We start from the raw sequence: 115,343 nt of genomic DNA, 5'->3' as shown, positions 1-115,343 counted from the left end.
TCACCAGCATGGCGCTCACCCACACCCCGCGCCAGGTGCAGTTCTACTGCCTCGACTTCGGCGGCGGCGCGCTCGCCACCCTGGACGGCCTGCCGCACGTCGGCGGGGTCGCCAGCCGCCTGGACGGCGACCGGGTCAGGCGGACGGTGGCCGAGCTCGCCACGCTCCTCAAGCAGCGCGAGCGCGAATTCACCGAGAGCGGCATCGACTCCATCGTCACCTACCGCCGCCGCCTGGCCGACGGCACGCTGGGAGGCGACGGGTGGGGGGACGTCTTCCTGGTCGTCGACGGCTGGCTGATGGTCAGGCAGGAGTTCGAGACCCTCGAACCGGTCATCACCGACCTGGCCGCGCGCGGCCTCGGCTACGGCATCCACGTGATCGCCGCGACCAACAAGTGGTCGGAGTTCAGGCCCGGCATCCGCGACCTGTTCGGCACCCGGCTGGAGCTCAAGCTCGGCGACGCCTACGAGTCGGAGATCAGCAGGAAGAAGTCGCTGGCGGTGCCCGAAGGCGTGCCGGGGCGCGGCCTCACCAAGGACGGCCAGCACTTCCTGTCCGCACTGCCCAGGATCGACGGCGTCCAGGACGCCGAGGACCTGGCCTCGGGCGTCCAGGGTCTGGTGCACGCCGTCAGGGACTCCTGGCAGGGCCCGACCGCCCGCGGCGTCCGGCTGCTGCCTTCGATGCTGCCCGCCGCATCGCTGCCGACCGCGGAGGAGACCGGCCGCAACCGCATCGCGATCGGCGTGGACGAGGCGTCGCTGTCGCCCGTGATGATCGACTTCGAGGCCGACCCGCACTTCATCGTCATCGGCGACACCGAGAGCGGCAAGTCGAACCTGCTGCGGCTCATCGCCGAGAACATCGTGGCCAGGAACACGCCGCGCGAGGCCATGATGATCGTGATCGACTACCGGCGCGCGCTGCTGGACACCGCCGTCACCGACCATCGCATCGGCTACGCCGCCTCCAGCGCCGCCGCCACGGAGCTGATCAAGGACGCCCGCGGCGCCCTGCTCAACCGGCTGCCTCCCGCCGACCTCACCCCCGAGCAGCTACGGGCCCGCGACTGGTGGAAGGGGTCCGACCTCTATTTCTTCGTCGACGACTACGACCTGGTCGCCACGTCCAACAATCCCCTGCTACCGCTGGTCGAGCTGCTGCCGCAGGCTCGGGACATCGGGCTGCACCTGGTGGTGTCGCGCGCCATGGGCGGCGTCGGCAGAGCCATGTACGATCCCGTGATCCAGCGGATCAAGGACATGGCCAGCCCCGCGATGGTGCTGTCGGGCAACAAGGACGAGGGCTTCGTGTTCGGCAACGTCCGCCCCCAGCCGCTGCCGCCAGGGCGCGGCCAGATGGTCGACAGGCGAACGGGCATCCGCCTGACACAGACGGCCTTCTGGCCGCCGCCCGAGCAGGGGGGCCCGGCCTGAGCGCCCGGCCCGCCATCAGGATGATCTGCTAGCTTCCATACCCGATCCGAGATCGGCACGTAGAGAGGTTCGCCAAGGTGGCCGTGCTCGACATCCACTTCGATGCGCTCGACGACTGCCGCTCCGCGGCCAAGAGACTGGCCGGCAAGTTCGGCGAGCTGGCCGAGGGATATCCCGCCGAGACGACCAGCTCCTCCATCTTCGGCAAGCTGGCAGGCGTCTCCGCCCTCGCCACGGCCGTCGACGGCGTGGAGAAGACGGCGAGCAGCGAGTTCGGCAAGGCCAAGACCCTCGTCGAGGGCGTGGAGCGAGCTCTGGACCAGGTGCAGGACAACGTGCGCACGGCGAACAAGCCCTCATGAGCACCAGGGACAGCATCTCGGCGATGCCCGGCGGGCCCGACCTGGTGGCGCTGCTCGACCAGGTCACCGGCTGCGACCCCGCCGCGATCCGCGCCATCGCCACCCGCTGGCGCGGGGCCGGCGGCAAGGTCCTTTCGCACGCCGGCACCCTCGGCAGCGCGGTGACCACCGTGGACCTGGCCTGGCACGGCGACTCCGCCGACGCGTTCGTCCGCTACATGGCCGACTACGGCAAGGCGGGCTCCGACCTCAACTCCGCGCTGTCGAGCTGCGCCACCGCCCTGGACGACGCGGCGGGCACCCTCGAGCGCGCCAAGGGCCAGGTCGACGGCATCTGCGACCGCCTGGTCACTTCGGTGAACGCCTTCAGGAACGCCAACCCCGACGCCGAGCAGAAAGAGATCGACGACCACGCCCGCCCCCTCGTGACCAGTGCCCGCACCCGGGCCGCCACCCACGTGTCCGGCGCCAAGCAGGCCGTCAAGGAAGCCACGACCGCCATCGAGACCGCCCTGGGCGAGCGGAACAAGACCTTCGCCAAGATCAAGGCGCCGGGCGACCAGGACTTCGTCCCCGCCGCCGACCACAAGATCGACTGGCAGCGGACGATGAGCTACACGACCCAATCCGCTTCAGGGGGAGGCGGCGGCATCCCGTTGGGCGGCACCTTCGGCGGCTACGGGCCCAGCGGGATGCCGCCGGCCGGCGGCCGCCACGTCCCCGAGGGCCAGGTGAAGAAGTGGATCGAGCAGGCCATCGCCATCCTGATGGAGCACGGCTACCCCGCCGACAAGATGAACGTGAGCGACATCTACACGATCATCCAGCACGAGTCGGGCGGCAACCCCAACGCGATCAACCTGTGGGACTCCAACGCCGCCGCCGGCCACCCGTCCAAGGGCCTGATGCAGACGATCGACCCGACCTTCAACACCTGGGCCCTCGACGACGAGCACAAGAACATCTACGACCCCGTCCACAACATCATCGCCGGGGTCCGCTACGCCATCGACCGTTACGGATCGGTGTCCGCGGTGCCCGGGGTCATCGCCTCGAAGACCCCGGGCGCAAGCTACGTCGGCTACTGATCCGCTATCCGCAGTTGCCCCAGTCGGCGCTGGTGCTGCCCGACCCCGTGCCGCCCGAGTAGCGCACGCACTTGCCCTTGCCGGAAAGAATCACCGGGCCGGCGTAGTACTCGTAGCTGCCGTTGTCGGTCTTGCTGCCGCCGCCCTGCACCTCCAGCGTCGCCCGGACCGACGTCGCCTTGCCGACGTCCGTGGTCTTCATGGTGACCACGCAGTTCTGCCCGCTGCCGCTGTTGTAGAGCTGATAGGTGACACCGCCGGTGAACGAGCTCTGCCGCTGGACGTAGAAGCCGGATCCGCACACCTGCGTCGCCGTGTACGGGTTCTTCTTCTGCGCGGCGGGCGCCGCCGCGGCGGACTTCGTCGGCGTCGGCGACGGCTTCTGCGTGGTCGGCTTCGGCGTCGGCTTCTGGGTCGTCGGCTTCGGCGCCGGCTGCTCGGTCTCCTCCTGGGTCGGCTTCTGAGTGGGCTTCTGGGTCGGCTTCTGCGTCGCCGGCTTCTCGGAGGGCTTCTGCGTCGCCGGCTTCTGGGTTGGCTTCACCGTCTTCGTCACCGTAGGAGCCGGCTTGGTGGTCTTGGCGGGCTTCGTGGTGGCCGGGTTCTGGGTCTGCGTCGGCACGACCACCGGCTGCGTGGCCAGCGGGGCCGGCGTCGGCACGGTCGTGAGCACCGGGACGTCGGGGCTGCCGGTCGGCGCCTCGCTCGGCAGCACCAGCGGCCCCACCCCCGCCTCGTCGGCTGTCGGCGTGGCTGCCCAAGGCGCGGTCACCTCCGCCTGTGGCTGCTCCGCGGTGACGCCCGGCCCCTCGCCCGGCGAGGCGCTGGGTGCGCCCGTGGCGTTCACGCGCGCCGAGGCGGCCTCGAACGTCAGCTGGGAACCGTACTGGCCCGCACCCCACAGGCCGAGGCCGGACAGGAGCACGACGGCGGTGATGCCCGCGACCAGGCCGATCGGGAACGGCTTGCGGGCCGCAGGCGCGGTCTGCCCTCTCATGGCGTGCGGTGGCGTCCACCCCTGCGGCGGATCCTGCGCGGCCGAGGGCGGCCCCCAGGTGTGCTGGACGGGCTGCTGCATCAGCACCGGCTGAGGCGCCTGCGGCGGCCCGTCGTGCATCGGGACGGGGACGTGCGGCGGCGGGCCCGGGGGCTGCGCCGGCGGCGGGCCCTCAAGGTGCATCGGGGGCGGTCCGAGCTGGACCGGGACGCCTTCGAGCGGCGGCCCGAGCACCGGCACCGGCGCGGGCACGATCCCGGACACGGGGGCGGGCGGCCCGTCCAGCACCTGAGTGCTCCCAGGGCCGGCGTCGCCGAGCATGCGCAGCATCGCCGTGTAGGTGGTCGGCCGCGCGGCCACCTCCTTGGACAGAGCCGACAGCACCACCTGGCGCAGCGGCTCGGCCAGCGCGCCCACCTCGGGCGAGGCGTTCAGCACGGCCTCCGGGTCGTGGCCGAACGGGGCCGAGCCGGTGGCGGCGAACACCACCGTGGCGCCCCAGGAGAAGACGTCGGCGTAGGGACCGTACTGCAGCCCGTTGATCTGCTCCGGCGCCCGGTAGCCGATCTCGCCGGCCGGGTCGCCGATCTCGATGTCGGTGACCCTCAGCCCTTCGGCGGTGAGGATCACGTTGTGCGGGGTCAGCCCGCGGTGCGCGAAGCCCGCGAGGTGTACGGCGGTCAGGGCGGTGAGCATGCCCACCGCGACCCGCTCCAGCGCGTCACCCGTCAGGGGCCCGTCCTCCTGGACGGTCTCGGCCAGCGAGCGACCCGCCACGTGCTCTCGCACCACGTACGGCTGCCCGTCGGCGACGCCGGCGTCGAGGGTGCGCGCCACGTAGGAGCTCGTCACCCGCTTGACGCTCTTCAGCCGCTGGACGAGATCGGGGTCGGCCGCGAGGTCCACCGTGAACGTCTTGACGGCGACAGTGTCGGCATCCGAGGACTCTCTCCCCAGGTGAACAGCACCGCGCGGACCCTCGCCGAGGAGGCTCACGATCTCGTGGCCACCGATCCGCCGAGGGTCACCGGACTGTGAGGGGTCCGTCTGAGGGGAGTCCTTCTCCGCCATGACCGTCCTTTCAGGATTTCGTCATGATCGAAGGACATTTAACCAAATAAGTCACATACGCATCAGGGGTTTCGGTTCCCGGCCCTGACAATTAACCGTCAATTAGCCTTGCTCGGCCGCCATCCCCGCTTGCGCCCCATGGGGACGAACACCCAGAGCGCGACGATCAGCCCGGAGGTCGCCAGCCCACCGGCCGCGATCACCGTGGCGATGGTCATCGCCCGCTCGTCAGGGGGCACGGCCTTGCGCACCGCCGAGACGGGCAGCGGAGGCGGGACCGGCGGAGCCACGGCCACCTGCTCGGACGGGAGCACCATGGTCACCGCGAGCAGCGGGTTGACCATGCCGGCTCCCGAGCCGTCGCCCGCGGCGCCGTCGGCGGTCATCGTGATCCGCCGCCGTACCCTGAGCTGGTCCAGATGCGGATAGCGGGAGCGCACGAGCGCGGCGACGCCCGCGACGTACGGCGCGGCGTAGCTGGTGCCCTCCAGGCCCGCCTGGAACCCCCTGCCCGGCCAGATGGAGCTGATCCGCTCACCGGGGCCGAGGACGGCGACGGGCGTCTTGGTGTTGGAGAACTCCGAACGCCGGCCGTCAGGCGTCGCGGCGCCCACGGACAGCACCCCGTCGTAGGCGGCGGGGTAGGCCGGGGTGGAGGTGCCGTCGTCCTTCTCCACGTTGCCCGCCGCGGCCACGACCACCACGTCCTGCGACAGCGCGTACTGGATGGCCGACCTGAGCACCGGCTGGTCGTGCGCCTCGACGGAGACGTTGATCACGTCGGCGTTCTCGTCGACCGCCACCTTGATGGCCGCGGCCAGGGTCTTCACGTCACCGCGGACGTCGTTGGCCTGCTTGATCGACAGGAGCCTGACTCCCGGAGCGACGCCGTAGAAGGGCGTGTCCTTGAGATGCTGCCCGGCGATGATGCCCGCCACCGCCGTGCCGTGGCCGACGCAGTCGCGGTGACCGGTGCCGGACAGGTCGGCCTTGCCCGCGAGCCTGATGTGCGGGTGGTTCTCCTCCACGCCGCTGTCGACGACCGCGACCGTCACGCCCTCACCCCTGGTGAGTCCCCAGACGCGCGGCACGTCGAGCCGCTGCTGCGCCCATGACTTGGCGATCGTCGTGACGGCTCGCTCCGGGTTGCACTCGGGCGCGCTCCCGGCCGCCGCGGGCGCGGCTGTGACCTGCAGGGCGAGCAGGCTCGCCAGGAAGGCTCGACCGATCATGTCGGGCAAGCGTAGTCTGCCCCGCCGAACGTGCAGAAGCCCCGGCCCGGACCGGGGCTTCGGGGGAACGGGCTCAGCGAGTGGCCGACTCGATGTTGCCCCTGTAGGTGTTGATGACCCGCGACGCCTCGTTGAGCTCTTCGGACATGCGCTGGAAGGCGGCCCGGTAGTTCTGCCACGCACCCTGGAACCGCTGGGCTCCAGGGCCGGTCCAGGCAGTGCCGACCTTGGACGCCTCTCGATCCAGCGCCGTCATGGTGGCGCGCACGGCCTCCGACTGCTGGGTGAACTGGGTGGCCATGGCCTGCATTTCCGCGGGATCGCCACCGAGCATGCTCTGGCTCATGCATACCTCCTGGATCGACGTGAAAGCGCCCTCACACTAGACGCGCCACCTCCCGATCGCCCCGATTATGCCGAGCGGCTATGGTCGTCCAGAGGATTGTTCGGCTTGGAGGGGTGTCACAGCATGCGCGAGGTCGAGGTGACCGCAGGCGGCGGCCCGCTCGGGGACCTTCTCTGACGTGGCGGAAACCGTGGTCTTCCTCGCCTGTCCGGGTGCCGGGCATCTGACGGGGCAGGTGCCGCACGTCGACGGCGGCGCCCCATCCGGGCCGCCAACAGAGAGCCGACACCCAGCACTTACACTCCGTTGAGTGCTCGCCGAGGAAGGACGAACGTCGGTGCAGAAGGTTCTGATCGCCAATCGCGGAGAGATCGCCGTTCGGGTGGCCCGCGCGTGCAGGGACGCCGGCATCGCGAGCGTGGCCGTCTACGCCGACCAAGACCTCGACTCGCTGCACGCCAAGGTGGCCGATGAGGCCTACGCGCTGGGCGGGCAGTCCCCCGCCGAGACCTACCTCGACATCGCCAAGCTGCTGGAGATCGCCGGGCGCTCCGGCGCGGACGCCGTGCACCCCGGCTACGGCTTCCTGGCGGAGAACGCCGGCTTCGCCCAGGCCGTCATCGACGCGGGCCTGACCTGGATCGGCCCGCCGCCCGCCGCCATCGCCGCGCTCGGCGACAAGGTGCAGGCCAGGCACATCGCCCAGAAGGTCGGCGCGCCGCTGGTCGCGGGCACCAAGGACCCCGTCTCTGGGGCCGCCGAGGTCGTCGCCTTCGCCGAGGAGCACGGGCTGCCGATCGCGATCAAGGCGGCCTACGGCGGCGGCGGGCGCGGCATCAAGGTGGCGCGCAGCCTCGACGAGGTCGCCGAGCTCTACGAGTCGGCCGTGCGCGAGGCCGTGGCCGCCTTCGGCAGGGGCGAGTGCTTCGTGGAGCGCTACCTCGACCGGCCGCGCCATGTCGAGACCCAGTGTCTGGCCGACCGCCAGGGCGACGTGGTCGTCGTCAGCACCCGCGACTGCTCGCTGCAGCGCCGCCACCAGAAGCTGGTGGAGGAGGCGCCCGCCCCGTTCCTGTCGCAGGAGCAGCTCGGCATCCTCTACGACAGCTCCAAGGCGATCCTGCGCGAGGCCGGTTACGTCGGCGCGGGCACCTGCGAGTTCCTCGTCGGCCAGGACGGCACGATCTCCTTCCTGGAGGTCAACACCCGCCTGCAGGTCGAGCACCCGGTGTCGGAGGAGGTCGCGGGGATCGACCTGGTGCGCGAGATGTTCAGGATCGCCGACGGCGAGCCGATCGGCTACGGCGACCCGGAGCTGCGCGGTCACTCCATCGAGTTCCGGATCAACGCCGAGGACGCGGGCCGGAATTTCCTGCCCGCGCCCGGCACCCTCACCGCGATGCGGACTCCGTCGGGTCCCGGTGTGCGGCTCGACTCCGGTTACGAGGCGGGGATGACGGTTCCGCAGACGTTCGACTCGCTGGTGGCCAAGCTGATCGTGACCGGCCGGACCCGCGGGGAGGCGCTGCAGCGCGCACGGCGGGCGCTGGCCGAGTTCCAGATCGACGGCATGCCGACCGTGCTGCCGTTCCACCGGGCGATCGTGTCGGATCCGGCCTTCACCGCGGAGCCGTTCGCCGTCCACACCCGGTGGATCGAGACGGAGTTCGACAACACGATCGAGCCGTACGCAGGACAACCGCAGGCGGCCGAGCCCGGGGCCCGGGAAACGGTGACGGTCGAGGTCGGCGGCAAGCGCCTGGAGGTGGTGCTGCCCGCGGGCCTGGGCACCTCGGCCGCTACGCCCTCGGCGAACAGACCGAGGCGTGGCGCGGGCGGCGCGAAGAAGGCCGCCGCCTCCGGCGACACACTGGTCACGCCCATGCAGGGCACGATCGTCAAGGTCGTCGCGGGCGACGGCGACACGGTCGCCGAGGGCGACACGGTCGTGGTGCTGGAGGCCATGAAGATGGAGCAGCCGCTGGCCGCCCACAAGTCCGGCACCATCACCGGCCTCACCGCCGCCGTAGGGCAGACCGTCGCCTCGGGCGCCTCGATCTGCGAGATCAAGGACGCCTGACCGGCGCCCGTCAGCGGTCAGGTCGACCGGGGATCGACGGCGGTCGATCGGCGAAGGCCGGGGCGCCCGGCGAGCGGTGGTCCCAGGATCCCGAAGGCACCACGCACCTGGACGCCTCAAGGCGGGTAACGTGCGCAGTGAGGAACTTTGCCGACCGCCCGTTCGTCCTCATGGGCGAAGGAGGCTTGCTGCCAATGACACATTCGCTGCGCCGAGCAGGGGCCGCAGTCGCGGCTCTGATCGCCGGTCTACTCGTCATCCTTGCGCTGTCCCCTGCCGCCAACGCGGCGGCACCCCCTGACGCTCAGAGCGTGGTGGCCCATTGGAAGGACAACAAGGATCCTCTCTATGTGGGCTCCGGCTCCTCTCTGAGCTCGGACCAGCAGTCCCAGATCCGGGACTCGCTCAAGGGCTCCAAGAGCGACATCTACGTGGCCGCGCTGCCTGACGGCACGGTGACCGACCCCGCGACCTATGTCCGCGACCTCGGCGCCGCCACCCAGAAGGCCAAGGGCGGCGGCCAAATCACCGTGGTCGTGCTCGACGGCCCCTCGATGTTCGCCGCGTCCAACTTCGGCCGCGCCGGCATGACCGACCAGCTCTCCAAGCTCTCCGTGCGCAACAACGACAACGTCGTGTCCGGCATGGAGGACTTCGTCCAGCGGGTCAACTACATGGCCGAGGGCAAGACCCGGTCCGCGCTCGACTCCGGCCCCGCGGGCGGCAGCGGCGGCGGCACCGGCGTCCTCGTGACGCTGGGCGTGCTCGCGCTCGCCGGCGGTGGCGGCTACTTCCTCTACTCCCGTAACAGGAAGAAGAAGCAGGCCATCCAGAACGCCAAGGACCTGGCCGCGGTCAAGCAGACCGTCGAGGAGGACGTCACCAAGTTCGGTGAGGAGATCACCGCGCTCGACACCGACGTCGTGCTCGAAGGCCAGGGCGGCCAGCACATCGACGAGTGGCAGCAGGCTCTCGACTCCTACGAGAAGGCCAAGACGCAGCTCGCCGCGGTGGAGCGTCCGGACCAGGTCCGCGAGGTGACCCAGACGCTGGAGGACGGCCGCTACTCGCTGGCCGTGGTGAAGGCCAGGGTCAACAAGCAGCCCGTGCCCGAGCGGCGCGCGCCCTGCTTCTTCAACCCGCAGCACGGCCCGTCGGTGCGTGACGTCCGCTGGGCGCCGCAGGGTGGCGTGGCGCGTGACGTGCCCGCCTGCTCGGCCGACGCCGAGGCGGTGGAGCGCGGCTTCGACCCGCAGATGCGCGAGGTCATGGTCAACGGCGAGCGCCGTCCCTACTACGACGCCGGCCCCGCCTACCAGCCCTACGCCTACGGCTACTACGGCGGCTTCGGCGACGTCATGACCGGCATGTTCATCGGCACCATGATGGGCAGCATGATGGGCGGCTGGGGCATGGGCGGCATGGGCGGCGGCTACGGCGACGCCGGAGCCGGTGACTTCGGCGGCGGCGGCGACTTCGGAGGCGGTGGCGGCGGCTGGGGCGACTTCGGCGGCGGCGGCGACTTCGGTGGTGGCGACTTCGGCGGCGGCGACTGGTAACCCGGTCTGACCTTTGCGGGCGCGTTCCCCTTCCGGGGGGCGCGCCCTTCGCCTTTCCGGCGGACGCTCACCTAACTTCGTAATTACGTACATCACCTGGCACAACGGCGCGACCGGCGGCTTCACCACCTACGCCGCCTTCGACAAGGCGGCTGGGCGCGGTGTGGTGGTCATGAGCAATACCGACAAGCGGGTCGAGAACGTGGGCCTGCGCCTGCTCGGCGTCAGCACGCCCGGCGGCGAGGAGGGGCCGCCGATCCAGCAGCTCGCCTTCGGCCTCCTCTTCCCCTTCGCCGGCCTCGGGCTGCTCTACTCGGCGTTCCGCACCCCCGGCCTGGACCGCCTGTCGGTGGTGAGCCGGGCGCTGTGGGCGGCGCTGTTCCTGTGGCTGGCCCACGGAGCCGGCGGCTGGTCGGCCATCCCGCCGTTCGTCTGGGCCCTGGGCTGCGGCGTCCTGGCCGCGGCGACGGCCGCCGCACTGACCCGATGGCCCGCCATGCCGGTCAGCGGCAAGGCACCCACCTGGAGCTCCTGGGCGGGCCCGGCCGTCCCAGCGGCCCTTCTGATCGGGTTCGGCGTGGTCCTGGCCATGTGATCAGGTGCTGGCGCGCTGGACGAGGTGCGGGGTGAGGAGGGTGGCCCGCGGCGCGACCTTGCCCGCGAGCTTGTCCATGACCAGGCGGACTGCCTCGCGGCCGACCTCCTCGGCGGGGATGAGCACCGAGGTGAGCGGCGGGCTGGCCCGCTCGGCCACGTCGTCCGGGCAGATGGCGATCACGGCGACGTCCTGCGGCACCCGCCTGCCCAGCTGGCGCAGCGCGCTGAGGACGTGGCCGACCGCGGCCTCGTTGTGCACGACCAGCCCGGACAGCCCCGGCTGGTCGTGGAGCAGGCCGCGCACGGTCTCGTACACCTCGTCGAACGTCTCCTCGCACGGCAGCGCCACCCCGCCGACCCCGTGGTCGGCCAGTGCCGCGACGAACCCCTCCCTGGTGCGGCGGGCGAAGCCGGTGCCGCGCTCGTAGACCACCGCGGGGGCGCCGAGCAGCGCGATCCGGTCGTGGCCGCGGGCGGCGAGGTGCGCGACGCACTGCGCGCCGGCGGCGGCGAAGTCGAGGTCGACGCAGGTGAGCCCGGCGGGCTCGGCGGGAAAGCCGATGAGCACGCTGGGCTCGGCCAGGTCGCGCAGCAGCGGCACCCTGCGGTCGTCGAGCTCGACGTCCATGAGCACGAAGGCGTCGACGAGCGCGCTGGCGGCCACCCGCCTGATCCCGTGGGTGCCCTCGTCCGCGGTCAGCAGGAGCACGTCATGGTCGAAGGTGCGAGCGGCGGTGACCACGGCGCTGGCGAAACGCATCAGCACCGGCACGTGCATGCCCGCGCGCAGCGGCAGCACCAGCGCGATCACGTTGGACCGCTTGCTGGCCAGCGCCCGCGCGCCGGCGTGCGGGTGGTAGCCGAGCACGCTGATGCTGTCGAGCACCCGCCGCCGGGTGTCGGCGGAGATGGTCCGCTTGCCGCTGAGCACGTAGGAGACGGTGCTGACGGCCACGCCGGCGTGCCTGGCCACCTCCGCGATGGTGACCGAGCGCCCGCTCAAGCGCCGGCTCCGAAGTCCAGCTGGGTCAGCGTGACGCCTTCGTTCTCGAACACGACATAAAGATCGTGCACGCCCCGCGCCGCCGCAAGGGAGGCGGCGATGGCGGGGAGGTCGTAGCGGCCGGTGCGGGGCACCGGGAACGTCGCCAGCGACCGGCCGTAGAGGGGGTCGCCGAGGCGTACGGTGATCATCCCGCCTTCGGTGCTGCCCGCCACGGCCAGGCAGGAGGCGGCTCCGGTGAGGTCGACCTGCCTGAACAGGATCCAGGCGCCCTCGGTCTCGGCGCGGACGGCCTCGCCGCTCTCGCGGCCGGCGTCGGTGAAGGTGACCGCGTCGTACTCGTCGTGGTCCACCGCGCGCAGCAGGCCCCGGCGGGGTGGGATGGTCTCCCCTCCGACCTCGAATCGGGCGCTGAGCCGCAGGTCGGTCGCGCTGCGGCCGACCATGAGCTGGTGCGGTGCGCTCTCCACGACGAACCTGCTCCTGGTCACGTCCCAGAAGGCCAGCTCGCTCACCGGCAGGGTCAGGCGCGCGATGCGGCTCTCGCCGGGCGCGAGTCGCAGCCGGTCGAAGCCGCGCAGCCGGCGCAGCGGCTGCTTGACCCGCGAACGCTGCTGATGCGTGTAGAACTGCACGACCTCGACGCCCTCCCGGGGCCCGGTGTTGGTGACCGTGACCTCGGCGGTGACCTCGCCGCCGGCGAGCCGGACGCGCAGGCCGGCGTAGTCGAACTCGGTGTAGCTGAGCCCGTGGCCGAAGGGGTGGCGCGGGGTGCCGCGGAAGTAGAGGTAGGTGGCGTCGGCGGTGATGATGTCGTAGTCGAGCAGGTCCGGCAGCTCCTGGGCGGAGCGATACCACGTCTGCGTGAGCCGCCCTTCCGGGTCGGCGTCGCCGAACAGCACGTCGGCCAGGGCGTGCCCGTACTCCTGCCCGCCGTGCGCGGACCAGAGCACGGCCCGGGGACCGGTGCTCGTCCAGGTGAGCGGGTAGCCGCTGCTGACCACCATGACCGTGCGGGGGTTGGCGGCGTGCACGGCCTTGACCACGGCGTCCTGGGCGGGGGCGAGCGCCAGCGTGCTGCGGTCCTCGGTCTCGCGGCCGTTGACCAGCGGGTGGTCGCCCACGACCACGATCGCGACGTCGGCCCCGGCGGCGAGCTCGGCGGCCTGCTGGGCGCCGTTCCTGATGACGTCCATGACCAGCCAGAGCGCCTGGTCGGCGTCGTCGACCAGGCAGAGCGTGCCGTCGTCGGCCGCGCCGACGTAGCAGCCGGTGGAGATGTGGCGCAGGGCGAGCGAGCCGCGCGGCCGCTCCTCGACGCGGAAGGTCTGGCGCACCTCCCAGCCGCTGGGCCCCGGTTGGTCGTTGACCAGGACGCCGTCGTCGACCGAGACGAAGCGGCCGGTGGCCACGGCGCGCAGCGCGTAGGCGCCGCCGCCCCAGTCGAAGACGTCGAAGGTGTCGGCCTCGGACGCGCCGAGGCTGAGCGGCCCGCCGGCCGGATCGGCCGTCACGGGTCCGGCCTCGGCGGTCAGCGTGACCCTGTCCACGCCCTCGCAGAACACCGTCTCGCACCGCTCGGCCAGCCCGCCGCGGGCGGTGACGGCGTACGGCAGGGTGCCGCTGTACCAGTCCTCCATGAGCTCGTCGCCGAGCTGGCCGATCACCGCGAGCCTGGTGACCTCGCCCAGGGGCAGCAGCCCGTCGTTCTCCAGCAGCACGAACGAGCGCCTGGCCGCCTCCCTGGCCAGGTCCTGGTGCTCGGGACAGTTGACGACCTCCTCGGTGATGTGGTCGTACGGCGTCGCGGGGTCGAACTCGCCGAGCCGGAACCTGATGGACAGCGCGTGGCGCACGGCCGTGTCGATGTCGTCCTCGGTGAGCAGCCCGCGGCGCAGCGCCTCGCGCAGGTGGCCGAGCGTGGCCTCGACGCGGTCGTCGTCCTGGGTGAAGCTGTCGAGCCCGGCCTTGACGGCGTGCGCGTACGCCTCGGCGGGGGTGTCGTGGTAGGCCTGCAGGCCGAAGAGGTTGGCCGGGGCGTAGGCGTCGCTGACCACCAGGATGTCGTCGGAAGCCCAGGTCCGCAGCACCTCGTTGATCAGCGGGCTGAGGTGCGCGGGGCGGCCGTTGACGAGGTTGTAGGAAGGCATGATCGCAACGGCGGCGCCCTGCTCGATGGCGGGCCTGAAGGCGGGCAGCTCGTACTCGTGCAGCACCCGGGGCGGCAGGTTGCTGGAGGTCACGCAGCGGTCGGTCTCGTTGTTGTAGGCGAGGAAGTGCTTGAGCGTGGGCGCCGTCTTGAGAACGGGAGCGCTCCCACGAAGGCCGGAGGCGTACGCCGTCGCCATCAGTCCGGTCAGCCAGGGATCCTCGGAATAGCCCTCTTCGTTGCGGCCCCATCGCGGGTCGCGTAAGGGGTTGACGACCGGGGCCCACACGTTGCGCCCGGCGCCGGTCGGATCCTTGTGGTGGAAGGCCAGCACCTCGTCGCCGGTGGCCTCGCCGACCCTGCGGACCAGGTCCGGGTCCCAGGTCGAAGCCAGCCCGATGGCCTGCGGGAACACGGTGGCGGGCCCTAACCAGGCCAGGCCGTGCAGCGCCTCGGTGCCGGTGCGGAACGGGCCGAGGCCGAGCCGCTCGACAGGCGCCTGATACTGGTGCAGCAGGCCGACCTTCTCTTCGAGGGTGAGCCTGCGCGACAGGTCGGCGATCCGGTCGAGGAGGGGGATCTCGGGGTCGCGGAAGGGTTCGTGCATGGCCATCCCTCTGAAAGTGTCGAAGCGCTTCGATGACCGGCCGGATACGTTACGGAGGTGTTTCGATGGGTTTCATGAAGGGTGCACGCCCCTGTGAACCTAGGTCAAGAGGTTCGTGAGATTCCGCCGGGCAATCTTCCCGAATCGATGGAGTCGAGCACTCTGGCCGCGCCGCCCAGCGCCGCCGCGTCGTAGCCGAGGGTCGAGGCGACCACCTCGCACCCGCCGGCCTGCGGCGCGATGGCCCGATCGGCCACCTCGGCCCGCACCGGGGGCAGCAGCCACGGGGCGAGCGGGACGTAATAGCCGCCGAGGATCACCACCTCGGGGTTGAGCAGGTTGGCGATGATGGACACGCCCTGGCCCAGGCTCGTGCCCACGGCGGCGAGGTTGGCCAGGGTGCGCTCGTCGCCCGCCCGGGCCGAGCGCACCACCTCCTCGATCTCCACTTCGATCTCGGCCGGCGACGGGTCCCGGCGGCGCAGCACGGCGCCGATGCCGGCCATCGCCTCCAGGCAGCCGCGCCGACCGCAGCGGCACTCGGGACCGTCGGGGTCGAGCTGGACGTGGCCGATCTCGCCGCTGTAGCCGAGGCCGCCCTTGCGCAGCCGGCCGTCGAGGATGACCCCCGCCCCCACGCCCATCTCGCCGGTGAGGTAGACCAGGTCGCCGGCCCCCGCGTGGGCGCCGAAACGCTGCTCGGCCAGCGCGCCGAGGTTGGCGTCGTTGTCCACCTGGATGGTGAAGCCGGGATCGCGCAGCGCCTTGGCCAGATCGCCGCCGATGTCGGCGTCGTACCAGCCGAGGTTGGGCGCGATGCGCACGGTGCCCTGCACGTCGACCAGGCCGGGCAGCGCCACGGCGAGGCCGAGGACCTGGCGCTCCTCCTTGGCCATGCGGTTGACCACCCGCCGGACGATCGCGGCCACGCCGGCCACCCCCTGGTTGACCGACTCGCCGGCGCTGAAGGAGCGCCGCCAGGTCAGCAGCCGCTCCCCCGCCAGATCGGTGGCGACGGCGGAGACGTAGTCGATGTTGATCTCGACGCCGATCGCGGCGTACGGGGAGCCGTCGAGGACGAGCATGGTGGCCGGGCGGCCCACCCGGTTCTCCGTCAGGCCCGTCTCACGCACCAGCCGGCGGTCGATGAGGTCGGCGACCAGGCTGGAGACCGTCGCCTTGTTCAGCCCCGTCGAGGCCGCGATGTCGGCTCGGGAGCAGGGCGCGTGCTCGCGCACGAACCTCAGCACGACGGCGAGATTGGTGGCCCGGACGTCCGCGAAGTCGGCCGGCTGAGGGCCGGTCGTGGATGTGATCAATATCAGCCCCGTTCCCACCGAGAAGTGACCCCAGCATGCCGCATCGCGGGCTCCCTTCACCAACCTGTGACCGTGACGCTCCCTTGTGGCTACGGTCACAGTCTACTAATTTGTTTGGGCGGAATACCAACTAATTGTATGAGGCCATCCCCACTCGGAGAAGGGAGCGAGCCATGTCTGATCAGACAACTCGCCGCGGGTTCCTCGGCCTGGTCGGTGCGAGCGTTCTGGTTGCTGGCTGCGCCGAGAAGAAAGCGCCCGCCAAGGGCACCGCCGTGGCGGCCGACAAGCTCAAGAACCTGGTGCCGACGCGGATCCCGTTCGCGATCCCCGGACTCAAGCCCGACCTGGCCGGCGGCGAGTTCGTCGCGCCCGGCTTCCTGACCCGCCCGGCCACCATGGTCCAGGCCGTCACCACCAAGCCGCTGACCAGCGGCAAGGAGGTGACGGCGATGACACCGCTGTGGGGCACGGTGCCGCCGGGCATCGGCGACAACTCCTACTACGACACCGTGAACGAGCGCCTCGGAGGCGTCGTCCGGTTCAACATCTCCGACGGCAACACCTACGGCCAGAAACTGAGCACCCTGCTGGCCAGCGGCGACGTCCCGGAGATGACCCAGGTCCCAGGCTGGGAGCTCATCAAGATCGCCCACTTCACCGAGGCGGCCAACAAGCTCTTCGCCGACCTGTCCCCGTACCTGGCGGGCGACAAGGCCAAAGAGTTCCCGATGCTGGCCAACTACGACACCGCGGCCTGGCAGTTCGGCGTCTTCGGCGGCATCCTGCAGGGCATCCCCTGGCAGAACGAGCCGTTCCCGTTCGCGACCTTCGTCCGCCAGGACATCCTGGAGGAGCTGGGCCTCCAGCACCCCACGAACGGCGACGACCTGCTCGCGCTCGGCAAGGCCATCACCGACGCCAAGAAGAAGCGCTGGGCATTCGGCGGCGGCATGGAACAGGAGATGCAGCGGGCCTTCGGAGCGCCGCGCGAGTGGCGCAAGAAGGGTGACGGCACGCTCGAGTACAAGTACGAGACCGCCGAGTGGGCCGCCCACATCGAGTTCATGGCCAAGCTGTTCGGGGCCGGCCACGTCCACCCCGACATCGCGGCCAACAAGGACGCCGACAACAAGGGCATCTTCGGCAGCGGCCAGATGATCGTCTACCGCGACGGGCTCGGCGCGTGGCACGAAGCCCTCGGCCGGTTCCAGGCCGACAACCCGAAGTTCGACATGCGGGTCGTCGCCCCCTATCCGGCGCGGCCCGGCGGCAAAACGATCATGTGGCGCAACGAGCCCGCCGGCATGTTCTGCTTCATCAGGAAGGGACTCGGCGACGCCCGCACGCGCGAGCTGCTCGCGCTGGCCAACTGGTGCTCGGCGCCGTTCGGCACGCAGGAGTACGAGCTGGTCACCAACGGCGTCGAAGGCAAGCACTACAACGTCGCGGACGGCAAGATCAAGCAGACCGGGCTCGGGCGCAAGGAGGTCGCGCCCACGTACATGTTCCTGTCGGGCAGGCCGCCCGCCAACTCGATGAGCCAGTACGAGGGCCTGGTCCAGGGCCTGCACGAGTGGCAGACGCAGGCCGCGAAGGTTCTGGAGAACGACCCGTTCGTGGGGATCCGCGTGGAGACGCCCTCCAAGATGGCCGGCCTGGCGACGCCCACCGAGGACAAGATGCAGGAGATCTTCCGCGGCAAGCGACCCGTCTCCGAGTGGCCGAAGATCGTCAAGGAGTGGCAGGACCAGGGCGGGAACGAGGCGCGCGACTTCTACATGAAGGTCGCCCGAGAGAACGGCAGGCTGTGACATCCGCAAGGCGCTTCACATGACCGCGAGCGGGCCATCGTGGGCACGCTGACGACGAAGCGGGCAGCCCGGCGCGGCGGCACACCGCCGGGACCGGCCGCTTCGCCGCATCAGCCGTCCTGGCGGGCCCAGCTGCACAGGGACTGGCCGCTGCTGCTGATGAACCTGCCGATGCTGCTGCTGGTCCTGGGCTTCTGGTGGATCCCGGCGCTCGGCAACCTCATCGCGTTCCAGGACTACAACCCCTACACCGGCGGCATCACCGGCAGCCCGATCATCGGGTTCACCAACTTCGCGCTGCTCTTCCAGGACCCGCAGTTCCTGCGCGCGATCGTGAACACCCTGTCGATCACGGCCTTCCAGCTCGTCTTCTACTTCCCCGTGCCGATCATGCTGGCGCTGCTGCTGAACAGCCTCGCCTCGGCCCGGCTGAGGGCGTTCGTGCAGGGCGTGGTCTACATGCCGTTCTTCTTCTCCTGGGTGCTGGTCGTGGCCATCTTCCAGCAGATGTTCGGCGGGGCGGGGCTGCTCGCCCAGATCCTGCGGGAGAACGGCCGCGAAGCCGTCGACTGGATGACGAACTCCGACACGTTCATCCTGCTGATCACGTCGCAGACCATCTGGAAGGACGCCGGCTGGGGCGCGATCATCTTCCTGGCCGCGCTCAGCACCATCGACCCGAACCTGTACGAGGCCGCGGCGGTGGACGGCGCCCGCAAGTGGCGGCGCATGTGGCACATCACCCTGCCCGGGCTGCGACCGGTGATCGTGCTGCTGCTCATCCTGCGGCTGGGCGACGCACTGAACGTCGGATTCGAGCAGTTCATGCTGCAGCGCAGCGCCGTCGGCAGCGAGGCGTCCGAGGTGTTCGACACGTTCGTCTACTGGTCGGGCCTGCGTACCGGCGACCTCGGCTACGGCGCCGCGGCCGGGCTGTTCAAGGGCCTGGTGGGGCTGCTGCTCATCGTGGCGGCCAACCGGGTGGCGCACGCGTTCGGCGAGCGAGGAGTGTATTCGAGATCATGACAGTCCTGGCATTCAGGCGCCGCCCCAGGAAGCCCTCCGGGCTGGCGCCCTGGGAGGAGCGGCCGTCCCCGGTCGGGCAGCTCGGCAAGGGCACCCTGGTCGTGCTGATCGTGGTGGCCGTGCTAGGGCCGCTCTACACGATCGTGCTGACCAGTCTCAGCACGTCCGCCACCGTCAACCGGGTCGGCGGGCTCGTGCTGGTGCCCGACGGGATCACCTTCGAGGCGTACCAGCAGATCTTCTCCGACACCGTGGTCAGCAGGGCCGTACTGGTCAGCACGGGCGTGACCGTCGTGGGGACGCTGATCAGCGCCGGCGTGAGCGTGCTCGGGGCCTACTCGCTGTCGCGGCCGGGGTCGTTCCTGCATCGGCCGCTGCTGTTCAGCGTGCTGCTGATGTTCGTGTTCTTCCCGGGCATCATCCCCGTCTACCTGATGGTGAGCGGCCTGGGGCTGAAGGACACCTATTGGTCGCTGATCCTGCCGACGGCCGTCTCGGCGTTCAACGTGGTCGTGCTGCGGTCGTTCTTCATGAGCATCCCCGGGGAGATCCTGGACAGCGCGCGGATCGACGGGGCGAGCGAGTTCCGCATCCTGTGGCGGATCGTCCTGCCCATGTCGAAGGCCGTCACCGCCGTCGTCGCGATGTTCTACGCGGTCGGTTACTGGAACTCCTGGTTCAACGCGATGCTCTACATCGACGACACCCGCAAGTGGCCCCTGGCGCTGATCCTGCGGCAGTACGTGGTGGACTCCAACCCGCTGCCCAGCGCTACGGCGGGGGTGACGGGCGACGCTCCCCCGACGCTGGCCATCAAGATGGCGATCGTGGTCATCGCCGTGGTCCCGGCCCTGATCATCTATCCCTTCGTGCAGCGCCACTTCACCAAGGGGGTGCTCATCGGCGCCGTCAAGGGGTGATCATCACTTCGTGGCGGGTCAGCCTTCCCCGGCTGACCAGATCGGGATGTCGTCCGGCAATGCCCCACCTTGCGGCGAGCTTGGTGGACGTGCCTATGATCCCCCATGCCACCCCTCACGCTTCCCCGTCAGCATGCCCGCACGGCCCGTTTCAAGCTCGGCATCCCCAGGGACTTCACGATCTCCCCGGACGGCGCCCGGGTGGTCTTCCTCAGGTCCTCGGCCGGCGACGATCCGGTGAACCGGCTGTGGACGCTGACGGTGGCCACGGGGCAGGAACGTCTGCTCGTGGACCCCGGCACCCCGTCGGGCGCGACATTGTCGGACGCGGAGCGCGCACGCAGGGAACGCACCCGCGAACGCGCGAGCGGCATCGTCGCCTACGCCACCGACGCCGCTGTCACCAAGGCCGTCTACGCGCTCGACGGCGAGCTCCACACCGTGGACCTGCTGACCGGCGCGATCACCCCCCTCGGTGCGGCCGGCTCCGACCCGCGCCTTGACCCGGCCGGGCAGCATGTCGCCCATGTGTCCGACGGCGCGCTGCACGTCGATGGCAGGCCGGTGCTGACGCCCGACGGCCCCGAGGTGACCTGGGGGTTGCCCGAGCACGTGGCGGCCGAGTCGATGGCCAGGCACAGGGGCTACTGGTGGGCGCCCGACGGCAAGCGCCTGCTGGTGGCGCGCGTGGACAACGCCGGAGTGAGCAAGTGGCACCTGTCCGAGCCCGCCGATCCCGGGAGGCCGCCCAGGACCATGGCCTATCCGGCGGCCGGCACCGGCAACGCCGACGTGACGCTCTGGCTGACCACACTGGCCGGGGAGCGCACCGAAGTGATGTGGGACAGGACGGCGTTCGAGTACGTCGCGGCGGTGTCGTGGACCGGGCAGGGCCTGCTGGTGCTGGTGCAGAGCCGCGACCAGCGCACCACTCGCGTTCTGGCGGCCGACCCCGAGACGGGCGCCACCACCCTGCTACGCGAGGACACCGACGCCGCCTGGCTGGAGCTCGTACCCGGCGCACCCGATCGCACGGCGCGCGGGGAGCTGGTCTGGACGGTGGACCGCGACGACACCCGCCGCCTGATGGTGGGAGACGACCTGGTCACGCCGCCTGGTCTGCAGGTGCTGCGGATCCTGGCGGTGGACGGCGACACCGTACTGGCGCAGTGCTGCGACGAGCCGACCGAACGCCACCTGTACAGCTACTCCAGAGCCGAAGGGCTGGTCAGGGTCACCTCCGAGCCGGGGTTGCACACCGGGACGCGCGCCGGCGGCGTCACGCTGGTGGTCACCCGCACCTTGGAGGGGCACGGGGTTCGCGTCACGGTGACCGACGGGCGGGCGAGCACGCGGATCGGCTCGAACGGCGCGGTCCCGGTCCTGCGCCCGAAGGTGGAACTGGTGTCGCTGGGCAAGCGGGAGCTGCGCGGCGCGATCATGTTCCCGACCGGGCACGTGCCGGGCTCGCGGCGGCTGCCCGTCCTGCTCAACCCCTATGCCGGGCCGATGGGCGCCCTGGTCCTGCGAGGACTCGACGACTTCGCGGTCTCGCAGTGGTTCGCCGACCAGGGCTTCGCCGTGCTGGTGGTGGACGGGCGCGGCACGCCGGGCCGGGGACCGGCCTGGGAGCGGGCCATCCACCTCGACAAGCTGAGCGCGGCGCTGGAGGACCAGGCCGACGCGTTGCACGCGGCCGCCGGCCGCTTCCCCGACCTGGATCTGGGCCGGGTGGCCATCCGTGGCTGGTCATACGGCGGGTATCTGGCGGCCGCGGCCGTACTGCGCCACCCCGACGTCTTCCACGCCGCCATCGCGGGCGCACCGGTCACCGACGCCCGCCTGTACGACACCCACTGGCAGGAACGCTACCTGGGCCACCCCGACCAGCACCCTGAGGCATATGACCGCAGCTCGATCGTCGCCGACGCCCCGAACCTGCGCCGCCCGCTCATGCTCCTGCACGGCCTGGCCGACGACAACGTCTTCGCCGCCCATACGCTGAGACTGTCCGCCGCGCTGCTGGCCGCAGGCCGCCCGCACACCGTCCTGCCACTGTCCGGCGTCTCACACATGGCCGCCCAGGAGGATGTCGCGGAGAACCTGCTCCTGCTGGAGCGGGACTTCCTGCACCGTAACCTCCCCCAGCGATTCCCAGATGACTCCGCCACATAGCGCCGAAGAACACGGCGTCCACTGGGCCTTCAGGAGTGGGCCCGCCGTGACGCGCGCCCGCTTCACCGTCTGAGGGGCGACGGCCGGCAGGTCATCGCCCCTCAGAGGTGTCGTCCGGTCAGCTCGGAGTGCAGGTGAGCGTGGTGGGCTGGATGTTCGTGCCCGAGTAGGTGGCGGTGAAGCCGAAAGAGGTGGTGGCGTTCGGCTGGAGGCCGCCGTTGTAGCCGGCGTTGGAGACGGTCACCGTCTGGGCCGGCTGGGTGTGGGTGCCGCTCCAGAGCTGGGTGATCTTCTGGTCGCCCGCGAAGGTCCAGGTGACCTTCCAGCCGGTGATGGGCACCGGGCCGGTGTTCTTGATCGTGATTGTGGCCTGGAAGCCGCCCGGCCACTGGTTGGTCTGGGCGTAGGTGGCGGTGCAGGACGCGCCCGTCGTGGGGGTCACGGTCGGGGTGACTGTTGGGGTCACAGTCGGGGTGACAGTGGGAGTGACCGTGGGGGTGACGGTCGGGGTGCTGCCCGTGGAGGTGCCGTAGATGATGCCGCGGCCGTTGGTGCCCAGGTAGACGCGGCCGTAGACGCGGGGGTCGCCCGTCAGGGCCTCGCCCATGTTGCCCCACTGGTGCTGGTCGTCGTTGATGCGGATCCAGCTCGCGCCCGTGTCGTCGGAGCGGTAGAGGCCGGGGACCCCGCCGATCGTCGCGACCGCGTACAGGGCCATGTAGGTGCGGCCGGGGGCGGCCTTGCCGAAGCCGACGTTGACCGCGGCGGTGATGTTCGGCAGCTTGGTGAAGGACGCGCCGCTGTCGGTGGAGCGGTACATGCCCGTGTCACCCGCCAGCCAGATGTCGCCTTCCGCGCCGGGCACCGCCTTGAAGTGCACGCTCGCCGTCGGCAGGCCCGTGGCGGCGGTGGCGGTGAAGGTGGCGCCGCCGTTCGTGCTGACGTAGAGGCGGCCGCCGCTGTAGCCGTAGAACTTCATCGGGTTGACCCGGTCCGACTCGACGATCGCGCCGGTCGGCAGGCCTTGCGACTGCTGCCAGGAGTTGCCGAAGCCCACCGAGTAGTGCACCGCCACGCCCTTGGGCGCCCAGACGAAACGGGAGCCGTCGGCCGCCGCCGCCACGGTGCCGCCCTCGTTGATGCCGCCCGGCTCGGTGCCCTGGAACCAGTTGGCGCCGCCGTCGGTGGAGAAGGCGACATGGCTGTCGTTGGGCCGGTCGGCGTCGGTGAAGTTGCCAGCCCGGGCCATCACCGACGGGTTCCGCTCGGCGTAGTCGAGGCTGGTTGTCGAGGTGAAGTTCGGCGCGGTGAACATCATCGGCGGGACCGCGTCGAGGTCGGCGTGCCGGAAGCCGCCGATGTCACCCAGCGCGCTGACCAGCGGCGCGCCGCTGGGCGGGCTGATCAGGTCGAGGACCGCGGTCTCCTCCAGGCCCCTGGCCATCGGCCTGATCGTGAACTGGCCGCCCGTGTCCCATCGGGTGAGGTCCTCGGTGCCGTAGACGGTGGCGCCGGTGCCGTACATCATCCGGTCGGAGTCGAACGGGTCGATCTCCAGCGACTCGGTCATCCAGCCGAGCTTGGGCGTGACCTCGGGCGGTTGCGGGTTGGTGCCGAAGGTCAGCCACGGGACCTGGGAGACGTCCATCTTGTAGCGGAAGCTGCGGTTCGGGTAGGAGGTGAAGTCCCAGACGCGGGTCCAGGTGGCGCCGGAGTCGGTCGACCTGAAGAAGATCACGTCCGGCCACCACGAGATCTGCGTGGCCACCATGAGCGTGCCCGGGTCCTGCCGGTCGACCGTCAGGCCGCTGTAGCCGAAGTAGTCGTCGGCGCTGGAGGACGGGATGGGGCTGACCTGTGTCCAGGTGCCGGTCGCGGTCGCGTACCGCCACACGTCGCCCTTGCCCCCGTCGTACGGCCCGCCCGTGTCGCTGGTGGCGATGAACAGGTAGCCGTTGGCGGTGTCCAGCACGCCCTTGTGCGCCAGATAGCCGGTGGGCTGGCCGGGCAGCCGCTCCCAGGTCGCCCCGGCGTCCGTGGTGCGGTAGACGGTGTTGTCCTTGTCCGCGACGCCCACGTAGATCGTCCTGGTGGCTGCGCCCTTGGCCGACGAGCGCGGGTCGTACGTCACCCAGACGACGCCCGGCCGGTGGTTCAGGTAGCCGTTGGGGTCGCTCGGGTCCTGGGCGTAGTTGCCGGGGTTGGGGAAGCTCGCCACCTTGGCCCAGGTGGCGCCGTAGTCGGTGCTGCGCCACAGGCCGTTGCCGTTGGGGGTGCCGAAGTACAGCACGCTGTTCTTGTTCGGGTCGACCGACAGCGCCTCACCCATGCCGCGACCGGGCATGTTGCCGCCGAGCTTGAACGGCAGCGGCGAGACCTGCCAGGTGTCGCCCTTGTTCGTGGAGCGCAGGATGGCGCCGTTGTTCGGATCCCAGTCGTTGGTGTACATCCCGGCCGCGGCGTAGACCCGGTTGGTCTCCACCGGGTCGGTGGCCAGGCTGACCACGCCGTTCCAGCCCCACTTGTCCCACCCGACCCAGTCGAGCAGCGGCGTCCAGGACTTCGACGACTGGTTCCACCGGTAGGCGCCGCCGATGTCGGTGCGGGCGTAGATCAGGTTGCGTTCCGTCGGGTTGAAGACGACACCGGGCACGAACCCGCCGCCGTCGATCCTGACGTTCTTGTACGAGTACGGCTCCGCCGCGACGGCGGAGACCGGCGTCATCCGCACCACCACCGTGACGAGCAGTAAGGCGGCGACCGCGAGCAGGCTGAGTAATGCCTTTCGCATGAGCGGCTCTCCCTTTCCGGGCACGCCGAAGGGCACCCGAGGACTAGAAATGACCGCCATGCACGACCAGGTTGCAGGACCCTGACCGTCGCCGCGCCTTCGCGCATGAGCTCACCAAGAGGCTCACACACGCCGGAAAAGAGGTCAATAGTTTGGACGCACAACGAACTTAAGAAGGCCGACCCACCCCTACAGGCCCCCGGAGGCGAACGCGCAGCGCGAGAGAGCGGGTTACGGCCAGCAGGGCCTTGCGCGATCTTCCTCAGCCCGGTGTTGACGGGTCCTTGGATACACGCCGGAAGCACGAGGGCTCATGACTGTCGCCCGGCGTTCCGGGCGGCCATGCTCCGCTGCCACTGCTCGATGGCCTGCCGGTGGGACTCGCTCACGAGGAGAAGGAGTTCGGCGGAGGACTCGAAGCGGGCGCCCGCCGGGGTGGCGGCTCCGAGAATCTCGGCTCCGCGCCGCGACGCGGCAGTCAGGGCGTCGGTCATCTGCAGCGATGCGAGGAGGGATCGGAGCCAGATCTCATCGTCGATGATGTAGCGTTCGCGCCGCTCGCCGGGAGTTCGTTCCCGCCTGAGCATTCCCTGCTGTTCGAGGAAGGTGACGGCGTGTGAGACGGACGCGGGGCTGATGCGGAGCCGCTGGACCAGGTCGGCGGCGGTGAGGGTGCCGGAGTCGGCGATGTGCAGGCAGGTCAGCACTCTGGCCATCATCCGGGGCAGCCCCTGCTGAACGAGGAGAGCGGTGAAGGACTCCGTGAAGTCCTGCACCGCTTGGGGATCGCGCCCATGGCCGCTGTTGGGGATCGGTGGAGCCGGAGGCGGAGTCTCCTTGTGCCGGCGCGCACGATGCCGTGTCGCCTCGTGTGCCCGGTCCGCCCCGTAATCGTCGGGTCCGCCGTTGCGGGTGACCTCGCGCATGATGGTCGAGGCTGGACGTCCCAGGCGCTTGCCGATCTCTGTGTATCCGAGCCCCTCGGCCAGCCCCGCAGCGATGTGCTGCCGATCCTGGCCGGTCAGTCTGCCTCCGGGCATCGGTGCTCGTCTCCTATCTGTCGACATGCGCGGAGCTCCGCGCCCGCACACCCGCTGCACAGTATGCATTCACCCGGAGCCCATTGCAATACCAGCCATGATCACCTGTTGCGTTCAGATCCACGGTCACTGCAATACGGACCTTACATTCCGTCCTGACCGGCAAACTTAAGTCTGTTGACGAATCTATGAACGCAATATGGCGTCGTAGACGTTCAGGGACTTCCGAACGATACCGGTGGCGCGCGAACCGGGCTGGCGCCGCGGCGGCCTCGTCGTGGTCACGCAGCATGCGCAGGACGGTGGCGGGTGCGGGCGGGCTCGTGGCCTTCCAGCAGTTCACGCGCGAGGCCGCGGGCAGGGCTGGAGGCCCCGGCCCGCGGCCGTTGTCGTCTCGCCGGTCGTTATCGGGCCAGGGTCAGGTCCCTGAGGCGGATGTCACCCCTGAAGACCACGTACAGATCACCCTTGCCCGCCTTCACCGCGGCGGTGGCCGTGGCCCAGTCGTAGACGCCGCCCGTCGCCGGCACCTGGGCGGTGCCGAGCAGGGCGCCGGTCGGGGAGCCGCGGCGCAGCTCGATCGAGCCGCCCGCCACCGAGGCGACCGAGGCGGTGAGGCGGCCACCGTGGACGGCGTCGGTGAAGGAGATCCAGTCGCCGTCGGAGCCGGCGACGACGTCGCCGCTGACCTTGTTCTCGTCCGCGAACGCGACGCCCGAGTAGGCGTCGAAGTTCATCGCCCTGGTCGTCTTGGTCAGGTCCCTGGCGGGGATCGTCTCGCCGCTGACCCGCAGCGTGGCGCGCTGGCGGATGCGGTCGGAGGAGGAGCCGACGAGGATGTCGTGGGTGGCCGACTCCACCGCCCACCTGTCCCTGGTGTGGTCCCACACGGCCAGGTCCGACCGCTTGAGCGGGAAGGTCACCGTCTTGCTCTCGCCGGGGTTCAGCGTGACCCGCTGGAAGGCGCGCAGCTGCTTGAGCGGCTGCTGGAAGCGGGACTCGCGTTGGTGGGTGTAGAGCTGGACGACCTCCTCGCCCCTGACCTTGCCGGTGTTGGTGACCTTCACGCTCACCCGCTCGCCCTGCGCGCGCAGATCCTGGTAGCCGAAGGTGGTGTAGCTGAGCCCGTGGCCGAACGGGTAGAGCGTCCCGCCCTTGTGGTAGAGGTACGTCATGCCGGTCTTGGCCAGGTCGTAGTCGAGGATGCTCGGCAGCTTGTCCGAGCCGTACCACGTCTGGGTGAGCCGCCCGGCCGGGTTGACGTCACCGAAGAGCACGTCGGCGATCGCGTGGCCGGTCTCGGCGCCCGCGTGCGTGGTCCACAGCAGCGTCGGGGCGTCCACGATGACGGGATAGCTCGTCTCCAGCACCACGACCGTCTTCGGGTTGGCCTTGCGCACGGCCTCGATCAGCCGCTTCTGCCCGTCGCCCAGCCGCAGGTCCGGGCGGTCGTGGAACTCGCGGCCGCTCACCCACGGGTGGCTGCCCACCACGACGACCGCGACTTCCGCCTTGCGCGCCTGCTCGGCCGCCGCCGCGATGCCGTCGGCGACGATCTCCTTGGCGAAGCGGGCCGCCTGCGCCTTGGGGGCGAGGCCGAGCGTGCCGTCGGCGTTGACGGTCACGTACGGGTCGGGCAGGCCGTACCAGCTCTCCACGTTCTCGAAGCCGGCGTACCTGACGAGGTAGGTGCCGTCGGCCTGGCGCTCCAGCGCGAACTGCTGCTGGACGTACCAGCCGTTGGGCTCGTTGTCGTCGGTGTCGAGCGAGCGCCAGTCGCCGCCCAGCAGCTTGCCGTTGCCGGCGTTGCGCAGGGTGGAGATGCCGGCGACCCAGTCGGTCACGTCCCACTGCGAGGCGGCCGTCGGCGTCGTGTCGGTCAGCGCGGCGTTGTCGTCGGGGCCGGTGCCGGTGGCGGTGAGGTACTTGCCGGACTCGACGTGCTTGAGCGCGACGCGTTCGAGGCCCTCGCCGGTGGTGACGTCGGAGACGCGCTCCTTGACGCCGTCGAGCGGCGTGACCTGGTAGGGCATGGTGCCCGCGTACCAGTCGCTGTAGAGCTTGCCGGACAGCGGGCCCACCACGGCGGCCGACCTGGGCGCCTTCAGCGGGAGCACGCCGGAGTTCTTCAGCAGCACCGCCGCCTTGCCGGCGGTCTCGCGGTTGAGCTTCTGGTGCGCCGGGCTGTTGATCACGTCCGGGGAGATCTGCTTGTACGGCCCGCCGTCCGGGTCGAAGTGGCCCAGGCGGAAGCGGATGGACAGGGCGTGGCTGACACCTCTGTCCACGTCCGCCTCGGTGATCAGACCGCGGTCCAGCGCGGCGGTGAGGTTCTCGACCAGTGGCGCGTCGTTGCTGCCGTCGATCGTGAAGCTGTCCTGGCCGGACTTCAGCACCGCGGCGAAGGCCTCGGGTTTGTTGTCGAAGTACTTCTCCAGGTCGGTGAGCGCGTGCGGGCCCCAGGCGTCGCTGACGTTGTAGAGGGTCTTGTCCGTCCAGGATCTGACGACCTTGTCCAGGTCGGTGTTGACGTGGTTGGGCCGGCCGTTGACGAGGTTGTAGGAGGCCATGACGCCGGTCGCCGCGTCGGCCGAGATGGCGGCCTTGAACGCCTGCTCGTAGTACTCGTGCTTGAGCTTGGGCGTCAGGTTGGAGGAGGTGAGGCTGCGGTCGACCTCGTTGTTGTAGGCGAGGTAGTGCTTCAGGACGGGCGCCGTCTTCAGGTAGAACGGGTCGTCACCCTGCAGCCCCTTGCCGTACGCGGTGGAGATCGCCCCGGTCAGCAGCGGGTCCTCGGAGTAGCCCTCCTCGTTGCGGCCGGCACGCGGGTCGCGCAGCAGGTCGACCACGGGCGCCCAGAGCTGCAGGCCCCACAGGACGGGATCGGTGGCGTTGTAGCCGCGCGCCTCGTCGCCGACGGCCGAGCCGACCCGCTTGATCAGCTCCGGGTCCCAGGTGCTGGCCAGGCCGAGGGCCTGCGGGAAGACGGTGCCGCTGGCCAGCTTCTGGTTCCAGTTGTCGTTCAGGTCGTTGGACCAGGCGACACCGTGCAGGGCCTCGGTGCCGTTCTTGTGATAGGGGATGCCGAGCCGCGGGATGGCCTTCTGCGACTGGTGCAGCAGGCCGAGCTTCTCCGGCAGCGTGAGCCGGCCGAGCAGGTCGGCGACCCGCTGTTCCAGCGGCAGGGCCGGGTCTCTGAACGGCGGCTCGTCGGCGGCCCTGGCCGGCACGGTGAACATCGAGGCCACCAGGGCGACCGCGACCACTAAGGGGATGCGTGAGCGATGGGACATGGGAGGTCTCCTAGGCAGGTGAGGCTCACTTCACGGCTCCGACCGTGATGCCTCGGGTGAGCGTGCGCTGGAAGATCAGGAAGAAGGCGACCGCCGGCACGATCCCCAGGAGGGCCGAGGCGCTGGACATCGTCGCGTCCATGTACCTCTCCCCCTGCAGGATGCCCAGGGCGACCGGCACGGTCTGGTTGTCGTTGGAGATGAGGAAGATGAGCGGCAGGAAGAACTCGTTCCAGGTCCAGATGAAGAAGAAGATCAGCAGTACGCTCAGCGTCGGCCTGCTGATGGGCACCACGACCCGGATCAGGGAGCGGAAGCGGCCCGCGCCGTCGATCGCCGCGGCCTCCAGGATCTCCTTGGGGAACTGGCCCAGCACCGCGCTCAGCAGGTAGGTCCCGAAGGCCGCCTGGATCACCGTGAAGATGATGATCATCGACAGCCGGGTGTCGTAGAGCCCGACCTCCTTGGCCAGGTAGTACAGCGGGTAGACCAGTGCCTCCTGCGGCAGCGTGTTGGCCACCAGGAACAGCACCAGGATGGACAGCCTGCCGCGTACCCTGCCGATGCCCAGCGCGTAGGCGTTGAGCACGGACAGCACGACCGCCAGCACGGCGACCGAGCCGCTGATCAGCAGGCTGTTCCAGAGCTTCTCGCCGAAGTCGACCCGGTTCCAGAAGTCGACGATCCCCTGCAGGTAGAGCCCGTCGGGCAGGCTGAGCGGCCCCTGCGAGCTGTACTCCTCGGGGGACTTGACGGCGTTGATCGCGACGATGACGAACGGGAACATCATCACGACGGCCAGCACGGCCAGGGCGGCGAGCACGGCCCAGCGGCCGGGGCCTCTCATCGCTCACGCTCCTGCACGCGCAGGAACAGGAACGTCACCACGATGATGATCAGGGCCAGCACGGTGGCGATCGCCGAGCCGTACCCCACGTTGCTCTTCTGGAAGAAGTTCAGATAGGAGAAGTACGACGGCACCATCGTGGCGTTGCCAGGCCCGCCGCGGGTCAGCACGAAGATCGGCCCGAAGACCTTCAGCGCGGCGATCGTGCAGGTCAGCAGCACCACGAAGATCTCCGGCCGGATCTGCGGGATGGTGATGTGCCACACTTTGCGCCACCAGGACGCCCCGTCCAGCTCGGCCGCCTCGTAGTAGGCCGGGTCCACTCGCTGCAGGCCCGCCATGAAGATGACCACCGGGTAGCCGAGCTGGAACCACACCATCACGGCCATCACCGTGGCCAGCGCCAGATCGGGGTCGCCCAGCCAGTCGAGCTTCAGGCCGAACACCTGGTTGATCGCCCCGTACGACGGATGCAGCATCCAGCCCCACACCACGCCGGCCACCGCCACCGGCAGCACCTGGGGCAGGTAGTACATGGCGCGCAGCGCCGAGGCCGTACGCGTGCCGAACCGCTTGCCGATGTAGTCGAACAGCGCGGCGGCCAGCAGCAGGCCGAGCGCGGTCGGCACGATCGCCATGGCCACGATGAGGGCCACGTTGTTCTGGAACGACAGCCAGAAGCGCTCGTCCTCCAGCAGCCGGGTGTAGTTGTCCAGGCCGATCCACCTGGGCGTGCCCACACCCGACCAGCGGGTGAAGCTCACGCCCAGGTTCATCAGGAATGGCACCACGATGACAGCCAGGAACAGCACCAGGCTGGGCACCAGGTAAAGCCAGTAGCCCCTTGTGCGCATTCTCATCTAGTTGCCGAGGTCGGCGAGGTTGTCCTCGTACGGCTTGGCGATCTCGTCCAGCACCTGGGCGGGTGTCTTGCTGCCGTTGATGAGGTTCTGCGTCCCCGCCACCAGCACGTCGTAGTAGCCGGGGGCGGGCCAGTCTGGGTAGAACGCCAGACCGTCGGCAGCCGTCACCTTGTTGAAGGTCTCGATGAGCTCCTTGCTCTTCGGATCGGTGATCGCCGCCGGGTCCGCGGCCACCGGCACGCCACCGGAGTTGCCGAGCAGGTTCTGGATGTCCTTGCTCATCGTGATGTCGATGAAGTCGTAGGCCAGGTCCTTGTTCTCGGACTTCTCGGGCACGACCCAGAGGTTGCCGCTGGAGCCGGGCGCCAGGGTCGATCCTGGGAACAGGAAGTGCCCCCACTCGAAGGACTTGGCCTCCTCGACGACCCGGCCGTACCACCAGCTACCGCTGATCATGACGGGGAACTCGCCCTTCATGAACGCGACGCCCATGTCCTCGGCCTTCAGCCCCGAGGACTTCTTGTCGACGTAGCCCTTCTGCACCCAGTCGGCGAAGGTCTGCGCGCCGTAGGTCAACTCGGGGCCCTGGAAGTCGACCTTGCCCTTGTAGAGCTGGAAGGCGTCCACCCACGGCCGCTGCGCCTTGGACAGCGCGAGCTGGTAGACGATCTGCTGGGCAGGGTATTCGGCCCCGGCCGAGGCGATGGGCGTGACGCCGGCCTTGACGAAGGTGTCCAGCGCGGCCGTGAACTCCTCGAAGGTGGTCGGCACGTCGACCTTGTGCTTCTCGAACAGGTCCTTGTTGTAGTAGACCATCACGAACTCGCCGTAGTTGGGCAGGCCGAACCACTTGCCGGAGCCCATGACGCCTCGGTCGTCGTACTTGGCGGTGGTCTGCAGGCCGCCGGGCAGCAGCTTGTCCCAGCCGCGTTTGGTCGCCTCCTCGCTCAGGTCGGCGATCAGGCCCTGCTTGGACAGCAGGCCGGCGGTGGCGTTGCCCTTGTTGTACTCCATGAGGTCGGGCGCCTCGTCGGAGTTGAGCACCATGCTCGCCGTCTTCTGGATCTGCTCGAAGCCCTTCTCCTCGAACTTGACGGTCACGCCCGGGTGCGAAGCCTCGAACTTCTTGATCGCCTCGGCCCAGGCCTTGCCCATGGCGCTGTCAGCGCCCTCGTAGTGCCAGAGCTTGAGCACGCGCGGCTCGCCCGCCTTGGGGGGTTCCTCGCCCGCGCCCGAGCCGCAGGCCGACAGGGCGAGCACCACGGCTGCCAGTGCCGCCACGCCAGATTTCTTGATCATGATTCCTCCTGGGTGATGACGGCCCGGCCGGGAGCGCCCGCCACCGGGGCGAACTCGACGGCGGCGACCCGTTTCTGCCCGGTGACGGCCACGCGGAGCGTGTCACCGTCCCGGGTGGCCACGACGGCGGTCTCGCCGTCGGTGTCGTGGATCCGCATCCGCCGGTCGCCACCCCCGAAGGCGACCAGCGTGATCCGGTCCGGCGTGCTCACGGTGTCACCGGGCTCGGTGACGGGGACGAGCGCGCCGTGCCGGACGAACAGCGGGATCTGCTCCAGCGGCTTGCTGACGGTGACGTAGCGGGAGCCGCCGTGCACGTCCCCGGTCCAGTAGTCCACCCACTCGCCGGCCGGCAGGTAGACGGCGCGGGTGCCCTCGGGTGAGGTCATCGGCGCCACCAGCAGGTCCCGGCCGAGCAGGTACTCCAGGTCGGCCCGCCAGGCGACCGGGTCCTCCGGATGGTCCACGCACAGCGCGCGCATCATCGGCGCGCCGGTCCTGGCGGCCTCCACGGCCGCCGAGTAGATGTACGGCATCAGCCGGTAACGCAGCTCCAGCGCCGCCACGGCCTGCGCTTCGACGGCCGGGAACTCCCACGGCTCCCTGCTGGTGGTGCCGTGCAGGCGCAGCAGCGGCGACAGCGCGCCGAACTGGGTCCAGCGGACGAACAGGTCGTCGGTCGGCCTGCCGGTGAACCCGCCGGCGTCGTGACTCCAGAACGGCACCCCGGACAGACCGTGGGCGAGCCCGCCCCGGATGGTGCTGCCCATGGCCGCGTAGCTGGTGTAGGTGTCGCCGCTCCACTGGGCGCTGTGCCGCTGGCCGCCGAGGAACGACGAGCGCGCCCAGACCAGGCTGTGGCCGTGGACCTCCCGGGTCACCGCGGCGACCGCGTCGTTGAACAGCAGGGTGTAGACGTTGTGCAGGTCCGTGCCGGTCATCCCGTTGCCGGCGACCGCGTCGTGCGGCACTCCCTCGGCGAAGTCGGTCTTGAAGGCCTGCACACCCTGCTGGAGCAGCGGCCGCAGCAGGCCCTGGAACCAGCGGACGGCGTCCGGGTTGGTGAGGTCGATGATGCCGCAGGGCGGGAAGGAGCCGTGCCAGGTGTCGGCGACGTACGGCTCACCCCCCGGAGTCTTCAGGAAATATCCGGCATCGGCCGCCGCCTCGAACGCCGGGCTTAGGTGGGAGATGTAGGGGTTCATCCATAGGCACACCTTGAACCCCATCCCGTCCAGCTCGGTCAGCATCGCCTCGGGCTCGGGAAAGTTGACCGGATCCCAGCGCAGATCGGACCAGTGGCCGTCGCTCTGCCAGTAGGTGTCCAGGTGCAGCACATCGCATGGGATGCCGCGCTCCCTGATCGTGCGCGCCCTCGCCAGCACCCGCTCCTGGCTGTCCACACAGAACCCGGAGGAGATCCAGGTGCCGAACGCCCACTTCGGCGGCAGCTCGGGGCGGCAGGTCAGCCCGTCGAAGCGGTCCAGCACCTCGGGCGGCGTCGGCCCGGCGATCACGTAGTAGTCCATCACGTCGTCGGGCACCACGATCTGCACGACGCTGTGCGTCGACTGGCACACGTCGAACTCGGTCGGCGCGCCGCTGTCGACCAGGATCCCGTAGCCCTTGCTCGACAGATAGAGGGGCACGTTCTTGTAGGCGCGCTGCGACTCGGCGCCGAAGGCGTCGAAGTTCCACATGATCGGCCGCTGCCCTCGCTTGTCCAGCGGCGCGAACGACTCGCCGAACCCGGCGAACGCCTCGTCGGGGGCGGCGGCGAAGCTCTCGTGGTAGGCCACCGCCGCCCCGCCCGCCGCGGACCTGCCGAACGGCAGCGTACGCATCCGGCCGCTGATGTCGGTGTGCCCGCGGTCCTGCTCGACCAGCGTGGCGCCCGAGGCGTCGGTGAAGCGCAGGTGCCAGGGCGCGAGGTGGATCTCGGCCCGCAGGGAGCCCGCGTCGATCACGATCGGCTCGCCGGGAACCGCCTCGGCCCGAGCCCCCGGGAACGTGCCAGGCGTCACCAGGGCGATCGCCCGCTCGGACCGCGGCCTGGCGTCGGCGTCCTCGCTCAGCCGTACCCGGATCACCCCCTCGCCCGCCACACCGACCTGGACGACCAGGGCCTCCTCCGCCGTGGTCACGGCCTTCAGCATCACTCCCGCGCCGTCGGCGGCCACCAGCTCGGCGGTGGTCAGCGCGGACAGTCCACCCTCGCCATGCGCGCGGACCGGCAGCTCAGGTGGATCGGCCACGAAGTACTCGTGCGCCACCAGTGGGGGGCGATAGGGCATGGATGCTCCTTTGCAGGGCTGCGCGAACTAGTGAATTAGTTTGCTGTCCATACCAACAAACGTCAACGCCGAATTCGTTGGGCGACCATCCGAACCCCCCGCCCCGAGTCTTGTGGGCCGGCGAGGGTGCCGGGTTCTGGGCTGCAGGCAGACGTGCGAAGGTGCCATCGTTGAGCTGTCGTCGCTCCAGCGCGTTGATCAGAGGGTCAGGACATGAGCAGAGCCGTTTCGGATGGCGCGTCCCGGGGTGCTGCCGAGCAGCGGGCGGTGGAGTCGGAGGCGGGTTTATGGCCGATCGGCCGAACGCTGACGATCGCCATCAGCGTGGCGGTTCTCGGGCTGGCCACAGTGATGGTCATCGTGCTGGCGGTGCTGGGGTTCCCACAGCTGGCACCGACCGGCGCCTTGCCGCCCAGCCAACTGCTGGAGGTGCTGAAGCTGGTCTTGGGCACGGTCGCGGGGACGGGCGCGTTGTTCGCCCTGGTGATGGCCTACCGGCGGCAACGTCTGGCCGAGGTCGCCGACGAAAGGGACGAGCGGCGTGCTCGCGAGGACCTGGCCCGGGTTTTCAATGAGCGGTTCGCCACCGCGGCCGGGCAGCTCGGACATGACGGGGCCGCCGTTCGCCTGGCCGGCGCGCACGCCCTCGCAGGGCTTGCCGACGATTGGGCGCCGCTCCGTCAGACCTGCATCGACGTGCTGTGTGCCTACCTCCAGCTGCCGTACGAGCCGGATCCAGGCCCCGATGCCCCGTCGGAGCAGAAGCTGGCCTTCGCCCGCGACCAGCGGGTTCGCCACACCGTCATCGACGTCATCGTGGCTCGCCTGCGCGACGGCGCCGGCGTCTCGTGGCAGGGGCACACCTTCGATTTCTCCGACGCGGTGTTCGACGGCGGAAATTTCTCTGGCGCCAGGTTCACCGACGGCGACGTCAACTTCTCCGGCACCAAGTTCACCGGCGGCCGCGTCAGCTTCGACCGGGTGGAGTTCTCCGGCGCCATCGTGGGCTTCCTCGGCGCCGAATTCTCGGGCGGCCTCGTCAAGTTCCTCGACACGACGTTCTCCGGCGGCACCGTCGCCTTCTACGACGCGCGGTTCTCGGGCGGCACCGTCACCTTCCGCGGCGCCGACTTCTCCGGCAGCGAAGTCAGTTTCCGCGGCGCCGAGTTCTCCGGCGGCACTGTCGACCTGTCGCGGCCAGGAGGATGGCAGGTCCCACCGGACTTCGGCGAGATGGACCCAGCAGCGCCGCCGGTAGGGGTGAGCCTGCCACCCGCGATGGTCGACCAGGGCGAGACGCGCACGGAGCCACGAACCTGCCCCCAACCGGAGCCCACATGAACCGGGGAATCAGATCCCGATGGACGCCTCGGGCTGCATGAGGCGGCGGGCCGCCTCGGTGATGGAGCCGGACAGCGACGGGTAGACGGCGAAGGTGTGCGCGATCTGGTCGACGGTGAGGCGCTGCTGCACGGCCACCGACACGGCCAGGATCAGCTCCGACGCGCGCGGCGCCACCACCACGCCGCCGAGCACGATCCCGGTGTGCGGGCGGCAGAAGAGCTTGACGAAACCGTCGTTGAAGCCCTGCATCTTGGCCCGGGCGTTGGTGGCCAGCGGCAGCTTGACCACGTTCGCCTCGATCTCGCCCGCCTCGATCGCCCGCTGCGCGACACCCACGGCGGCGATCTCCGGGTCGGTGAAGATGTTGGACGCCACGGTGGCCAGCCGCAGCGGCTGGACGGCCTCGCCGAGCGCGTGCCAGACCGCGATGCGCCCCTGCATGGCCGCGACCGAGGCGAGCATGAGCACGCCGGTGCAGTCGCCGGCCGCATAGACGCCGGGGGCGGACGTGCGCGAGACCTTGTCGACCTTGACGAACCCGTTGCGGTCGAGCTGGACCCCGGCCTCCTCCAGGCCGATGCCGCCGGTGTTGGGCACCATGCCCACCGTCATCAGCGCGTGCGAGCCCTCGGCCGTCCGGCCGTCCTCCAGCATCACCACGACACCGTCGGCGGTGCGCTTGACGGAGGCGGCACGCGAGCGGCCCATGACGTTCATGCCGCGGCGGCGGTAGACCTCCTCCAGCACCTCGGCACCGTCGGCGTCCTCGTTGGGCATCATCCTGTCGCGGCTGGAGACGAGCGTGACCTCGGCTCCGAGCGACCGGTAGGCGCCGGCGAACTCCGCGCCGGTCACGCCCGAGCCGATCACGATCAGGTGCTCGGGCAGCTCGTCCAGGTCGTAAAGCTGGCGCCAGTTGAGGATGCGCTCGCCGTCGGGCTCCGCGCCGGGCAGGATGCGCGGGGTAGCGCCGGTGGCCACGAGCACCACGTCCGCCCTGATGGTGCGGTCGCCCGCCCTGACGACCTGCGGGTCGACCAGCCGCCCGCGCGCCTTGACGATCTCGACGCCCTCGGCCTGGACCCGGGTGGCGATGTCGGCCGACTGTGCCTGCGCCAGCTCCTTGACCCGCTGGTTGACCAGCGGCAGATCGACCTGCGCCACGCCGACGTCACCGTCGAGTCCGCCGGTGAAGGCGACGCCCAGCGACGGCGCGTCGAGCAGCGCCTGCTTGCGGACCGAGGTCGCGATCAGCGTCTTGGACGGCACGCAGTCGGTCAGCACGCACGCCCCGCCAGGGCCGTCCTGCTCGACCATCGTGACCTGCGCGCCTAGCTGCGCCGCCACGAGTGCCGACTCGTAGCCGCCTGGTCCACCACCTATGATCACGATCCTCGTCACGTGTCCCATTGTCCCGCATCCTCTGAGCTGCTGACGAACGGGGCGGTCCACGCGCGCTAGTCTTGATTGCTGTGCCTGTCTACGCCGCCTACGGCAGCAACATGGACCCGGAGCAGATGGCCATGCGCGCCCCCCACTCCCCGGTGCGGGATGTGGGATGGCTGCCTGGCTGGCGTCTGACCTTCGGCGGGGAGATCTTCGGCTGGGAAGGCGCGATCGCCACCATCGTCGAGGACCCCGACGAGCACGTCTTCGTCGTCCTCTATGACGTGCCCGAGTTCGACGAGACCTCGCTCGACCAGTGGGAAGGCGCGGCCCGCGGCCTCTATCACAAGGTCCGGCTGCGCGTGCAGACCCTTGAGGGCGAGCTCCTGGCGTGGTTCTACGTACTGGACGGCTACGAGGGCGGGCTGCCGTCCGCCCGCTACCTGGGCATCCTGGCCGACGCGGCCGAGCGGGCGGGCGCCCCCGACGACTACGTCAAGGAGTTGCGGGGACGCCCCTGCAAGTCGCTCGGGTCCTGATCAGCTCAGCGGCAGGTGCTTGGTCTCCTTCAGCGCGAAGACGTACACCAGTGTGGAGATCAGCGCCAGCGCGGACATGTACCACGGGAACAGCCCGGAGGCGCCCGCGTCCTTCAGCGCGGTGCCGATGAGCGGCGCGGTGCCGCCGAAGATGGCGACGGTCAGCGAGTACGGGAATCCGGCGCCGGCCGCCCGGACCCGGGTCGGGAACAGCTCGGAGTTGACCGCGGCCGAGATCGAGGTGAAGCAGCCGAGGAAGACCATGCCGACGAGCTGGATGAGCAGCAGGCTGGAGAACGAGTCCGTCAGCATGCCGAGCAGCGGCACCGGCAGGATCGTGAACCCGAGGCCGAAGGTGATCAGCATGGGCTTGCGGCCGACCCGGTCTGACAGCATGCCGAGCAGCGGCTGCAGGACCATGAAGAAGACCAGCGAGATCGTGCCCACGGTGAGCGAGTCGGCCTTGTCGAAGTTCACGTTCTGCTGTGCGTAGGTCGGCAGGAACGTGGTCCAGGTGTAGTAGGCGACCGTGCCCGCGACCGTGATGCCGACGATGAGCGCGGCCTTGGTCGGGTAGCGGACCAGGAATTCGAACAGGCCGGGCCGCTCGACCCTGCCTTCCCTGATGTCCGCGGCGACCGTGCTGGTCTCCTCGGCGCCCTTGCGGATCCACAGGCCGACCAGGCTGATCACGGCGCCGATCACGAAGACGACACGCCAGCCGTAGGAGTTCATGTCCGGCTCGCTGAGCGTGCTGGCGAGCAGCGCGGCCAGGCCGGAGGCCAGGAGCTGGCCGATCGTGGTGCTGACGTACTGGAAGCTGGAGAACAGGCCGCGGCGTCCAGGAGGGGCCGACTCCACCAGGAACGTGGTCGCGGCGGCGAACTCGCCGCCGACCGACAGGCCCTGGATCAGCCGCGCCAGCGTCAGGATGATCGGCGCCAGCACGCCGGCGTTCTCATAGGTCGGCGTCACCGCCAGCAGCAGCGAGCCCACGCCCATCAAGATGATCGTGAACGTCATCGCGGCCTTGCGGCCGAACCGGTCGGCGAACGCGCCGACCAGCAGCCCGCCCAGCGGGCGCATGAAGAACCCGACGGCGAAGACCGCGAAGGCGCTGAGCACGGGGACGAGCGGGTTGTCGGTTTCAGGGAAGATCTGCGCCGAGAAGTACACGGCCAGGAACGAGTAGGCATACCAGTCGAACCACTCGACGACGTTGCCGACGCTGGCCGCCACGAGCTGGCGGACGCGACTCCTGGGGATACCGATCGGAGATGTGGCAGTGGGGGATGTCGCCACCGGGACTCCTTTGCTGAACAGTCGGTGATGGCCTACTGTGCAGTCCAACGACCGAAACAGTCAAATATTCGGTCAAGCATTGACGAATCCGACACAGAAACGGCTCTCTGTGGATGTTCTCGACCGGCGACTGGTATCCGCCCTCCAGGTCAGCCCCCGCGCCTCGTGGGGAGAGATCGGCAGGGCCGTCGGAGAGCACGAGCGGACCGTCGCGCGCCGCCTGCAGCGGCTGATCGCCGACGGCGTCGTCCGCGTCACGGCCATCTACGACGACCTCCGCTCCGGACACGGCCGCCCGGTCCACCTCCACGTGCAGGTACGGCCCGGCACGGCGGCCAGGGTCGCCGTGGCCATCGCCACTCGGCTCGACACCCGCTCGGTCTACGCCCTGACCGGCGCCACCGACGTCGGCTGCGAGCTCGTCTCCCCGTCCAGGGAGGCGCTGCACGACATCCTGTCCACGCAGATCAGCGAGATCGACGGGGTGCTGCAGACTCAGACCCAGGTCGTACTCCACACGTTCATGACCGTCGCCGAATGGCACGCGCCCTACCTCACCGAGCAGGAGCTGGCCGAGCTGCGCCCGGCGCCGCCGCCCGCCTCCCTGCCCGACGAGGACGGGCTGTCGCCTCTGGAGCAGGAGATCGCCGAGCTGCTGGCCGCAGACGGGCGGATCGCCTTCACCGCGATCGCCGAGCGGCTGGAGGTGTCGGTGCCGACCGCGCGCAGGCGGGTAGCCTCCCTCCTCGACCGGCGCCTTCTGCTGCTGCGGGCGGAGACCGAGCCGGCGCTGCTCGGCCTGGAGGTGGAGGCCCAGCTCTGGCTCAAGGTCCGCCCGCACGGCCTCGACCGGGTCGGCCAGACGCTGGCCGCGCACCCCAACGTGCGCTACTGCGCCGCCACCACCGGCACCCACAGCCTGATCGTCCAGGTGGCGGTCACCCACGAGGCCGACCTCTACCGTTTCCTCTCAGGCGTCGTCGGCTTGCTCGACGAGGTCACCGACGTCAATGTCACCCTCATAACCCGCGCGTACAAACGCGGCCATCTGCACAAGTCCGGCCTGCTCACCCTGGAGAAGACATCATGACCCCTGCCGAGAACACCGCCGAGAACGAGGTCGCCGACCTCTGCGCCGAGCTCATCCGGGTAGACAGCAGCAACTACGGGGACGGCAGCGGCCCCGGCGAGCGGGCCACGGCCGAGGTCGTCATGGCCAGGCTGGCAGAGGTCGGGATCGACGCCACCTACATCGAGAGCGAGCCCGGCCGCGGCAACGTGATCACCCGCGTCGAGGGCACGGACCCGTCGCTGCCCGCGCTGCTCGTCCACGGCCATCTCGACGTGGTGCCCGCCAACGCCGACGACTGGTCCGTCGACCCGTTCGGGGGCGAGGTGCGCGACGGCTACATCTGGGGCCGCGGCGCGGTCGACATGAAGGACATGGACGCGATGATGCTGGCCGTCCTCAGGCAGCTCACCCGCGACGGCCGCAGGCCGCGCCGCGACCTGGTCTTCGCCTGGGTCGCCGACGAGGAGGCGGGCGGCGTCTACGGCGCCAAGCACCTGTCCAAGCACCACCCCGAGCTGTTCGAAGGCGTCACCGAGGCGATCAGCGAGGTCGGCGGCTACTCCCTGGAGGTGGACCCGTCGCTGCGGCTCTACCTGATCGAGACGGCCCAGAAGGGCCTGGCCTGGATGAAGCTGATCGCCGACGGCACGGCCGGGCACGGCTCCATGCTCAACTCCGACAACGCGGTCACCGAGGTGGCCAAGGCGGTCGCCAGGATCGGCGCCCACGAGTGGCCCATCACCCTCACCCCCACCGTGCGCCGTTTCCTCACCGAGGTCTCCGACGCCTTCGGGCTGCCGTTCGACGAGAACGACCCCGCGCCGATCCTGGACAGGATCGGGCCGCTGGTCCGCTTCGTCGGCGCCACGCTCAGCAACACCACCAACCCCACCCAGCTCGGCGCCGGCTACAAGTCGAACGTCATCCCCGGCCAGGCCACCGCCGTCGTCGACGGCCGCTTCCTGCCCGGCCACGAGGAGGAGTTCTTCAAGACCGTCGACTCGCTGATCGGGCCCAAGGTGCGCCGCGAGTTCGTGCACCACGACATCGCGCTGGAGACCACTTTCGACGGCGCCCTGGTCGAGTCGATGATCGAGGCGCTGAAGGCGGAGGACCCGACCGCCCGGGCGGTGCCCTACTGCATGTCGGGCGGCACCGACAACAAGACGTTCTTCGCCGACCTGGGTGTGCGCGGGTTCGGGTTCGTGCCGCTGCGGCTGCCCGCCGACATGGACTTCGCCTCGATGTTCCACGGCGTGGACGAGCGGGTGCCGGTGGAGGCGCTGCAGTTCGGGGTGCGGGTCCTGGACAGGCTGCTCCTAAACTACTGAGGTGAGCAACGACCCGTACTCCCTGGCCGGTGAGGCCGCCGCCGCGCTGAAGGCGGCCGCCGGCCTCGACACCTTCGACGTGGCCCTGGTGATGGGGTCCGGTTGGGTGCCGGCCGCCGACGCGATCGGCCGGACGGTCGCCGAGATCCCGTTCACCGACCTGCCCGGCTTCTCGGCGCCCGCCGTGGCCGGGCACGGCGGCAGGGTCCGCGTCGTCCGCACCGACGCCGGCCGCCACGCACTGGTCCTCCTCGGCCGCAGCCACCTCTACGAGGGCCACGCCGTCGGCTCCGTCGTCCACGGCGTGCGCACCGCCGCCGCCGCGGGCGTGCGCACGGTCGTGCTGACCAACGCGGCAGGCGGCCTGCGCCCGGAGACGCAGCAGGTGGGCGACCCGGTGCTGATCAGCGACCACATCAACATGACGGGCGTCAACCCGATCACCGGCACCACGTTCCTCGACCTCACCGAGGTCTACTCCAAGCGGCTGCGCGAGCTCGTCCAGGGCGTGGACCCGAGCCTGGCCGAGGGCGTCTACGTCGCCTTCCGCGGGCCCACCTACGAGACGCCCGCCGAGATCCGGATGCTGCGCACGCTCGGCGGCGACCTGATCGGCATGTCCACCGTGCTGGAGGCGATCGCGGCCCGCGAGGCCGGGCTGGAGGTGCTGGGCATCTCGCTCGTCACCAACCCGGCCGCCGGCCTGGCGGGCGACCCGCTGGACCACGAGGAGGTCCTGGAGGTCGGCCGCGCCACGGCCACCCGCATGGGCGTCCTGCTCGCCAAGGTGGTCGACCGGCTGTGAGCCTTCACGAGCAGGCCCGCGAGTGGCTTCGGCAGGACCCCGACCCCGACACCCGGGCCGAGCTCTCGGAGCTGCTGGAGCGCGGCGACACCGAGGCGCTGCGCGACCGGTTCGCGGCCAAGCTCGAGTTCGGCACCGCGGGCCTGCGCGGCGAGCTCGGCGCGGGCCCCAACCGGATGAACCGGGTCACCGTCATGCGCGCCGCCGCCGGGCTCGCCCGGGTGCTCGGCCCCGGCAAGCACGTCGTCGTCGGCTACGACGCCCGGCACAAGTCCGACGTGTTCGCCCGCGACACCGCCGCCGTGCTGACGGGCGCGGGGGTGCACGCCTCGCTGCTGCCCGGCCCCCTGCCCACGCCCGTGCTCGCCTTCGCGGTCCGCCACCTCGGCGCGGACGCCGGCGTGACCGTCACCGCCAGCCACAACCCGCCCAGGGACAACGGCTACAAGGTCTACTGGGGCGACGGCTCGCAGATCGTGCCGCCCGTCGACAGGCAGATCTCCGCCGCCATCGACGACGTGGGCCCGGTCGACCGCCTGCCGCTGCACTCCCCCGGCACGCTCACCGAGCTGAGCGACGCCGTCATCGACGACTACATCGACGCGGTCACCGCCCTGCCCCTCGGCGACGCCCGCGAGCTGCGGGTCGCCTACACCCCGCTGCACGGCGTCGGCGCCGGCACGCTCACGGGCGCCTTCCTGGCCGCCGGCTTCGAGAGCCCGATGGCCGTCGAGGAGCAGCGCAACCCCGACCCCGACTTCCCCACCGTGGCGTTCCCCAACCCGGAGGAGCCGGGCGCCATGGACCTCGCCATCGCGCTCGCCGCCAGGATCAACGCGGATCTGGTGCTGGCCAACGACCCCGACGCCGACCGGTGCGCGGTCGGCGTCCCGCTGGCCGGCGGCGGCTGCCGCATGCTGACCGGCGACGAAGTGGGCGGCCTGCTGGCCGAGCACATCCTCACCCACACGTCGGGCGAGCGCCTGGTGGCCACCACGATCGTCTCCTCGACCCTGCTCGGCAAGATCGCCCACGCCCACGGCGTCCGCTACGGCGAGACGCTGACCGGCTTCAAGTGGATCATCAAGGCGGGGCCCGCCCTGGTCTTCGGCTACGAAGAGGCGATCGGCTACAGCGTCGGCACGACCGCGCCGGCACCGGACGCCGCCCCCGGCGACTACCTGCCGGTCCGCGACAAGGACGGCATCGGCGCGGCGCTGACCGTGGCCGCCATCGCCGCGGCCGCCAAACGCGACGGCCGCACGCTGCTCGACCTCCTCGACCACCAGGCCAGGCGCCACGGCCTGCACGCCACCGCGCAGCTGTCGGCCCGCGTGGACGACCTGTCGCTGATCGCCGATGCCATGTCCCGCCTCCGCGCCGACCCCCCGTCCGCACTCGGCAGTCGTACGGTGGCCAGGATCGACGACCTCAGCCAGGGCGTCGGCGGGCTGCCACCCACCGAGGGGCTGCGCTTCACGCTGTCGGGCGACGCCCGCGTGGTGGTCCGGCCCTCGGGCACGGAGCCGAAGCTCAAGTGCTATCTGGAGGTGGTGATCCCGGTGACGGGCGAGGTCGCGGACGCCCGCGCCGAGGCCGCCCGGGAGCTCGACGCCATGAAGTCGGACCTGAGAAAGGAGCTCGCACTTCAGTCTCATCCTTGAGACCATCATGAGAGTTCGGGCCGCGAAGACCGTCGCCTGGCCCGTTCGCTCCCGTTAGTCTCATGGATGAGACTAACGGGAGGCGGGGCGTGGAGTCTTTCATCGGCAGGACACGGGAGTTGGCCGCCCTGCGTCGCACGCTGGACAAGACCGGCAGGGGTGGGCGCCCAGGGCGCGCGCTCCTCGTGCGAGGACGCCGCCGTGTGGGAAAGTCGCGGTTGGCGGAGGAGTTCATCAAGCAGACCGGGCTACCGCACGTGTACTACACGGCCAGCGGTCAGACCCTGAGCAGCGAACTACGCACCTTCACCGAGGAGGTGCGCGCATCCTCCCTGCCCGACGTCACCGCGTTCGAGGACAAGCAGCCGGACTCCTGGCACGACGCGCTCACCCTCCTGGCCCGCGCCATCCCACAGGACTCGCCCAGCATCGTCGTCATCGACGAACTCCCCTATCTCATCAAGATCGACCCTTCCTTCGAAGGAGTGCTGCAGAAACTCTTCGACAAGGAGTTCTCCAGGCAGCCGGTGCTGTTGCTGCTCATCGGCTCGGACCTGTCCATGATGGAAGCGATCAACTCCTACGATCGGCCCTTCTACCAGCGAGCCGCCGACTTCGTGATCAATCCGCTTACGCCGTACGACGTCGGTCAGGCGCTGGGTCTGCCCCCGGCGGAGGCGTTCGACGCCCACCTGGTCTCCGGCGGCCTGCCCATGATCTGCGAGGAGTGGCCGGAAGGGGGTTCGCTCTGGGACTACCTGGAACAGGCGATCGAGGACCCGCTTTCGGCGCTGATCGTCAGCGGCGAGCGCGCGCTCGGCGCGGAGTTCCCCCCAGAGGCCATGGCCCGTCAAGTACTCGGCGCGGTCGGATCGGGGCAGCGCACGCACGCCAACATCGCCGCCGCCACCCAGGACATCTCACGCGCGTCGATGAATCGCGCTCTTCAGCTCCTGCTGGAGAAGCGCGTGATCGCCGTGGAGCGCCCGCTGTCCACGCGCCCCTCCCGGGAGACGCGCTACCACGTTGTCGACTCCCACCTGCGGTTCTGGATCCCGTTCATCAGCACGCGCCTGACGGACATCGAGCGTGGCCGGGGTGACAAGATCCTCGAACGAATCCGCCAGAGCTGGACATCGTGGCGTGGGATGGCCGTGGAGCCGCTCATCCGCGAATCCCTCAGGCGCATGGACGAGCTGCCTCCGGCTACGGGGGCGATCGGCGGCTACTGGACGAGAACGAACGATCCGGAGATCGACCTCGTCGGCGCCGACCGGGAACCGATCGCCAAGAGGATCACCATGCTCGGGTCGGTCAAGTGGCTGGAGAACCGGCCGTTCGACGACCACGACCTGCGTGAGCTCATCGTCCACCAGTCGAAGATGCCGGGAGCCGACACCTCCACACCGCTCTACGCGGTCTCCCGCGCCGGATGCAGCGTGCAGGGCGTCAGGCACGTCACCCCCGAGGAACTGCTCGACGTCTGGCGTTAGGCCGCCACGAGAGATGTCGCTCCACGATGGGACCGAGTTTGGACCTGCCAAATGTGGACGTCCGAACTCGGTCCCATCTGAGGCGGCCGCTGCGATCACTCGTCGGCACCGGGACCGACCTTGGCCTCATCCCGTCAGGCGAGCCTGAACTGCAGTTCCGTCTCCCACTTGTTCATGTCCGGCTGCTCCTCCGGGTTGGTGTGGTAGATCTCCAGGCGGGAGCCCCAGTGCTCGCCGTCCGGCTCCCGCGTCATGTCGAAGCGCAGCCCCTGGCTCTCCGCCCAGGCCAGCAGCGCCGCGGTCGCGTCGATGAGCTGGTCGGGGTGGCCGGCATGGGTTTCGGTGACGTAGCGGCCGGCGGGCAGGGTGGCGGCGAAGATGTCGCCCTCGCCCTCCACCGGGGTGGCGACCGGGACCCCGCCCTCCACCCGCAGGTCGCCTTTCATGTCGATGACGAAATATCTGAAGAACGGCCCTCCGGCGGGCGGCGCGCCCCGCTCGGCGAGCCAGGCGAAGATCTCCCCCAGCCGGTCGGCGACGACGCCGAAGGTCGTCATGGTGACGGTCGCGCGGATCCCGACATAGTGCCTGGCCGGGAACTCGATGATCTGTGGCATGTTTCCTCCTTACCCCTTGGTACGAAGCGGCGAGCCGGAACTCATCGGCAGGCCGAAAAGCGGGAAGAGCCGGGGCTCCAGATAGGTGGTCACGCCGGTGATCAGGCCGTCCGCCGTCTCGACGAGCACCAGGGCGAAGGGCTCGCCGTCCCGGTACTGGCCGTACGCGGGCACGCCGTTGGCGCCGGTCCGGACGAGGCGGGAGCCTTCGCACGGCGCGTCCGACGCGACCAGGACCCGGCGGATGCTGTCGCGCCCGCTCAGCCACCAGGTGAACGGCGGCATCGACATCGTGGCGTCCTCGTGCAGGAGTGAGACCAGCGTCGCCACGTCGAACCGCTCGAACGCGTCCACGTAACGGGCCAGCAGGTCCTCGTCGACACCTCCGGGCGGGGCGTCGGTGGCGGGCAGCGTCGCCCTGGCGCGCTGCAACGCGCTGTTGACCGCGGGGACGGTGGTGCCGAGCAGCGCCGCCACCTCGGCGGCCGACCAGGCCAGCACGTCTCGCAGGATGAGGACCGCCCGCTGGCGCGGCGGCAGGTGCTGCAGGGCGGCCACGAAGGCGAGCCGCACCGATTCCCTGGAGACCGCCAGCTCCGCCGGGTCCAGCAGGTGGTCCGGGAGCGGATACACCCACGCGGCGGGCTCCACCGGCTCGCCCAGCGGCGTGCCCGGCTCGGCGGCGGGGCCCAGATCCATGGCGCGGGCCCGCCGGACGCTGCCGCGCAGCATGTCCAGGCAGACGTTGGTGGCGATGGCGAAGAGCCAGGACCGCAGCGGAGCCCGCAGGGGGTCGAAGCGGTCGCGGCTTCGCCAGGCCTTGACCAGGGTCTCCTGCACCGCGTCCTCGGCCTCGAAGGCGGACCCGAGCATCCGATAGCAGTAGCCGGCCAGCTCGGGCCGGTGCGTTTCCAGCTCCATGACGATCACATCCGCTCGATCTCGATCCGCACCTCGGTGCGGGCAGCGCAGGGTCTACAGCCTCACACGGTGTCCGGGTCAACCTCTAGCTTGTCCTGATCCGGTGGGTTATGGTGCGTTTGTCACGCGCAACCGAACGTTCGGTAGGACATGCCCACACTGGAGAGTTACCTCACCGACAGGGACGCTGACGCGAGCCTGCGGATCAGGACCGCGGCAGTGCTGCTCTTCGCCCGCCAGGGCTACGCCGCGACGAGCATCAGGGACCTCGCCAGGGCGGTCAACCTCACCAACGCCGGCATCTACCACCACGTCTCCAGCAAGGAAGCCCTGCTCGCCGACCTCATGCGAGCCGGGCACCGCGGGCTCATCGACTCCACCGCCCGGGTCCTCGACGGCGTCGAGCGGCCTTCGGACCGCCTGGCGCTGCTGATCAGCTCGCTCACCGCCATCCACGCGCAGAGCCCGATGACCACCCGCGTCATGGACGGCGAGCTGCGCTCGCTCACTCCTGGATCCGCCGCCCACGACGAGGTCATCGCGCTGCGCGACGAGTACGAGGACCAGTGGCGCCGCGCCCTGGCCGACGGGGTCCGCGAGGGCGCCTTCCACGTCGCCGACCAGAGGCTGACCCGCCTGGCCCTGATGTCCATGTGCACCGGCACCAGCGAGTGGTACCGCCCCGACGGCGACTCCACGCTGGAGCAGGTGTGCGCCGAGTTCGTCGCGATCGGGCTGGCCGCCGTCCGCGCCCCCGCCGAGCCCGCCCCGAGTCCCGACCTCTCCCTGCTGCCCGACTTCCCCTGGGAGCCGCCGGATGCATGACACGATCCCCGACCTGCTCAGACACGCCGCGCTCAGGTACGGCGAGCGCGAGTTCCTGCGATTCCCAGAGACGTCACTGAGCTTCGCCGAGGTGGAGGCCGAGACCGGCCGCCTCGCCGGAGCGCTCGCGGCCAAGGGCGTGCGGCCCGGCGACCGGGTGGCCGTCATGATGGAGAACGTCCCCGGCTGGCCGCTGAGCTGGCTGGCCGTCCTCAGGGCCGGGGCGATCACCGTGCCGGTCAACGCCCGCTATCGAGCGGCCGACCTGGAGCACGTGCTGCGCGACTCGGGCGCGGTGGCCACCCTGACCACCGCGGAGCACGCCCCGCACATCCCCGGCCCCGCCTACACCCTCGACACCCTCACCGGCGCGGCGCCGCCTCCGGACGTCCGCATCCGCTCGGACGACATCGCGAACTTCCAGTACACCTCGGGCACCACCGGCTTCCCGAAGGCCTGCATGCTCACCCACGACTACTGGCTCAGAACCGCCCAGGTCGTGGCAGGCCAGGTACGGCTCCGCGACGACGACGTCATGATGATCGCGCAGGCGTACTCCTACATGGACCCGCAGTGGACCACCCTGCTCTGCCTCATCGGCGGCATCCCCCAGGTGGTGCTGCCACGCTTCTCCGCCTCCGGCTTCTGGCCGGCCGCCCGCGAGCACGGCGCCACCCTGACCTACGTGCTCGGCACCATGCCACTGCTGCTGCACAAACAGCCGCCCAGTCCGCTGGACCGGCGCAACAGGATGCGGCTCGTCCTCTGCTCCGGCATCGCGCCCGCCCTGCACCGCGCCTTCGAAGAGCGCTGGGGCGCCCTGTGGCGCGAGCTCTACGGCTCCACCGAGAGCGGCACCGACCTGATCGCCGCACCCGAGGCCGGGGAGACGGTCGGCACCGGGGCGATGGGCCTGCCGCCGCCCGGCAAGGAGGTCAGGCTGGACGAGGAGACGGGCGAGATCCTGGTGCGCGGCGTGCCGATGATGAAGGGCTACTGGAACCACCCGGAGGCCACCGCGCACGCCTTCCGAGGCGGCTGGTACCACACCGGCGACCTCGGCATCCAGGACGCGGACGGCCGGATCCGGCACGCCGGGCGGCTGAAGGACATGGTGCGCAGGGGCGGCGAGAACATCTCCTGCGCCGAGGTCGAGCGCGTGCTCGGCGAGCACCCCGCGGTGCTGAGCTCCGCCCTGGTGCCCATCCCCGACGAGCTGTTCGGCGAGCTGCCCAAGGCGTTCATCCAGCTCAATCCGGGTCACGAGCCCGGCAGGGACACCGCCATGAGCGTCATCGCCCACGCCAGGCAGCGCCTGGCCCGGTTCAAGATCCCCGCCTACGTCGAGTTCGTCGACGGCTTCGCGCTCACCCCGTCGGCGCGCATCGAGAAGCGTCACCTGCTGCTGCCCGAGCGCGACCAGCGCGCCGGAGCCATCCCCGTCGAAGAGGAGCGAACATGATCGATGTGACCGTGCGCGACGAGGTGGCCGTGGTCACCCTCCAGCGGCCGGAGAAGCTCAACGCCCTCACCGCGGACATGCGCAGGCGGCTCGCCGCGGCCGTGCGCGCCCACGGCGACGGCGAGACCGCCAGGGGCATCGTGGTCACCGGCACCGGCAGGGCGTTCTCCGCCGGCGAGGACATCAACGAGGCCGTCGGGCAGTCACTCCTTGAGGAGGTCGAGCTCTTCCACGACCTGACCCGGGCCGTGCTGGAGACCCGGGTGCCGGTCGTCGCGGCCGTCAACGGGCTGGCCGTGGGCGGCGCGGCCGAGTGGACGCTCTGCTTCGACGCCCGCCTGGGCACGCCGCAGACCGAGTACTTCCTGCCGGAGAACCACATCGGCCTGTCCATCTCCAACGCCTCCAGCCTTCTGCTCCCCCGCCTCGTGGGCGGCGGCAGGGCGCTGCGGCTCGTCCTGGACTCGGCCAGGCTGAGTGCCGCCGAGGCCCGCTCGATCGGCCTGCTGGACGACATCGTCGAACCGGACGCGCTGCTGGAGACGGCTGTCGCGCTCGTCCACCGCTGGACCGTCCCGGGCACCGCCACCACGGTCCATCTCGATCTGCTGCGGCCATCCCTGGAGGAGGTGGAGCGCGCCTTCGCCGTGGAGACGAAGGCGGCCCGGCACGTCGAGGACGCCGGCATCGCCCAGGCGGGCATGGCCCGCTTCGTCAACCGTCGCGGCTGAGGCTGCGGGCAGGTCAGTCGACCACGATGGCGGCCACCACCAGGGCGAGCGCCACCGCGATCGCCGCGATCGAGTCGTACGCCCAGGTCGCGCGGGCCTGGCCGGGCTCCTCCTTGCGGAGCTTGGCCGCCTCCGCGCGCTCGCTGATCTGCTCGGCCACCCAGTCGGCGTGCGTCTTGCCGGCGAACACCTCGGCGGCGGCCTGCTCGCCCTTCGACAAGGTCGGCTCGGTCTTGAAGCGGCCCCGCTGCCGGCTGGCCGTGCCCCTGCGCTGCGCCCTGGCCCGCTCCCTGGCCGAGGTCACCGGTGTCCACAGGCGCAGCATCCGCTCGTCGTCGTAGTCGACGTTGATCGAATGGGAGACCGTCACGTCGTTCACGGCAGTCCACGGCACGAACGTCGAGCGCAGCGGGTTACGTCCGACCAGGCCGGACTCGGTGAGCACGGTGGCCGGCCTGAGCGCGATCAGGTAGACCAGCGCGGTCAGCACGCCGAGCACGGCCAGCGCCACCATGGACGGCTTGCCGTTGTAACGGGCCGTCAGGTCCCACACGTTGAAGGCGACGAAGGCGAGCCAGACCCAGCCGAGGGCGAAGCCGGTCCTGGACCGGTAGAGCTGCTTCACGGCTGCCACTTGAGCTGCGCGAACCCGGGCTTGATCACACCGTTGATCAGTGCGAGCCGCTCGTCGAACGGCAGGAAGGCCGACTTCATCGCGTTCACGGCGAACCACTGCAGGTCGTCCCACCCGTAGCCGAACGCCTCCACCAGCTTGGCGAACTCCAGCGACACGCTGGTCCCGCTCATCAGCCGGTTGTCGGTGTTGACCGTCACCCGGAAGTGCAGGCGGCGCAGCAGCCCGATCGGGTGCTCGGCGATGGACGCGGCGGCGCCCGTCTGCAGGTTGGAGGTGGGGCACATCTCCAGAGGGATGCGCTTGTCACGCACGTAGGCGGCCAGGCGGCCCAGCTTGGCCGTGCCGTCGTCGGCCACCGAGATGTCGTCGATGATCCGCACCCCGTGGCCGAGCCGGTCGGCACCGCACCACTGGATGGCCTGCCAGATCGACGGCAGCCCGAACGCCTCGCCCGCGTGGATGGTGAAGTGCGCGTTCTCCCGCTGCAGGTATTCGAAGGCGTCCAGATGCCGGGTGGGCGGGTAACCGGCCTCGGCCCCGGCGATGTCGAACCCGACCACGCCCACGTCGCGGTAGCGCACGGCCAGCTCGGCGATCTCCATCGAGCGCGCCTTGTGCCGCATCGCGGTCAGCAGGGTGCCGACCCTGATCCCCCGGCCCGCGGACCCCTGCTCGAAGCCCTCCAGCACGGCCTGGACCACCTCGTCGAGGCTGAGGCCCAGCGTGGTGTGCTGCTCGGGCGCGAACCGCACCTCGGCGTAGACGACGCCGTCGCCGGCCAGATCCTCTGCGCACTCGGCCGCCACCCGGACCAGCGACTCGCGCGTCTGCATGACGCCGACGGTGTGGTCGAACGTCTCCAGATAGCGCTCCAGAGAGCCGGAGTCCGCCGCCTCCTCGAACCAGATCCGCAGGCTCTCGGGGTCGGTGGTGGGCAGCCGGTCGTAACCGCACTCCCGGGCCAGCTCCACGATGGTCTCGGCCCGGAGACCACCGTCGAGATGGTCGTGGAGCAGCACCTTGGGTGCCCGCCGGATCTCGTCAAAGGTGGGGCTCATCCGCCCATGATACGAGCCCCCCGCCCGATGCTCGCGCGGGCTGTGACTCGTTCTGCGACTGTGCTGTGGCCCGCCGCCGCGGCGGAGCTCGCCGCCGCGAGACCACGCTCTCGTACGGCGCGGCGGTCAGGCTCGGTTGGCGGTTTCGACGGTGAAGGCCGGGATGCAGACGGCGATGTATTCGGCGCCCTCGACACCTGTGCTGTAGCGGACCTTCTCGCCCGGTTCGGTCACGAGGGTCTGGCCCGCGGAGACCTCGGTGACGCCGTCCGAGTGCTCGACGAGGACGGTGCCTCTCAGCACCACCGTGTATTCGGTGAACAGCGGCATCTGGGCGGGCTCGCTCCAGCCCGGCGGGGCGACCATGTGGGCGATGGAGATCACCTCGTCGCCGCTGTTGACGTGGCCGATGTGCTCTTCGATGAGCTTGCCGCCGGGCACCTGGATTCGCGAAGGTCCTTCGATCTTTCTCACCACAGGGCCAGTCTCGCACGTCGACGACCAGGTGGTCGGGACCGGTGTACGCCTGGACGCGGCGGTTCCCCGGCCCCGATCTCACCGGTCGGCGCCGAAGCCGGTCACCCCTCGCGACAGGTCGAACTGGTGGATCCGGGTCAGCGGCCACTTCTCGTACGGGAAGGTCCGCAGCTCGTCGCCGTCGAAGGCCTCGGCCACGCCTTCGGACCGAAGTCGCCCGGCCAGCGCCGCGGTCAGCCGGTCGGCGTCCTGCGGCCGCTCCGCCTGCACCGGTTCGATCTCGTGCGGATCGGCCGCGAGATCGAACAGCAGCCGGTGACCGCCGTTGGCCAGCCAGATCAGCTTCAGGTGGCCCTCGCGGACCATCGCCTTGAACCGCCGGGTGCCGGGTCGCCCGTGGTAGCCGAACAGTGTCTGCCGGGGCGGCGCCGCACCGGTCAGCAGGCCGAGCAGGTCACTGCCCTGCCGCAGCTCCGGCTCCCCGGCGGCGGAGGTGGCCAGGCCGAACAGGTCGGTCAGGCAGACCAGCTCGGATCGATGATCGGCCGCCGCGATCCGCCCCGGCCAGGAGATCATGAACGGCACCCGGGCGGACGCCTCGAAGAAGCTCTCCTTCTGCCAGCCATGATGATCACCGAGCAGGTCGCCGTGGTCGGCGAAGAAGCAGATCACGGTGTTGTCCGCGTCCGGTCTTCGCTCCACCGCGTCCAGCAGGTCGCCGACGCAGCCGTCGATGTAGCTGATCTCGCCGTAGTACCGGGCCTTCAATGTCCGGGCCCGGTGCGGGTCGACGTCCTCGGCGTAGACCAGGTGGTTCATCCACGGGATGTGCTGATCGAGATGATCGACGTCGCGATCGCCGCACACCGGGTCGGGCATCCGGTCCGGGTCGTACATCCGGTTGTACGGCAGCGGCGGCGCGAACGGAGGATGGGGGCCGATGTAGGACACGACTCCGAACCAGGGCCGGTCGTCGTCGGCGGCCATCAGCTCCATCGCCTCCCGGGTGGCCCAGGACTCGACCGTGCAGTCCGCCGGCAACGGGCTGAGCTGCGGCATGTAGTACATGTCGGTCCGCTCGCCCATCAGCGCCTCGATCCAGTCGTACTCGGGATGCTCGGTCGCGATCCACGACGCGTACGCGTCCCCCGCACGCTGCTCGGCGCTGGCGTAGAACTCCTCGCTGTGCCGCTGCACCTCGTAGCCGACCGGCGCGTCCCAGGGGGTGGTGTGGAACTTGCCGACCCCCCAGGTGCGATACCCGCGCCGGCCCATCGCCTCGGCCAGGTAGGGGCCGCAGCGATCCCGGATCGCCGCGTGTCCCCCGTCCGGGACGGCGTTGTCGTACACCCCGGTCAGGGTCGGTTCGCAGCCGCTGCGCAGCGTGTAGCGAGCCGGAACGCACACCGGGCTGGTGGAGTACGCGTTGTCGAAGACGGTCCCGCGGGCGGCCAGCCGGTCGAGGTTGGGCGTCGCGAGATCGGTGTTGCCGAGCGCCGCGATCGTGTCGAACCGCTGCTGGTCGGTCATCACGAACAGCACGTTCGGACGGGGGGACATCAACGGGTCTCTCCTCACAGAGCGGTCAGCGGGCCTGCCGGTCATCGCGCCGCCGGCAGCAGCCGGGCACGGTCGCCCCGCAGGGCGGACTCGCGGGCGTTCCAGTCATCGACCAGGCCCAGTTCGGTCAGCAGCCGGTCGCCCGGCGGGAACGCGTCCCCGGACTCCGCCAGCAGCGCGGCCAGCCGGGCGTCGGCCTCGGCGACCCGGCCGGCGGACGCCGGGTCGGCGACCAGGTTGTCCAGCTGCCAGGGGTCGGTGCGGTCGTCGAACAGCACCCAGGGCCGGCCGTCGACGGTACGCGCGTAGGTCAGCTCGTCGGTGACGAAGCCCCGCCATTCGCCGATCCCCTGGTCGTACCCGTTGTCGAAGCTGACCCAGTTGCCGATCAGCAGCTCCGGCCGCAGCGACCCGCCGCGCCGGAGCCGGTCACTCAGGTCGCGCCCGTACACCCCGATCGGAGGCAGCCCGAGCAGTCCGAGCAGGGTAGGAGCGAGATCGACCAGGCCGAGGACGCCGGTGGGGCGGGACGCCGGAACGCCGGGGCCGTTGATCACCATCGGCACCCGGACGGCCTCCGCGTACGGGCTCTGCTTGGCCCGCAGGCCGTGGGCGCCGAGCATGTCGCCGTGATCGGAGGTGACCACGATGATCGTGTTCCGGCGCAGGCCGAGCCGGTCCAACGCGGCCACGATCCGGCCGATCTGCGTGTCCACCGCCGTGATCGCGCTCCAGTAGAGCCGCTGGACCTCGCGTTGCCCGTCGCTGTCGGGCGTGTTCGGCGGCACCGTCATCCGGTCGATCGGGTACCCGGTCCGCAGCCGCACCGGCACCGAGTCGTACGGGTCGTGTGGCGGGTTGTAGGAGACCGTGAGGAAGAACGGGGCGTTCTGCTCGCCGAGGAACTCCAGCGCGAGGTCGGTCTGCACCTCCGGCTCGTATCCGGTGAAGTCGATCCTGGTCGGGCTCTCGGCGCCGACGTAGTAGTGACCGTCGACGTGCTCGTGGGAGCAGTCGACCCCGGCCCAGTGCTCGATTCCCGGCCGTGCGGCCGGCGGCACCCACTTGTCCCGGGGCAGCCCGGCCAGATGCCACTTGCCGATCCAGCCGGTCCGGTAGCCGGCACCGGACAGCGCCGTACCGAGGGTGTCCAGCCGCGGCGACAGGGGCAGGTCGTTGGCGACCACGCCGTGCTGGTGGGGCAGGCGGCCGGTGAGCAGGCTGGCCCGGCTCGGCCCGCAGACCGGCGAGCTGGCGCGACCACCGGCGATCGCGGCGCCCCCGGCTGCCAGCCGATCCAGGTTCGGGGTGCGGACCTGGGTCGTGCCGCCGAACCAGCCCTGGTCCTGGCCCCGCCACTGATCGGCCAGCAGCACGACGACGTTCGGCGCCGTCACGCGCGGAACTCCTGGGGGTCGATCTCGCCGCTCTTCACCGCGGCGTCGTAGGCCGCCTGCATCCGCTGCTGCAACGCGGTGAGCGCGGGTTCGAGCGCCGCCGACGGGTCGAGCAGCAGCTTCTCCACGGTCTGGTCGACGCTCTCCCCGTCCACCTGCAGCAGGCCGCCGGGCGTCTTGGGCCACTGCCGATCGAGTTCGGCCGGCCGGAACTGCTGGAGGAGCGCGTTGTCCTTGATCGCGGCCGAGTCCCAGACGGCGACGTTCAGCGGCGGCGCCGCCTTCGCCGCCAGCGCCTCCTGGACTCCGTCGCCGACCATCACCTCGAACACCGCGGCGGCCTTCTCCGGGTTCTTCGTGGTCGACGAGATCGCGTACGGGTAGCCGGCGTTCATCGGCGAGCGCGCCAGCTGCTGGCCGTCCGGCACCGGCAGCGGGACCGCGATCGCCTTGACCTTGCTGCCGAGGTCGGCCAGTGAGGACACCACCGCGCTGCTGGCGATGTACATCCCGGCCTCGCCCTTGCCGAAGGCGTTGATCGCGACGTCGGCGGTCAGGGTCGCGGCGCCCGGGTAGGCGGTCTTGTCGGTGATCATGCCCCGGTAGAGCTCCAGCAGGGGCGCGTACTTGGTCGACTCGTACTTCTGCGTGGCCGCGTTGAAGAGCCCGAACTGGGCCAGCGCCGGGTCACCCGCCATCAGCGGGATGTCGACGCTCCACTGCCGGAACCCGGTCGCCTTGATCGGGATCAGCATGCCGAACGCGTCGCCGTTGCCGATCTTGGTGATCGCGGCCGCCGCCTGCCGCACCTCGGAGAAGGTCGCCGGCGGCGAGTCCGGGTCCAGCCCGGCCTTCTCGAACAGGTCGGTGTTGATCACCATTCGGTTGGTGAACGCGGTGGTCGGCACCGCGTACGGCACGCCGCCCCAGACGAGCTCGCCGTTCTTCTGGTGGTACGGCGCGGCCTTGTCCAGCACGGTCTTGTTCACCAGGTCCGGCAGCGGCTGGACCCACCCGGCCGCGACGAACGCGCCCAGTTGCGCCGAAGGGCTGTGGAACAGGTCGGGCGCCCGCTTGGTCTGGAAGCCCAGCCGGACGATCTCTTCGTACTTGTCCGTCGCCTGCGGCTCGTACCGCACCTCGATGCCGAGGGACTTGCCCTGCTGCTGGTTCCAGGTGCGGAAGAACTCCTGCCGGGCCTTGGCGTGCGCGCCGGCCCGGTCCCAGACCACGATCGTGGTCAGCTTGCCCGGATCGGCGGAACCGGTCGAGGAGCCGCCGCAGCCGACGAGGGAGACTGCGGCCCCGGCGGCGAGTGTGCCGAGGAAACCGCGGCGGCTCAAGGTGGAATCGATCATCAGAGGGGCCTTTCTCAACCAGGAGGAACCGAACCGGACCCGATCCGGCCGGCGGGGATGGTGTCTCGAACCACGGCGGCCCGGTCACGGAGCATGATCACGAAACTGGCGGTGGCCGCCGGCAGCGCGATCGTCAGCAGCGGGCCGAGGTACGGCACCCGGGTCGCCAGGAAGGGCCCGGCGGCGGCAGCGGCGATCACGGCCACCGTGGCGGCCACCGCCAGCTCGATCCGGGACAGCGCCAGCCGGTAGGCCGTCCGCAGCGCCGGGATGGTCCGGCCGGTGCGTTCGAAGATCACCGCCGACCATGGGGCGACCAGCAACCAGGTCACCCCGGCCACCACGCTGGTGACCAACACCAGCTGGCCGTAAGGCCCGCCGGGCGATGGCCCGAACAGGCCGATGACCACCAGGGCGGCGATGCCGAGATGACAGCCGGCCAGCGGCAGGGCCGGCAGCAGCCGGCCGACCAGGAACCGCAGCGTCTCGCGCGGCCCGAGCGCGGCCTCGCCGTCGGCGTGCCGGCGTTGCTGGGCGATCAGCCACAGGGTGGCCGCCGGGGCGGTGATCACGGGGAGGCTCAGCAGCAGCCAGCAGCAGCTGGTCCAGGTCCAGAACCACCAGCGGGACCAGCCGCGGAGCAGGGCGCCGTCCGGAGCGAACAGGGTCATCCCTTCACCGACCCGTCCGTCCAGCCTCGGACGAAGTGCCGCTGCAGCACGATGAAGATCACCACGATCGGCACCAGCGCCATGTTCGCGCCGGCCAGCACCGTGTTGTACGGCGTCATCCCCTCGGCGGCGTCATACTGCAGCGCGCTCACGCCCACGACCAATGTGCGCAGGTCGGGTGCGGCGAGCGAGAACACCAACGGCACCTGGTAGTTGTTCCAGGACGCCTGGAAGCCGAGGATCACCGTGGTGGCGAGGATCGGCCGCATCATCGGGAAGGCGATGCGCCAGTAGGTGCCGAACAGCCCGCAGCCGTCGACCCGGGCCGCGTCCTCCATCTCGGTGCCGAGGCCGAGCACGAACGCCTTGATCAGGAAGACGTGCACCAGCATGATCCCGGCGAGCTGGACCAGCGCGATCCCGAGCAGGTTGTCCAGGCCCAGCGCCTCGGCGATCACATACTGCGGGTAGAGCGTCGCCGTGGTCAGGCCGACGAACAGGGTGCCGACGTACAGGCCCTCGACGAACCGCTGGCCGCGGAGCCTGCGCCGCGCCAGCACGTACCCGGTCATGCTGGAGGCGAGCGTGTCCAGCACGACGACCAGGGCCGTGACGATCAGGCTGTTGACGAAGTAGCGGGAGAAGTTGGCCGTGGTCCAGGCCTGGAGGTAGGTGCCCCACTCCCAGACCCGGGGCAGGATCCCCCCGTTCCTGCTGAGGATCTGGTCCAGCGGCGACACCGAGGCGAACAGGCCGAAGATCAGCGGCGAGAGCATGATCAGCGCGGCCGCGATCAGGATCACGTGCAGCAGCACGGTCGTCGGGCGGACCCGGCGTCCGCGCCGGGCCGGCACGGCCTGGGCGACCGTCGTGCCGGCGGGTTCGGTGATGGCGGACGTGCTCATGCCGCGGTCCTCCCGCTCCGGTTGATCCGCAGATAGGCCACGGAGATGATGCCGACGATCACGCTCGCGGTGATGCCGAGCGCGGCGGCGTACCCGATCTGCGGCACCGATTCCGGCTCGAAGAAGAACCGGTAGAGGTAGGTGAACATCACCTCGGTGCTACCGGCCGGACCGCCGTCGGTGAGGGTCTTGACCAGGTCGAAGCTGCGCAGCGTGCCGATGATCGAGATCAGGATCACCACCCGCGTCACCGGGGCCAGCAACGGCAGCACGATGTGCCGGAGCGTCGACCAGTGGCCGGCGCCTTCCAGCGACGCGCTCTCCAGCAGCTCGTTCGGGATCGTCATCATGCCGGCGAAGAAGAGCAGCAGGTTGATCCCGAGGTGGGCCCACACACCGACCCCGATCAGGCTGGCGAGCGCGCTGCCGGCCTCGCCCAGGAAGCGGATCGGCTCCTCCAGCAGGCCCGATCCGGTGAGCAGCTGGTTGATCGGGCCGCCGGTCTCCCGCAGCAGGAAGACGAAGATGATGCCGACGATCGCCGGCGACAGCACGTGCGGCAGGAACAGGATCGTCCGGTACACGGTGCCGGCGCGGACCCCGCGGAAGAACACGTAGGCCAGCACCAGCGCCAGCGGGATCTCGATGACCAGCCGGCCGAACCCGAACTTCACCGTGTTCAGCACCGCCAGCCACCACTGTTCGTCGCCGATCATCCGCTGGTAGTTGGCCAGCCCGGTGAACCGCGGCGCCGAGAAGCCGTTCCAGCGCTGGAAGCTGAACCAGACCAGCCAGCCGATCGGCAGCAGCGCGAAGGCGAGGTAGGGCAGCAGGCTCGGCAGCAACATCAGGCGGCCGACGCCGTCCTCGCGCCGGTGCCACTGCGCACGACGTGGCGTGGACTGCCGCGGAGAGCGGACAACTGTGGACATCCATGCCCCTTCCTTGGTCGACTGCGCCGGCCGGGCTCGCGCCGACCCGGCCTTACCGACTCGGTTCGGGACAACTTAGATCGATCTAAATTGGCAGGTCAACCTTATCGATAAAAACCGGTAGGTCAACCCTGAAATAGGGGGATCTCGCCCACTGGCGAGATCGCTCAGTGACAGCCGCAGGACGCGCGAGCGTGGAGCTCGGGCGGCGGAGGGGTCCGGCTGCCCTCGACAGGCATCCCCATCTCGGCCAGCAACACCCGGCCGCAGACCCGGCCCAGCTCGACCGGGTCGGTGGCGATGCTGCTGATCGACGGGTTCCACATCGCCGACTGGTGGAGGTCGTCGATGCCGAGCACCGCGCAGGGCGCCGCGTCGGGCGTGCCGAGCCGCAACGCCCTGGCCAGGCCGTAGGCCACGTTGTCGCTGTGACACAGCACCCCGTCGGGTGGCGGCCCGGCCGCGAGCAACTCGGCGGCACGGTGGTACGCGGCGTCCGCGGTCGCCTCCAGCGGTTCCGACCAGGTCGCATCCCAGTCGGCGCCGGCCTCGGTGACCGCCCGCCTGAAGGTCTCCATCCGGCCGACCCGCGGCGAGGCCAGCGGGTCGCCGCCGAAGTAGGCCACCCGGCGGCAGCCGTGCACGGCGATCAGGTGCTCGGCGCCGAGCCGGCCGATGGCCGCCTCGTCGGTGCCGACGAACGGCAGCTCCACGCCGTCGATGTGCCGCAGCAGCAGCACCGTCGGCGGGCCGCCGCGGCGGATGCCGGCGAAATGGTCCGCGGTCGAGGTGAGCGCGGGGATGGTGACCACGCCGGCCGCCCGGTGCCCGACCAGGGACCGGAGTATCTGTCGCTGCAGTTCCACCCGGTCGACGGTGTTGGCGATCATGACGAAGAAGCCGACCTCGCCGAGCACCTCCTGCACGCCCAGCGACACCTCGCCGACGAACGGGTTCATCACGTCCGGCATCACCAGCCCGACCAGGTCGTTGCGCTGGGTCCGCAGGTTCGCGGCGGCCTGGTTGTAGATGTACCCCAGCCGCTCGGCCTCGGCCAGGACAGCGCGCCGGGTCACCTCCGAGACCAGCGGGCTGTTCCGCATCACCAACGAGACGGTCGCCCGGGACAGACCGAGCGAGTTGGCCACGTCGATCATCCGAACCGGGCGAGCTTCAGGTCGGTCGCCCTGCTCCTGGCCTTCCCGCATGTCTCACCTCCCGCGCCCGCCCGTACCGCGCGCATGGGCGGGAAGCATCGCCGCCGGGCGGAACGACGTCCGATGATCATCACATGATCGGGCGGCCTCAGGATAGCCCCGACCCCGACCTGCGGGTCCACCCGGACGCCGGCGTTCAACCGTGAGGTCCCGGCCGAGCCGGGGACGTGACCGTCTCCCCTGCCGCGACCGGACGGCCGGAACGCGATGGAGATCGCCTGGTCGCCGCTGCCGCCGCGCTCCTGGATTCGCCTGTCACCAGCGCGTCAGTGCCGCACGTCGATGACCAGGCGGTCGGGACCGGTGTACTCCTGGACCTGGAAGTTCCTGGACCGGTCGGACGTCAGGGCGATGCCGACCCTGCCCTCGAAGTCGCCCGTCTTGACGATGCCGGTGATGGCGCTGAGCGACCCCGCGACCGAGGGCTCCTTCCAGGTGGAGGCCCCGTCGTCGGTGTGGGCGTTGGCCGGGGTGAGCATGATGTGCAGGGCACGGCCGCCCCGGAGGTCGACGGGCTTGCCGGATCCTTCCTCCTCCACCTTGCTCCGCCAGCGGACGGTGTAGCCGGGGACGGCGTCCTCGAAGTCGATGACCACCCGGTCGAACCCGTCGTGCCGGGCCGAGCGGACACCTGTCACCAGGGCCGGCTCCATGCCGTCGCGCTCGACCTCGACCTCGGCGGAGCTCGTCGCCGGAGGCGCCGACTCGGCGGGCGGCTCGGCCGGGGTGGACGTCGCCGGGGTACCGGGCTCGGCGTCGGTGGGCGCCGTCGTGGTGTCGGAAGAGGCCGTCGCGCTCTGGCCCGCCGTCCCGTCCGGCTTGGCCGTACCGCAGGAAAGCAGGGCCGCGCCGCAGACGGCGAGCACGGCGAGGCGGGTCAGCAGGCGCGGGCCCGTCGTGCGGGCGGGCCTCGGGTCGGCGTCCGGTGAGTGCCCGGGTCGCGGTCGCGGGTTCACGTTCGGCAGGCGCCCGGCTCGCGGTTGCGGGTTCATGTCTGCTCGATGCCCGTCCCGCGCGCCCGCGAAGCGCCCCGCCGCCAGATCGGCATGCGGGGGCCCCGCGCGCACGCGGGACCCCCTGGGATCAGGACCGGTCAGACGACCTCGTACGCCTTGGCGTCGCTCTCCCCGGTGGCCACGCCGCCGGGGCCGCCGGGGCCGCCGGGGCCGCCGGGGCCGCCGGGGCCGCCGGGGCCGCCGGGGCCGCCGGGGCCGCCGGGGCCGCCGGGGCCGCCGACGGCCACCGCCTTGCGGGCTCGCAGGCCGGTGGCCGAGATCACCAGGCCGACCAGGGCGAGCACCAGGGACACCACGATCGCCGCACGGAGCGAGCCGATCGAGATCTCGCCACCGGAGCCGGAGGTGAGGACCGCGGTGACCACGGCCAGCACGATGGCCCCGCCCACCTGGCCCGAGGTGTTGAGCAGCCCGGAGGCCAGGCCCTGCTCCTCGTCGTCGACGCCGTTGGTGGCCTGGATGTTCAGCGACGGGAAGGACAGCGCGAACGCGATGCCCAGCAGGAGCATGCCGGGGATCACCAGGCCGCCCAGGCTCGGCGTCTCGTCGATGCCGAGGAACATCGCGTACCCGCCGGCGAGCGAGGCCGCGCCGACGACGATCAGTTTGCCGGTGCCGAACCTGTCGGCGAAGTCGCCCATCTTGGTGGAGGTGAGGGCCACGAGCAGGCCCGCGGGCAGGAAGGCCAGCGCCGTGCCGAGGGCCGACCAGCCGAGCAGGTTCTGGAAGTACTGCATGGCCACGAACTGGAACGCCACGTAGGACCCCATGAGGATGAGCAGCCCGAGGTTGGCCCGCACCAGCGGGCCGGAGCGCAGGATGCCGAGCCGCACCAGCGGGTGCTTCATCCTGAGCTCGGTGACCACGAACAGCCCGAGCAGGGCGACGACCGCGACCAGCGAGCCGATCGTCTGGAGAGAGGCCCAGCCGACCTCGGGCGCCTGCACCACGGTGAAGACCAGCAGCAGCATCGAGGCGGTGATCAGCACGGCGCCGAGCAGGTCGTGGCCGCCCTCGGGGCGCTCCTCCGCACGGCGCGGCAGCACCTTGAGCGCCGCCACCAGCGCGATGACGGCGACCGGCACCGGCATCAGCAGCGTGTACCGCCAGCCGATCTCGGTCAGCAGTCCGGAGATGACCAGGCCGAGCGAGTACCCGCTGGCGCCGGAGGCGGTGAAGATGCTCAACGCCCTGTTGCGCAGCGGCCCCTCGGGAAACGTGGTGGTGATGATCGACAATGCGGCGGGCGCCGTGAAGGCCGCGCTGACGCCCTTGACGAACCGGGCGGCGATCAGCAGGGCGCCGTCGTCCACCAGGCCACCGAGCAACGACGCGACAGCGAAGACGGCAAGTGCGACCAGGAACACCCTGCGTCGCCCGAGCAGGTCGGCGGTCCTGCCCCCGAGCAGAAGAAGACCGCCGTAGCCGAGCACGTAACCGCTGACGACCCATTGCAACGTGGAGGTGGAGAGTCCGAGCTCATGCTGGATGGACGGCAGTGCCACACCGACCATCGACACGTCGAGCGCGTCAAGGAAGATCACTGCACAGAGCACGGCGAGCGCGCTCCAGCGAGATGAGTTGGAGGACATGGAGCAGAACAATACATGCAGTCGCATCTAATGCAAGCGCATTTAATGTTGTTGCATCAGTTTGAGGTACGTGGTAATCTCCGCCGCATGGACGAGGAGTACGTGGTCAGCACCTGGCACTACGTCCTGGGCAAGCACGCTGCGGCGATGTGCGCGCTGGAGCGGGCGCTGCACCAGCACGGCCTCGGACCCAGCGAGTTCGAGGTGCTCGACCGCATCGTCCACCACGACAGAAAGCTCCGCATCCAGGAGCTCTGCGACGAGGTCCACCTGAGCCAGAGCGCGCTCTCACGCGTGGTCGCCCGCCTGGAGAAGGCGGCGCTCGTCTCCCGCGGCGTCTGCGACTCCGACCGCCGCGGCGTGTTCGTCTGCATCACCGACGAGGGCCGCGCCCGCCACAGCGCCGCGCTCCCCACGCAGCGCGCCGTCCTGGCCGACGTCTTCGCCGACGCCCCCGCGCTGACCGGCTCGTGACCCTCAGGCCGTGATGCGGTCGATGACCAGGGGCAACTGGTCCTGACTGACCGGGCCGACCTCGTAGCCGCCCTCAAGGGCCTCCAGAGCGCGCCCGAACCTGGCCGTCTCGTCAGCGTGGAGCGTCAGCAGCGGCTGCCCCCGCCTGACCAGGTCCCCCGGCTTGGCGTGCAGCGTGATGCCCGCGCCGAACGAGACCGGGTCCTCCTTGCGAGCCCTGCCCGCCCCCAGCCGCCAGGCGGCCAGGCCCACGGCGTAGGCGTCGAGCCGGGCCAGGACGCCTGAAGCCGGAGCCTCGACGACCGTCGTCTCGGCCGCCCTGGGCAGGATCGCGTCCGGATCCCCGCCCTGCGCCGTGATCATGCGCCGCCAGGCGTCCATGGCCGAGCCGTCCCGCAGCGCCTCGGCCGGGTCCTTGCCGGAGATCCCGGCTGCCTCCAGCATCTCGGCGGCCAGCCGTACGGTCAGTTCCACCACGTCGGGCGGCCCGCCGCCCGCGAGGACCTCGACCGACTCCTCGACCTCCAGGGCGTTGCCCACGGCGCGGCCGAGCGGGCGGTCCATCGCGGTGAGCAGCGCCACGGTGCGCACGCCCGCGTCGGTGCCCAGCGCGACCATGGTCTCGGCCAGCTCGCGAGCGCGCTCGGGCGTCTTCATGAACGCGCCGGACCCCACCTTCACGTCGAGCACCAGCGAGCCGGTGCCCTCGGCGATCTTCTTGGACATGATCGACGAGGCGATGAGCGGGATCGACTCGACGGTGCCGGTGACGTCACGCAGCGCGTACAGCTTCTTGTCGGCGGGCGCCAGGCCGGAGCCGGCGGCGCAGACGACCGCGCCCGCCTCGCGCAGCACGCCGAGCATCTCGTCGTTGGACAGCGAGGCGCGCCAGCCGGGGATGGACTCCAGCTTGTCCAACGTGCCGCCGGTGTGGCCGAGGCCGCGGCCCGAAAGCTGGGGGACGTAGGCGCCGCAGGCGGCCACCAGCGGCGCGAGCGGCAGCGTGATCTTGTCGCCGACGCCGCCCGTGGAGTGCTTGTCGGCGGTGGGCCGGTCCAGCGCGGACCAGTCCATCCGCTCGCCTGAGCGGATCATCGCCTGCGTCCAGCCCGCGATCTCGCGCCGGTTCATGCCGTTCAGCAGGATCGCCATGGCCAGCGACGCCATCTGCTCGTCGGCGACCTCGCCGCGGGTGTAGGCGCCGATCACCCAGTCGATCTGGGCGGCCGTCAGCTCGCCACCGTCGCGCTTGGCGACGATGACCTCGATGGCGTCCATCACGTCATCCGCGACAGGTCGTCGGGGCCGAACGCGTAGGGCAGGATCTCGGCCATCGGCTTCGGCCCGTCAACGGTCTCGACCAGCAGGTCGGCGCCGCCGAACTCGAAGAGCAACTGCCGGCAGCGGCCGCACGGCATGAGCAGCTCCCCGTGGCCGTCGACGCAGCTGAAGGCCACCAGCCTGCCGCCGCCCGAGGACTGCAGGGCGGAGACCAGACCGCACTCGGCGCACAGGCCCAGCCCGTAGGAAGCGTTCTCGACGTTGCAGCCGGTGACGATCCGGCCGTCGTCCACCACGGCGGCCGCGCCGACCGGGAACTTGGAGTAGGGAGCGTAGGCGTGCCGCATGGCCTCGGCCGCCTCGGCGCGAAGCGCGTCCCAGTCGATGTTCAATGCTGTTCCCCCCGGCGATAGCGCACGCCGTCGGCCTTGGGCATCCGCAGGCGCTGCGAAGCCACCAGGAGCACGAGCAGTGTGAGCACGTGCGGCGTGATGAAGACGAACTCGTTCGGCAGCCTATCGACCGTCATCCAGAGCCAGATGAGCACGACCGCGCCGGCGGCCGCGGCCGCCATGAGCGTGTACTCCCTGGCGGTCCTGGCGGCCAGAGCGGCGGGCCGGTCGGACGACAGCATCCCGCGCACCTTGAGACCGAGGTAGATCACCAGCAGCACTCCGCCGAACAGCAGGAACGAGGTGACCGCCCCGGCACTGCGCAGTTGCAGGCCGTCGGCGTAGCCGAACAGCGCGGCGCCCCCCGCCAGCCCGCCCGGCCGCCAGTTGCCGAAGATCATGGCGGCCAGGCCGATGAACCCGCGCCCGCCCGTCTGCCCCTCGACGTACTTGGTGGTGACGAAGACCAGGAACACGCCGCCCAGCCCGGCGAAGGCGCCGGAGATGACGACCGCGACGTACTTGATCAGGTAGACGTTCACGCCCAGCGACTCGGCCGCCCACGGGTTCTCGCCCGCCGAGCGCAGCCGCAGCCCGAAGGCGGTGCGCCAGAGCACGAAGAACGTCAGCGGCAGCATCAGGACGGCCAGGATCACCAGCACGTTCACGTTGTGCGTGACGCCGCGCAGGATGCCGGCCAGGTCGGACAGCAGGAACCAGTGCGTGCTCTCCAGGCTGCCGAGCCAGTCGGGACCCGAGGAGAACAGCGGCAGGCTGACCTGCGGCGGCTGCGACGACAGGGCCGGTGAGGTGGTGATGCCGGCGCCCGCCTCGCCCGCCGCGGTGCCCTCCTTGTAGAGGACCTCCGACAGGAAGCGGGTGACGCCGGGGCCGAGCAGGTTGATCGCGACGCCGCTGATGATGTGGTCGACGCCGAACGTCACGGTCGCGATGGCGTGGATCAGGCCGCCCAGCGCGCCGGCGATCAGCCCCGCCACGAGCGCCGCGGTGGCGCCCCACTGGTATCCGGCCCACCCGGCGAACCAGGTGCCGAGCACCATCATGCCTTCGAGGCCGATGTTGACCACGCCGGCGCGCTCGGCCCACAGGCCGCCGAGCCCGGCCAGGCCGATCGGCACCGACAGCAGCAGCGCCGCGGAGAACGTGCCGGACGAGGTGATGTCGTCCTGCCCGGACACGATCCGGACCAGCGACATGAGCAGGATCAGCACCGCGACGCCGATGAGCGCCAGATGGTAGTTGCGGGTCCGCTTCGATCCCACGACGGTCGTCATGCTGCCACCTCAACGGGAGTGTTCCTGCCGAGCTGCTGAGCCGCCCGCCGTTCCTCGCGCCGCAGCGCGATCCTGCTCGTGATCTCGTTGGCGATGACCACCAGCAGGACGATCGTGCCCTGCATGATCATGATCACCGAGGGGGGCACGTTGGCGAACTGCAGCGGCCCCTGCGCGCGGTCGAGGAAGCCGAACAGCAGCGCGGCCACCGCGATGCCCACCGGCTTGTTGCGGCCGAGCAGCGCGACGGCGATGCCCAGGAAGCCCAGCCCGGGGGTGAAGTTGGAGCCGAAGGAGTGCTTGTCGCCGAGGATCTCGGGCAGCCCGATCAGCCCGGCGATGGCGCCGGAGAGCACCATCGCGGAGATGATCATCTTCTTCGGGTTGACGCCGGAGGCGAGCGCGGCCGACGGGTTCAGGCCGCTGGCCTTGACCTCGAAGCCGAACCTGGTCCGCTCGAGCAGGACCCAGAGCCCCACGCCGAGCAGGATCGCCACGGTCAGGAAGCCCCACAGCCCGCCACCGCGCGGGGCCGGCAGGCCCAACACCTCGAAGATCCAGTTGAGGTCGGGGAACCAGGCGGACTCCGGCATCACCGGCGTGCTGGTGGTGAGCTGCCCCTCGGCCCGCTGGCCGGTGAAGGGGCCGCGGACGAGGAAGGCCGCCAGGTTGATCGCGATGTAGTTCAGCATGATCGTGGAGATGACCTCGTTCACCCCCCTGGTCACCTTCATGACGGCCGGGATCAGCGCGTAGAAGCCGCCCACGGCCGCCGCCACCACGATGATCACCGCGATCTGGATCGGGGCGGGCGCGGTGAACGTCGAGCCGACGTAGGCGGCGCAGATGGCCGCGATCCGGTACTGGCCCTCCACGCCGATGTTGAAGAGGTTCATCCGGAAGCCGACGGCCACCGCGAGGCCCGCGATGAACAGCGGCACCGCGCGGTTGAGCATCGTGGCGATGCCGTTGACCACCGAGCGCTCGGTCTCGCCGAAGTCGAAGAACGCGGCGAACGCGGCCTCAGGGCTGGCCCCCGCCGCGATGATCGCCACGCTGGAGATGACGATGGCCACCACGATGGCGGCGACGGCGCCTGCGACGGTCAGCAGCGCCCGAAAGAGCCCGGCGGGCATCACGTCTCCTCAGTGCCGGTGATGGCACCGGTCATGTATCCGCCCAGCCGCTCGGGCGTGACGTCGGAAGGGTCGAGCCGGGCGACGAGCCGCCCTCGGTAGATGACGTGCAGCGTGTCGGACAGGCCGATCAGCTCGTCGAGGTCCGCCGAGATCAGGAGTACGGCCAGCCCGGCCGCTCTGGCGTCGCGCAGGTGGTCCCAGATGGCCGCCTGCGCGCCCACGTCGACGCCCCTGGTGGGGTGGGCGGCGATGAGGAACTTCGGCTCGCCGCTCATCTCGCGGCCGACGATCAGCTTCTGCTGGTTGCCGCCCGACAGGGCCAGGGCCAGGGTGTCGACGCCCGGGGTGCGTACGTCGTAGTCCTGGACGATGCGCTGGGTGTCGGCCTTGGCGGCGCGCCTGTTGACCCAGATGCCCCTGCGGGCGGGCGGCCTGGTCTGGTGGCCGAGCACCCGGTTCTCCCAGAGCGAGGCCTCCAGCAGCAGGCCCTGGCGGTGGCGGTCCTCGGGGATGTAGCCGATGCCCGCCTCGCGACGCCGCAGCGTGCTCCACGAGGCGATGTCGGCGCCGCCGAGCGAGATGTCGCCGTGGGCGAGGCGCATGCCCATGATCGCCTCGATCAGCTCGGACTGCCCGTTGCCCTCGACCCCGGCGATGCCGAGGATCTCGCCCTGGTGGATCTCGAACGACACGCCGTCCAGGAGCAGGCGCCGGCCCTCCGCACGGAGGCTGTCGACGTAGAGCTCGACCGAGGCGCCCTTCGGCACCGGCCGGTAGCCCTCGGCCTCCATCGTGAGGGCGGACACCTGGAGCATCACGGCGTCGGTCACCGTGGACTCGCGGGTCTCCGGAGTGGGCAGCTCGCTGCCGACCATGAGCTCGGCGAGCCGGCGGGCGGTGACATCGCCGGGATCGACGCTGGCGACCGTGGTGCCGCGCCGGATCACGGTGATCGCGTCGGCGATGTCGAGCACCTCGTCGAGCTTGTGGGAGATGAAGATGACGGTGAGGCCGCCGGCCTTGAGCTCGCGCAGGTTGTCGAAGAGCTCGTCGACCTCCTGCGGCACGAGGACGGCGGTCGGCTCGTCGAGGATCAGGATGCGCGCGCCGCGGTAGAGGACCTTGAGGATCTCCACGCGCTGGCGGTCCCCGACTCCGAGGTCCTCCACCAGCCGGTCGGGGTCGACCCGCAGCCCGTGCCGCTCGGCGAGCTCGTTGACGCGGGCGCGGGCCCCGCCCACGTCCAGGGTGAGACCCTTCCTCGGCTCGGCGCCGAGGACGATGTTCTCCAGCACCGTGAAGTTGTCGGCCAGCATGAAGTGCTGGTGGACCATGCCGATGCCGGTGGCGATGGCGTCGCTCGGCGTCCTGAAGCTGACTTCCGCGCCGTTCACCCTGATGGTGCCCTCGTCCGGCTTCTGCATGCCGTAGAGGATCTTCATCAGCGTCGACTTGCCGGCGCCGTTCTCCCCTACGATCGCATGCACCGTGCCGGGTTCGACGGTGATGCGGATGTCGTGGTTGGCCACGACACCGGGGAAACGCTTGGTGATGCCCTCCAGTTGTACGGCGGGTTGCACCGCGGCGACGGTGTCGGCGTTCATCGGCCGCTCATTCGATCTCTCCTAGAGCCTGGCAGATAGGCCGAAGGCCCGGGTCTCGGTGACGCCGGGCCCTCGGTCGATGTTCGGAACTCGCAGGTTACGGCTTGGCCGGAACGGTGATCGTGCCGTCGACGATGCCCTTCTTGGCCTCGTCGAGCTTGTCCTTGATGTCGTCGATCTCGCCACCGGTGGTGGCCAGGCCCACGCCGTCGACCTTGAGGTCGTATGTGATGTTGCTGCCGCCCTTGGCGCCGCCCTGGAAGGCCTTGATGAACTCGAAGACGCCGACGTCCACGCGCTTGAGCATCGAGGTCAGGATGACCGACTGCAGGTCGGTCTCCTTGATGGTCTGGCGCTGGTCGGAGTCGACGCCGATGGCCTTCTTCTTGGCCGCGGCCGCCGCCTGGAACACACCGAGGCCGGAGTCGCCGGAGGCGTGGTAGACGATCTCCGCGCCGTCCTGGTACATCTTCTCGGCCGCGACCTTGCCCTTCTCGGGGGCCTTGAAGCCGCTGAAGTCACCGTCGGGGGTGAGGTACTTCACGTCGATCTTGGCGTCGGCCTTGACCGACTTGACGCCGGCCGCGAACCCGGCCTCGAACTTCTTGATCAGGTCGTTCTCGACGCCGCCGACGAAGCCGACGTGGCCGCTCTTGGCCTTGGTCGCCGCGGCGACGCCCGCCAGGTAGGAGCCCTGCTCCTCGGCGAACAGCAGGCCGGTGACGTTGGGGGCGTTGGAGGCCGAGTCGACGACCGCGAACTGGATCTCGGGGTACTCCTCGGCCGTCTTCTTGATGTCCTCGCCGTAGGCGAAGCCGACGCCGATGATCGGGTTGTAGCCCGCGTCGGCCAGCTGGCGCAGCAGCTCACCGCGGTTGGAGCCGTCGGAGGCGGGGCTCAGCTCCTTGATCTCGGCGCCGAGCTCGGTCTTGGCCTTCTCCAGGCCGGCGTAGGCGGCGTCGTTGAACGACTTGTCGCCACGACCGCCGATGTCGAACGCGAGGCCGACCTTGAGCGCGGCCGCCGCCGGCGCGCTGCTGGCGTCGCTGGTGGGCTGAGCGCTCGCCGTCGTCTCCGCCCCTGTGCTGCCACCGCCGCAGGCCGCGACTGCCATGAGCATGGCACCGGCTACCGTGCCGGTCGCCAACCTGCCGAATCGCTTGCTGAGCAAGGCGACTCCCTTCCATTTCCCCGCCGTCAAACTTCATCGCGGGCGCGAAGAAATGTACGGCAACCCTGCACGGAAGATAGTTGGTTGACCAGGGCATACCAAACCGCCGCACAGGGTCGCAACCGCTCCGTTATCGACATCAAGCGCGTCCGTGACCTGACGTGCGCTCGAACATCCCCTGGCCAGGGGCGGAAAGCTTTGCCGGTTTTTGGGTCTCGCCAGGCCCATGCCCACCGATCGATCATGGCAGAGATTCCCACCAACGGTGGAAAAATCGTCTGGAGTCCCGTCATGCACCCCTGGAAGGCAATCGCCGTGCCCATCGCGGCGGTCATGGTACTGGCCATGACCACCGTGCCGGCCACAGCGGACACCCCCGCCATCAAGATCGAGAACAACGCCACCCAACCGGTCTTCTCCCGCGCCGACGCCATCACGCAGACCGTCTTCGTCGAGGTCGCGGGCACCGACAGCGACGGCGACGGCCGGCCCGACCGCGTCGCCGTCGACATCCTGCGCCCCAAGGAGACCGACCAGGGCCTCAAGGTCCCGGTGATCATGGAGTCCAGCCCGTACTACGCCGGCGGCAACGACGTGTCAAACCACGTGGTGGACGTCGACGAGCACGGCAATCCGCTGCCCAGCACGCTCCGGGCGGCGAACAAGCTCGCCGCCGAGCCGTTCGACGGCTACTACGACAACTACTTCGTGCCCCGCGGCTACGCCATCGCCCTGGTGGAGAACGTCGGCAGCGGCCGTGCCACCGGGTGCCCCACCACCGGCGACCGCAACGAGACGGCCGGCCCCAAGGCCGCGATCGACTGGCTGAACGGCCGCGCCAGAGGCTTCGACGCCGAGGGCGCCCCGGTCGAGGCGACGTGGTCGACCGGCAATGTCGGCATGATCGGCGTCTCCTACAACGGCACGCTGCCCAACGCGGTCGCCTCCACCGGCGTCAAGGGCCTGGAGACGATCGTGCCGATCGCCGCGATCTCCTCCTGGTACGACTACTACCGGGCCAACGGCGGCGTGCTCGCGCCCGGCGGGTTCCAGGGCGAGGACGCCGACGTGCTGGCCAAGTACGTGCTCACCCGGGAGAACGGCCAGGAAGTGTGCGGTCCGGTGATGGACCGGCTGACGGCCACCCAGGACCGGATCACCGGCGACTACACCCCGTTCTGGGACGCCCGCAACTATCTCAACGACGTGCGCAAGGTGAAGGCCAGCGTCTTCCTGGTGCACGGGCTCAACGACTGGAACGTCAAGACCAAGCAGGCGGCCCAGTGGTGGTACGCCCTGGCGGAGCGCGGCGTGCCGCGCAAGATCTGGCTGCACCAGGGCACCCACATGAACCCCTTCAACCTGCGCACCGCCGAATGGCTGCGCCAGCTCCACGGCTGGTTCGACCACTGGCTGTACGGGATCGACAGCGGCATCATGCGCGAGCCGCAGGCCGACGTGGAGATCGCCGCAGGCCAGTGGGGCCGGCACGCGTCGTGGCCGCTGCCAGGCGCCGCGCCGGTGCGCCTGTGGCTGGGCTCGGGCGGCAAGCTGGGCCTCCTGCCCCGCCCGCTGTCCGCCCGCGAGTCCTTCGTCGACCAGAAGACCCGCACGGCCGAGCAGCTCGTGGAGGCCGCGCCCGCGCCGGATCCCAACCGCCTGGCGTACCTCACGAGCACGCTGCCCACGGACGTGCGCATCTCGGGCACGCCCACGGTGTCGGTGCGGGCCTCACTGAAGGACGGCGCCTCTCCGTACCTGACGGCCCTGCTCGTGGACTACGGCACGGACACGCGGCCCAACGGCACCCTGGTGCCGACCGGTGAGACCCTCTGCTACGGCCAGGGCATCCCGGGTGACACCGGCTGCACGGCCCTGCGCCGGCTCGGCACGGCTGTGACCCCGTACAAGATCGTCACCAGGGGCTGGCTGGACGCCCGCAACCGCCATCGGGCCGACCGGACCGAGCCGCTCAGGCCGGGCAAGGAGTACGGCTTCACCTGGGACTTCCAGCCGCAGGACTACGTGTTCAAGAAGGGACACAGGATCGGCGTCGTGATCATCTCGACGGACTACGACTACACCCTGCGTTACCCGGCGGGCACCAAGGTCACGGTGTCGCCCGGGCACTCCTCGCTCAAGCTGCCGATCGTCTTCGGCCGGCTGTCCTGAAACGCGGCGGCGGCGAAGGCCAGCCGGTCCTTCGCCGCCGTGCGCGCGTGAGGTTCAGGCGAGCGCCGAGGTGATCTCGTCGGCCGCAGGCATGTGGCTGTCCTCGAAGAGGGCGGTCAGCGCGGTGGTGGCCATGAGGCGGACGCCCATGGCGATGGCCCGCTCGTCCACGTCGAAGGTGCCCTGGTGGATGTCGTAGGTGACGCCCGACTCCGGTGAGCGGGTGCCGAGCCGGGCGAACGCGCCGGGGATCGACTCCAGGTACCAGGCGAAGTCCTCGCCGCCGAGCGACTGTTGCGTCGCCACCACGGCGCCGGCGCCCAGGGCGCGCTCCGCGGCCTCGGCCAGCATCTCCACGCTGACCTCGTCGTTGACCACGGGCGGCACGCCGCGGGTGTATTCCATCGTGGCCTCGATGCCGTAGGCGCCGGCGACGGCCTCCAGCAGGGACTTGATCAGGTCCGGGGCGGCGTGCCAGGCGTCCTCGTCGAGGCAGCGCACCGTGCCTTCGGCCACGCCGCCGTCAGGGATGGCGTTGGCGGCCGAGCCCGCCTCGACCTTGCCCCAGACGAGGCTGAGCGAGGAGCGCGGGTCGACGCGGCGCGACAGCGCGGCGGGCAGTTCGGTGAGGATCTTGGCGAGGGCGAAGACCAGGTCGGCCGTGAGGTGCGGCCTGGCGGTGTGACCGCCGGGTCCGGACACCCTGATCACGAGCTTGTCGCAGGCGGAGGTGATGGGCCCGGCCTTGAGCCCGACCTGCCCGACGTCGACGCGAGGGTCGCAGTGGAGGCCGAAGATGCGCTCCACGCCGCTGATGCCGCCCTGGGCCATGACCTCGAGCGCGCCGCCGGGGAGCTCCTCGGCGGGCTGGAAGATCAGGCGCACGCGGCCCGGCAGCAGCCCGGCCGCGGCCTGCTGGGCGAGGAAGAGCGAGGTGCCGAGCAGCACCGTGGTGTGGACGTCGTGCCCGCACGCGTGGCAGGCGCCGGTGACGGCCGAGCGGTAGGGCAGCTCCTTCTCGTCCTGGAGCGGCAGCGCGTCGATGTCGGCGCGCAACGCCACAGTGGGACCGTCGCCGCTGCCCACGTCGCAGATGAGGCCGGTGCCGCGCGGCAGCACCGAGGGGACCAGACCGGCGGCCAGCAGCCGCTCGGCGATCCGCTGAGTCGTGCGATATTCGGCGAAGGCCAGCTCAGGATGCATGTGCAGGTCGCGACGGAACGCCACCAGATCCTGCTCCGTCTCCGCCAGGAACGCGTCGAGTTCCCCCCGAAGCTCACGTCCCTGCATCTGTCACCATCCCGTCCCATGCCATGCGATCTCCCATGCCCGGATCGCACCGCTCATAGCGCCGTATCTCGTCATTCGTCCCACGGAGGCTGTTCGGATCGGAGCAGTCGTCCGCGAATCAGTTGCCACACCCACTGGTTTCGGTGCCAGAGATCGTCAGCACGGGGTCGCGGCTCTGTGTCGTCTGATGATCGACAACCGCCGCAGCCCGGAAACACAGCGGTCGGCCGTGGAACCTGGCGATGCTTCGACTTTATCGCTCTCGTGAGACTTCGCGCCGACAACTACACCAAAAGTTAGCCGACTGCGTGCCCGTAACCGCCGGTCGTCACGCTCCGTGACCGAAAACGTGACCCGAAAATAGTCACAAGGGATCATTAAATGGTGACCCGTGGTCGCCGTTCCCAAACGTGGTCAGCGATTCCGAATCGTGTCACCTTCTGTCATGGTCATGACACTACTGCGCTGGCTGCATTCGCGAAGAATGCGTGTTTCACTCGCTATATGATCACTAATATCCCGTTCGGGGAGAAGTATGCCAGGTTGAGCATCTTCGAGCCGGGCGAGGGGACCCTGGTGGTCGTACCCTCGCTCTCCCTTCCCCAGGATGAGCTGCGCCGCATCACCGGAGCGCGATGCTACGAAGAGCGCCTGCTCTTCCTGCTCATGACGCTCCGCCGGCCCGGGGTGAAAGTGGTCTACCTCTCTTCAGCGCCGGTCGATCCCGAGATCGTCGACTACTACCTCGGATTCCTGCCCGATCCGGACGACGCCCGCAAGCGGCTCGAACTCATCAGCCTCGACGAGCCGGATCTCCAGCCACTGACCAGAACGTTACTTTCCCGTCCTGATGCCCTGGGGCGGCTACGGTCCGTGATCGACGGGGATGCCTGGCTGGTCCCCTTCGTGCTCAGCGAGCTGGAGGAGGAACTCGCACGGTCACTCAACGTTCCCCTCTACGGTCCGGCCACCGCGCTGGCCTACTACGGCTCCAAGAGCGGCTCGCGCGAGGTGGGGACCGCCGCGGGCGTGCCGATGGCCCGCGGCTTCGGCGACCTGTACACCCTCACCGAGATCGAGGACGCGATCGAGTCGCTGCCGGGCGAGCGGGTGATCGTCAAGCTGAACGACGGCTATTCGGGGCTGGGCAACGCCATCCTCACCAAGGACGACCGGTCGCGGACCAGCTTCTCGGCCGACGGGGAGACCTGGTTCAGCTTCACCGGCAAGGCCCTGGAGCGGGGAGCCGTCGTCGAGGAGTTCATCGAGCACCGGCCGCTGTTCTACCCCAGCGCGCTGGCCCGCGTCTCGCCAGGCGGGCACCACGAGGTGCTCGCCACCCACGACCAGGTGCTCGGCGGGCCCAACAACGACGTCTACCAGGGCTGCACGTTCCCGGCGGCGCCCGAGTACCGCGCCGAGGTTGGCGCCTCGGCCGCCAGGATCGCCGAGATCCTGGCGGGCAAGGGCGTGGTCGGGCTGTTCGGCATGGACTTCTTCGCCATGAAGACCGACGCGGGCTACGCCGCGCTGCTGTGCGAGATCAACCTGCGCATCGGCGGCACCACTCACCCGTACGGGGCCGCGCTGCTCACCACCGGGGCCACCTACGACCCGGACACCGGCCTGCTCATGGCAGGCGACCAGCCCAAGTACTACACCGCGACCGACAACTGCTCGGCCACCTGCCTGCGCGGGCGCACCCCGGGCGAGGTCGTGCGCACGGTCGAACGGCTCGGCCTGGGCTTCGACCCGAAGTCGCGCACGGGCAACGTCTTCCACCTGCTGGGCGCCATCCCCGACCACGGCAAGCTGGGCTTCACCTCCATCGGCGACTCCCGGAGCCAGGCCGACGAGCTGCACGCCCTCACCCGGCGCGCCCTCTGCGGAAACCACGCACCCCGATGACCATGAGCACGAGACCCAGGACGAGGTTGACAGCGATCAGGATGCCGTGGATCACGTAGAAAGCGGTCTCGTGCCCATCGGCCAGGTTAAACCCCAGGTTGATCCACTCGAAGACCATGAACACGCCGAGTGCGATGAGGAATCCGGCGATCTTTCGTGACATGACGCTCTCTCTAGTATCGAAGATGGACCATCGGGGGATGTGTCGCCACATGGGCAACAACACGAAGCTACGCTGAGTCCGTAATGTGGACGAAACTGGTGCCTGCCACGGCACTCCTCACCGCGGTCACTTTCGCAGGTCCCCTCGCAGGGGCCGCGCTCGCCTCGCCGACGACCCCGCCGGTGGGCGGCGACGAACTCGCCGGCCGCGGCCTGGTCAAACCCGACGGCGTCAAGGCGCCGCCGAAGACCAAGGCGACCTCGTTCGTGATCGCCGATCATGGGACGGGCCAGGTGCTCGCCGCCAGGAACGCCCACGGGCGCTACCTGCCGGCCAGCACCCTCAAGACGCTCACCGCGCTCACGCTGATTCCCAAGCTCGACAAGGACCTCACGGTCAAGCCGAGCCGCAACGCGGTCAACCAGGAGGGCAGCGCGGTCGGCTTGCAGCCCAAGCCGATCTACAAGGTCGAAGACCTGTTCAAGGCGCTGATGATGTCCTCGGGCAACGACGCCGCCATGGCGCTGGCCGAGACCAACGGCGGCCTGGCCAAGACGATGAGCGACATGAACGCCGAGGCCAAGCGCCTGCAGGCGAACGACACCGTGGCCAAGACGCCCAGTGGGCTGGACAAGCCGGGGCAGAGCAGCTCGGCCTATGACCTGGCGCTCATCGCCCGAGCGGGCCTCGGCAACCCCGATTTCCGCCGATATATCAGTACGAAGACTGCGAAGTTCCCGGCGCCGAAGAAGTACTACGAGATCAGCAACCACAACAAGCTGCTGTGGCGCTACAAGGGCATGATCGGCGTCAAGAACGGCTGGACCTCCAAGGCGCAGGGCGCCTTCGTCGGCGCGGCCACCCGCAACGGGCACACGATCATCGTGTCGATCATGCGGCACGAGGGCTACTTCTGGGAGGAGGTGGCCGACCTGCTCGACTGGGGCTTCGCCGCCAGGGGCAAGGTCACCCCGGTCGGGCAGCTCGTCGACCCGCTCCCCGTCCAGGCCCCGGTCCAGCAGGCCGCCCCGGTGGCCAGCTCGCCGGCCGCCGCGCCGAGCGGCACGTCCGCCGCCCGACCGCTGCTCGACCATGCCGCGGCCGAGCAGACCAGCAGCAGCCGCACGATCGGCGCCGCCGTCATCGGCGGCGGCCTGCTGTTCGGGCTGCTCTGGCTCGGCTACGGCATCCGCCGCAGGCGCAGGTCACGGCTGTGACGCCTGGTTCGGCCTGGCCTCCTCGGCCGGCCGGGCCGCCTCCGGCATGGACGGGACGGGCGAGGGGGCGGGCGGGGGGTCGAACCCGGCCGTGGCGGTCCAGGCGGCCACGTAGAGCACCAGGCGCGCGGAGATGTTGATCCAGATCAGCAGCCCGACGATGACCGCGAACGCGCCGTACACCGGGTTGCCCAGGGTCTGGGCGAGCAGCAGCGACGCGACCTGCTTGAGCGCGCCGAAGCCGATCGCGCCGATCAGCGCCCCCTGGGCGATCACCCGGAACGGCTGGAGCGGGCGGGCCACCCAGCCCAGCAGGACCACGAACAGCAGCCAGTCAGCCGCCACGCTGCCCAGCATTCCCACGAGCCAGGTCGCCGCCGTGACCACCGGCGAGCTGTCGCCGAACAGGAAGAGCGCGACGTTGCGCGTCGCCTGCGTGGCCAGCCCGCCGGCCAGCACGGACACGATCAGCGTCACCCCGAGCATGATGAGCGAGACCAGGTCGCGCAGCTTGCCGAGGACGAAGTTGGGCGGCGGCGTGGTTGCCATCGAGATCTCCCGCAGCGCCCCGCGCAGCGCGTCGACCGCACCCAGGCCCGCATACAGCAGGCCGAGCAGGCCGATGACCCCCGCGGTCGCCTTGGCGTCCTCGATGTAGCTCAGGTCGAGCTGGTCGGCCACGCCGGGCAGCCGCTCGGTGATCGCCTCACGCAGAGCCTGCTCCACGTTCTGGTTGAACGCCAGCACGTAGCCGAGCAGCGCGAAGGCGAGCGCGAGCAGCGGGAAGAACGACAGGAACGCGAAGTAGGTGACCGCGCCCGCCAGCCGGTCACCCGACTGGCCCTGATAGCGCTGGACGGTCCTGATCAGGCGGTCGACGGACGGCCTGCGGACGCGCCAGTGCTCCATCAGCCGGCGTCCACGGCTCTTGGCCGACGCCACTCGCTCGGTCAGGCTCGCCATCACGGTCTCGCGCGCCGCCTCTCAGGTGCCCGGATACCGGCAGATCTGCCCTGGCGCAGGGCCTCGAATCCCCCGGGACGCCCCTCACCGCTCGCCGGACTCGTAGCCGAGCAGATCCCCCGGCTGGCACGTGAGGACTTCGCAGATCTTCGTCAGCGTGGTGAACCTGATGGCCTTGGCCCGGCCGTTCTTCAAGATGGACAGGTTGACCACGGTCACGCCGACCCGGTCGGCCAGCTCGGTGAGCGTCATGCCGCGCTCGGCCAGCAGCCGGTCCAGGTGGACGGTGATGGCGTGGGCCTCCATCTCGGCAGGCATCAAACGGTCCCTTCCAGGTCTTCACGCATCCGCACACCGTCGCGCAGCACGCTCCCGACCAGCAGCATGCCCAGCCCGGCCAGCAGCACCACCACCGGCGCCTCGCGCAGCCTGAAGGCGGTGTCCACCTGCAGGGCGACCGTGTCCAGGAGCCTGATCATCGCGATCTCCTCGACCGCGGCGGCAAGGATGCCGCCGATCAGCAGCCACCAGCCCAGGCCGCGCGCCTGGCGGGCGACCCGTGGCACGTAGGCGCCACCACGAGCCTGCCAGAGCAGCCGCCCCAGCAGGAAGAGGGCGCCGGCGGTCAGGACCGCCCCGGGCAGGGTGGTCAGCGCCTGCCAGAGGTACTGGGTCGCGGTGGGTGTCGCGTCGATGAAGCTGAGCTCTCCCGCCGAGGGCAGGACCCCCGGCCGGGCCATCTCGTGGAGATCGTCGACGGGAATGCCGTACGACCCGAAGGCCCGCGCCACCACGAGGCCGTCGGTGAGGCCGAAGAGCCCGGCCCGGGAGAAGATCGCCAGGCCGGCGATCCCTCCGGCGACCACGGCGAGCGCCGCGAAGCCGGAGGGCGTGCGGGTCAACCGGCCGAGCGCGCTTGCGGAAACAGCCACGGAACACTCCAGGGAGTATCGATAATCGATGTCTCATCTAATCTAGCTATCGAATATCGATATGACAAGCCGGAGCGTCAGAGGCTGGGCAGGAACCCGACCCGGTCCCGCACCTCGTCCATGGTCCGCCTGGCCACGGCACGCGCCCGCTCGGCCCCGGCGGCCAGCAGGCGGTCCAGCTCGGCCTCGTCGGCCAGCAGCTTCTCGGTGCGCTCACGGATCGGCGTGAACGTCTCGACCACGGCCTCCGCCACCGCCTTCTTGAACGTCCCGTACCCCTGCCCCTCGTAGCGCGAGACGAGGTCGGGGATGGCGGTCCCGGTCAGCGCGGACTGGATGCGCAGCAGGTTGGAGATGCCCGGCTTGTTCTCCTCGTCGAACAGCACCTCGGACCCGGTGTCGGTGACCGCGCGCATGACCTTCTTGCGCAGCGGCCCCGGCTGCTCCAGGACGTCCAGGATGCCGGCGGGGCTGGAGGAGGACTTGGACATCTTCGCCGACGGCTCCTGGAGGTCGGTGATCTTCTCGACCTCCTTGAGGATGTACGGCTCCGGGATGGTGAAGGTGTCGCCGAAGCGGTGGTTGAAGCGCTGGCCGAGGTCGCGGGTCAGCTCCAGGTGCTGCTTCTGGTCGGCGCCGACGGGCACGCTGTTGGCCTGGTAGATCAGGATGTCGGCGGCCTGCAGGATCGGGTAGGTGAACAGGCCGACGCTGGCGGCGTTCTCGCCGAACTTGGCGGACTTGTCCTTGAACTGGGTCATCCGGGCGGCCTCGCCCATGCCGGTCAGGCAGATGAGGATCCAGGCCAACTCGGTGTGCTCGCGGACATGCGACTGCACGAAGACGGTGGCGCGGTCCGGATCGAGCCCGGCGGCGAAGAGCTGCGCGGCGGCGACGCGGCTGCGGCGGCGCAGGGCGGCGGGCTCGGTCGGGATGGTGATCGCGTGCAGGTCCACCACACAGTAGAAGGCGTCGTGGGTCTCCTGCAGCGTGACCCATTGACGAACCGCACCCAGGTAGTTGCCCAGGTGGAAGGAGTCCGCTGTGGGCTGGATGCCGGAGAGAACACGAGGTCTGGCCATAGCAGCCAATTGTGTCAGGAATCCACTTCGGGCGGCGACTCGACCACCGCTCGGCGTTTCACTCTCACTCTGGCGATACGGCGGCCGTCGAGCTCGGTGACGGTCAGCTCGAAGCCGTGCACCTCCACCTTCTCGTTCAGCTGCGGCACGTGCCCGAGCATGGCCATGACGAATCCGCCCAGCGTCTCGTAGGGTCCGTCGGGCAGCCGGATGCCGGTTTCGGTGCTGAAGTCGTTGAGGTTCGTCAGGCCGTCGATCTCGATCTCGCCCGCGGGCAGGACCACGGTGTCGTCCTCGATGTCGTACTCATCCCTGATGTCGCCGATGAGCTCCTCGACCAGGTCCTCCATGGTCACGATGCCGGCGGTGCCGCCGTACTCGTCGATGACGATGACCATGTGCTGCCCCTCGTCACGCATCTCCGACAGCGTGGTGAGCAGGCGTTTGGAGGCGGGCACGAACTTGGCGGGCCTGATCGGCACCAGCTCGCTGAGCGGCTCGGTCCGCCCGGTGAGCACCGGGTCCAGCAGGTCCCTGACGTGGACGAAGCCGATGACCTCGTCGTAGGACTCGCGATAGACGGGAAAGCGCGAGTGCGGCAGCCCGGCGGCCAGCACCGCGGCCTCGGCCAGCGGCGTGTCGACCTCCATGAACTCCACCTCGGTCCGCGGCAGCATCACCTCGCGCAACTGGCGCTTGCCGGCGGCGAACACCTCGGCGATCAGGTTGCGCTCGTCCGGGGTCAGCTCGGCGTGCCCGACGACCATGTCGCGCAGCTCCTCGGTGGTCACCTCCTCCCTGTCGGCCTGCGGGTTGCCGCCGAGCAGCCTGACGACGCCGTCGGTCGACTTGGACAGCGCCCAGATGATGGGCCGCGACAGGGCGGCGATGCGGTCGAGGAAGGGGGCGACGAACAGCGACAACCCCTCGGCCCGCTGCAGCGCCAGACGTTTGGGGGCCAGCTCTCCGAGCACCAGGGAGACGTACGAGATCGCCAGCGTCACCAGCACGAGCGCGAGCACGGGGGCGACGGCGGCGGGCACGCCCCACGCTTCCAGGACGGGAGACAGCTGCATGCCGAGCCGGTCTGCGCCGAACGCGGCGGAGAGCATGGTGGCGACGGTGACGCCGATCTGCACGGCGGACAGGAACCGGTTGGGGTCGCGGGCGAGCTTGGCCACGCGCTCCCCACGGCGGCCCAGATGGGACAGTTTGCGGACCTGGCTCTCACGCAGGGAGACCATGGCCATCTCGGCGGCGGCGAAGAACCCGCCCACCAGGATGAACAGCAGAACCAGGGCGATGTTGGCCGCGACGGTGTCAAACATGGTGGTTGGCAGCGTACTCGGCGGCTTTCCCGCGTATGCTGAACCCCAAGCCGTACAAAATCAAACAGATTCGGACAGGAGTAAACATGAGGCTGCTGGTCACCGGAGGAGCCGGATACATCGGCAGCGTCGTCGCGGCCCTGCTCGTCGAGGCCGGCCACGAGGTGACGGTGCTCGACGACCTGTCCACCGGCCACGCGGACGCGGTGCCGGACGGCGCGACGTTCGTCCAGGCTCCGATCACCGACGCGGGCGGCGCGCTCGACGGGGTGGACGCGGTGCTGCACTTCGCCGCCAAGTCGCTGGTCGGCGAGTCGGTGGAGAAGCCGGACCTCTACTGGGCCAACAACCTCGGCGGCACGCTGGCGCTGCTGGAGGCCATGCACGAGCGCGGTGTGCGCAAGATCGTGTTCTCCTCGACGGCGGCGACCTACGGCGAGCCTGAGCGCGCCCCGGTCCAGGAGGACGACCCCACCCGGCCGACGAACCCCTACGGCGCCTCGAAGCTGGCCGTCGACACCGCGCTGTCGGCGTACGCGGTGCTGCGCGGCCTGGGCGCGGTCAGCCTGCGCTACTTCAACGTCGCCGGCGCCCACGGCCGCTACCGGGAGCGGCACACCGTGGAGACGCACCTCATCCCCAACGTCCTCAAGGTCGCCACCGGCGAGCGCGAGTCGGTGAGCGTGTTCGGCACCGACTACCCGACGGCCGACGGCACGTGCGTGCGCGACTACGTGCACGTCACCGACCTCGCGCGCGCCCACCTGCTGGCGCTGGAGGCCTGCGAGGAGGGCGCGCACAAGGTCTACAACCTGGGCAACGGCACCGGCTTCTCCGTGCAGGAGGTGATCTCGGTCTGCCGCGAGGTCACCGGACGGGAGATCCCCACGGTCGTCGGCCCCCGCCGTCCCGGCGACCCGGCCGTGCTGGTCGCCTCATCGGAGAAGATCCAGCGCGAGCTGGGCTGGAAGGCCGAGCGGACCTCGCTGCGGGACATCGTCGCCGACGCCTGGGACGCGCTTTCTGGCAAATGACCCATGCTGCCGCTGGATCTGTGCTCTGATACCGAAATGTGAGGAGCTTTTCACCAAGGGTCACGAAGGTGCTCTTCGCCGTCCTCATCATGCTGTGCAGCTTGACGGTCGCCGCCGGAGTGGTGTTCGCGACGCCCGAGCCCGCACGAGGCGGGCCGGCGTCCACCTGCCCGGCCACGGAGAAGAAATGAAACGGCGCGCGCCCACGACGGGCGCGCGCCGATGATCCGAGCAGGTCAGATCAGGCCCAGCTCACGCACCGCGTCGCGCTCCTCCTCGAGCTCGCGCACGGAGGCGTCGATGCGCTCACGGGAGAACCCGTCGATCTCCAGCCCCTGGATGATCTCGAACTTGCCGCCCGCGGCCCGCACCGGGAACGACGAGATGAGCCCCTCGGGCACCCCGTAGGAGCCGTCGGAAACCACCGCGGCCGAGGTCCACTCGGTGCCGTTGACCCAGTCGTGGACGTGGTCGACGGCCGCGTTGGCAGCTGAGGCGGCCGAGGAGGCGCCGCGGGCCTCGATGATGGCAGCGCCGCGCTTGGCCACCGTCGGGATGAACGTCTCACGCAGCCACTCGGCGTCGACCTGGTCGGCCGCGACCTTGCCGCCGACCTCGGCGTGGAAGAGGTTGGGATACTGCGTGGCGGAGTGGTTGCCCCAGATCGTCATGCGCTTGATCTCGGTCACCGGGACCTGAAGCTTCTTCGCGAGCTGCGAGAGCGCGCGGTTGTGGTCGAGGCGGGTCATCGCGGTGAAACGCTCGGCCGGGACGTCGGGCGCGTTCTGCTGGGCGATGAGCGCGTTGGTGTTGGCCGGGTTGCCGACCACCAGGACCTTGATGTCGTCCGCGGCGTGGTCGTTGATCGCCTTGCCCTGCGGGCCGAAGATGCCCCCGTTGGCGCCGAGCAGGTCGCCGCGCTCCATGCCGGCCTTACGCGGCATGGCGCCGACCAGCAGCGCGACGTTGGCGCCGGCGAAGGCGACGTCCGGGCTGTCGGTGATCTCGATGCCGGAGAGCAGCGGGAACGCGCAGTCCTCGAGCTCCATCGCGGTGCCCTCGGCTGCCTTCACCGCCTGCGGGATCTCCAGCAGGCTCAGCTTGACCGGGACGTCCCCGCCCAGCAGCTGGCCCGACGCGATGCGGAACAGCAGCGCGTAGCCGATCTGACCGGCTGCTCCGGTGACGGTCACCTTGACGGGCGTGGCCATGGCCTTCCCCTAACTCGCAGGTAGATTCACTGACTTTCGGATGTTACCCGGTCGTCATCCGCAGGCCTTCATCGCGGGCACCTTCGACTCGGGTGTGAACTCCACGTTCGCGAAGTGCTTCGTCATGAGCTGCTCGATGAACCCGGTGCGGTAGAGGTCCGCGATCACGCCGTTGATCGCCTTGCAGGTCTTGACGTCGCCCTCCTTGAGCCCGATGCCGTAGCGCTCGTCGTTCAGCTTGGCGCCGAGCACCTTGAAGCGCTGGTTCTCGCGGCTGGCGAACCCCGCCAGGATGAGGTCGTCGCCGGGCACCGCGTCCACCTTGCCGCTCCTGAGCAGGTCCATGCATTCGGCGTAGTTGCCGGCCGGCACCGGCTCCACCTTCACCCGGTCCTGCACCGTGCCGACGGACGGGCTGTTGATCGCGCAGATCCTCTTGCCCTTCAGGTCGTCGACCGAGTCGATGGAGCCATGGCGCACGAGCAGGTCCTGGTGGGCGAGGTAGTAGGGGCCGGCGAACTCCACGTCGTCGCCGTCGTTGATGGAGTAGGTGGCGACCACCAGGTCCACCTTGCCGTCGGCCAGCGCGCTCGCCCTGTCCGCCCTGGACACGGCGACGAACTCGGTCTCCTTGGCCCGCAGCTCCGTCGCGATCCGCTGGGCGAGGTCCACGTCGAACCCCTCGAAGCCGCCGGCGCGCGTGAGGCCGACACCCGGCAGGTCGCCCTTCACCCCGATCACGATCTTCCCGGTCCTGGCGACCTTGTCGGCCACGGAGGAGTAGGTGGGCGGGACGTCACCGCCGCTCGGTCCCGGCTCGGGCCGCTGGCCGAAGGCCAGCGGCGGCCAGCCGTTCGCCACGGCCACCGCGAACCCGGCCGCGGCCAGGGCCAGCGCGACGACGAGCGCCGCCCACCATCTCCCCCGCCCGCGCCGGGCGGGCGCGACCGTGTCGCCGCCCCGGGAGGGAGCCTGCGGGTACGCCGCACCATCGGTCTCCTGCTGCGCGACGCCCGCCGTCGACTGCTGCAGCGGGCCACTGCCCGTCTGCCGGCCCAGCGGCCCGCTGCCGGTCTGCTGCCGCAGCGGCCCGCTGCCCGTCTGCGGCGCGAGCGTCGGCGAGATCCGCATGAACGGCGTGGTGTCGTCGCTGGCCACCTGCACGCCCCGGTTCAGCACCGCCGTGGAGGCGCCCACGGTCTCGGGCTGGCCGAGCAGCCTCAGCAGGATCTGGTCGGCGGACGGCCGCTCGGCGGGCGACTTGGCCAGCGCCGAACGCACCACGCCGCGCAGCGGCTCCGGCATCATGCTCACGTCCACCTCGTGGTTGAGGATTCGGTTGAGCACGCTCGCGATGGAATTGCCCTCGAACACGGACTTCCCGGTGGCCGCGAACGCGATCGTCGCCCCCCACGCGAACACGTCCGTGTAGGGCCCGACCTCGTCACCGGCGATCTGCTCCGGCGCCATGTAGGCGGGCGTCCCGATGGCCCGGCTGGTGATCGTCCCCGTCGAGTCGATGATCCGCGCGATCCCGAAGTCCACCACCCGCGGCCCGTCGGCCGCGATGAGCACGTTGTCGGGCTTGAGGTCGCGATGCACGATGGAGGCGTGGTGGATCGCGGTCAGCGCGGTGGCCGTGCCGATGGCCAGCCGGTCGAGCACCGTGCCGCGCAGCGGCCCCTCGCTGTCGACGATGTCCCGCAGGGCCGGCCCCTCGATGTACTCGCTGGCGATGTAGGGCGTGTCGCCGTCGAGGTCGGCCTCCATGACCCTGGCCGTGCAGAACGAGGCCACCCGCTTGGCGGCCTTCAGCTCCCTGCCGAAGCGGGAGCGGGCGATCGTGTCACCGCTGAACTTCATGTGCAGCAACTTGACGGCCGCACGCTCGTCCTGCTCGTTGACGCCCAGGAAGACGATGCCCTGACCGCCTTCGCCGATCCGTCCGGACAGCCGGAAGGAACCCAGCTGGGTGGGATCGCCGGCAAGGAGCGGCGAGATTTGCGGCATCCATCTTCCCCACGTGTGCACAAAGCCCGATGACGCAAACTTTACGACGCCCGGCTACTTAACAGCCGACCGTTAACCGTTCGTGACGTCTCGGCTCGCCGTGCCCCTGTCAAGAATGGTGACGCGTAGCCATTGCACCCTGTCCGCGCCTCGTGAAGGCTGCAGATCATGGACCGTACGTACGACATCGTGCTCTTCGGAGCCAGCGGGTTCACCGGAGCGCTCACCGCCGCCTATCTCGCCGAGGCCGCCGGCCCTGACGTCAGGTGGGCGATGGCCGGCCGCAACCGTACCAAACTCCAAGCGCTCGGGATCGACGTGCCGATCCTGCACGCGGACGCGACCGACCCCGCGTCGCTGGCCGAGATCGCCCGGCAGGCACGCGTCGTCGTCACCACCGTGGGTCCGTACATCAGATACGGCGAGCCGCTCGTGGCCGCGTGCGCCGAGGCGGGCACCCACTACCTGGACCTGACCGGGGAGCCGGAGTTCGTCGACAGGATGTACCTCCGCCACGACGCGGCGGCCGCGCGCTCGGGCGCCAAGCTCGTGCACGCCTGCGGCTTCGACTCCATCCCCTGGGACCTCGGAGTCCTGTTCACGGTCGAGCAACTGCCGGAGAAGGTCCCGCTCAAGGTCAGCGGCTTCCTGCGCGCCCGCATGGCGGCGTCGGGGGGCACCTTCCACTCGGCCGTCTCGATCATCTCCCGCCTGCGCCAGGGCATGGAGCAGGCCATCCAGCGCCGCTCGGCCGAGCCTCCGCCGACCGGCCGCAGGGTCAGCTCGCAGCCGGGCGGCCTGCGGTACGTCGGCGGCTGGGCGCTGCCGATGCCCACCGTCGACCCCCAGATCGTCGGCCGCTCGGCCCGCCTCCTCGACCGCTACGGCCCCGACTTCACCTACCGGCAGCACTTCGCGTTCAGACGCCTCCCGGCGGCCCTGTCCGCGGTCGCGGGCGCCACCGCCCTGCTGACGCTCGCCCAGATCCCGCCCGCCCGTGACTGGCTGCTGAGCCGCCTCCAGCCGGGCGACGGCCCCACCGCCGAGCAGCGCGCCGGAAACTGGTTCAAGGCCACCTTCGTCGGCAAAGGTGGCGGTCGCCGGGTCGTCACGCAGGTCGAGGGCGGCGACCCGGGCTACGGAGAGACCGCCAAGATGCTCGCCGAGTCGGCCCTCTGCCTGGCCTTCGACGACGTCCCCGACCGCGCCGGCCAGCTCACCACCGCCTCGGCCATGGGCCGCCCCCTCATCGACCGGCTCCAGCGGGCCGGCATCACGTTCACCGTCCTCAGGAACTCAGGCGGCGCCGCCGCCCCGGACGCGCTGAAGCCCCGGCGGACCGACGTCCAGCCGGGGCTTGACACTCCCTAGTACGGCAGCGCGCGGGTCTTGAACGAGGTGCGCAGGAACGGGTTCTTGAACTTCGGGTACGCCACGCTGGCCGGGTCCCCGTCCGAGGTGTAGCGCATGTCCGGGTTGCTCTTCAGCCAGTCGAGCCAGGCCGTCGAGCAGAACTGGGCGCAGTCGCCCTTCTTGTCCATGGCGCGGATGCGCGGGATGCCCAGCGGGTCGTAGGACCGGCTGAAGGGCGAGGGCGCGGGCGTGTAGCCGGCCAGGAAGACGCCACGGTGGTTGTAGAGGCTGCCGCGCAGGGCCCACTCCTTCTTGTTGGGCTGGTTGCCGTACGGCAGGGCGATGGAGACCGGCTTGGTGTAGGACAGCGCGGTGATCTGCTTGCCGATGCTGCCGATCTGCTCCTCGACCTCCTTGTGGCTGCGACCGCGCAGGTTGAGATGGTCGCGCGTGTGGTTGCCGAGGTCGAAGCCGTTGTCCTTGAGCCAGAGCAGGATCTGCGCCTGCTCCTCGCGCACGGTCTTGCCGAACATGTCGCGGGTGACGTAGAAGGTGGCGACCGGGCGGAAGCCCGGATGCTTGGCGGCCACCTCCTGCAGGATCGCCACCGCGGTGTTCTTCTTCGGCGCCCCCGTCTCGTCCAGCGTGAGCTGGGTGGGCGAGGAGTCGTCGAAGGTGAGGACGACCGCGTGCTTGCCCGCCGGGATGTCGATCTTGCCGGTGACGAACTCGGCGGCGGTGATCGGCACGTAGCCGTCCTTGACGAGCCGTTCGAGGTCCTCACGGAACTTCGCCGGCGTGCGGTCGTCGGTGGTGGCCGGTTTGTCGACGATGCGGTGCCACATGAGCACCGGGATCTGCCCCAGCTCGTTGGCCTTGACCTTGGCCGCGGTCGCGACCTTGGCGGCCTTGCTCCGCTGGAGCTTGGCGGCGGCTTCGGCCTTGGTGTCCTTGACCTGGGCCACCGGCTCCGAGCCACACCCGGCCAGGATCGCAGCGACTGCGACCACACCCACGCCACTGATGAAACGCAGTCGCATTCGAACCCCCCGAGACGCGTACGACTGTTACGGGGGGCTCTTACCCAGGTGATCAACTGCGCCACGCCAGCGATCACCCAAGAGATGGTCTGGACAGCCGAAGGGCCGCCCGCAGGCGGCCCTCCACGTACGTCAGACGGCTCAGGCCATCTTCTTCTTGAGGTTGTCGTCCAGCGCGCCCAGGAAGTCCTGGGTGGTCAGCCACTTGGCGTCGCCGCCCACCAGCAGCGCCAGGTCCTTGGTCATCTGGCCGCTCTCGACCGTCTCGACACAGACCTGCTCCAGGGTGTTGGCGAACTCGGTCACCGCGGGGGTGTTGTCGAGCTTGCCGCGGTGGGCCAGGCCACGGGTCCACGCGAAGATCGAGGCGATCGGGTTCGTGGAGGTGGCGTTGCCCTTCTGGTGCTCGCGGTAGTGGCGGGTCACCGTGCCGTGCGCGGCCTCGGCCTCGACGGTGCGGCCGTCGGGGGTCATCAGGACCGAGGTCATCAGGCCGAGCGAGCCGAAGCCCTGCGCGACGGTGTCGGACTGGACGTCGCCGTCGTAGTTCTTCGCCGCCCAGACGTAGCCGCCCTCCCACTTCATGGCCGCGGCGACCATGTCGTCGATGAGGCGGTGCTCGTAGGTGAGTCCGGCCTTGTCGAACTCGTCCTTGAACTCGCTCTCGTAGACCTCGGCGAAGATGTCCTTGAAGCGGCCGTCGTACGCCTTGAGGATGGTGTTCTTGGTCGAGAGGTAGACCGGGTAGTTGCGGTTGAGGCCGTAGCGCATGGAGGCGCGGGCGAAGTCGCGGATCGACTCGTCCAGGTTGTACATGGCCATCGCGACGCCGGGGCCGGGGAAGTCGTACACGTCGATCTCGAGCGGCTCGGAGCCGTCCTTCGGCGTGTAGGTGAGGGTGAGCGTGCCCTCACCGGGGATCTTCAGGTCGGTGGCGCGATACTGGTCGCCGAAGGCGTGACGGCCGACGACGATCGGCTTGGTCCAGCCGGGGACGAGCCTCGGCACGTTGGACATGATGATCGGCTCGCGGAAGATGACACCGCCGAGGATGTTGCGGATGGTCCCGTTCGGGGACTTCCACATCTTCTTGAGACCGAACTCCTCGACCCGCGCCTCGTCCGGGGTGATGGTGGCGCACTTGACGCCGACGCCGTGCTTCCTGATGGCGTTGGCGGCGTCGATGGTGACCTGGTCGTCCGTGGCGTCGCGGTGCTCGATGCCGAGGTCGTAGTACTTCAGGTCGACGTCGAGGTAGGGAAGGATCAGCTGGTCCTTGATGAACTGCCAGATGATCCGGGTCATCTCGTCGCCGTCAAGCTCGACGACCGGACCCTCCACCTTGATCTTGGGCATGCGAATGGTTCCCCTTCAATGAATGGATACGTTTGAGGCTATCGGACGCCCGTCAACCGGCTAAAAGGGACTCAATGAGGGCCTTCAGCTCGTTGTTGTAGAGCAGGAGCGAGCTCAGCACCAGGACGAAGCCGGCCAGGCCGAGCGTGGCGACGTCGGCGTTCTTGCTGCGCACGGCGAGGGGGCCCTCGTAGCCGGCGAAGCGCAGCGCGGCGCCGACCATGAGGACGGCGCCCAGAGCGAAACCGCCCCACCGGGGGTCGACCAGGAAGATCAGGCCCACGCCGACAGCCGCACCCGCCAGGATCAGCGGGTACGGCCCCCAGCTTCTGGAATTGTCGGTCAACGCTCGAGCCCACGGTGGCATGCGTTACGGGCCTGCGTCGGCATCGTGCCTCGCTCTCTCCAGCCCGGGCTCATCGCTCGTCGATCGGCTTCCACTTCTGGTCCGTCTCGCCGATGTACTCGCTGTCCGGGCGAATCAGGCGGTTGTCCGCGTGCTGCTCGATCACGTGCGCGGTCCAGCCGGACATGCGACTGATCGAGAAGACAGGGGTGAACAGGTCGGTCGGGATTCCAAGGTAGTGGTAGACCGACGCGGCGTAGAAGTCGACGTTCGGGTAGAGGCTCTTCGTCTCGAAGACGACCTCCTCCATCTCCTTGGACATCCGGTAATAGGTGTCGTCGCCGGTCGACTCCGCCAGTTCCTGTGACATGCGTCGCAGGTGGGTCGCGCGCGGGTCCTCGGTCTTGTAGACGCGGTGGCCGAACCCCATGATCTTCTCTCCGGCGGCGAGCTTGTCGCGCACGGCCTGGGCCACGCCCGAGGGGGAGATCGACTCAAGGGTCTTCATGACCTGCTCGTTCGCCCCGCCGTGCAACGGGCCCTTGAGCGTGCCGATGGCGGCGACGATGGCGGAGTGCATGTCCGACTGGGTCGCGGCGCAGACGCGGGCGGCGAAGGTGGAGGCGTTCATGGTGTGGTCCGCGTGCAGCACCAGGCAGGCGTCGAAGATCTCGACCTCGCGCTGGCTGGGCGTCCGCCCGGTGACCTGGAGCAGGAAGTTGCCGGCGATGCTGAGCGAAGGGTCGGGGTCGGGCACCTGTCCACCGCTGCGGGCGGCGTGGTAGCGGGCGACCAGCAGGGGCTGCTGCGCGGTGAGGCGGGCGGCCTTGCCCAGGTTCACCTCGTGGGAGATGCCGTCCTTGTCCGGATCGTCCGCGCCGGAGAGCGACACCAGGCTGCGCAGCGCTTCCATCGGTTTCTGCTTCTCGGCGATCTCGGAGATGTTGGCCGAGACCAGCGCGCCCAACTCCCGGCCACGCACCAACTCCTCGCCGTAGGCGGCGAGCTCGGCCCGATCGGGCAGCTTGCCGCGTTGCAGCAGGTGTGCGGTCTCTTCGAACGTCGCGCGGCCGGCCAGGTCGTGGATGTCGTATCCGCGATAGAAGAGGCGACCGGCCTTCCCGTCGATGTCGCTCAGCGCTGTGGACGCGGCGACGACATCGGCCAGGCCTTTGGTGGGCTTGTCCGCCATGAGTGTTTCCTCCGCTTATCTCCGGTCGAAGTCTACCTGTGAGCAGGCAAAACCGGCCGCAAAGGTCCAGACCAATTTCAAGCGCGATTCTCCTTTCGGCAAAGGCGATTCCGCATCCCCGCGTTTGGGTAAGCCGGAGCTGTAGTAATAGTTACGGCGGGCTACCTGGGGAGGAACTGCCGTGGAGGGGCCGTTCATACGCATCGAGGACACCGGCGAGGTGGTCCCGTTGCGCCCCGAGATCACGACCGTGGGAAGGGGCCGGGGTGCGGACATCCGGCTCAGTGATCCCAGCGTGTCTCGGCTCCATGCCGAGTTCGTCAGGCGAGGACCCTACCTGTATGTCGTTGACCTGGGCCTGTCCCGCAACGGCACGCGGGTGAACGGCAGGCCGATCGCCCGGAGGGTTCTCGACGACGGTGACGTCGTCTCCTTCGGCGCGGCACGCGGTCGCATCGGTGGAGTCCCCCGTGAGGACTTCACCCCCGAGGTCGAACTCCGCAGGGCCGCGGCGCCCGAGCTGACCAGACGCGAGGTCGACGTGCTGACCTCGCTCTGCCGGCCGGCGCTGTCGGACGAGGCGTTCGTCGCCCCGGCTACCGCACGCGAAATCGCCGACGACCTGGTCGTGACCGAAGCCGCGGTCAAGCAGCACCTGCTGCGGCTGTATCAGAAGTTCAGGATCCCCGAAGGCACCAACCGGCGCACGCGGCTGGCCAACGAGGTCGTCGCGCTGGGCCTGGTGCGCCCGACACCTGTGGTGCCACCGCAGCGGTCGTCGGGGTCCACCGCCGAGCCGTCAGCGGCCGGGCGCAGGGCTTCCTGACAGACGGATCGCGACCGGGGCTTCGGCGAGGGGTTCCGGCAGCGTCAGCGGATCGGAACCCGGCGTGACCGTGCCCAGGATCCGGGCGCCCGAGGCGCCCGTGCAACTGGGCACGGTGGCGGGCAGGCCGTGCGCGGCGAGCCAGCCGAACAGCGAGAAGGCGATCGCCTCCTTGCCGTCGGCCGGCATGCCGAGTTCGTCGCTGGTCACGAATTGTGCCGACGACGCGCGCAGGCGCAGCATGCTCATCAGGGTGGGGTTACGCGCCCCGCCTCCTGAGACGATCACCGTGTCGAGCCGGTGCCTGCGGACCTCCGCGGCCACGGTCTCGGCCGTGAGCGCCGTCAGCGTGGCGACCAGATCCGCCTGCGGCAGATCCGCCTTGACGTAGTCCGGCGTGAAGAGCTCCTTGCCGGTGGACTTCGGCGGCTGCTCCCGGTAGTAGGGCTCGGCCAGCAGCTCCTCCAGGAGCCCGGCGTCCACCTTTCCCGCCGCACCCAGCTCGCCGTCCCTGTCGTACGGGGGCGCGGCGGCGTCGATGAGCGCGCAGGCAGGCCCGGTGTCGTAGGCGACGGCCGGGTCCCGCACGGTCAGGTTGGCGATCCCGCCCAGGTTCAGCGCCCCGGTGCGGCCCGGCAGGCCGGCCATGAGCAGCAGGTCGAGGTAGGACACCAGCGGCGCCCCCTGCCCGCCCGCCGCGACGTCGCGCGCCCGTACATCCGACACCACCGGCAGCCCGGTGCGCTCGGCGATCCAGGCCGGCTGGCCGAGCTGCAGGGTGCCGCGGACGTGGCCGTCCTCGACCCAGTGGAACAGGGTCTGGCCGTGGGAGCAGATCAGGTCGGCCGGCGGCGATCCCGCCGCCACCTCCGCGAACGCCTGGCCGATGAGCGTGTCCAGGGCGCAGACCTCGCCCAGGTCGATCCGGTTCGGCGGCAGCGCGGCCACGATGCGGGCTCTCAGCTCGGGTTCGTACGGCCGCTCCCCCAGGTGGACGAGCGTGCCGGTCAGCACGCCGTCCTCCAGCGACCAGTCCACCACCGCGCTGTCGACGCCGTCGTGGGACGTCCCCGAGATGAGGCCGAGAACCCGCATCGCACTCCTTCGCTGAATGATCCTGCTAGATGACCCTGAAGCCGTTGCTCGGCTTGCTGGTGCGGTTGGCCCGGTCCACCGCCACCACGTAGTAGTGGTCCCCGCGCTTGCCATCCTTGTCCAGCCAGCGCACCTGCCGGTCACCGGGCAGGACGGCGACCAGGTGGCGGGCGTCGCGGAAGCCGGAGGACGAGGCCCGCCCGGGGAAGCGGAAGACGGCGAACTGGAACGGCTCGTCCCTTCCGGTGGCCACCGCACGCACCTCCACTCCGCCGTTGCGCCGCAGCGCGTAGGCCAGCACCGGCTTGCGCGGCGGCTCGCCGCCCGCGAGCCGGGGCAGCACCGGCGCCAGCGCGGGCCGCGTGTAGTGGTCGGTCACGGCCGTGCTGATCGAGGCGATCCGGTCGGCGCGCAGGTCGTTGGCGTTGTACCAGATGTCACCGCCGATCTGCGGGTGGTCGCGGTTGAGCGTGAGGTGGTCGGACAGTTCCTTCGGGTCCTGCCACTCGGGCGCCTGGATGGGGTCGCCCGCCTTGTAGGCGGCCTGGCCGATCCACAGCAGCGTGCCGGTGCCGTCGGCCACGTCCGACCACCAGGGCACGAGCTTGGAGTAGTCGGCCGGCGGCTGCCCGATGTACCAGTAGAGCTGCGGCGCGATGTAGTCCAGCCAGCCCTTCTTCACCCAGCCGCGGGTGTCGGCGTGCAGGTTGTCGTAGGACTGGCCGCCGTTGGTGTCGGAGCCGAGCGGGTCGGTGCCCTTGTTGCGCCAGATGCCCGACGGGCTGATGCCCCAGGCGGTCTCCGGCTTGACCTCGCGCACCCGCTGCTGCATCTCCGAGACCATGAGGTCGACGTTGTGGCGTCGCCAGGTGGCCAGGTCGGGGAAGTCCGCGCCGTACTGGGCGAACGTGGCGCTGTCGTCGAAGGCCGTGGTGTTCGTCGGGTAGAAGTAGTCGTCGAAGTGCAGGCCGTCGATGTCGTAGCGGGTGAGCGCGTCCAGCATCGCGTCCTGGCAGAACTTGCGGACCTCGGGAATGCCCGGGTTGTAGTAGAGCTTGCCGCCGAACGGCAGGATCCAGTCGGGGTGCTTGCGCCCGGGGTGGTCGGGGTGGAGCTGAGCCGGGTCTGCCTGCATGGAGACGCGGTAGGGGTTGAACCAGGCGTGGAAGGCCAGGCCGCGCTTGTGCGTCTCGGCCACGGCGAAGCCGAGCGGGTCGTAGCCGGGGTCCTGCCCCTGGGTGCCCGTCAGCCAGTGCGACCACGGCTCGAAGTTCGACGGCCAGAACGCGTCGGCGGTCGGCCTGATCTGCACGAACACCGAGTTGAGCTTGCGCTCGACGGCCAGGTCCAGCCAGGCGAGGTATTCGGCCTTCTGCTCGTCGGCGCTCAGGCCTTGCTTGGACGGCCAGTTGATGTTCACTACGGACGCGATCCACATGCCGCGCATCTGGCGCAGAGGGGGCACGTAGTCGACGGCCGCGAACGCGGGCAGCGGGACGGCGGAGGCGGCGGCGGCGAGAGCGAGCCCCTTGAGTAGGGTCCTTCGGCTGTGCATGGGGGGTGGCTCCTCGGAAGAGGTTGTGTCGAGGGCGACGATGACAGAAAATTACCTTCAGATCAACAACTGTGAAGGAAAATGCCGCATGACCGCTGACCTGTACCGACTGGCCATGGCAGTGCTCCAGCCCGGCTACCACGGGACCTCGGTCCCCGACTGGATGCGCAGAGCGCTCGGCCAAGGGCTCGGCGGTGTCGTGCTGTTCGCCCGCAACGACCCGGGCGAGCAGGTCGTACGGCAGATCAGGGCGGAGAACCCCGCCGCCGTGGTCGCCGTCGACGAGGAAGGCGGCGCGGTCACCCGCTTCGAGGTCGCCTCCGGCAGCTCCTTCCCCGGCAACCGCGCGCTCGGCGTGGTCGACGACGTGGCACTCACCGAGCGGGTCGGCCGCCAGATCGGCCGCATGCTCGCCCAGGCCGACATCACCCTCGACTACGCGCCGACCGCCGACGTGAACGCCAACCCCGCCAACCCGGTGATCGGCGTCCGCTCCTTCGGCCCCGCCGCGGACCTCGTCGCCCGCCACACCGTCGCCTATGTCAACGGTGTGCAGGGCGCCGGAGTGGCCGCCTGCGCCAAGCACTTCCCCGGTCACGGCGACACGGTCACCGACTCCCACCTCGCGCTGCCCACCGTGCACGCCTCCCGCGACCTGATCTCCGAACGCGACCTGCCGCCGTTCCGCGCGGCCGTCGAGGCCGGAGTCCGCTCCATCATGTGCGGCCACCTGCTGGTCCCCGCCCTCGACCCGGCGATGCCCGCGACGCTGAGCCATGCCGTCCTGACCGAGCTCCTGAGGGGCGAGCTCGGTTTCGACGGGATGCTCGTCACGGACGCCATCGAGATGCGGGCGGTGGCCGCGATGTTCGGCCCCGGCGAGATCGCGGTCCGCGCGCTCACTGCCGGGGCCGACGCCATCTGCGTCGGCGAATCCACCGAGGAGAGCCTGCACGAGATGCGCGACGCCATCGTGGCCGCCGTCCGCGCCGGCGCCCTGCCCGAGGAGCGCCTGGCGGAAGCGGCCTCGCGCGTGCTCGCGCTGTCCCAGTGGTACGGCGAGCAGGCGGCCCTGCGTGACAAGGTCCGCGCCGACGCCGACGAGCACGCCGGCCTGGAGGCGGCCCGCGCCGCGCTGACCGTGACCGGCTCGGCGACCCTTACCCGGCCGCCGCTGGTCGTGGAGGTCAACACGCGCTTCAACAAGGCCGTGGACCCGGCCACCCCGACCGGCGTCACGGCGGCCCTGGCAGCCCTGCTCCCCGGCACCGAACGCGTGCAGCTGGAACCGGAGGGCGAGCTGCCCCGCCTCGGACCCGGCCTCGCCGCCAGAGCCGGCCTCGGGTCGGGGGCCGAGCAGCGGCCGGTCGTGCTCGTGGTGCACGACGCGGCCCGGCACCCGTGGGTACGGGACCGGGTGGCGCAGGCCGTGCGCGACCGGCCCGACGTGATCGTCATCGACACCGGCATCCCGGACGCCCCCGCCGGCGCCGCGCACCTGGCCACCCACGGCATCTCCCGCGTGTCCGCCCAGGCCGCCGCCGAGTGGCTGACGTCGTGACCGGCTCCCGTGTGGATCCCCCTCACGAGCCGGCCAGCCCGGTCGCCGCCGTACGGGCGGTGCTGCCGTCACTCACTCCGGCGGCGCAGTCCATCGCCCGCATCATCCTCGACGACCCCGGAGTCGTCGTCCGCAGCACGATCACCGAGTTCAGCGTGGTGTCCGGCACCAGCGAGGCCACCATCGTGCGCACCGCCCGCGCCCTCGGCTTCGGCGGCTACTCGCAGATGCGCTTCGCCCTGGCCGCGGCCGTGGCCAAGGAGCCCGAGCGCCTCGTGCCCGGCGACCTGGGCCCCGACGACCCGCTCACCGACGTGATCGCCAAGGTGGCGCGGGCCGAGTCGGAGGCCCTCGCGGACACGGCGGTGCAGCTCGACCCCGACCGCCTGGGTGAGGTCGTCACGGCCATCGCGAACGCCCGCCGGGTGGACGTGTACGGCGTCGCCGCCTCCGGGCTGGTGGCCGCCGACATGTCCCAGAAGCTGCTGCGGATCGGCCTGTCGAGCCACCCCTTCAGCGACGCGCACCTGGCGTTGACCAGCGCGGCGCTGCTGCGGGGCGGTGACGTGGTGGTGGCGATCAGCTGCAGTGGCGAGACGCCCGACGTGCTGGTCCCGGCCCGCACGGCGGCGGAGGCGGGCGCCCTGCTGGTGGCCATCACCAACAACCCGCGCTCGTCCCTGGCCGAGCTGGCGGACCACACGCTGGTGTCGGCGGGCCGGGAGACGGCGTTCCGGCCCGGGGCGCTGGCCAGCCGCATCAGCCAGCTGCTGATCGTGGACTGCATCTTCGTCGGACTGGCGCAGCGCACCTACGACAAGGCCGACGCCGCCATCCGGGCCACCCGGCAGGCCACCGACCGCTACCGAAGCCGGGCTTGACGGCGGGGTTCGTGCCCTCAGGCGCGAGCGGCGGACAGCGAGCCCAGGTCCGTCTCGATCCGCGCGGCCGTGGCCAGCAGAGGCGGCAGCAGGTCGCGCCTGGCCTGCTGAAGTGTCGTACGGCTGGCGTGCGTGGAGACGTTCACCGCCGCCACCGTGGCGCCGGTGCGGTCCCGGATCGGCACGGCCAGGGACCGCAGGCCCTCTTCCAGCTCCTGGTCGACCATCGCCCAGCCGCGCGTGCGGACTCTGTCGAGCTCGGCGCGCAGGGCCGACGGCAGCGTGATGGTGCGTGAGGTGAGGCGGCTCAGGTCGGCGCGCTCCAGGTGGGCGTCCAGCTCGTCCGGCGGGAGCGCGGCGAGCAGGACCCGGCCCATGGAGGTGCAGTAGGCGGGGAAGCGGGTGCCGATGTTGATCGTCACGCGCATGATGCGGGCGGTGGCCACCCGGGCGACGTAGACGACCTCCTCGCCGTCGAGCACCGCCACCGAGGCGGACTCGTGCACCTCGGCCGCCAGGCGTTCCAGGTGTGGATCGGACACCTCCGGCAGCGACAGGCTGGACAGGTAGGCGTACCCGAGCTCCAGGACGCGTGGTGTGAGCGCGAACAGGCGGCCGTCGCTGCGCACGTAGCCGAGGTCGACCAGGGTGAGCAGGAAGCGCCGGGCCGCGGCTCTGGTGAGGCCGGTCTCGCGGGCGACGTCGCTGAGGGTGAGTCGCGGCGCGGTGGCACTGAAGGCGCGGATCACGGCGAGGCCGCGGGCCAGCGACTGCACATGATCGACCATTGACATCCCTTGACATAGGCGGACAAAGGCGTAAGTTGCGCGATACGGGGGCGTTCGGCCTGTGAATAAGTGTACGCATCGCGAACAATACAGGAGTACATGTGCGTCGCTCCCTCGTGGTTCCAGCCGTCCTGTTGTCGGCCCTGTCGTCGAGCGCGTGCGGCGGCGCGCAGACGGCGACCCCCGAGGGCCCGGGCAAGGACAAGGTCAACGCCGGAGTGATCGCGATCGTCGACACCGCCCCGATCCACCTGGGCAAGGCCAAAGGCTTCTTCGACGAGCAGAACATCGACCTCACCATCACCCCCGTCCAGGGCGGCGCCGCCAGCGTCTCCGGCGCGGTCAGCGGACAGTTCCAGTTCGCCTTCGCCAACACCACCTCCCTGCTCACCGCCAAGCAGCAGGGACTGGACGTGAAGGTGGTCGCCAACGGCGTCTCCTCCACCGGCGAGCCGGGCAAGGACTTCAGCGCGGTCCTGGTCAAGCAGGACAGCCCGATCCAGTCGGCCAAGGACCTGGCGGGCAAGAAGATCTCGGTCAACCAGCTGAAGAACATCGGCGACACCACCATCCGCGAGACGGTCCGCAAGAACGGCGGCGACCCGTCCGGCATCGAGTTCGTCGAGCTGGCCTTCCCCGACGCCCCCGCCGCGCTGCAGAACGGCCGGGTGGACGCCATCTGGGTGGTCGAGCCCTTCGTCAGCCAGGCGATCAGCCAGGGCGCCCGCCCGGTGGCCTGGAACTTCGCCGAGGCGACCGCCGACCTGACCGTCGCGATGTACTTCACCACCGGCAAGACCGACGCGGACCTGACCAAGCGGTTCACCACCGCGATGAACAAGTCGCTGGAGTACGCGGACTCCCACCCGGACGAGGTGCGGGAAATCCTCAAGACCTACACCAAGATCTCGCCCGAGGTGATCGCGAAGATCTACCTGCCCAAGTGGCCCCCGCAGGTGAACAAGGCCTCCGTGCAGGCGATCGCCGACCTGGCCCTGGCCGACGGCGTGCTCAACGCCAAGGTCGACGTCTCGGCTCTGGTGCCGTGAGGCGGCTGCGCCACGGACTGCTCGGCCTGGCCGGGCTGCTGGCCCTGCTCGAAGCGGTGCCGCGGCTCGGCCTGGTCGACGAGCGCTACCTGCCGCCCGCCTCGCGGATCCTCACCACGCTGGCCGCGGAGCTGAGCACTGCCGGGCTGTGGATCGCGCTGGGCGAGACGATGCTCGGCTGGGCGGTGGGCCTCGCGCTGGCGTTCTGCCTGGCCGTGGTGACCGGGGTGATCATCGGGATCGTCCCCGGCCTGCGTGCCGCCACGAACTCCACCGTCGAGTTCCTGCGCCCGATCCCCTCGGTCGCGCTGGTGCCACTGGCCACCCTGCTCTTCGGCCCGTCGCTCGGCTCCACGCTCATGCTCGTGGTGTACGCGTCGTTCTGGCAGGTGCTCATCCAGGTGCTGTACGGCGTCGCGGCCGTCGACTCGGTGGCCCACGACACCGCCCGCTCCTACGGCCTGTCCGCCTGGTCGCGGGTGCGGTATCTGGTGTGGCCGACCGCGCTGCCGTACATCATGACCGGGCTGCGGCTGGCCGCCGCGGTGGCGTTCATCCTGGCGGTCACGGCGGAGCTGGTGATCGGCAGCCCAGGGCTCGGGGCGGAGATCCAGGTGGCGCAGAGCAGCGGTGCCGCCACCACCGTCTACGCGCTGATCGTGGTGGCGGGCCTGGTCGGCATCGGGGTCAACGTGGCCGTGCGGATGCTGGAGCGCCGCGTGCTGGCCTGGCATCCCGCCGTGCGGGCGGAGGCGGCGTGATGAGAGCGGTCAGGCTGCTCGGCGTGCCGGTCCTCCTCGTGCTCGTCTGGTGGGCGGTCAGCGGCGGCTCCTTCTACCTGCCGAGCCCCGGCCGGGTGGCGGTCGCCTTCGCCGAGACGTGGTTCTCGGCGCGGCTGGTCGACGACGTGCTGCCGAGCGTGGCGCGGCTGCTCGCCGGCTACGCGCTGGCCGCGGTCCTGGGCGTCGGGCTGGGCGTGCTCATCGGGCTGTCGCCGAGGCTGCGCGCCACGCTGGAGCCGGTGCTCGAGTTCTTCAGGGCCATCCCGCCGCCGGTGCTCGTGCCGCTCATCATGCTGCTGGCGGGCATCGACACACCGATGAAGGTGCTGGTCATCGTCTCCGGCTGCGTCTGGCCCATCCTGCTCAACACCGTCGAGGGCGTGCGCGCGCTCGACGAGGTCCTCGCCGACACCTGCCGCATGTACGGGGTCCGCGGCGGATCCAGGTTGCGCCGGTTCGTGCTGCGGGGAGCCAGCCCGCAGATCATGGCCGGGCTGCGGCAGGCGCTGTCCATCGGCATCATCCTCATGGTCATCAGCGAGATGTTCGCCAGCTCCAGCGGGCTCGGGTTCACGATCGTGCTGTTCCAGCGGCAGTTCCAGATCGCCGAGATGTGGAGCGGCATCCTGCTGCTCGGACTGCTCGGGCTGGGACTCTCGCTGCTCTTCCGCCTCGTCGAGCGGCGGGTCCTCACCTGGTACTACGGCAGCGGAGCCGCCCGTGCTTGAGATCTCGCGGTTGAGCAAGGTCTACGAGAGCCCCGGCCGCAGCGTCGAGGCCATCCGCTCGATCACCCTCAGCGTCGGCGCCGGGGAGCTGGTCTGCGTGGTCGGCCCCTCCGGCTGCGGCAAGACCACGCTGCTGCGCACCGTCGCCGGGCTGCTCCCCGTCAGCGGCGGCGAGGTGCGGATCGCCGGCGAGCCCGTCAACGGGCCGCCGCCGCGGATGGCCGTGGTCTTCCAGGAGTACGGCCGCAGCCTGTTCCCCTGGATGACCGTCCGCCAGAACGTCGAGCTGCCGCTGAAGGAGAAGAAGGTGCCGGCCCCGAGGCGGCGCGAGCTGGTCGACGGCTCCCTGGAGTCCGTGGGACTGACCGACGCCGCCGACGCCCACCCGTGGCAGCTGTCCGGAGGTATGCAGCAGCGCGTCGCCATCGCCAGGGCCGTCGCCTACGAACCGCAGGTGCTGCTGATGGACGAGCCGTTCGCCGCCGTGGACGCGCAGACCCGGGCCGACCTGGAGGACCTGATCCTCGGGCTCTGGCGCGACCTCGGGGTGACCACGCTCTTCGTCACCCACGACATCGACGAGGCCGTCTACCTGGGACAGCGGGTGATCGTGCTGTCGTCGTCGCCGACGGTCGTGATGGAGGACCTCAAGATCGACCTGCCGCCCGAGCGCGACCAGCTCACCACCCGCTCGCTGCCCCGCTTCGGCGAGCTGCGCGGCCACATCTACAGCCAGATCCAGGCGGCCAGGAGGGGGCGGTGACGGCTCCGTGAGCACGGTCAGGGACGCGACGTTCGACGTACTCAGGCGCACCGGGCTGACCACCGTCTTCTGTAACCCCGGCTCCACCGAGGTGAGCCTGCTGACCGGGCTGCCCGACGACCTCGCCTTCGTGCTCGCCCTGCACGAGGGATCGGTGGTCGGGATGGCCACCGGCTGGGCACTCGGCCACGACGCGCCCGCGCTCGCCGTGCTCCACACCACCGCCGGCCTGGGCAACGCGGTCGGGGCTATCGCGACGGCCAGGGTGAACCGGGCGCCTCTGGTGATCCTGGTCGGCCAGCAGGACCGCCGGCACCTGGCCCTGGAGCCGTTCCTCGCCGGGCGGCTGGCGGGGCTGGCCGGCGACTACCCGGTCCATGTCGACCAGCCCGTGCGCGCCCAGGACGTGCCCGGCGCCGTGGCCCGCGCCTTCCACCAGGCCACCACGTTCCGCGGACCGGCTCTGGTGGTGGTGCCGATGGACGACTGGGCGGCGTCGTACGAGGGCGAGACCCTGGCCGCGCCCGCCAGGCTGCTGCGCCCGGCCGCCGTCGCGGACGCCGACCTCGCACCGCTGGTCGAGCTGCTGTCGGGGGCGCACTCGCCGGCGATCGTCGCCGGCTCGGGAGTGGCCGCGGGCTGGGGGCCGCTGGTGGCGCTGGCCGAGCGGCTGGGATGTCCCGTCTGGCAGGAGTCGTTCGGGGCGCGGGCCGGGTTCCCGCAGGACCACCCCCAGTACGCGGGCGTGCTGCCCGCGGACCGGCCGCGGCTGCGGGCGGCGCTGGCCGGGCACGACGTGGTGCTGGCGGTGGGCGCGCCGGTGTTCCGGCAGTACCCGTTCACGCCGGGGCCGCTGGTGGAGCCCGGCACCTCGATCGCCCTGATCACCGACGACCCCGCCGAGGCGCACCGGAGCCCGGCCGGCCTGGCCTATCTCGCCCCGCCCGCGATCGTCTGCGCCCGCCTGGCCGAGCTCGTCCCCGCACGCGCGCGCCCGGCCGGGCGTTCGACGGGGCCGCCTCCTGCCGGGCAGCGGACGGCCGGTGGGCCGCTGCGGGCGGCGGACGTGCTGCGCGAGCTGGCGGCACGGCTGCCGGACGACGTGGTGCTCGTCGAGGAGACGCCGTCGTCCCGCCCGGACCTGCACCGGCTCGTGCCCGCCCGCAACCCGCTCGGGTTCCTGTCGGCGGCCATGGGCGGGCTGGGGTTCGCGCTGCCCGCCGCCGTGGGGTTGCGGATGGCGCTGCCCGGCAGGCCGGTCGTGGCCGTTGTCGGCGACGGGTCGGCGCTCTACGGCGTGCAGGCGCTCTGGAGCGCGGCCCACTACAGGGTGGGGGCACTGTTCATGGTGCTGGCCAACGGGCGTTACGCCGTGATGGACCGGCTGGCGGACAAGCACGGCGGCAAGGCGCCCTGGCCCGCGTTCGGCGAGGTGAGCCTGGCCGCGACGGCCAGAGCGCTGGGTTGCCAGGCCAGGCGCGTCGAAGGCCACGGCGAGCTGGTCGCGGCACTGGACGAGGTGCTGCCCACGCTCGCCGCTCGTGAGCACCCCCTGCTGCTCGACGTGAACGTGACCGTGGACCCGGATTTCCAGCCCTGAGGAGGCTGACCATGACATTCCTGGACCCGAAGACCTGGACCGGATCGATCTTCGACGGCGGGTGGACCACGACCGAGGCGGGCGAGCAGCCCGTCGTCGAGCCCGCGACCGGCGCCGAACTCGGCAGGGCCGGAACCGCCGGCGCCGGTGACGTGACCCGCGCCGCGGCCCGGGCCCGCCGCGAGCAGCGCGCCTGGGCAGCCACCCCGTACGAGGAGCGCGCGGCGGTGCTGCGCCGGGCCGGGCGGCTGTTCGAGGAGCACGCGCAGGAGATCCAGGACTGGATCGTCAGGGAGGCCGGGTCCGTGCCCGGCAAGGCCGGGTTCGAGACGCACGTCGCCGCGCAGGAGTGCTACGAGGCGGCGGCACTGGCCTCGCAGCCGTTCGGCGAGATGCTGCCCACCGCACGCAAGCGGCTGAGCTTCTCGCGGCGGCTCCCCGTCGGGGTGGTCGGCGTCATCGCGCCGTTCAACTTCCCGCTCATCCTGGGCATCAGGTCCGTCGCGCCCGCGCTCGCGCTGGGCAACGCGGTGGTGTTCAAGCCCGACCAGCGGACCGCCGTCTGTGGCGGCTTCTCCATCGCGCGCGTCTTCGAGGAGGCGGGCCTGCCGGCCGGCCTGCTGCACGTGCTGCCGGGCGGGGTGGGGACCGGGCGGGCGCTGATCACCGACCCGAACGTCCCGGTGATCTCCTTCACCGGCTCCACCTCCGCGGGGCGGGAGGTCGGCGAGACCGCGGCCCGCCATCTCAAGCGCGCCCACCTGGAGCTCGGCGGCAACTCCGCGCTGATCGTGCTCGACGACGCCGACGTCGAGGCGGCCGTGTCGGCGGGCGCGTGGGCGTCGTTCTTCCACCAGGGCCAGATCTGCATGACGACGGGCAGGCACCTGGTCCATGAGGCGATCGCCGAAGAGTACGTGGAACGGCTCGCCGCCAAGGCCGACGGCCTGCCCGTGGGAGACCCCGCCACCGGGCAGGTCGCGCTCGGGCCGCTCATCGACGCCCGGCAGCGCGACAAGGTCCACGGGCTGGTCACCGAGAGCGTGTCGGCGGGCGCCAGGCTCGCCGCAGGCGGGACGTACGAGGGCCTGTTCTACCGGCCCACCGTGCTCGCCGGAACGCCCGCCTCCGCCCCCGCCTACGCGCGGGAGGTGTTCGGGCCGGTCGCGCCGGTGATGACGTTCGCCACCATCGAGGAGGCCGCGGCGCTGGCCGCCGACTCCGAGTACGGCCTGGCGCTGGGCATCCTGACCCGCGACGTGATGAAGGGGCTCGCGCTGGCCGACCTGGTGCCGACGGGCATCGTGCACATCAACGACCAGACGGTGGACGACGAGTCGGTGGCGCCCTTCGGCGGCCTGGGCAGCTCAGGGACCGGCGCCAGGTTCGGCGGCACCGGGGCGAACATCGAGGCGTTCACCGACACCCAGTGGGTGACCATGCAGCCGGAGATCGCCACCTACCCCTTCTGACGGCCCTAGAAGGCGGCGGCCCGGCGGCGCTCGGCGGATTCGACCACGTTGGACAGCAGGAGGGCGCGGGTCATCGGGCCCACACCGCCGGGGTTGGGGGTGAGGAAGCCCGCCACCTCCGCGACGTCGGGCGCGACGTCGCCCGCGATCCGGCCGTCGACGCGGGAGACGCCCACGTCGAGCACGGCCGCGCCCGGCTTGACCATGTCCGCGGTGATCAGGCTGGGCACACCCGCCGCGGCCACCACGATGTCGGCCCGGCGCACGTGGCCGGCCAGGTCCTGGGTGCCGGTGTGGCAGAGGGTGACCGTGGCGTTCTCGCTGCGCCGGGTGAGCAGGAGGCCGAGCGAGCGGCCCACCGTGATGCCGCGGCCGACCACGGCCACCTCGGCGCCCTTGATCGGCACGCCGTACTCCTGCAGGAGCAGCACGATCCCGTGCGGCGTGCACGGCAGCGGCGCGTCGACCATGTGGACGAGGCGGCCGAGGTTGACCGGGTGCAGGCCGTCGGCGTCCTTGGCCGGGTCCATGCGCTCCAGCAGGGCCATGGTGTCGAGCTGCCTGGGCAGCGGGAGCTGGACGATGTAGCCGGTGCACTCGGGCGAGGCGTTGAGCTCGTCGAGGACGGCCTCGACGTCGGCCTGCGAGGCGGTCGCCGGCAGGTCGACGCGGATGGAGGCGATGCCCACCTCGGCGCAGTCGCGGTGCTTGCCCGCGACGTAGATCTGGCTGCCGGGATCGTCACCGACCAGCACTGTGCCCAGGCCTGGTGTGATGCCCCGCTCCTTGAGCGCGGCCACCCGGGTCGCGAGGTCTGCCTTGATCTTTGCGGCGGTCGCCTTGCCGTCGAGTCTCACTGCGCTCATGTTCCAATCCTTCCACGACGGCGACCGGCCCCAGCACAGATGCCCATCTCATCGCCTCACCCTGTGATCACCTGACCCCTCTCTCCGCGATCGCCGTCCGGTGGACGATCTTCCGGCGGCGCCGGTGGTCAAGTGGTACCCGATGCCCGATGACATCGTTGTCATCGATCTTCGGAAGGCATAGTGTGACGGTCGCCAGCGTCGCGCACATCGAGGGGTGACCTTTGTCCGCTCGCCTGTTGTCCGCAGAGCCGACCGATGTGTTCGTCGGGTCGGAGGACGAGCCTTTCCAGGTGCTGAGGGTGACCGTCTCGCAGGGTGAGAGCGAGGCGGCTCTGGACGTGCTGGGTGAAGGGGTGCGGCTCGCCCGGCCGGTGACCGTGCCCGCCGGGACGGGGACCGTGACGGTCGAGGCGCCGCTGGCCGTCTCCGCCGAGGCCGGGACCGCGGTGCCCTGTGTGGTGTCGCTGGGCCGCGAGTCGCTCGACGTGCTCGTGCCGGTCGAGGCGCCCGGATGGACCATGTTCATGGTGTCCCACTTCCACTACGACCCCGTCTGGTGGAACACGCAGGCCGCCTACACCAGCCCGTGGGAGCTGCTGTCCGGCGACTCGACCACCAGGCCGCTGTGGGAGCGCAACGCCTTCGCGCTGGTCGAGGCGCACATCGAACTGGCGCTGCGGGATCGCGACTACCGGTTCGTGCTGGCCGAGGTCGACTATCTCAAGCCGTTCTTCGACACCCATCCCGAGCGCCGCGCGGACCTGCGCACGTTGCTGGCCGAAGGGCGGGTGGAGCTGATCGGGGGGACCTACAACGAGCCCAACACCAACCTCACCGGCGCCGAGACCACGATCCGCAACATCGTCTACGGGGTGGGCTACCAGCGGGACATCCTCGGCGGGGATCCGCGCACGGCCTGGCAGCTCGACGTGTTCGGGCACGATCCGCAGTTCCCCGGCTATCTCGCGGCGGCGGGGCTGACCGGGAGCGCGTGGGCGCGCGGGCCGTTCCACCAGTGGGGGCCGATCAGCAAGAACTTCAAGCAGGCCAAGAACGACGCGGCCCTGATGCAGTTCCCCAGCGAGTTCGAGTGGATCTCGCCCTCAGGGCTGGGCGTCGTGACGCACTACATGCCGGGCCACTACTCGGCGGGCTGGTGGATGGACTCCTCGCCCACGCTGGAGGATGCCTCGCAGGCCGTCTACGAGCTCTACCGCTCGCTCAAGCCGGTGGCCGCGACCCGCAACATCCTGCTGCCCGTCGGCACCGACTACACGCCGCCGAACAAGTGGGTCACCGACATCCACCGGACGTGGAACGAGCGGTACGTGTGGCCGAGGTTCGTCTGCGGCACGCCACGGGACTTCCTGAACGCCGTAAACGCCGAAATATCGGCATATAGCCCGCAGACGCGGGACATGAACCCTATCTACACCGGCAAAGACGTCTCCTACATCGACACGAAGCAGGCCCAGCGGGCGGCCGAGGTGGCGGCGCTGGACGCCGAGCGGCTGTCCGCCTTCGCCGCGCTGCTCGGGCTCGGCGGCTACCCGCACACCGCGCTCGACAAGGTGTGGCGGCAGCTCGCCTACGGCGCCCACCACGACGCGATCACCGGCTCGGAGTCCGACCAGGTCTACATCGACCTGCTCACCGGGTGGCGGGAGGCGTACGACCTGGCCGCCGACGCCCGCGACCGCGCGCTCGACGCGCTGAGCGGCCGGATCGCGGTGGACGGGCGCAGTGTCGTGGTGACCAACACGCTGCCGTTCCCCCGCGACGGGCTGGTCCGCGTGCGGCTCGGCCCCGGCCTGCGGCTGGCCGACCCGTCGGGCACCGAGGTGCCCGCCGTGCACGAGGACGGCACGCTGGCGTTCATGGCCAGGGACGTCCCGTCCATGGGCTGGCGCACCTACCGCGTGGTGGAAGGCCTGACCGACACCTGGCGCCCCCTGGCGGCGGCCGACCCCTTCGCCATCGAGAACGAGCGGTGGCGGGTCGTCGCCGACCCCGCCCGGGGTGGCGGGCTGACCTCGGTCCTCGACCGTCACTCCGGCCGCGAACTGCTCACCGGACTGGGCAACGAGCTGCGGCTCCACGAGGAGTACCCGCAGCACCCCGACATGGGCGAAGGCCCGTGGCATCTCATGCCCACCGGTCGCGCCGTCGGGTCGGGCGGGTCGCAGGCCCTCGCCGTACGGGCCGAGACCAGCCCCATCGGTCAGCGGCTGGTCGTGACGGGGCAGGTGGACGAGGTCGCCTACGAGCAGACGGTTACGCTCTGGGCGGGCTCGGACCGGGTGGACCTCACCACCCGGGTGCTCGACTACACCGGCGCCGACCGCCTGCTCCGGGTCCGTTTCCCGGCCCGGGTCGAGGGCGCGCTGCCGGTGTCCGACGTGGCCGGCGCGGTCGTGGGGCGCGGGTTCGCGCTGCCGGACGCCGACTCCGCCGAGCACCCCTGGACGCTCGACAACCCGGCCAACACCTGGTTCGGCCTGTCCTCGACCGCCAGGGTGAACCTCGGCGAGGCGGGCGCGCGGGCTGTCGGCGTGGCCGAGGTCGTGGTGCCCGAGCTGGCGGACGCGCCGGAGGCCCGCGACCTGGTGGTGGCGCTGGCCCGCGCCGGCGTGACCGCCACCACCTCCTCCGCCTCCTGGGCCAGGTACGGCTGGCTGGACGTGGACTCGAACCTGCCCGACGTGCGGATCATCCTCGGTGGCCCCGGCGAGAACCCGCTGGCCGCCGAGCTGCTCGACCGCAGCGACCCGGCCTACCTGGACGCGCTCAAGTCCGGCGCGCCCCACGTCTGGGTGCCCGCCGAGCGGCCGCTGCACGAGGTCTGGCAGCCCGGCGCCGACCTGCGCGACGTGCGCGCCCTGCCCGCGCTCATCGTCGCCGGCCCGGTCGCCGACCTGGTGGCGGACCTGGCCGACGCCGCCATCGAGGCGGTGTGCCCGCTGGGCTCCGAACGGCTCGACGACCGGACGGTAGCCCTGCTTGCCTACGGGCTGCCCGGGTTCGCGGTGGACCCGGAGGGTGCGCTGCACCTGTCGCTCATGCGGTCCTGCACCGGCTGGCCCTCGGGGATCTGGCTCGACCCGCCGCGCCGCACCAGCCCCGACGGGTCGGCGTTCCAGCTCCAGCACTGGACGCACGAATTCTCGTACGCGCTCACGGGCGGCGAGGGCGACTGGCGGGCGCACAAGCTGCCGTCGGCCGGGCAGGACTACATCACCCCGCTGCTGCCGCGCGTGGTGGACGCGCCCGGTGGCGAGTTGCCGCAGACGCACTCGCTGCTGCGGGTCGAACCCGCCCGCGACGTCCTGGTGGGCACCGTCAAGGCCACCGGCAACCCGCACGCGCACGGCCTCGGCGACCACCGCGGCCAGGGGGTCACGCTGCGCCTGGTGGAGTCCACCGGGCTGGGCTCCCGCGCGGTGATCGACTCGCCGCTGCTCCCCCGCGAGCCCCTGACCCGCGCCGACCTCCTGGAACGCCTCCCGGAGCACCCCGCGAGCGGAGCGGATGCGGGCGGGCTCGTGCTGAGCGGCTCGGAGGTCGCCACCTTCGTCTCCCCCGCCGCTCCCCTGTCCGGCGGCCCCGAGCTCGGCGCGACCCGGGAGGAGGCCCAGCCGGTCTACAGCCGCTACTGGCTGCACAACAAGGGGCCCGCCCCGCTGGGCTACCTGCCGGTGTCGGTGTCCGTGACGCCCGGCCTCGTCACGCCGGCCGCCGGAGAGGCGTTCGAGGTGGCGGTCGTGGTCGCGAGCCACCTGGTCGACTCGGCTCACGAAGGCGTGGTCGAGCTGCGGGTCCCGGACGGCTGGACCGCCCTGCCCGCCCGGCGTCCCTTCCGCCTGGAGCCGGGCGGGCACGTGCGCTTCCCGGTCACCGTGACGCCCGCTGCCGGCGCGGGCCTGCACTTCGTCGCCGCGCGGACCCACGCCGGCGGGCAGGTGATCGAGGACGTCACCACGGTGGCGCTCGGCGACACCCCCGAGCTGCCGGTTCCCGGCCCGCTGCCCGAGCTCGTCGAGGCGGTCCAGGGCACCACCGCCACCGAGGGCCGCGCGACCGGCCTGTCGGCGGCCGTACTCACCGGCGCGCTCACCCTGCGTCCCGGCGACCGCGCCTCGATCGTGGTACGGCTGGCGAACGGCACCGCCGACGAGATCCGGGGCGAGGCCCAGCTCGCGGCTCCGTGGGGCGTCTGGGACCTGCTGCCCGCGGTCATCCGGGGCTTCACCGTGGCGGCCGGGGCGACGGCCGACGTGGAGTTCCCCGTCGAGGTGCCCGAGGATGCCGCGAGCGGGCATTCGTGGGCCCTGGCCAAGATCATGTGGTTCGGCCGCTGCCAGTACACCTCCGCGGTCCGCCTGGAGGTGACACGGTGACCGCCCTGGGCGCGCCTCACCACCATCCGCACCCGGCCGCCGAGGCGACCCCCGGCGGTGCGGCACCGGGGCCGATCGGGTTCGTGAGCGGGCGGCCCATCGCCCGCGAGCTGCTCGACCGGCGGATCGCCCGCCTGCGCGGTGGACCGCTCAGCGCCGCGCTGCCCTCGCCGGGCAGCTCCGAGGACCGGCAGCTCGCCCGATGGCTGACCCAGGTCATCCTCACGGAGGCGCTCTGCGAGGACGAGGCCGGAAGGCTGGGGCTGGCCCCGGTGCCGGACGGCCCGCTGGACAGGCTGGCCGCCGTGGAGCTGGGATCCATCACCGCTTCCGCCTACAACGGCAGCCCGTGGGTGCGAGCCGTGTTCGAGCACGTCACGGCCGGCACCGCCATCCCACCCGCCTGGCGGCCGGCGCCCGCGCCCCAGCCGCCGCCCGCTGAAGGGCGGCACCTGGTGTGGCACCGGCTGTTCGACGATCGAGAGGCCGCCGAGCTGGCCGGTGCCGGCGAGCTCGAACCGCTGGGCGAGGTGACGCTGGGCTCGCTGCCCGCCGCGCTCGCCGCCGAGATCCGCCGCACGCCGCCCGGGACGCTCGCCGGTCCGGTCCGGGATGCGCTCGGCTGGCACGTGGCCGTGGCGAGCGCCCAGCTCGCGCAACCTCCCGAGGCCGGCGCGGCGGCGCCGCTCGCCGCCGCGCGACGCCTGGCGTTCGCACGGTGGCTGGACGAGACCCGTGCCGCCAAGATCGAGCTCGTGCCCGGACTGGAACATCCTGGCGACCCCCGCCAGCCCGACAACCACCACAAACACTGATGACTCACGTACTTGCCATTGACATCGGAGGAACCAAGCTCGCCGCCGCACTGGTGGACGAGGAAGGTTCCGCACTGCGAACCGCCACCCGGCCCACGCCGCGCGAGGAGGTCATGGCCTCGCTCGGGGCACTGATCGAGGAGGTCACCGAGGGCGGGCCCGAGCCGAGCGCCGCCGGGATCGGCTGCGCCGGGCCGCTGGACCTGGCCGCCGGGACCGTCAGCCCGGTGAACATGCCGAGCTGGCGCGGCTTCCCGCTGCGTGACGAGGTGCGCGGGCAGACCGGGCTGCCGACCGTGCTCGCCGGCGACGCCCAGTGCATGGCGCTGGGCGAACACTGGCTGGGGGCGGGGCGCGGGAGCTCGGCGCTGCTCGGGATCGTGGTGTCCACGGGCATCGGCGGCGGCCTGGTGATCGACGGCAGGCCGCTGCTCGGCCCCACCGGGAACGCCGGGCATGTGGGACACATGACGGTCGATCCGTACGGCGAGCGCTGCGAGTGCGGCGGGCGCGGCTGCGTGGAGCGCTACTCCAGCGGGCCGAACATGGCGCGCTGGGCCCTGGAGAACGGCTGGGTCCCCGGCCTCGCGGGTGAGGCGCCCACCGGCGCTTCGGCCGCAGGAGAGAAGGCCGACGCGCGGGCGCTCGCTCTGGACGCGGCGGCCGGCGACGCGGTCGCCGTGGCCGCCTTCGAGCGGGGTGCCAGGGCGCTGGCCGGAATGATCGCCTCCACGGCCGCGGCCGCCGAGGTGACCACGGTCGTCATCGGCGGCGGCGTCTCACAGGCGGGACCTGTGCTGTTCGACCCTCTGAGCCGGGCGCTCGACGACATCGGCGGCCTGGCGTTCGTCCGGGCGGTGCGGGTGGAGGCGACAACGCTGGGGGTGCGGGCCGGGCTCGCCGGAGCCGCCAAACTCGCCTGGGACTACTCGCGCTCGGCGAGCTGAGCCTCACGACGCTCGATGATCCTGCGGGTGAACGGGATGAGCTCGACCATGCGGCTGCCGAGGTAGGCGCCGACGAAGGCCAGCAGGATGAGCACGAAGGGGCTGGTGGCGAACCCGTTCACGGCCAGGACGGCGTGCAGGGATGCGTCAAGCAGCGTCATAAAGGACTCCGAGGGAATAAGTACGCGACGGAGCATTCAGGGTAACCGCATGGGACGAATGTTCGCCGCGTTTTGCGATGGCGGGTGACCCGGGAGGCCGGGTCACCCACGGCTGATCAGTGGAAGAAGTGGCGCGTGCCGGTGAAGTAGAGGGTGATGCCCGCCTTCTCCACCGCGTCGATGACCTCCTGGTCACGGACGGAGCCGCCCGGCTCGACGATGGCCCTGACGCCCGCCTCGATCAGCACCTGCGGCCCGTCGGCGAACGGGAAGAACGCGTCCGACGCCGCCACCGAGCCCTTGGCCCGCTCCCCGGCGCGGGTCACCGCCAAGCGGCAGGAGTCGACCCGGTTGACCTGCCCCATGCCGACGCCCACCGTGGCCTGGTCACTGGCCAGCAGGATCGCGTTGGACTTCACCGACCGCGCCGCCCGCCAGGCGAACGCGAGGTCGGCCAGCAGCTCCGGCGTGGCAGGCTCGCCCGCCTTGAGCTGCCAGCGCTCGGATGCGTCACCGGGCGCGTCGATCCGGTCCACCTGCTGCACGAGCAGCCCGCCGTCGACCCTGCGGAACTCGGCGGCATTGACCGGCCCGCTCGGGCAGACCAGGAGGCGGATGTTCTTCTTCTGGGTGAGTACGGCCAGCGCCTCCGGCTCGTAGGCGGGAGCCACGACCACTTCGGTGAACACCTCGGCGATCTGCCTGGCCAGCTCGACCCTGACCGCCCCGTTGACCGCGATCACGCCGCCGTAGGCGGAGACGGGGTCGCAGGCGTGCGCCTTGCGGTGGGCGTCGGCCACATCGGAGCCGACGGCGATGCCGCACGGGTTCTGGTGCTTGATGATCGCCACGCACGGGCCGGCGAAGTCCCAGGCCGCCCGCCAGGCCGCGTCGGCGTCGAGGTAGTTGTTGTAGGACATCTCCTTGCCGTGGAGCTGCTCGGCGTTGGCCAGGCCGTCGGCGCCCGCGGTGTAGATGGCGGCGCCCTGGTGGGGGTTCTCGCCGTAGCGCAGCTCGGCCTTGCGCTGCCAGGTGGCGCCCATGAACTGCGGCCACGTCTCCTCGGCCGCGTACGCGCCGGCGAACCAGGACGCCACGGCCACGTCGTAGGAGGCGGTGTGCGCGTAGGCGATGCCTGCCAGGCGCCTGCGCTCGGCCAGCGTGAACCCGCCCTCGTCCAGCGCGGCCAGCACGCCGCCGTAGCCGGCGGGGTCGACCACGACGGCGCAGGTGCTGTGGTTCTTGGCGGCGCCGCGGATCATCGCGGGCCCGCCGATGTCGATCTGCTCGACGCACTCCTCGTCGGTCGCCCCCGAGGCGACCGTCTCCTGGAACGGGTAGAGGTTGACCACGACGAGCTGGAACGGGTCGATCTCCAGCTCGTCGAGCTGCGCCACATGGTGCGGCTTGTTGAGGTCGGCCAGCAGCCCGGCATGCACGCGCGGGTGCAACGTCTTGACTCGCCCGTCGAGGCACTCCGGGAAACCGGTGAGCTGCTCGACCTTGGTCACGGGGATGCCGTAGGACGCGATGGCCGCCGCGGTGCCGCCGGTCGACACGATCTCCACTCCCGCGCCGTCGAGGGCTCTGGCCAGCTCCTCCAGCCCCGACTTGTCGTACACGGCGATCAACGCGCGCCGGATGGCGATGCGAGTCACTTGCTGATCCCTCCTGATTGGTTGCCGATGCGGACGGTCCGTCCGCTGACCGTCCAGCCCTCCCGGGCCATCCGGCCGACGATGTCGACGAGCAGGCGGCGCTCGACGGTCTTGATGCGCTCGTGCAGCTCCGCCTCGTCGTCGTCGGGCAGCACGGGCACGGCCTCCTGGGCGACGATGGGTCCGGTGTCGACCCCGGCGTCGGCCAGCATCACCGTGCAGCCGGTCACCTTGACGCCGTGGGCCAGCGCGTCGCGCACCCCGTGCGCGCCAGGGAAGGACGGCAGCAGCGCGGGGTGGGTGTTGAGCACCGGGAACGCCTCGATCGTCGGAGCGCCCAGAATTTTCATGAACCCGGCCGAGACCACGAGGTCCGGTTTGTGCGCGGCGATCTCCTCCGCGATCGCGGCATCCCACTCCGCCCGAGACGGATATTCGCCCAGTTTGCGGACGAAAGTGGGCACTCCTGCCCGGGTAGCTCTGGCCAAGCCCTCGATGCCGCCCCGGTCCGCGCCGACGGCCACCACGCGGGCACCGTACGAGGGATCGGCGGAAGCGTCCAGCAAGGCCTGTAGGTTTGTTCCAGAGCCGGAGACGAGGACGACGAGCCGCCCAGCCTTAGACACGCACACTCCAATGGGGATCCGTGGTGGGGCTGCCAGCGTATCTGTTCCTCGCCTGGTGACGCAGAGGAGGTCAGGTGTCGACACCGGTGCAAGCACCGGCCGGTCAGCAGCCCGCGGAGTCCGCGGGCCGCCGAGCGATCTGGTTGTCCATCGCAGCGCTGGCCATGACGTTCATGCTGCCGGCGGCCGGACTGGTGATGGGGTTGTTCGCGCTCGTGGCGGGGATCCGCGCGCTCCCCTTGCTGAAAGCCGCGGGCCGGCCCACGGGAGTGGCGGCGGGCGGCATCGCCGTCGCGACCGTCGCCCTGGTGCTGTCGGCCAGCGCCACGGTCATGCAGCTCTACCTGATGGACGAGAACTCCGCCTATCAGGAGTGCATGAAGGGCGCCGGCACGGTGTCCGCCCAGGGCGAGTGCTTCGTCCAGTTCCGGGAGGCGGCCCAGAAGAAGCTGCCGCCCGACGTGCTGGAGCTCATCGGAGCCACGCAGCCCTAGTCGCGGTCCCACGCGTAGGGGTCGAGGTAGATGACGTGGCCACCACGGTCGTCGGACTCGTCCACGATGTCCTTACGCGGCGGGACGGCCTCGTCCATCGGCAGGCGCGGGCGTGCCTGCGAGAGCGTCTCGGCCGCGGCCGAGGCGTGCTCGTCCTGCCAGTCGTCGCGGATGACCGGGATCGCCTGCGTGTCGGCCTCGGTGGCGTCCATCCAGTGGCCGGGCAGCGGCCGGGCGTCGGCCTCGGCCAGTCCCACCTTGCTCGCCGCCCTGGCGATCGCCGCGCCGGCCTTCCGCACCGGAGCGGCGGCCTTGTCGAGCGGTGCGCGGGCCTTCCTGTTCAGGAGCAGCAGGTTGGTCACCCCGGCGGAGATGCCCGCGGCCACGCCCACCTCAAGTGCGACCGACAGGGCCACCTCCCACGGTGAAGGCCCGACGGCCGTCAGGCGACCGCCGCCGATCGGGCCACCGGACAGCGCCGCGAGCAGCGCCGTCACCAGCCCGGTCGTGACACCGGTCAGGAAACCCCACAGCGGCGCGGCCTCGTACGAGGGTGAAGGCGAGATCCTGGCGACCACGACGCCCGCCACGGCCCCCGCCGCGAACGGCAGCGCTATCACCGCCATCATCCATCCCGGCACCGGCCCGCTCTCGGGCAGCGCGCCCAGCAGCGGCAGGCTCGGAACCGTGCCGAGCTGCACCCCCGTAGGCGCGACCAGGGTGTCGGCCCCGATCGCGAACCCGGGGCCGGCGATGTAGGAGGAAGCCCAGATGACCGCGTTGAACAGGTAAAGAGCCTGCACCAGCAGGAGCAGCACGCCGCCGACGAACCCCGGCGAGAGCACCCCGGACAGCTCGCGCACCTGGTCGAAGTTGAGCGCCACGGCGACCAGCACGAGCACCAGCCCGGCCACGACCAGGATCGCGGTGGCCACGGCCGTGCCGACGGTCAGCGCCCGCACCCGCTCGGGCAGCAGCCGCAGCATCGCCCGCCACGGCCCGATCGTCCGCGCGGTGGCCAGCGCACCCGCCAGGAACGCCAGCAGGAAATGGCTGAGCAGCGCCTCGCCGATGTAGGGCTGGGTGATGTCGTTGCTCGTGACCAGCGCGATCAGCCCGGCCAGCAGCGCGTACGGCGCGGCCAGGGAGACCCCCGCCTGGGCCACCAGGACGAGCTGGGCCCGCCGGCGGGCGTTGGCCTTCTCGCGCGGGCTGTTCTTGGGCAGCCTGGCGGGCAGTCGCAGCCGCAGGTCGGCGTCGCGCGCCATCCAGCGCCCGGCCTTGTAGAGCAGCACCGCGGGCAGCACCATCAGCCCGATCGGCAGCAACCCGACCCGGCCGCCGGGGATCGCGAACCCCGCGTGGTGAGCGGCCAGCCAGATCTGCGCGGCCGTCCTGAACACCCCCGGCAGCCCGGCGCCCAGCGTGCCGCGGGGCGCGGCGATCCAGCCGACCAGTGTGAGCGTGGTGAGCACGGCAAGCCCGACGCCCAGCGTGCAGGCGGCGGCGAGCATCCCGGACACGGGTAGCGGCCGGCGCGTCTCGTCATCGTCACTCGAGAGCCCGGGGAGCTTGCCGAGAACCGACCGGGGGGCGGTCCGCAGCTGATCGAGTATCGCCGTCACAACAAGCGATTTTCTCAATCTTTCCCGACCACCGCTTGGTTGACGCGCCGCCCTGGACCACTTTGTGTGCCGTTTCAAGATCAAAGCTCGCCTTAGGGGACGGTTAAGGAACGCCAAATCACCGTACGGGCTCCGTACAGACCCTCTGACACAAAGGGAAAGCCCCGCTCGGTGAAAG

96 protein-coding genes and 1 pseudogene (1 of these 97 running past the window's edge) are annotated in these 115,343 nt (G+C 70.6%); 41 read left to right on the top strand and 56 right to left on the bottom strand.

Going from position 1 to position 115,343, the window contains the following annotated elements; all coding sequences use genetic code 11:
• The 3 genes from eccCa to V5E28_RS15815 form a co-directional block, all read left to right on the top strand.
• Window positions 1-1,439, top strand: the 3' end of a protein-coding gene (eccCa, locus tag V5E28_RS15825) for a type VII secretion protein EccCa (RefSeq protein ID WP_336207642.1). It extends 2,569 nt beyond the left edge of the window; 1,439 of the gene's 4,008 nt are visible here — the last part of the coding sequence; its start codon lies off the left edge, out of view; the stop codon is at window positions 1,437-1,439.
• Between the two features lie 77 nt (window positions 1,440-1,516).
• The gene (locus V5E28_RS15820; RefSeq protein WP_336207641.1) at window positions 1,517-1,801 is read left to right on the top strand and encodes a hypothetical protein; all 285 of its coding nucleotides are present in this window, start codon (window positions 1,517-1,519) and stop codon (window positions 1,799-1,801) included.
• Window positions 1,798-2,889: a transglycosylase SLT domain-containing protein gene (locus tag V5E28_RS15815; protein ID WP_336207640.1), complete on the top strand. Its 1,092-nt coding sequence runs from the start codon at window positions 1,798-1,800 to the stop codon at window positions 2,887-2,889. Before V5E28_RS15820 ends, V5E28_RS15815 begins: the two co-directional genes overlap by 4 nt.
• Window positions 2,890-2,893: 4 nt before the next feature.
• Here V5E28_RS15815 and V5E28_RS15810 read toward each other — a convergent pair whose 3' ends face one another.
• The 3 genes from V5E28_RS15810 to V5E28_RS15800 all read right to left on the bottom strand — a co-directional run bounded on the left by V5E28_RS15810 (window position 2,894) and on the right by V5E28_RS15800 (window position 6,532).
• A complete protein-coding gene (locus V5E28_RS15810; RefSeq protein ID WP_336207639.1) occupies window positions 2,894-4,954 on the bottom strand; it encodes a serine/threonine protein kinase in 2,061 nt (686 codons plus the stop codon).
• A gap of 98 nt (window positions 4,955-5,052) precedes the next feature.
• Window positions 5,053-6,186: a type VII secretion-associated serine protease mycosin gene (mycP, locus tag V5E28_RS15805; protein ID WP_336207638.1), complete on the bottom strand. Its 1,134-nt coding sequence runs from the start codon at window positions 6,184-6,186 to the stop codon at window positions 5,053-5,055.
• Window positions 6,187-6,259: 73 nt separating this feature from the next.
• Window positions 6,260-6,532: a WXG100 family type VII secretion target gene (locus V5E28_RS15800; RefSeq protein WP_336207637.1), complete on the bottom strand. Its 273-nt coding sequence runs from the start codon at window positions 6,530-6,532 to the stop codon at window positions 6,260-6,262.
• Between the two features lie 166 nt (window positions 6,533-6,698).
• Here V5E28_RS15800 and V5E28_RS15795 point away from each other — a divergent pair.
• The 4 genes and pseudogenes from V5E28_RS15795 to V5E28_RS15780 form a co-directional block, all read left to right on the top strand.
• Window positions 6,699-6,842, top strand: a pseudogene (locus V5E28_RS15795) (hypothetical protein); the annotation flags it as partial.
• 27 nt (window positions 6,843-6,869) lie between these two features.
• Complete coding sequence (locus V5E28_RS15790; protein WP_336207636.1) at window positions 6,870-8,612, top strand: ATP-binding protein; 1,743 nt, start codon at window positions 6,870-6,872, stop codon at window positions 8,610-8,612.
• Window positions 8,613-8,806: 194 nt separating this feature from the next.
• Complete coding sequence (locus V5E28_RS15785) at window positions 8,807-10,171, top strand: hypothetical protein (protein WP_336207635.1); 1,365 nt, start codon at window positions 8,807-8,809, stop codon at window positions 10,169-10,171.
• Between the two features lie 172 nt (window positions 10,172-10,343).
• Complete coding sequence (locus V5E28_RS15780; protein WP_336207634.1) at window positions 10,344-10,766, top strand: hypothetical protein; 423 nt, start codon at window positions 10,344-10,346, stop codon at window positions 10,764-10,766.
• Here the strand turns inward: V5E28_RS15780 and V5E28_RS15775 are convergent, their stop codons facing one another.
• From V5E28_RS15775 to V5E28_RS15765, 3 genes are all read right to left on the bottom strand, one after another.
• On the bottom strand, window positions 10,767-11,771 hold the full coding sequence (locus tag V5E28_RS15775; protein ID WP_336207632.1) for a LacI family DNA-binding transcriptional regulator: 1,005 nt from the start codon (window positions 11,769-11,771) through the stop codon (window positions 10,767-10,769).
• Entirely contained in the window at window positions 11,768-14,527 is a 2,760-nt protein-coding gene (locus V5E28_RS15770; protein ID WP_336207631.1) for a glycoside hydrolase family 3 C-terminal domain-containing protein, read from the bottom strand. The genes V5E28_RS15775 and V5E28_RS15770 overlap by 4 nt, the downstream gene beginning before the upstream one ends.
• A 104-nt stretch (window positions 14,528-14,631) precedes the next feature.
• Complete coding sequence (locus tag V5E28_RS15765; RefSeq protein ID WP_336207630.1) at window positions 14,632-15,846, bottom strand: ROK family transcriptional regulator; 1,215 nt, start codon at window positions 15,844-15,846, stop codon at window positions 14,632-14,634.
• A 173-nt stretch (window positions 15,847-16,019) separates the two neighbouring features.
• Between V5E28_RS15765 and V5E28_RS15760 the strand changes: the two genes are divergently transcribed.
• The 4 genes from V5E28_RS15760 (at window position 16,020) to V5E28_RS15745 (ending at window position 21,781) form a co-directional block, all read left to right on the top strand.
• Entirely contained in the window at window positions 16,020-17,660 is a 1,641-nt protein-coding gene (locus V5E28_RS15760) for an extracellular solute-binding protein (RefSeq protein ID WP_336207629.1), read from the top strand.
• A 39-nt stretch (window positions 17,661-17,699) separates the two neighbouring features.
• On the top strand, window positions 17,700-18,686 hold the full coding sequence (locus tag V5E28_RS15755) for an ABC transporter permease (protein ID WP_442945820.1): 987 nt from the start codon (window positions 17,700-17,702) through the stop codon (window positions 18,684-18,686).
• Window positions 18,683-19,606: a carbohydrate ABC transporter permease gene (locus V5E28_RS15750; RefSeq protein ID WP_336207628.1), complete on the top strand. Its 924-nt coding sequence runs from the start codon at window positions 18,683-18,685 to the stop codon at window positions 19,604-19,606. Before V5E28_RS15755 ends, V5E28_RS15750 begins: the two co-directional genes overlap by 4 nt.
• 105 nt (window positions 19,607-19,711) lie before the next feature.
• Window positions 19,712-21,781 carry a S9 family peptidase gene (locus V5E28_RS15745; RefSeq protein ID WP_336207627.1) on the top strand — a complete coding sequence of 690 codons (2,070 nt, stop codon included), beginning with the start codon at window positions 19,712-19,714 and terminating at the stop codon, window positions 21,779-21,781.
• A gap of 118 nt (window positions 21,782-21,899) precedes the next feature.
• Here V5E28_RS15745 and V5E28_RS15740 read toward each other — a convergent pair whose 3' ends face one another.
• From V5E28_RS15740 to V5E28_RS15710, 7 genes are all read right to left on the bottom strand, one after another.
• The gene (locus tag V5E28_RS15740) at window positions 21,900-24,572 is read right to left on the bottom strand and encodes a cellulose binding domain-containing protein (RefSeq protein ID WP_336207626.1); all 2,673 of its coding nucleotides are present in this window, start codon (window positions 24,570-24,572) and stop codon (window positions 21,900-21,902) included.
• 311 nt (window positions 24,573-24,883) lie between these two features.
• On the bottom strand, window positions 24,884-25,612 hold the full coding sequence (locus tag V5E28_RS15735) for a GbsR/MarR family transcriptional regulator (RefSeq protein ID WP_336207625.1): 729 nt from the start codon (window positions 25,610-25,612) through the stop codon (window positions 24,884-24,886).
• A 404-nt stretch (window positions 25,613-26,016) separates the two neighbouring features.
• Window positions 26,017-28,905, bottom strand: coding sequence for a glycoside hydrolase family 3 C-terminal domain-containing protein (locus V5E28_RS15730; RefSeq protein WP_336207624.1), 2,889 nt, complete (start codon window positions 28,903-28,905; stop codon window positions 26,017-26,019).
• A 25-nt stretch (window positions 28,906-28,930) separates the two neighbouring features.
• Window positions 28,931-29,752 carry a carbohydrate ABC transporter permease gene (locus V5E28_RS15725; RefSeq protein WP_336207623.1) on the bottom strand — a complete coding sequence of 274 codons (822 nt, stop codon included), beginning with the start codon at window positions 29,750-29,752 and terminating at the stop codon, window positions 28,931-28,933.
• On the bottom strand, window positions 29,749-30,612 hold the full coding sequence (locus V5E28_RS15720) for a carbohydrate ABC transporter permease (protein ID WP_336207622.1): 864 nt from the start codon (window positions 30,610-30,612) through the stop codon (window positions 29,749-29,751). The genes V5E28_RS15725 and V5E28_RS15720 overlap by 4 nt, the downstream gene beginning before the upstream one ends.
• Window positions 30,613-31,914 (bottom strand): ABC transporter substrate-binding protein, encoded by a 1,302-nt coding sequence (locus tag V5E28_RS15715; protein WP_336207621.1) that lies wholly within the window; start codon window positions 31,912-31,914, stop codon window positions 30,613-30,615.
• On the bottom strand, window positions 31,911-34,208 hold the full coding sequence (locus tag V5E28_RS15710) for a TIM-barrel domain-containing protein (protein ID WP_336207620.1): 2,298 nt from the start codon (window positions 34,206-34,208) through the stop codon (window positions 31,911-31,913). The genes V5E28_RS15715 and V5E28_RS15710 overlap by 4 nt, the downstream gene beginning before the upstream one ends.
• Before the next feature lie 213 nt (window positions 34,209-34,421).
• On the opposite strand from V5E28_RS15710, the gene V5E28_RS15705 reads away from it, so the two are divergent.
• Window positions 34,422-35,549, top strand: a complete 1,128-nt coding sequence (locus V5E28_RS15705; protein WP_336207619.1) for a pentapeptide repeat-containing protein — start codon at window positions 34,422-34,424, stop codon at window positions 35,547-35,549.
• A gap of 9 nt (window positions 35,550-35,558) precedes the next feature.
• On the opposite strand, the gene V5E28_RS15700 is transcribed toward V5E28_RS15705, so the two are convergent.
• Window positions 35,559-36,953 carry an NAD(P)H-quinone dehydrogenase gene (locus V5E28_RS15700; protein WP_336207618.1) on the bottom strand — a complete coding sequence of 465 codons (1,395 nt, stop codon included), beginning with the start codon at window positions 36,951-36,953 and terminating at the stop codon, window positions 35,559-35,561.
• A gap of 71 nt (window positions 36,954-37,024) precedes the next feature.
• Between V5E28_RS15700 and V5E28_RS15695 the strand changes: the two genes are divergently transcribed.
• Window positions 37,025-37,477 carry a gamma-glutamylcyclotransferase gene (locus tag V5E28_RS15695; RefSeq protein ID WP_336207617.1) on the top strand — a complete coding sequence of 151 codons (453 nt, stop codon included), beginning with the start codon at window positions 37,025-37,027 and terminating at the stop codon, window positions 37,475-37,477.
• Here V5E28_RS15695 and V5E28_RS15690 read toward each other — a convergent pair whose 3' ends face one another.
• Window positions 37,478-38,779: an MFS transporter gene (locus tag V5E28_RS15690; RefSeq protein WP_336207616.1), complete on the bottom strand. Its 1,302-nt coding sequence runs from the start codon at window positions 38,777-38,779 to the stop codon at window positions 37,478-37,480.
• A 109-nt stretch (window positions 38,780-38,888) separates the two neighbouring features.
• On the opposite strand from V5E28_RS15690, the gene V5E28_RS15685 reads away from it, so the two are divergent.
• From V5E28_RS15685 to V5E28_RS15665, 5 genes are all read left to right on the top strand, one after another.
• Entirely contained in the window at window positions 38,889-39,869 is a 981-nt protein-coding gene (locus V5E28_RS15685; RefSeq protein ID WP_336207615.1) for an Lrp/AsnC family transcriptional regulator, read from the top strand.
• Window positions 39,866-41,182 (top strand): M20/M25/M40 family metallo-hydrolase, encoded by a 1,317-nt coding sequence (locus tag V5E28_RS15680; RefSeq protein ID WP_336207614.1) that lies wholly within the window; start codon window positions 39,866-39,868, stop codon window positions 41,180-41,182. The genes V5E28_RS15685 and V5E28_RS15680 overlap by 4 nt, the downstream gene beginning before the upstream one ends.
• A gap of 1 nt (window position 41,183) precedes the next feature.
• Complete coding sequence (locus V5E28_RS15675) at window positions 41,184-41,987, top strand: purine-nucleoside phosphorylase (RefSeq protein WP_336207613.1); 804 nt, start codon at window positions 41,184-41,186, stop codon at window positions 41,985-41,987.
• Window positions 41,984-43,651 (top strand): phospho-sugar mutase, encoded by a 1,668-nt coding sequence (locus V5E28_RS15670; RefSeq protein ID WP_336207612.1) that lies wholly within the window; start codon window positions 41,984-41,986, stop codon window positions 43,649-43,651. Before V5E28_RS15675 ends, V5E28_RS15670 begins: the two co-directional genes overlap by 4 nt.
• 62 nt (window positions 43,652-43,713) lie before the next feature.
• Window positions 43,714-45,144: an ATP-binding protein gene (locus V5E28_RS15665; protein ID WP_336207611.1), complete on the top strand. Its 1,431-nt coding sequence runs from the start codon at window positions 43,714-43,716 to the stop codon at window positions 45,142-45,144.
• A 134-nt stretch (window positions 45,145-45,278) separates the two neighbouring features.
• Here the strand turns inward: V5E28_RS15665 and V5E28_RS15660 are convergent, their stop codons facing one another.
• Window positions 45,279-45,761: a GyrI-like domain-containing protein gene (locus V5E28_RS15660; protein WP_336207609.1), complete on the bottom strand. Its 483-nt coding sequence runs from the start codon at window positions 45,759-45,761 to the stop codon at window positions 45,279-45,281.
• A 9-nt stretch (window positions 45,762-45,770) separates the two neighbouring features.
• Window positions 45,771-46,733: a sigma-70 family RNA polymerase sigma factor gene (locus V5E28_RS15655; RefSeq protein WP_442945824.1), complete on the bottom strand. Its 963-nt coding sequence runs from the start codon at window positions 46,731-46,733 to the stop codon at window positions 45,771-45,773.
• 99 nt (window positions 46,734-46,832) lie between these two features.
• Here V5E28_RS15655 and V5E28_RS15650 point away from each other — a divergent pair, with 99 nt between their 5' ends.
• The 3 genes from V5E28_RS15650 to V5E28_RS15640 are packed head-to-tail and all read left to right on the top strand — an operon-like array spanning window position 46,833 to window position 49,700.
• Complete coding sequence (locus V5E28_RS15650; RefSeq protein WP_336207607.1) at window positions 46,833-47,507, top strand: TetR/AcrR family transcriptional regulator; 675 nt, start codon at window positions 46,833-46,835, stop codon at window positions 47,505-47,507.
• Window positions 47,500-48,969, top strand: a complete 1,470-nt coding sequence (locus V5E28_RS15645) for an AMP-binding protein (protein WP_336207606.1) — start codon at window positions 47,500-47,502, stop codon at window positions 48,967-48,969. Before V5E28_RS15650 ends, V5E28_RS15645 begins: the two co-directional genes overlap by 8 nt.
• On the top strand, window positions 48,966-49,700 hold the full coding sequence (locus V5E28_RS15640) for an enoyl-CoA hydratase/isomerase family protein (RefSeq protein WP_336207605.1): 735 nt from the start codon (window positions 48,966-48,968) through the stop codon (window positions 49,698-49,700). Before V5E28_RS15645 ends, V5E28_RS15640 begins: the two co-directional genes overlap by 4 nt.
• Before the next feature lie 13 nt (window positions 49,701-49,713).
• On the opposite strand, the gene V5E28_RS15635 is transcribed toward V5E28_RS15640, so the two are convergent.
• From V5E28_RS15635 to V5E28_RS15580, 12 genes are all read right to left on the bottom strand, one after another.
• Entirely contained in the window at window positions 49,714-50,325 is a 612-nt protein-coding gene (locus V5E28_RS15635) for a hypothetical protein (protein WP_336207604.1), read from the bottom strand.
• The gene (locus V5E28_RS15630) at window positions 50,322-51,395 is read right to left on the bottom strand and encodes an adenosine deaminase (protein WP_336207603.1); all 1,074 of its coding nucleotides are present in this window, start codon (window positions 51,393-51,395) and stop codon (window positions 50,322-50,324) included. The genes V5E28_RS15635 and V5E28_RS15630 overlap by 4 nt, the downstream gene beginning before the upstream one ends.
• Window positions 51,396-51,521: 126 nt before the next feature.
• Window positions 51,522-51,872, bottom strand: coding sequence for a cupin domain-containing protein (locus V5E28_RS15625; protein ID WP_336207602.1), 351 nt, complete (start codon window positions 51,870-51,872; stop codon window positions 51,522-51,524).
• Between the two features lie 78 nt (window positions 51,873-51,950).
• The gene (locus V5E28_RS15620) at window positions 51,951-53,432 is read right to left on the bottom strand and encodes a sulfatase family protein (protein ID WP_336207601.1); all 1,482 of its coding nucleotides are present in this window, start codon (window positions 53,430-53,432) and stop codon (window positions 51,951-51,953) included.
• A gap of 41 nt (window positions 53,433-53,473) precedes the next feature.
• A complete protein-coding gene (locus V5E28_RS15615) occupies window positions 53,474-54,829 on the bottom strand; it encodes a sulfatase-like hydrolase/transferase (protein ID WP_336207600.1) in 1,356 nt (451 codons plus the stop codon).
• Window positions 54,826-56,187, bottom strand: coding sequence for an ABC transporter substrate-binding protein (locus V5E28_RS15610; RefSeq protein WP_336207599.1), 1,362 nt, complete (start codon window positions 56,185-56,187; stop codon window positions 54,826-54,828). The genes V5E28_RS15615 and V5E28_RS15610 overlap by 4 nt, the downstream gene beginning before the upstream one ends.
• Before the next feature lie 14 nt (window positions 56,188-56,201).
• Complete coding sequence (locus tag V5E28_RS15605; protein WP_336207598.1) at window positions 56,202-56,858, bottom strand: hypothetical protein; 657 nt, start codon at window positions 56,856-56,858, stop codon at window positions 56,202-56,204.
• Window positions 56,855-57,763 (bottom strand): carbohydrate ABC transporter permease, encoded by a 909-nt coding sequence (locus V5E28_RS15600; RefSeq protein ID WP_336207597.1) that lies wholly within the window; start codon window positions 57,761-57,763, stop codon window positions 56,855-56,857. The genes V5E28_RS15605 and V5E28_RS15600 overlap by 4 nt, the downstream gene beginning before the upstream one ends.
• Window positions 57,760-58,695: a carbohydrate ABC transporter permease gene (locus V5E28_RS15595; protein ID WP_336207596.1), complete on the bottom strand. Its 936-nt coding sequence runs from the start codon at window positions 58,693-58,695 to the stop codon at window positions 57,760-57,762. Before V5E28_RS15595 ends, V5E28_RS15600 begins: the two co-directional genes overlap by 4 nt.
• Before the next feature lie 167 nt (window positions 58,696-58,862).
• Window positions 58,863-59,903, bottom strand: coding sequence for a LacI family DNA-binding transcriptional regulator (locus tag V5E28_RS15590; RefSeq protein ID WP_336207595.1), 1,041 nt, complete (start codon window positions 59,901-59,903; stop codon window positions 58,863-58,865).
• 275 nt (window positions 59,904-60,178) lie between these two features.
• On the bottom strand, window positions 60,179-60,904 hold the full coding sequence (locus V5E28_RS15585; protein WP_336207594.1) for an AMIN-like domain-containing (lipo)protein: 726 nt from the start codon (window positions 60,902-60,904) through the stop codon (window positions 60,179-60,181).
• A 101-nt stretch (window positions 60,905-61,005) separates the two neighbouring features.
• A complete protein-coding gene (locus tag V5E28_RS15580) occupies window positions 61,006-62,520 on the bottom strand; it encodes an MFS transporter (RefSeq protein WP_336207593.1) in 1,515 nt (504 codons plus the stop codon).
• Between the two features lie 87 nt (window positions 62,521-62,607).
• Between V5E28_RS15580 and V5E28_RS15575 the strand changes: the two genes are divergently transcribed.
• Complete coding sequence (locus tag V5E28_RS15575) at window positions 62,608-62,994, top strand: MarR family winged helix-turn-helix transcriptional regulator (RefSeq protein ID WP_336207592.1); 387 nt, start codon at window positions 62,608-62,610, stop codon at window positions 62,992-62,994.
• Window positions 62,995-62,997: 3 nt separating this feature from the next.
• On the opposite strand, the gene V5E28_RS15570 is transcribed toward V5E28_RS15575, so the two are convergent.
• The 6 genes from V5E28_RS15570 to V5E28_RS15545 form a co-directional block, all read right to left on the bottom strand.
• Window positions 62,998-64,272, bottom strand: a complete 1,275-nt coding sequence (locus V5E28_RS15570; protein ID WP_336207591.1) for a thymidine phosphorylase — start codon at window positions 64,270-64,272, stop codon at window positions 62,998-63,000.
• Window positions 64,272-64,667 carry a cytidine deaminase gene (locus tag V5E28_RS15565; protein WP_336207590.1) on the bottom strand — a complete coding sequence of 132 codons (396 nt, stop codon included), beginning with the start codon at window positions 64,665-64,667 and terminating at the stop codon, window positions 64,272-64,274. The genes V5E28_RS15570 and V5E28_RS15565 overlap by 1 nt, the downstream gene beginning before the upstream one ends.
• A complete protein-coding gene (locus tag V5E28_RS15560) occupies window positions 64,664-65,962 on the bottom strand; it encodes an ABC transporter permease (RefSeq protein ID WP_336207589.1) in 1,299 nt (432 codons plus the stop codon). The genes V5E28_RS15565 and V5E28_RS15560 overlap by 4 nt, the downstream gene beginning before the upstream one ends.
• Window positions 65,959-67,098: an ABC transporter permease gene (locus tag V5E28_RS15555; protein WP_336207588.1), complete on the bottom strand. Its 1,140-nt coding sequence runs from the start codon at window positions 67,096-67,098 to the stop codon at window positions 65,959-65,961. The genes V5E28_RS15560 and V5E28_RS15555 overlap by 4 nt, the downstream gene beginning before the upstream one ends.
• Window positions 67,098-68,705, bottom strand: coding sequence for an ABC transporter ATP-binding protein (locus tag V5E28_RS15550; protein WP_336207587.1), 1,608 nt, complete (start codon window positions 68,703-68,705; stop codon window positions 67,098-67,100). The genes V5E28_RS15555 and V5E28_RS15550 overlap by 1 nt, the downstream gene beginning before the upstream one ends.
• Window positions 68,706-68,802: 97 nt before the next feature.
• The gene (locus V5E28_RS15545; RefSeq protein WP_336207586.1) at window positions 68,803-69,876 is read right to left on the bottom strand and encodes a BMP family lipoprotein; all 1,074 of its coding nucleotides are present in this window, start codon (window positions 69,874-69,876) and stop codon (window positions 68,803-68,805) included.
• A 291-nt stretch (window positions 69,877-70,167) separates the two neighbouring features.
• On the opposite strand from V5E28_RS15545, the gene V5E28_RS15540 reads away from it, so the two are divergent.
• A complete protein-coding gene (locus V5E28_RS15540) occupies window positions 70,168-72,048 on the top strand; it encodes a Xaa-Pro dipeptidyl-peptidase (RefSeq protein WP_336207585.1) in 1,881 nt (626 codons plus the stop codon).
• 54 nt (window positions 72,049-72,102) lie between these two features.
• Here V5E28_RS15540 and V5E28_RS15535 read toward each other — a convergent pair whose 3' ends face one another.
• Complete coding sequence (locus V5E28_RS15535) at window positions 72,103-73,338, bottom strand: M20 family metallopeptidase (protein ID WP_336207584.1); 1,236 nt, start codon at window positions 73,336-73,338, stop codon at window positions 72,103-72,105.
• A 504-nt stretch (window positions 73,339-73,842) separates the two neighbouring features.
• Between V5E28_RS15535 and V5E28_RS15530 the strand changes: the two genes are divergently transcribed.
• On the top strand, window positions 73,843-75,246 hold the full coding sequence (locus V5E28_RS15530; protein WP_336207583.1) for a peptide ligase PGM1-related protein: 1,404 nt from the start codon (window positions 73,843-73,845) through the stop codon (window positions 75,244-75,246).
• Here V5E28_RS15530 and V5E28_RS15525 read toward each other — a convergent pair.
• Complete coding sequence (locus V5E28_RS15525; RefSeq protein ID WP_336207582.1) at window positions 75,206-75,409, bottom strand: SCO4848 family membrane protein; 204 nt, start codon at window positions 75,407-75,409, stop codon at window positions 75,206-75,208. The genes V5E28_RS15530 and V5E28_RS15525 overlap by 41 nt on opposite strands.
• Window positions 75,410-75,492: 83 nt before the next feature.
• Here V5E28_RS15525 and V5E28_RS15520 point away from each other — a divergent pair, with 83 nt between their 5' ends.
• Window positions 75,493-76,626 (top strand): D-alanyl-D-alanine carboxypeptidase family protein, encoded by a 1,134-nt coding sequence (locus V5E28_RS15520; RefSeq protein WP_336207581.1) that lies wholly within the window; start codon window positions 75,493-75,495, stop codon window positions 76,624-76,626.
• On the opposite strand, the gene V5E28_RS15515 is transcribed toward V5E28_RS15520, so the two are convergent.
• The 5 genes from V5E28_RS15515 to V5E28_RS15495 all read right to left on the bottom strand — a co-directional run bounded on the left by V5E28_RS15515 (window position 76,615) and on the right by V5E28_RS15495 (window position 80,931).
• Complete coding sequence (locus V5E28_RS15515) at window positions 76,615-77,589, bottom strand: YihY/virulence factor BrkB family protein (protein WP_336207580.1); 975 nt, start codon at window positions 77,587-77,589, stop codon at window positions 76,615-76,617. The two genes, V5E28_RS15520 and V5E28_RS15515, sit on opposite strands and share 12 nt — an antisense overlap.
• An 84-nt stretch (window positions 77,590-77,673) precedes the next feature.
• Entirely contained in the window at window positions 77,674-77,907 is a 234-nt protein-coding gene (locus tag V5E28_RS15510) for a helix-turn-helix domain-containing protein (protein WP_336207579.1), read from the bottom strand.
• Entirely contained in the window at window positions 77,907-78,521 is a 615-nt protein-coding gene (locus tag V5E28_RS15505) for a hypothetical protein (RefSeq protein WP_336207578.1), read from the bottom strand. The genes V5E28_RS15510 and V5E28_RS15505 overlap by 1 nt, the downstream gene beginning before the upstream one ends.
• A gap of 77 nt (window positions 78,522-78,598) precedes the next feature.
• Window positions 78,599-79,603, bottom strand: a complete 1,005-nt coding sequence (gene trpS, locus V5E28_RS15500) for a tryptophan--tRNA ligase (protein ID WP_336207577.1) — start codon at window positions 79,601-79,603, stop codon at window positions 78,599-78,601.
• Window positions 79,604-79,617: 14 nt separating this feature from the next.
• A complete protein-coding gene (locus V5E28_RS15495; protein ID WP_336207576.1) occupies window positions 79,618-80,931 on the bottom strand; it encodes a hemolysin family protein in 1,314 nt (437 codons plus the stop codon).
• A gap of 86 nt (window positions 80,932-81,017) precedes the next feature.
• Between V5E28_RS15495 and galE the strand changes: the two genes are divergently transcribed.
• Together galE and V5E28_RS15485 are read left to right on the top strand one after the other, a co-directional pair.
• Complete coding sequence (gene galE, locus V5E28_RS15490; RefSeq protein ID WP_336207575.1) at window positions 81,018-81,965, top strand: UDP-glucose 4-epimerase GalE; 948 nt, start codon at window positions 81,018-81,020, stop codon at window positions 81,963-81,965.
• A gap of 68 nt (window positions 81,966-82,033) precedes the next feature.
• Complete coding sequence (locus V5E28_RS15485) at window positions 82,034-82,156, top strand: hypothetical protein (protein ID WP_336207574.1); 123 nt, start codon at window positions 82,034-82,036, stop codon at window positions 82,154-82,156.
• Between the two features lie 45 nt (window positions 82,157-82,201).
• Here the strand turns inward: V5E28_RS15485 and V5E28_RS15480 are convergent, their stop codons facing one another.
• Complete coding sequence (locus V5E28_RS15480) at window positions 82,202-83,176, bottom strand: malate dehydrogenase (RefSeq protein ID WP_336207573.1); 975 nt, start codon at window positions 83,174-83,176, stop codon at window positions 82,202-82,204.
• A gap of 54 nt (window positions 83,177-83,230) precedes the next feature.
• Window positions 83,231-85,186, bottom strand: a complete 1,956-nt coding sequence (locus V5E28_RS15475; protein WP_336207572.1) for a bifunctional serine/threonine-protein kinase/glutamate ABC transporter substrate-binding protein — start codon at window positions 85,184-85,186, stop codon at window positions 83,231-83,233.
• 168 nt (window positions 85,187-85,354) lie between these two features.
• On the opposite strand from V5E28_RS15475, the gene V5E28_RS15470 reads away from it, so the two are divergent.
• A complete protein-coding gene (locus V5E28_RS15470) occupies window positions 85,355-86,557 on the top strand; it encodes a saccharopine dehydrogenase family protein (RefSeq protein ID WP_336207571.1) in 1,203 nt (400 codons plus the stop codon).
• Here V5E28_RS15470 and V5E28_RS15465 read toward each other — a convergent pair.
• From V5E28_RS15465 to V5E28_RS15450, 4 genes are all read right to left on the bottom strand, one after another.
• Window positions 86,554-87,555 (bottom strand): polysaccharide deacetylase family protein, encoded by a 1,002-nt coding sequence (locus V5E28_RS15465; RefSeq protein WP_336207570.1) that lies wholly within the window; start codon window positions 87,553-87,555, stop codon window positions 86,554-86,556. The two genes, V5E28_RS15470 and V5E28_RS15465, sit on opposite strands and share 4 nt — an antisense overlap.
• 165 nt (window positions 87,556-87,720) lie before the next feature.
• A complete protein-coding gene (locus V5E28_RS15460) occupies window positions 87,721-88,935 on the bottom strand; it encodes an NADP-dependent isocitrate dehydrogenase (protein ID WP_336207569.1) in 1,215 nt (404 codons plus the stop codon).
• Window positions 88,936-88,987: 52 nt separating this feature from the next.
• The gene (locus V5E28_RS15455; protein ID WP_336207568.1) at window positions 88,988-89,281 is read right to left on the bottom strand and encodes a DUF3017 domain-containing protein; all 294 of its coding nucleotides are present in this window, start codon (window positions 89,279-89,281) and stop codon (window positions 88,988-88,990) included.
• A 70-nt stretch (window positions 89,282-89,351) separates the two neighbouring features.
• Window positions 89,352-90,473, bottom strand: coding sequence for a citrate/2-methylcitrate synthase (locus V5E28_RS15450; RefSeq protein ID WP_336207567.1), 1,122 nt, complete (start codon window positions 90,471-90,473; stop codon window positions 89,352-89,354).
• Between the two features lie 181 nt (window positions 90,474-90,654).
• On the opposite strand from V5E28_RS15450, the gene V5E28_RS15445 reads away from it, so the two are divergent.
• A complete protein-coding gene (locus V5E28_RS15445) occupies window positions 90,655-91,299 on the top strand; it encodes an FHA domain-containing protein (RefSeq protein ID WP_336207566.1) in 645 nt (214 codons plus the stop codon).
• On the opposite strand, the gene V5E28_RS15440 is transcribed toward V5E28_RS15445, so the two are convergent.
• Window positions 91,273-92,394 carry an anhydro-N-acetylmuramic acid kinase gene (locus V5E28_RS15440; protein ID WP_336207565.1) on the bottom strand — a complete coding sequence of 374 codons (1,122 nt, stop codon included), beginning with the start codon at window positions 92,392-92,394 and terminating at the stop codon, window positions 91,273-91,275. The genes V5E28_RS15445 and V5E28_RS15440 overlap by 27 nt on opposite strands.
• Window positions 92,395-92,419: 25 nt before the next feature.
• Window positions 92,420-93,949 carry a glycoside hydrolase family 10 protein gene (locus V5E28_RS15435; RefSeq protein ID WP_336207564.1) on the bottom strand — a complete coding sequence of 510 codons (1,530 nt, stop codon included), beginning with the start codon at window positions 93,947-93,949 and terminating at the stop codon, window positions 92,420-92,422.
• Window positions 93,950-94,037: 88 nt separating this feature from the next.
• Here V5E28_RS15435 and V5E28_RS15430 point away from each other — a divergent pair, with 88 nt between their 5' ends.
• Window positions 94,038-95,510, top strand: a complete 1,473-nt coding sequence (locus V5E28_RS15430; RefSeq protein ID WP_336207563.1) for a glycoside hydrolase family 3 protein — start codon at window positions 94,038-94,040, stop codon at window positions 95,508-95,510.
• 11 nt (window positions 95,511-95,521) lie between these two features.
• Window positions 95,522-96,391, top strand: coding sequence for a MurR/RpiR family transcriptional regulator (locus tag V5E28_RS15425; RefSeq protein ID WP_336207562.1), 870 nt, complete (start codon window positions 95,522-95,524; stop codon window positions 96,389-96,391).
• Window positions 96,392-96,408: 17 nt separating this feature from the next.
• On the opposite strand, the gene V5E28_RS15420 is transcribed toward V5E28_RS15425, so the two are convergent.
• Window positions 96,409-97,179 (bottom strand): IclR family transcriptional regulator domain-containing protein, encoded by a 771-nt coding sequence (locus V5E28_RS15420; protein ID WP_336207561.1) that lies wholly within the window; start codon window positions 97,177-97,179, stop codon window positions 96,409-96,411.
• A 101-nt stretch (window positions 97,180-97,280) separates the two neighbouring features.
• Here V5E28_RS15420 and V5E28_RS15415 point away from each other — a divergent pair, with 101 nt between their 5' ends.
• Genes V5E28_RS15415 through V5E28_RS15390 form a run of 6 tightly spaced genes read left to right on the top strand, consistent with a single transcriptional unit; the run spans window position 97,281 to window position 103,573 of the window.
• Window positions 97,281-98,228, top strand: a complete 948-nt coding sequence (locus tag V5E28_RS15415) for an ABC transporter substrate-binding protein (protein ID WP_336207560.1) — start codon at window positions 97,281-97,283, stop codon at window positions 98,226-98,228.
• Window positions 98,225-98,989, top strand: coding sequence for an ABC transporter permease (locus tag V5E28_RS15410; RefSeq protein ID WP_336207559.1), 765 nt, complete (start codon window positions 98,225-98,227; stop codon window positions 98,987-98,989). Before V5E28_RS15415 ends, V5E28_RS15410 begins: the two co-directional genes overlap by 4 nt.
• Window positions 98,989-99,738 (top strand): ABC transporter permease, encoded by a 750-nt coding sequence (locus tag V5E28_RS15405; RefSeq protein WP_336207558.1) that lies wholly within the window; start codon window positions 98,989-98,991, stop codon window positions 99,736-99,738. Before V5E28_RS15410 ends, V5E28_RS15405 begins: the two co-directional genes overlap by 1 nt.
• A complete protein-coding gene (locus V5E28_RS15400) occupies window positions 99,731-100,501 on the top strand; it encodes an ABC transporter ATP-binding protein (RefSeq protein ID WP_336207557.1) in 771 nt (256 codons plus the stop codon). Before V5E28_RS15405 ends, V5E28_RS15400 begins: the two co-directional genes overlap by 8 nt.
• 7 nt (window positions 100,502-100,508) lie before the next feature.
• Window positions 100,509-102,101 (top strand): thiamine pyrophosphate-dependent enzyme, encoded by a 1,593-nt coding sequence (locus V5E28_RS15395; RefSeq protein WP_336207556.1) that lies wholly within the window; start codon window positions 100,509-100,511, stop codon window positions 102,099-102,101.
• A gap of 11 nt (window positions 102,102-102,112) precedes the next feature.
• A complete protein-coding gene (locus tag V5E28_RS15390; RefSeq protein ID WP_336207555.1) occupies window positions 102,113-103,573 on the top strand; it encodes a benzaldehyde dehydrogenase in 1,461 nt (486 codons plus the stop codon).
• Window positions 103,574-103,578: 5 nt separating this feature from the next.
• Here V5E28_RS15390 and V5E28_RS15385 read toward each other — a convergent pair whose 3' ends face one another.
• Window positions 103,579-104,439 (bottom strand): bifunctional methylenetetrahydrofolate dehydrogenase/methenyltetrahydrofolate cyclohydrolase, encoded by an 861-nt coding sequence (locus tag V5E28_RS15385; RefSeq protein ID WP_336207554.1) that lies wholly within the window; start codon window positions 104,437-104,439, stop codon window positions 103,579-103,581.
• Window positions 104,440-104,678: 239 nt separating this feature from the next.
• Between V5E28_RS15385 and V5E28_RS15380 the strand changes: the two genes are divergently transcribed.
• Genes V5E28_RS15380 through V5E28_RS15370 form a run of 3 tightly spaced genes read left to right on the top strand, consistent with a single transcriptional unit; the run spans window position 104,679 to window position 110,601 of the window.
• On the top strand, window positions 104,679-108,839 hold the full coding sequence (locus tag V5E28_RS15380) for an NEW3 domain-containing protein (protein ID WP_336207553.1): 4,161 nt from the start codon (window positions 104,679-104,681) through the stop codon (window positions 108,837-108,839).
• Window positions 108,836-109,654 (top strand): DUF7158 domain-containing protein, encoded by an 819-nt coding sequence (locus V5E28_RS15375; RefSeq protein ID WP_336207552.1) that lies wholly within the window; start codon window positions 108,836-108,838, stop codon window positions 109,652-109,654. The genes V5E28_RS15380 and V5E28_RS15375 overlap by 4 nt, the downstream gene beginning before the upstream one ends.
• Entirely contained in the window at window positions 109,654-110,601 is a 948-nt protein-coding gene (locus V5E28_RS15370) for an ROK family protein (RefSeq protein WP_336207551.1), read from the top strand. Before V5E28_RS15375 ends, V5E28_RS15370 begins: the two co-directional genes overlap by 1 nt.
• Here V5E28_RS15370 and V5E28_RS15365 read toward each other — a convergent pair.
• The 3 genes from V5E28_RS15365 to purN form a co-directional block, all read right to left on the bottom strand.
• Window positions 110,580-110,762: a hypothetical protein gene (locus V5E28_RS15365; protein ID WP_336207550.1), complete on the bottom strand. Its 183-nt coding sequence runs from the start codon at window positions 110,760-110,762 to the stop codon at window positions 110,580-110,582. The two genes, V5E28_RS15370 and V5E28_RS15365, sit on opposite strands and share 22 nt — an antisense overlap.
• A 116-nt stretch (window positions 110,763-110,878) precedes the next feature.
• Window positions 110,879-112,420 (bottom strand): bifunctional phosphoribosylaminoimidazolecarboxamide formyltransferase/IMP cyclohydrolase, encoded by a 1,542-nt coding sequence (purH, locus tag V5E28_RS15360; RefSeq protein ID WP_336207549.1) that lies wholly within the window; start codon window positions 112,418-112,420, stop codon window positions 110,879-110,881.
• A complete protein-coding gene (purN, locus tag V5E28_RS15355) occupies window positions 112,417-113,046 on the bottom strand; it encodes a phosphoribosylglycinamide formyltransferase (protein ID WP_336207548.1) in 630 nt (209 codons plus the stop codon). Before purN ends, purH begins: the two co-directional genes overlap by 4 nt.
• 74 nt (window positions 113,047-113,120) lie before the next feature.
• Here purN and V5E28_RS15350 point away from each other — a divergent pair, with 74 nt between their 5' ends.
• Entirely contained in the window at window positions 113,121-113,540 is a 420-nt protein-coding gene (locus V5E28_RS15350) for a hypothetical protein (protein WP_336207547.1), read from the top strand.
• Here V5E28_RS15350 and V5E28_RS15345 read toward each other — a convergent pair.
• Complete coding sequence (locus V5E28_RS15345; protein WP_336207546.1) at window positions 113,537-115,165, bottom strand: cell division protein PerM; 1,629 nt, start codon at window positions 115,163-115,165, stop codon at window positions 113,537-113,539. The genes V5E28_RS15350 and V5E28_RS15345 overlap by 4 nt on opposite strands.
• Window positions 115,166-115,343: the final 178 nt, after the last annotated feature.

Source organism: Nonomuraea sp. LPB2021202275-12-8, from assembly GCF_037044575.1.
Classification (GTDB): Bacteria; Actinomycetota; Actinomycetes; order Streptosporangiales; family Streptosporangiaceae; genus Nonomuraea.
The sequence above is the reverse complement of the archived record's forward strand: the minus strand, read 5'-3'. Positions and strand labels throughout refer to the sequence as shown.

Excerpts from the sequence above, each read along its gene's own strand:
- V5E28_RS15440 (WP_336207565.1), bottom strand. The coding sequence starts at position 92,394 with ATGCGGGTTCTCGGCCTCATCTCGGGGACGTCCCACGACGGCGTCGAC.
- V5E28_RS15515 (WP_336207580.1), bottom strand. The coding sequence starts at position 77,589 with ATGGCGAGCCTGACCGAGCGAGTGGCGTCGGCCAAGAGCCGTGGACGC.
- V5E28_RS15475 (WP_336207572.1), bottom strand. The coding sequence starts at position 85,186 with ATGCCGCAAATCTCGCCGCTCCTTGCCGGCGATCCCACCCAGCTGGGT.
- V5E28_RS15745 (WP_336207627.1), top strand. The coding sequence starts at position 19,712 with ATGCCACCCCTCACGCTTCCCCGTCAGCATGCCCGCACGGCCCGTTTC.
- V5E28_RS15705 (WP_336207619.1), top strand. The coding sequence starts at position 34,422 with ATGAGCAGAGCCGTTTCGGATGGCGCGTCCCGGGGTGCTGCCGAGCAG.
- V5E28_RS15660 (WP_336207609.1), bottom strand. The coding sequence starts at position 45,761 with ATGCCACAGATCATCGAGTTCCCGGCCAGGCACTATGTCGGGATCCGC.
- V5E28_RS15550 (WP_336207587.1), bottom strand. The coding sequence starts at position 68,705 with ATGAACGCCGACACCGTCGCCGCGGTGCAACCCGCCGTACAACTGGAG.
- V5E28_RS15420 (WP_336207561.1), bottom strand. The coding sequence starts at position 97,179 with ATGGTCGATCATGTGCAGTCGCTGGCCCGCGGCCTCGCCGTGATCCGC.
- V5E28_RS15725 (WP_336207623.1), bottom strand. The coding sequence starts at position 29,752 with ATGAGAGGCCCCGGCCGCTGGGCCGTGCTCGCCGCCCTGGCCGTGCTG.
- V5E28_RS15370 (WP_336207551.1), top strand. The coding sequence starts at position 109,654 with ATGACTCACGTACTTGCCATTGACATCGGAGGAACCAAGCTCGCCGCC.
- V5E28_RS15750 (WP_336207628.1), top strand. The coding sequence starts at position 18,683 with ATGACAGTCCTGGCATTCAGGCGCCGCCCCAGGAAGCCCTCCGGGCTG.
- V5E28_RS15810 (WP_336207639.1), bottom strand. The coding sequence starts at position 4,954 with ATGGCGGAGAAGGACTCCCCTCAGACGGACCCCTCACAGTCCGGTGAC.
- V5E28_RS15430 (WP_336207563.1), top strand. The coding sequence starts at position 94,038 with ATGACCGCTGACCTGTACCGACTGGCCATGGCAGTGCTCCAGCCCGGC.
- V5E28_RS15520 (WP_336207581.1), top strand. The coding sequence starts at position 75,493 with ATGTGGACGAAACTGGTGCCTGCCACGGCACTCCTCACCGCGGTCACT.
- V5E28_RS15720 (WP_336207622.1), bottom strand. The coding sequence starts at position 30,612 with ATGAGAATGCGCACAAGGGGCTACTGGCTTTACCTGGTGCCCAGCCTG.
- V5E28_RS15575 (WP_336207592.1), top strand. The coding sequence starts at position 62,608 with ATGGACGAGGAGTACGTGGTCAGCACCTGGCACTACGTCCTGGGCAAG.
- V5E28_RS15600 (WP_336207597.1), bottom strand. The coding sequence starts at position 57,763 with ATGAGCACGTCCGCCATCACCGAACCCGCCGGCACGACGGTCGCCCAG.
- mycP (WP_336207638.1), bottom strand. The coding sequence starts at position 6,186 with ATGATCGGTCGAGCCTTCCTGGCGAGCCTGCTCGCCCTGCAGGTCACA.
- V5E28_RS15530 (WP_336207583.1), top strand. The coding sequence starts at position 73,843 with ATGATCACTAATATCCCGTTCGGGGAGAAGTATGCCAGGTTGAGCATC.
- V5E28_RS15730 (WP_336207624.1), bottom strand. The coding sequence starts at position 28,905 with ATGTCCCATCGCTCACGCATCCCCTTAGTGGTCGCGGTCGCCCTGGTG.
- V5E28_RS15605 (WP_336207598.1), bottom strand. The coding sequence starts at position 56,858 with ATGACCCTGTTCGCTCCGGACGGCGCCCTGCTCCGCGGCTGGTCCCGC.
- V5E28_RS15580 (WP_336207593.1), bottom strand. The coding sequence starts at position 62,520 with ATGTCCTCCAACTCATCTCGCTGGAGCGCGCTCGCCGTGCTCTGTGCA.
- V5E28_RS15540 (WP_336207585.1), top strand. The coding sequence starts at position 70,168 with ATGCACCCCTGGAAGGCAATCGCCGTGCCCATCGCGGCGGTCATGGTA.
- V5E28_RS15385 (WP_336207554.1), bottom strand. The coding sequence starts at position 104,439 with ATGAGCGCAGTGAGACTCGACGGCAAGGCGACCGCCGCAAAGATCAAG.
- V5E28_RS15780 (WP_336207634.1), top strand. The coding sequence starts at position 10,344 with ATGAGCAATACCGACAAGCGGGTCGAGAACGTGGGCCTGCGCCTGCTC.
- V5E28_RS15800 (WP_336207637.1), bottom strand. The coding sequence starts at position 6,532 with ATGAGCCAGAGCATGCTCGGTGGCGATCCCGCGGAAATGCAGGCCATG.
- V5E28_RS15735 (WP_336207625.1), bottom strand. The coding sequence starts at position 25,612 with ATGCCCGGAGGCAGACTGACCGGCCAGGATCGGCAGCACATCGCTGCG.
- V5E28_RS15535 (WP_336207584.1), bottom strand. The coding sequence starts at position 73,338 with ATGCAGGGACGTGAGCTTCGGGGGGAACTCGACGCGTTCCTGGCGGAG.
- V5E28_RS15665 (WP_336207611.1), top strand. The coding sequence starts at position 43,714 with ATGGATGAGACTAACGGGAGGCGGGGCGTGGAGTCTTTCATCGGCAGG.
- V5E28_RS15680 (WP_336207614.1), top strand. The coding sequence starts at position 39,866 with ATGACCCCTGCCGAGAACACCGCCGAGAACGAGGTCGCCGACCTCTGC.
- galE (WP_336207575.1), top strand. The coding sequence starts at position 81,018 with ATGAGGCTGCTGGTCACCGGAGGAGCCGGATACATCGGCAGCGTCGTC.
- V5E28_RS15590 (WP_336207595.1), bottom strand. The coding sequence starts at position 59,903 with ATGCGGGAAGGCCAGGAGCAGGGCGACCGACCTGAAGCTCGCCCGGTT.
- V5E28_RS15480 (WP_336207573.1), bottom strand. The coding sequence starts at position 83,176 with ATGGCCACGCCCGTCAAGGTGACCGTCACCGGAGCAGCCGGTCAGATC.
- V5E28_RS15760 (WP_336207629.1), top strand. The coding sequence starts at position 16,020 with ATGTCTGATCAGACAACTCGCCGCGGGTTCCTCGGCCTGGTCGGTGCG.
- V5E28_RS15770 (WP_336207631.1), bottom strand. The coding sequence starts at position 14,527 with ATGCACGAACCCTTCCGCGACCCCGAGATCCCCCTCCTCGACCGGATC.
- V5E28_RS15560 (WP_336207589.1), bottom strand. The coding sequence starts at position 65,962 with ATGACGACCGTCGTGGGATCGAAGCGGACCCGCAACTACCATCTGGCG.
- trpS (WP_336207577.1), bottom strand. The coding sequence starts at position 79,603 with ATGGCCAGACCTCGTGTTCTCTCCGGCATCCAGCCCACAGCGGACTCC.
- V5E28_RS15785 (WP_336207635.1), top strand. The coding sequence starts at position 8,807 with ATGACACATTCGCTGCGCCGAGCAGGGGCCGCAGTCGCGGCTCTGATC.
- V5E28_RS15610 (WP_336207599.1), bottom strand. The coding sequence starts at position 56,187 with ATGATCGATTCCACCTTGAGCCGCCGCGGTTTCCTCGGCACACTCGCC.
- V5E28_RS15365 (WP_336207550.1), bottom strand. The coding sequence starts at position 110,762 with ATGACGCTGCTTGACGCATCCCTGCACGCCGTCCTGGCCGTGAACGGG.
- V5E28_RS15740 (WP_336207626.1), bottom strand. The coding sequence starts at position 24,572 with ATGCGAAAGGCATTACTCAGCCTGCTCGCGGTCGCCGCCTTACTGCTC.
- V5E28_RS15555 (WP_336207588.1), bottom strand. The coding sequence starts at position 67,098 with ATGCCCGCCGGGCTCTTTCGGGCGCTGCTGACCGTCGCAGGCGCCGTC.
- V5E28_RS15715 (WP_336207621.1), bottom strand. The coding sequence starts at position 31,914 with ATGATCAAGAAATCTGGCGTGGCGGCACTGGCAGCCGTGGTGCTCGCC.
- V5E28_RS15470 (WP_336207571.1), top strand. The coding sequence starts at position 85,355 with ATGGACCGTACGTACGACATCGTGCTCTTCGGAGCCAGCGGGTTCACC.
- V5E28_RS15595 (WP_336207596.1), bottom strand. The coding sequence starts at position 58,695 with ATGTCCACAGTTGTCCGCTCTCCGCGGCAGTCCACGCCACGTCGTGCG.
- V5E28_RS15450 (WP_336207567.1), bottom strand. The coding sequence starts at position 90,473 with ATGGCGGACAAGCCCACCAAAGGCCTGGCCGATGTCGTCGCCGCGTCC.
- V5E28_RS15640 (WP_336207605.1), top strand. The coding sequence starts at position 48,966 with ATGATCGATGTGACCGTGCGCGACGAGGTGGCCGTGGTCACCCTCCAG.
- V5E28_RS15815 (WP_336207640.1), top strand. The coding sequence starts at position 1,798 with ATGAGCACCAGGGACAGCATCTCGGCGATGCCCGGCGGGCCCGACCTG.
- V5E28_RS15510 (WP_336207579.1), bottom strand. The coding sequence starts at position 77,907 with ATGCCTGCCGAGATGGAGGCCCACGCCATCACCGTCCACCTGGACCGG.
- V5E28_RS15405 (WP_336207558.1), top strand. The coding sequence starts at position 98,989 with ATGAGAGCGGTCAGGCTGCTCGGCGTGCCGGTCCTCCTCGTGCTCGTC.
- V5E28_RS15435 (WP_336207564.1), bottom strand. The coding sequence starts at position 93,949 with ATGCACAGCCGAAGGACCCTACTCAAGGGGCTCGCTCTCGCCGCCGCC.
- V5E28_RS15390 (WP_336207555.1), top strand. The coding sequence starts at position 102,113 with ATGACATTCCTGGACCCGAAGACCTGGACCGGATCGATCTTCGACGGC.
- V5E28_RS15650 (WP_336207607.1), top strand. The coding sequence starts at position 46,833 with ATGCCCACACTGGAGAGTTACCTCACCGACAGGGACGCTGACGCGAGC.
- V5E28_RS15710 (WP_336207620.1), bottom strand. The coding sequence starts at position 34,208 with ATGCCCTATCGCCCCCCACTGGTGGCGCACGAGTACTTCGTGGCCGAT.
- V5E28_RS15460 (WP_336207569.1), bottom strand. The coding sequence starts at position 88,935 with ATGCCCAAGATCAAGGTGGAGGGTCCGGTCGTCGAGCTTGACGGCGAC.
- V5E28_RS15585 (WP_336207594.1), bottom strand. The coding sequence starts at position 60,904 with ATGAACCCGCAACCGCGAGCCGGGCGCCTGCCGAACGTGAACCCGCGA.
- V5E28_RS15570 (WP_336207591.1), bottom strand. The coding sequence starts at position 64,272 with ATGGACGCCATCGAGGTCATCGTCGCCAAGCGCGACGGTGGCGAGCTG.
- V5E28_RS15645 (WP_336207606.1), top strand. The coding sequence starts at position 47,500 with ATGCATGACACGATCCCCGACCTGCTCAGACACGCCGCGCTCAGGTAC.
- V5E28_RS15620 (WP_336207601.1), bottom strand. The coding sequence starts at position 53,432 with ATGTCCCCCCGTCCGAACGTGCTGTTCGTGATGACCGACCAGCAGCGG.
- V5E28_RS15630 (WP_336207603.1), bottom strand. The coding sequence starts at position 51,395 with ATGAGCCCCACCTTTGACGAGATCCGGCGGGCACCCAAGGTGCTGCTC.
- V5E28_RS15525 (WP_336207582.1), bottom strand. The coding sequence starts at position 75,409 with ATGTCACGAAAGATCGCCGGATTCCTCATCGCACTCGGCGTGTTCATG.
- V5E28_RS15495 (WP_336207576.1), bottom strand. The coding sequence starts at position 80,931 with ATGTTTGACACCGTCGCGGCCAACATCGCCCTGGTTCTGCTGTTCATC.